The organism is Streptomyces sp. NPDC021224 (genome assembly GCF_044332905.1).
Taxonomy (GTDB): domain Bacteria; phylum Actinomycetota; class Actinomycetes; order Streptomycetales; family Streptomycetaceae; genus Actinacidiphila.
On sequence record NZ_JBIRPW010000003.1, the window covers coordinates 585,437 to 698,368 of the forward strand.

Annotated in this window: 100 protein-coding genes, 3 tRNA genes, 2 pseudogenes and 1 riboswitch (1 of these 106 running past the window's edge); of the genes and pseudogenes, 64 read left to right on the forward strand and 41 right to left on the reverse strand. The window is 73.9% G+C overall.

What is annotated here, in order from left to right; translation table 11 throughout:
• The first annotated feature begins 614 nt into the window (after positions 1-614).
• Together ACH4PY_RS11005 and ACH4PY_RS11010 are read left to right on the forward strand one after the other, a co-directional pair.
• Positions 615-1,850, forward strand: a complete 1,236-nt coding sequence (locus ACH4PY_RS11005; RefSeq protein WP_398178871.1) for a M14 family zinc carboxypeptidase — start codon at positions 615-617, stop codon at positions 1,848-1,850.
• A 163-nt stretch (positions 1,851-2,013) separates the two neighbouring features.
• The gene (locus ACH4PY_RS11010; RefSeq protein WP_398178874.1) at positions 2,014-2,259 is read left to right on the forward strand and encodes a DUF1049 domain-containing protein; all 246 of its coding nucleotides are present in this window, start codon (positions 2,014-2,016) and stop codon (positions 2,257-2,259) included.
• A gap of 32 nt (positions 2,260-2,291) precedes the next feature.
• Here the strand turns inward: ACH4PY_RS11010 and ACH4PY_RS11015 are convergent, their stop codons facing one another.
• Positions 2,292-2,810 carry a GNAT family N-acetyltransferase gene (locus ACH4PY_RS11015; RefSeq protein WP_398178877.1) on the reverse strand — a complete coding sequence of 173 codons (519 nt, stop codon included), beginning with the start codon at positions 2,808-2,810 and terminating at the stop codon, positions 2,292-2,294.
• Between the two features lie 85 nt (positions 2,811-2,895).
• Here ACH4PY_RS11015 and ACH4PY_RS11020 point away from each other — a divergent pair, with 85 nt between their 5' ends.
• From ACH4PY_RS11020 to ACH4PY_RS11050, 7 genes are all read left to right on the forward strand, one after another.
• Positions 2,896-3,726 (forward strand): exodeoxyribonuclease III, encoded by an 831-nt coding sequence (locus ACH4PY_RS11020; RefSeq protein ID WP_398178880.1) that lies wholly within the window; start codon positions 2,896-2,898, stop codon positions 3,724-3,726.
• Positions 3,727-4,001: 275 nt separating this feature from the next.
• A complete protein-coding gene (locus tag ACH4PY_RS11025) occupies positions 4,002-4,268 on the forward strand; it encodes a hypothetical protein (protein WP_398178883.1) in 267 nt (88 codons plus the stop codon).
• A 43-nt stretch (positions 4,269-4,311) separates the two neighbouring features.
• Positions 4,312-4,740, forward strand: a complete 429-nt coding sequence (gene tsaA, locus ACH4PY_RS11030) for a tRNA (N6-threonylcarbamoyladenosine(37)-N6)-methyltransferase TrmO (RefSeq protein WP_398178886.1) — start codon at positions 4,312-4,314, stop codon at positions 4,738-4,740.
• Positions 4,741-4,827: 87 nt separating this feature from the next.
• Positions 4,828-5,574 carry a Mut7-C RNAse domain-containing protein gene (locus tag ACH4PY_RS11035; protein WP_398178889.1) on the forward strand — a complete coding sequence of 249 codons (747 nt, stop codon included), beginning with the start codon at positions 4,828-4,830 and terminating at the stop codon, positions 5,572-5,574.
• 55 nt (positions 5,575-5,629) lie between these two features.
• Positions 5,630-6,325 carry an alpha/beta fold hydrolase gene (locus tag ACH4PY_RS11040; RefSeq protein ID WP_398178892.1) on the forward strand — a complete coding sequence of 232 codons (696 nt, stop codon included), beginning with the start codon at positions 5,630-5,632 and terminating at the stop codon, positions 6,323-6,325.
• A 111-nt stretch (positions 6,326-6,436) separates the two neighbouring features.
• Positions 6,437-7,366, forward strand: coding sequence for a L,D-transpeptidase family protein (locus tag ACH4PY_RS11045; RefSeq protein ID WP_398178895.1), 930 nt, complete (start codon positions 6,437-6,439; stop codon positions 7,364-7,366).
• Between the two features lie 245 nt (positions 7,367-7,611).
• Positions 7,612-8,004 (forward strand): nuclear transport factor 2 family protein, encoded by a 393-nt coding sequence (locus ACH4PY_RS11050; RefSeq protein ID WP_398178898.1) that lies wholly within the window; start codon positions 7,612-7,614, stop codon positions 8,002-8,004.
• Positions 8,005-8,034: 30 nt separating this feature from the next.
• Here the strand turns inward: ACH4PY_RS11050 and ACH4PY_RS11055 are convergent, their stop codons facing one another.
• The 3 genes from ACH4PY_RS11055 to ACH4PY_RS11065 form a co-directional block, all read right to left on the reverse strand.
• Positions 8,035-9,129 carry a phosphatidylinositol-specific phospholipase C domain-containing protein gene (locus ACH4PY_RS11055; protein ID WP_398178901.1) on the reverse strand — a complete coding sequence of 365 codons (1,095 nt, stop codon included), beginning with the start codon at positions 9,127-9,129 and terminating at the stop codon, positions 8,035-8,037.
• Between the two features lie 161 nt (positions 9,130-9,290).
• Positions 9,291-9,614: an AzlD domain-containing protein gene (locus tag ACH4PY_RS11060; RefSeq protein ID WP_398178904.1), complete on the reverse strand. Its 324-nt coding sequence runs from the start codon at positions 9,612-9,614 to the stop codon at positions 9,291-9,293.
• Positions 9,611-10,336: an AzlC family ABC transporter permease gene (locus ACH4PY_RS11065; protein WP_398178907.1), complete on the reverse strand. Its 726-nt coding sequence runs from the start codon at positions 10,334-10,336 to the stop codon at positions 9,611-9,613. The genes ACH4PY_RS11060 and ACH4PY_RS11065 overlap by 4 nt, the downstream gene beginning before the upstream one ends.
• A gap of 79 nt (positions 10,337-10,415) precedes the next feature.
• Here ACH4PY_RS11065 and ACH4PY_RS11070 point away from each other — a divergent pair, with 79 nt between their 5' ends.
• Together ACH4PY_RS11070 and ACH4PY_RS11075 are read left to right on the forward strand one after the other, a co-directional pair.
• Positions 10,416-10,988, forward strand: a complete 573-nt coding sequence (locus ACH4PY_RS11070) for a helix-turn-helix domain-containing protein (RefSeq protein WP_398178909.1) — start codon at positions 10,416-10,418, stop codon at positions 10,986-10,988.
• A 29-nt stretch (positions 10,989-11,017) separates the two neighbouring features.
• On the forward strand, positions 11,018-11,848 hold the full coding sequence (locus ACH4PY_RS11075; protein WP_398178911.1) for a crotonase/enoyl-CoA hydratase family protein: 831 nt from the start codon (positions 11,018-11,020) through the stop codon (positions 11,846-11,848).
• Positions 11,849-11,888: 40 nt separating this feature from the next.
• Here the strand turns inward: ACH4PY_RS11075 and ACH4PY_RS11080 are convergent, their stop codons facing one another.
• The 3 genes from ACH4PY_RS11080 to ACH4PY_RS11090 all read right to left on the reverse strand — a co-directional run bounded on the left by ACH4PY_RS11080 (position 11,889) and on the right by ACH4PY_RS11090 (position 14,984).
• Positions 11,889-13,046: a phosphoribosylaminoimidazolecarboxamide formyltransferase gene (locus tag ACH4PY_RS11080; RefSeq protein ID WP_398178913.1), complete on the reverse strand. Its 1,158-nt coding sequence runs from the start codon at positions 13,044-13,046 to the stop codon at positions 11,889-11,891.
• 98 nt (positions 13,047-13,144) lie between these two features.
• Positions 13,145-13,230, reverse strand: a riboswitch (ZMP/ZTP riboswitch).
• Positions 13,231-13,293: 63 nt separating this feature from the next.
• Positions 13,294-14,145, reverse strand: coding sequence for an alpha/beta fold hydrolase (locus ACH4PY_RS11085; protein ID WP_398178915.1), 852 nt, complete (start codon positions 14,143-14,145; stop codon positions 13,294-13,296).
• A 98-nt stretch (positions 14,146-14,243) separates the two neighbouring features.
• Entirely contained in the window at positions 14,244-14,984 is a 741-nt protein-coding gene (locus ACH4PY_RS11090; protein WP_398178917.1) for a DUF1772 domain-containing protein, read from the reverse strand.
• Positions 14,985-15,071: 87 nt separating this feature from the next.
• Between ACH4PY_RS11090 and ACH4PY_RS11095 the strand changes: the two genes are divergently transcribed.
• Together ACH4PY_RS11095 and alc are read left to right on the forward strand one after the other, a co-directional pair.
• Positions 15,072-16,046, forward strand: a complete 975-nt coding sequence (locus ACH4PY_RS11095) for an AraC family transcriptional regulator (RefSeq protein ID WP_398178920.1) — start codon at positions 15,072-15,074, stop codon at positions 16,044-16,046.
• A 101-nt stretch (positions 16,047-16,147) separates the two neighbouring features.
• Entirely contained in the window at positions 16,148-17,377 is a 1,230-nt protein-coding gene (gene alc / locus ACH4PY_RS11100; RefSeq protein WP_398178924.1) for an allantoicase, read from the forward strand.
• A 71-nt stretch (positions 17,378-17,448) separates the two neighbouring features.
• Here the strand turns inward: alc and ACH4PY_RS11105 are convergent, their stop codons facing one another.
• The 3 genes from ACH4PY_RS11105 to ACH4PY_RS11115 all read right to left on the reverse strand — a co-directional run bounded on the left by ACH4PY_RS11105 (position 17,449) and on the right by ACH4PY_RS11115 (position 19,672).
• Entirely contained in the window at positions 17,449-17,886 is a 438-nt protein-coding gene (locus ACH4PY_RS11105) for an ankyrin repeat domain-containing protein (protein ID WP_398178927.1), read from the reverse strand.
• 255 nt (positions 17,887-18,141) lie between these two features.
• Positions 18,142-18,801: a hypothetical protein gene (locus ACH4PY_RS11110; RefSeq protein ID WP_398178930.1), complete on the reverse strand. Its 660-nt coding sequence runs from the start codon at positions 18,799-18,801 to the stop codon at positions 18,142-18,144.
• A gap of 31 nt (positions 18,802-18,832) precedes the next feature.
• Positions 18,833-19,672 carry a maleylpyruvate isomerase N-terminal domain-containing protein gene (locus ACH4PY_RS11115; protein WP_398178933.1) on the reverse strand — a complete coding sequence of 280 codons (840 nt, stop codon included), beginning with the start codon at positions 19,670-19,672 and terminating at the stop codon, positions 18,833-18,835.
• Between the two features lie 246 nt (positions 19,673-19,918).
• Between ACH4PY_RS11115 and ACH4PY_RS11120 the strand changes: the two genes are divergently transcribed.
• The 3 genes from ACH4PY_RS11120 (at position 19,919) to ACH4PY_RS11130 (ending at position 23,780) form a co-directional block, all read left to right on the forward strand.
• On the forward strand, positions 19,919-21,976 hold the full coding sequence (locus ACH4PY_RS11120) for a DUF5107 domain-containing protein (protein ID WP_398178936.1): 2,058 nt from the start codon (positions 19,919-19,921) through the stop codon (positions 21,974-21,976).
• A gap of 133 nt (positions 21,977-22,109) precedes the next feature.
• Entirely contained in the window at positions 22,110-23,177 is a 1,068-nt protein-coding gene (locus ACH4PY_RS11125; RefSeq protein ID WP_398178939.1) for an RNA ligase (ATP), read from the forward strand.
• A gap of 186 nt (positions 23,178-23,363) precedes the next feature.
• On the forward strand, positions 23,364-23,780 hold the full coding sequence (locus ACH4PY_RS11130) for an SseB family protein (protein ID WP_398178942.1): 417 nt from the start codon (positions 23,364-23,366) through the stop codon (positions 23,778-23,780).
• Positions 23,781-23,836: 56 nt separating this feature from the next.
• Here the strand turns inward: ACH4PY_RS11130 and ACH4PY_RS11135 are convergent, their stop codons facing one another.
• A complete protein-coding gene (locus ACH4PY_RS11135; RefSeq protein WP_398178945.1) occupies positions 23,837-25,333 on the reverse strand; it encodes a bifunctional phosphatase PAP2/diacylglycerol kinase family protein in 1,497 nt (498 codons plus the stop codon).
• Between the two features lie 54 nt (positions 25,334-25,387).
• Here ACH4PY_RS11135 and ACH4PY_RS11140 point away from each other — a divergent pair, with 54 nt between their 5' ends.
• From ACH4PY_RS11140 to ACH4PY_RS11150, 3 genes are all read left to right on the forward strand, one after another.
• Positions 25,388-26,059 carry an HAD family hydrolase gene (locus tag ACH4PY_RS11140; protein ID WP_398178947.1) on the forward strand — a complete coding sequence of 224 codons (672 nt, stop codon included), beginning with the start codon at positions 25,388-25,390 and terminating at the stop codon, positions 26,057-26,059.
• Between the two features lie 371 nt (positions 26,060-26,430).
• A complete protein-coding gene (locus ACH4PY_RS11145) occupies positions 26,431-27,645 on the forward strand; it encodes an aminotransferase class I/II-fold pyridoxal phosphate-dependent enzyme (RefSeq protein WP_398178950.1) in 1,215 nt (404 codons plus the stop codon).
• Between the two features lie 91 nt (positions 27,646-27,736).
• On the forward strand, positions 27,737-28,753 hold the full coding sequence (locus tag ACH4PY_RS11150; protein ID WP_398178953.1) for an MBL fold metallo-hydrolase: 1,017 nt from the start codon (positions 27,737-27,739) through the stop codon (positions 28,751-28,753).
• Positions 28,754-28,789: 36 nt separating this feature from the next.
• Here ACH4PY_RS11150 and ACH4PY_RS11155 read toward each other — a convergent pair whose 3' ends face one another.
• Together ACH4PY_RS11155 and ACH4PY_RS11160 are read right to left on the reverse strand one after the other, a co-directional pair.
• Complete coding sequence (locus ACH4PY_RS11155; protein WP_398178956.1) at positions 28,790-29,416, reverse strand: DedA family protein; 627 nt, start codon at positions 29,414-29,416, stop codon at positions 28,790-28,792.
• Positions 29,413-30,207, reverse strand: coding sequence for an MBL fold metallo-hydrolase (locus ACH4PY_RS11160; RefSeq protein ID WP_398178958.1), 795 nt, complete (start codon positions 30,205-30,207; stop codon positions 29,413-29,415). The genes ACH4PY_RS11155 and ACH4PY_RS11160 overlap by 4 nt, the downstream gene beginning before the upstream one ends.
• 117 nt (positions 30,208-30,324) lie before the next feature.
• On the opposite strand from ACH4PY_RS11160, the gene ACH4PY_RS11165 reads away from it, so the two are divergent.
• Positions 30,325-32,739 (forward strand): alkaline phosphatase family protein, encoded by a 2,415-nt coding sequence (locus ACH4PY_RS11165; protein WP_398178961.1) that lies wholly within the window; start codon positions 30,325-30,327, stop codon positions 32,737-32,739.
• 102 nt (positions 32,740-32,841) lie between these two features.
• Here ACH4PY_RS11165 and ACH4PY_RS11170 read toward each other — a convergent pair whose 3' ends face one another.
• Both ACH4PY_RS11170 and ACH4PY_RS11175 read right to left on the reverse strand, forming a co-directional pair.
• A complete protein-coding gene (locus ACH4PY_RS11170) occupies positions 32,842-33,603 on the reverse strand; it encodes an SDR family NAD(P)-dependent oxidoreductase (protein ID WP_398178964.1) in 762 nt (253 codons plus the stop codon).
• 94 nt (positions 33,604-33,697) lie between these two features.
• Entirely contained in the window at positions 33,698-34,279 is a 582-nt protein-coding gene (locus tag ACH4PY_RS11175) for a TetR/AcrR family transcriptional regulator (RefSeq protein ID WP_398178967.1), read from the reverse strand.
• A gap of 96 nt (positions 34,280-34,375) precedes the next feature.
• On the opposite strand from ACH4PY_RS11175, the gene ACH4PY_RS11180 reads away from it, so the two are divergent.
• Positions 34,376-35,131, forward strand: coding sequence for a Clp protease N-terminal domain-containing protein (locus tag ACH4PY_RS11180; RefSeq protein ID WP_398178970.1), 756 nt, complete (start codon positions 34,376-34,378; stop codon positions 35,129-35,131).
• Between the two features lie 102 nt (positions 35,132-35,233).
• Here the strand turns inward: ACH4PY_RS11180 and ACH4PY_RS11185 are convergent, their stop codons facing one another.
• Together ACH4PY_RS11185 and ACH4PY_RS11190 are read right to left on the reverse strand one after the other, a co-directional pair.
• On the reverse strand, positions 35,234-35,965 hold the full coding sequence (locus tag ACH4PY_RS11185; RefSeq protein WP_398178973.1) for a class I SAM-dependent methyltransferase: 732 nt from the start codon (positions 35,963-35,965) through the stop codon (positions 35,234-35,236).
• Between the two features lie 138 nt (positions 35,966-36,103).
• Positions 36,104-36,931 (reverse strand): aldo/keto reductase, encoded by an 828-nt coding sequence (locus ACH4PY_RS11190; RefSeq protein ID WP_398178975.1) that lies wholly within the window; start codon positions 36,929-36,931, stop codon positions 36,104-36,106.
• A gap of 228 nt (positions 36,932-37,159) precedes the next feature.
• Here ACH4PY_RS11190 and ACH4PY_RS11195 point away from each other — a divergent pair, with 228 nt between their 5' ends.
• Genes ACH4PY_RS11195 through ACH4PY_RS11205 form a run of 3 tightly spaced genes read left to right on the forward strand, consistent with a single transcriptional unit; the run spans position 37,160 to position 44,668 of the window.
• Positions 37,160-37,840, forward strand: a complete 681-nt coding sequence (locus tag ACH4PY_RS11195) for an SLATT domain-containing protein (protein WP_398178978.1) — start codon at positions 37,160-37,162, stop codon at positions 37,838-37,840.
• A 58-nt stretch (positions 37,841-37,898) separates the two neighbouring features.
• A complete protein-coding gene (locus ACH4PY_RS11200) occupies positions 37,899-42,623 on the forward strand; it encodes an FtsK/SpoIIIE domain-containing protein (RefSeq protein ID WP_398178981.1) in 4,725 nt (1,574 codons plus the stop codon).
• Positions 42,620-44,668: a metallophosphoesterase family protein gene (locus ACH4PY_RS11205; RefSeq protein ID WP_398178984.1), complete on the forward strand. Its 2,049-nt coding sequence runs from the start codon at positions 42,620-42,622 to the stop codon at positions 44,666-44,668. The genes ACH4PY_RS11200 and ACH4PY_RS11205 overlap by 4 nt, the downstream gene beginning before the upstream one ends.
• 12 nt (positions 44,669-44,680) lie before the next feature.
• Here the strand turns inward: ACH4PY_RS11205 and ACH4PY_RS11210 are convergent, their stop codons facing one another.
• From ACH4PY_RS11210 to fdhD, 4 genes are all read right to left on the reverse strand, one after another.
• Complete coding sequence (locus ACH4PY_RS11210) at positions 44,681-46,507, reverse strand: AMP-dependent synthetase/ligase (RefSeq protein ID WP_398178987.1); 1,827 nt, start codon at positions 46,505-46,507, stop codon at positions 44,681-44,683.
• A gap of 286 nt (positions 46,508-46,793) precedes the next feature.
• The gene (locus tag ACH4PY_RS11215) at positions 46,794-47,666 is read right to left on the reverse strand and encodes a LysR family transcriptional regulator (RefSeq protein ID WP_398178990.1); all 873 of its coding nucleotides are present in this window, start codon (positions 47,664-47,666) and stop codon (positions 46,794-46,796) included.
• A 103-nt stretch (positions 47,667-47,769) separates the two neighbouring features.
• The gene (locus tag ACH4PY_RS11220; RefSeq protein WP_398178993.1) at positions 47,770-48,144 is read right to left on the reverse strand and encodes a hypothetical protein; all 375 of its coding nucleotides are present in this window, start codon (positions 48,142-48,144) and stop codon (positions 47,770-47,772) included.
• 76 nt (positions 48,145-48,220) lie between these two features.
• Positions 48,221-49,066 carry a formate dehydrogenase accessory sulfurtransferase FdhD gene (gene fdhD, locus ACH4PY_RS11225; protein ID WP_398178996.1) on the reverse strand — a complete coding sequence of 282 codons (846 nt, stop codon included), beginning with the start codon at positions 49,064-49,066 and terminating at the stop codon, positions 48,221-48,223.
• Positions 49,067-49,211: 145 nt separating this feature from the next.
• On the opposite strand from fdhD, the gene ACH4PY_RS11230 reads away from it, so the two are divergent.
• Entirely contained in the window at positions 49,212-49,565 is a 354-nt protein-coding gene (locus ACH4PY_RS11230; RefSeq protein ID WP_398178999.1) for a chorismate mutase, read from the forward strand.
• A gap of 69 nt (positions 49,566-49,634) precedes the next feature.
• A tRNA-Leu gene (locus ACH4PY_RS11235) sits at positions 49,635-49,722 on the forward strand.
• Positions 49,723-49,803: 81 nt separating this feature from the next.
• Here the strand turns inward: ACH4PY_RS11235 and ACH4PY_RS11240 are convergent.
• The 3 genes from ACH4PY_RS11240 to ACH4PY_RS11250 form a co-directional block, all read right to left on the reverse strand.
• Entirely contained in the window at positions 49,804-50,631 is an 828-nt protein-coding gene (locus ACH4PY_RS11240; protein ID WP_398179002.1) for an SDR family NAD(P)-dependent oxidoreductase, read from the reverse strand.
• Positions 50,632-50,747: 116 nt separating this feature from the next.
• Positions 50,748-51,269, reverse strand: a complete 522-nt coding sequence (locus ACH4PY_RS11245) for a MarR family winged helix-turn-helix transcriptional regulator (protein ID WP_398179005.1) — start codon at positions 51,267-51,269, stop codon at positions 50,748-50,750.
• Positions 51,270-51,306: 37 nt separating this feature from the next.
• Complete coding sequence (locus ACH4PY_RS11250) at positions 51,307-51,672, reverse strand: hypothetical protein (protein WP_398179009.1); 366 nt, start codon at positions 51,670-51,672, stop codon at positions 51,307-51,309.
• 164 nt (positions 51,673-51,836) lie between these two features.
• Between ACH4PY_RS11250 and ACH4PY_RS11255 the strand changes: the two genes are divergently transcribed.
• Positions 51,837-51,910 (forward strand) — tRNA-Met (locus tag ACH4PY_RS11255).
• Positions 51,911-51,995: 85 nt separating this feature from the next.
• Here ACH4PY_RS11255 and ACH4PY_RS11260 read toward each other — a convergent pair.
• Entirely contained in the window at positions 51,996-52,319 is a 324-nt protein-coding gene (locus ACH4PY_RS11260; RefSeq protein ID WP_398179012.1) for a DUF6343 family protein, read from the reverse strand.
• A 114-nt stretch (positions 52,320-52,433) separates the two neighbouring features.
• On the opposite strand from ACH4PY_RS11260, the gene ACH4PY_RS11265 reads away from it, so the two are divergent.
• A complete protein-coding gene (locus ACH4PY_RS11265) occupies positions 52,434-54,068 on the forward strand; it encodes an ABC-F family ATP-binding cassette domain-containing protein (protein WP_398179015.1) in 1,635 nt (544 codons plus the stop codon).
• A gap of 102 nt (positions 54,069-54,170) precedes the next feature.
• On the forward strand, positions 54,171-54,623 hold the full coding sequence (locus tag ACH4PY_RS11270) for a hypothetical protein (protein WP_398179018.1): 453 nt from the start codon (positions 54,171-54,173) through the stop codon (positions 54,621-54,623).
• 105 nt (positions 54,624-54,728) lie between these two features.
• On the opposite strand, the gene ACH4PY_RS11275 is transcribed toward ACH4PY_RS11270, so the two are convergent.
• Entirely contained in the window at positions 54,729-56,672 is a 1,944-nt protein-coding gene (locus tag ACH4PY_RS11275; RefSeq protein WP_398179351.1) for a putative Ig domain-containing protein, read from the reverse strand.
• Between the two features lie 400 nt (positions 56,673-57,072).
• On the opposite strand from ACH4PY_RS11275, the gene ACH4PY_RS11280 reads away from it, so the two are divergent.
• The 3 genes from ACH4PY_RS11280 to ACH4PY_RS11290 all read left to right on the forward strand — a co-directional run bounded on the left by ACH4PY_RS11280 (position 57,073) and on the right by ACH4PY_RS11290 (position 59,632).
• On the forward strand, positions 57,073-57,912 hold the full coding sequence (locus ACH4PY_RS11280) for a TrmB family transcriptional regulator (RefSeq protein ID WP_398179021.1): 840 nt from the start codon (positions 57,073-57,075) through the stop codon (positions 57,910-57,912).
• Positions 57,913-57,961: 49 nt separating this feature from the next.
• Positions 57,962-58,849: a DMT family transporter gene (locus ACH4PY_RS11285; protein ID WP_398179024.1), complete on the forward strand. Its 888-nt coding sequence runs from the start codon at positions 57,962-57,964 to the stop codon at positions 58,847-58,849.
• Between the two features lie 312 nt (positions 58,850-59,161).
• On the forward strand, positions 59,162-59,632 hold the full coding sequence (locus ACH4PY_RS11290) for an ATP-binding protein (protein WP_398179027.1): 471 nt from the start codon (positions 59,162-59,164) through the stop codon (positions 59,630-59,632).
• Positions 59,633-59,686: 54 nt separating this feature from the next.
• On the opposite strand, the gene idi is transcribed toward ACH4PY_RS11290, so the two are convergent.
• Positions 59,687-60,289 carry an isopentenyl-diphosphate Delta-isomerase gene (idi, locus tag ACH4PY_RS11295; RefSeq protein WP_398179030.1) on the reverse strand — a complete coding sequence of 201 codons (603 nt, stop codon included), beginning with the start codon at positions 60,287-60,289 and terminating at the stop codon, positions 59,687-59,689.
• A 194-nt stretch (positions 60,290-60,483) separates the two neighbouring features.
• The gene (locus tag ACH4PY_RS11300) at positions 60,484-61,500 is read right to left on the reverse strand and encodes a cation diffusion facilitator family transporter (protein ID WP_398179033.1); all 1,017 of its coding nucleotides are present in this window, start codon (positions 61,498-61,500) and stop codon (positions 60,484-60,486) included.
• Between the two features lie 482 nt (positions 61,501-61,982).
• On the opposite strand from ACH4PY_RS11300, the gene ACH4PY_RS11305 reads away from it, so the two are divergent.
• The 16 genes from ACH4PY_RS11305 to ACH4PY_RS11380 all read left to right on the forward strand — a co-directional run bounded on the left by ACH4PY_RS11305 (position 61,983) and on the right by ACH4PY_RS11380 (position 81,388).
• The gene (locus tag ACH4PY_RS11305; protein ID WP_398179354.1) at positions 61,983-63,884 is read left to right on the forward strand and encodes a DUF5941 domain-containing protein; all 1,902 of its coding nucleotides are present in this window, start codon (positions 61,983-61,985) and stop codon (positions 63,882-63,884) included.
• A complete protein-coding gene (locus ACH4PY_RS11310) occupies positions 63,881-64,633 on the forward strand; it encodes a sugar phosphate nucleotidyltransferase (RefSeq protein ID WP_398179036.1) in 753 nt (250 codons plus the stop codon). The genes ACH4PY_RS11305 and ACH4PY_RS11310 overlap by 4 nt, the downstream gene beginning before the upstream one ends.
• Complete coding sequence (locus ACH4PY_RS11315; RefSeq protein WP_398179039.1) at positions 64,621-65,682, forward strand: iron-containing alcohol dehydrogenase family protein; 1,062 nt, start codon at positions 64,621-64,623, stop codon at positions 65,680-65,682. Before ACH4PY_RS11310 ends, ACH4PY_RS11315 begins: the two co-directional genes overlap by 13 nt.
• Positions 65,660-66,439: a CDP-alcohol phosphatidyltransferase family protein gene (locus tag ACH4PY_RS11320; RefSeq protein ID WP_398179043.1), complete on the forward strand. Its 780-nt coding sequence runs from the start codon at positions 65,660-65,662 to the stop codon at positions 66,437-66,439. Before ACH4PY_RS11315 ends, ACH4PY_RS11320 begins: the two co-directional genes overlap by 23 nt.
• Positions 66,440-66,455: 16 nt before the next feature.
• Complete coding sequence (locus ACH4PY_RS11325; protein WP_398179046.1) at positions 66,456-67,340, forward strand: glycosyltransferase family 2 protein; 885 nt, start codon at positions 66,456-66,458, stop codon at positions 67,338-67,340.
• An 80-nt stretch (positions 67,341-67,420) separates the two neighbouring features.
• Positions 67,421-68,350, forward strand: coding sequence for an ABC transporter permease (locus tag ACH4PY_RS11330; protein ID WP_398179049.1), 930 nt, complete (start codon positions 67,421-67,423; stop codon positions 68,348-68,350).
• Entirely contained in the window at positions 68,337-69,149 is an 813-nt protein-coding gene (locus tag ACH4PY_RS11335; RefSeq protein WP_398179052.1) for an ABC transporter ATP-binding protein, read from the forward strand. The genes ACH4PY_RS11330 and ACH4PY_RS11335 overlap by 14 nt, the downstream gene beginning before the upstream one ends.
• 302 nt (positions 69,150-69,451) lie before the next feature.
• Positions 69,452-70,375 carry a squalene synthase HpnC gene (gene hpnC, locus ACH4PY_RS11340; RefSeq protein ID WP_398179357.1) on the forward strand — a complete coding sequence of 308 codons (924 nt, stop codon included), beginning with the start codon at positions 69,452-69,454 and terminating at the stop codon, positions 70,373-70,375.
• Positions 70,372-71,319: a presqualene diphosphate synthase HpnD gene (gene hpnD / locus ACH4PY_RS11345; protein WP_398179055.1), complete on the forward strand. Its 948-nt coding sequence runs from the start codon at positions 70,372-70,374 to the stop codon at positions 71,317-71,319. Before hpnC ends, hpnD begins: the two co-directional genes overlap by 4 nt.
• A gap of 196 nt (positions 71,320-71,515) precedes the next feature.
• Entirely contained in the window at positions 71,516-72,925 is a 1,410-nt protein-coding gene (gene hpnE / locus ACH4PY_RS11350; protein ID WP_398179058.1) for a hydroxysqualene dehydroxylase HpnE, read from the forward strand.
• Positions 72,922-73,992 (forward strand): polyprenyl synthetase family protein, encoded by a 1,071-nt coding sequence (locus ACH4PY_RS11355; RefSeq protein ID WP_398179061.1) that lies wholly within the window; start codon positions 72,922-72,924, stop codon positions 73,990-73,992. The genes hpnE and ACH4PY_RS11355 overlap by 4 nt, the downstream gene beginning before the upstream one ends.
• A 99-nt stretch (positions 73,993-74,091) precedes the next feature.
• A complete protein-coding gene (gene shc, locus ACH4PY_RS11360; RefSeq protein WP_398179064.1) occupies positions 74,092-76,113 on the forward strand; it encodes a squalene--hopene cyclase in 2,022 nt (673 codons plus the stop codon).
• 3 nt (positions 76,114-76,116) lie between these two features.
• On the forward strand, positions 76,117-76,728 hold the full coding sequence (locus tag ACH4PY_RS11365; RefSeq protein ID WP_398179067.1) for a 1-hydroxy-2-methyl-2-butenyl 4-diphosphate reductase: 612 nt from the start codon (positions 76,117-76,119) through the stop codon (positions 76,726-76,728).
• Positions 76,729-77,757 (forward strand): adenosyl-hopene transferase HpnH, encoded by a 1,029-nt coding sequence (hpnH, locus tag ACH4PY_RS11370; RefSeq protein WP_398179070.1) that lies wholly within the window; start codon positions 76,729-76,731, stop codon positions 77,755-77,757.
• Between the two features lie 128 nt (positions 77,758-77,885).
• Complete coding sequence (dxs, locus tag ACH4PY_RS11375) at positions 77,886-79,895, forward strand: 1-deoxy-D-xylulose-5-phosphate synthase (protein ID WP_398179073.1); 2,010 nt, start codon at positions 77,886-77,888, stop codon at positions 79,893-79,895.
• Positions 79,892-81,388, forward strand: coding sequence for an aspartate aminotransferase family protein (locus tag ACH4PY_RS11380; RefSeq protein ID WP_398179076.1), 1,497 nt, complete (start codon positions 79,892-79,894; stop codon positions 81,386-81,388). The genes dxs and ACH4PY_RS11380 overlap by 4 nt, the downstream gene beginning before the upstream one ends.
• Before the next feature lie 47 nt (positions 81,389-81,435).
• On the opposite strand, the gene ACH4PY_RS11385 is transcribed toward ACH4PY_RS11380, so the two are convergent.
• Entirely contained in the window at positions 81,436-82,275 is an 840-nt protein-coding gene (locus tag ACH4PY_RS11385; RefSeq protein WP_398179079.1) for a tyrosine-protein phosphatase, read from the reverse strand.
• A gap of 192 nt (positions 82,276-82,467) precedes the next feature.
• On the opposite strand from ACH4PY_RS11385, the pseudogene ACH4PY_RS11390 reads away from it, so the two are divergent.
• The 3 genes and pseudogenes from ACH4PY_RS11390 to ACH4PY_RS11400 form a co-directional block, all read left to right on the forward strand.
• Positions 82,468-82,842: pseudogene (locus ACH4PY_RS11390) on the forward strand (alpha-galactosidase); the annotation flags it as partial.
• Positions 82,743-84,722 (forward strand): alpha-galactosidase, encoded by a 1,980-nt coding sequence (locus ACH4PY_RS11395; protein ID WP_398179082.1) that lies wholly within the window; start codon positions 82,743-82,745, stop codon positions 84,720-84,722. The pseudogene ACH4PY_RS11390 and the gene ACH4PY_RS11395, both read left to right, overlap by 100 nt.
• Positions 84,723-84,902: 180 nt before the next feature.
• Entirely contained in the window at positions 84,903-85,715 is an 813-nt protein-coding gene (locus ACH4PY_RS11400) for an SGNH/GDSL hydrolase family protein (RefSeq protein WP_398179360.1), read from the forward strand.
• A 79-nt stretch (positions 85,716-85,794) separates the two neighbouring features.
• Here the strand turns inward: ACH4PY_RS11400 and ACH4PY_RS11405 are convergent, their stop codons facing one another.
• Positions 85,795-86,184 carry an ATP-binding protein gene (locus tag ACH4PY_RS11405; protein WP_398179085.1) on the reverse strand — a complete coding sequence of 130 codons (390 nt, stop codon included), beginning with the start codon at positions 86,182-86,184 and terminating at the stop codon, positions 85,795-85,797.
• A gap of 248 nt (positions 86,185-86,432) precedes the next feature.
• Between ACH4PY_RS11405 and ACH4PY_RS11410 the strand changes: the two genes are divergently transcribed.
• From ACH4PY_RS11410 to ACH4PY_RS11430, 5 genes are all read left to right on the forward strand, one after another.
• Positions 86,433-87,257 carry a helix-turn-helix domain-containing protein gene (locus tag ACH4PY_RS11410; RefSeq protein WP_398179363.1) on the forward strand — a complete coding sequence of 275 codons (825 nt, stop codon included), beginning with the start codon at positions 86,433-86,435 and terminating at the stop codon, positions 87,255-87,257.
• A 3-nt stretch (positions 87,258-87,260) separates the two neighbouring features.
• On the forward strand, positions 87,261-87,542 hold the full coding sequence (locus tag ACH4PY_RS11415) for a DUF397 domain-containing protein (protein ID WP_398179088.1): 282 nt from the start codon (positions 87,261-87,263) through the stop codon (positions 87,540-87,542).
• A gap of 122 nt (positions 87,543-87,664) precedes the next feature.
• On the forward strand, positions 87,665-88,483 hold the full coding sequence (locus ACH4PY_RS11420; protein WP_398179091.1) for an SAM-dependent methyltransferase: 819 nt from the start codon (positions 87,665-87,667) through the stop codon (positions 88,481-88,483).
• Between the two features lie 130 nt (positions 88,484-88,613).
• On the forward strand, positions 88,614-89,450 hold the full coding sequence (locus ACH4PY_RS11425; protein WP_398179094.1) for an SAM-dependent methyltransferase: 837 nt from the start codon (positions 88,614-88,616) through the stop codon (positions 89,448-89,450).
• 88 nt (positions 89,451-89,538) lie between these two features.
• Complete coding sequence (locus tag ACH4PY_RS11430) at positions 89,539-90,360, forward strand: SAM-dependent methyltransferase (RefSeq protein ID WP_398179097.1); 822 nt, start codon at positions 89,539-89,541, stop codon at positions 90,358-90,360.
• Between the two features lie 143 nt (positions 90,361-90,503).
• Here the strand turns inward: ACH4PY_RS11430 and ACH4PY_RS11435 are convergent, their stop codons facing one another.
• The gene (locus ACH4PY_RS11435; RefSeq protein WP_398179100.1) at positions 90,504-91,532 is read right to left on the reverse strand and encodes a saccharopine dehydrogenase family protein; all 1,029 of its coding nucleotides are present in this window, start codon (positions 91,530-91,532) and stop codon (positions 90,504-90,506) included.
• 103 nt (positions 91,533-91,635) lie between these two features.
• On the opposite strand from ACH4PY_RS11435, the gene ACH4PY_RS11440 reads away from it, so the two are divergent.
• The 5 genes from ACH4PY_RS11440 (at position 91,636) to ACH4PY_RS11460 (ending at position 97,512) form a co-directional block, all read left to right on the forward strand.
• The gene (locus tag ACH4PY_RS11440; protein WP_398179103.1) at positions 91,636-91,953 is read left to right on the forward strand and encodes a DUF5302 domain-containing protein; all 318 of its coding nucleotides are present in this window, start codon (positions 91,636-91,638) and stop codon (positions 91,951-91,953) included.
• 692 nt (positions 91,954-92,645) lie between these two features.
• Positions 92,646-93,548 (forward strand): GNAT family N-acetyltransferase, encoded by a 903-nt coding sequence (locus tag ACH4PY_RS11445; RefSeq protein WP_398179106.1) that lies wholly within the window; start codon positions 92,646-92,648, stop codon positions 93,546-93,548.
• Positions 93,549-93,601: 53 nt separating this feature from the next.
• Positions 93,602-94,852 (forward strand): MBL fold metallo-hydrolase, encoded by a 1,251-nt coding sequence (locus ACH4PY_RS11450; protein ID WP_398179109.1) that lies wholly within the window; start codon positions 93,602-93,604, stop codon positions 94,850-94,852.
• Positions 94,853-94,933: 81 nt separating this feature from the next.
• A complete protein-coding gene (locus ACH4PY_RS11455) occupies positions 94,934-96,064 on the forward strand; it encodes a PP2C family protein-serine/threonine phosphatase (RefSeq protein ID WP_398179112.1) in 1,131 nt (376 codons plus the stop codon).
• Between the two features lie 143 nt (positions 96,065-96,207).
• Positions 96,208-97,512: a site-2 protease family protein gene (locus ACH4PY_RS11460; RefSeq protein WP_398179115.1), complete on the forward strand. Its 1,305-nt coding sequence runs from the start codon at positions 96,208-96,210 to the stop codon at positions 97,510-97,512.
• Here ACH4PY_RS11460 and ACH4PY_RS11465 read toward each other — a convergent pair.
• Both ACH4PY_RS11465 and ACH4PY_RS11470 read right to left on the reverse strand, forming a co-directional pair.
• Positions 97,434-98,051, reverse strand: coding sequence for a GNAT family N-acetyltransferase (locus ACH4PY_RS11465; protein ID WP_398179118.1), 618 nt, complete (start codon positions 98,049-98,051; stop codon positions 97,434-97,436). The two genes, ACH4PY_RS11460 and ACH4PY_RS11465, sit on opposite strands and share 79 nt — an antisense overlap.
• Positions 98,048-101,182, reverse strand: coding sequence for a glycoside hydrolase family 2 TIM barrel-domain containing protein (locus ACH4PY_RS11470; protein WP_398179121.1), 3,135 nt, complete (start codon positions 101,180-101,182; stop codon positions 98,048-98,050). The genes ACH4PY_RS11465 and ACH4PY_RS11470 overlap by 4 nt, the downstream gene beginning before the upstream one ends.
• Before the next feature lie 258 nt (positions 101,183-101,440).
• Here ACH4PY_RS11470 and ACH4PY_RS11475 point away from each other — a divergent pair, with 258 nt between their 5' ends.
• Positions 101,441-101,974 (forward strand): hypothetical protein, encoded by a 534-nt coding sequence (locus ACH4PY_RS11475; protein WP_398179124.1) that lies wholly within the window; start codon positions 101,441-101,443, stop codon positions 101,972-101,974.
• 98 nt (positions 101,975-102,072) lie between these two features.
• A tRNA-Pro gene (locus ACH4PY_RS11480) sits at positions 102,073-102,146 on the forward strand.
• 196 nt (positions 102,147-102,342) lie between these two features.
• Here the strand turns inward: ACH4PY_RS11480 and xerC are convergent.
• The 5 genes from xerC to ACH4PY_RS11505 form a co-directional block, all read right to left on the reverse strand.
• Positions 102,343-103,569, reverse strand: coding sequence for a tyrosine recombinase XerC (xerC, locus tag ACH4PY_RS11485; protein ID WP_398179127.1), 1,227 nt, complete (start codon positions 103,567-103,569; stop codon positions 102,343-102,345).
• Complete coding sequence (locus ACH4PY_RS11490; protein WP_398179130.1) at positions 103,570-103,836, reverse strand: helix-turn-helix transcriptional regulator; 267 nt, start codon at positions 103,834-103,836, stop codon at positions 103,570-103,572.
• A 382-nt stretch (positions 103,837-104,218) separates the two neighbouring features.
• Positions 104,219-105,316, reverse strand: a complete 1,098-nt coding sequence (locus tag ACH4PY_RS11495) for an integrase core domain-containing protein (RefSeq protein WP_398179133.1) — start codon at positions 105,314-105,316, stop codon at positions 104,219-104,221.
• A 407-nt stretch (positions 105,317-105,723) separates the two neighbouring features.
• Positions 105,724-106,461 (reverse strand): pre-peptidase C-terminal domain-containing protein, encoded by a 738-nt coding sequence (locus tag ACH4PY_RS11500; protein WP_398179135.1) that lies wholly within the window; start codon positions 106,459-106,461, stop codon positions 105,724-105,726.
• Positions 106,458-109,658 carry a VWD domain-containing protein gene (locus tag ACH4PY_RS11505; protein WP_398179138.1) on the reverse strand — a complete coding sequence of 1,067 codons (3,201 nt, stop codon included), beginning with the start codon at positions 109,656-109,658 and terminating at the stop codon, positions 106,458-106,460. The genes ACH4PY_RS11500 and ACH4PY_RS11505 overlap by 4 nt, the downstream gene beginning before the upstream one ends.
• Positions 109,659-109,905: 247 nt before the next feature.
• On the opposite strand from ACH4PY_RS11505, the gene ACH4PY_RS11510 reads away from it, so the two are divergent.
• On the forward strand, positions 109,906-110,838 hold the full coding sequence (locus tag ACH4PY_RS11510) for a WD40 repeat domain-containing protein (protein ID WP_398179141.1): 933 nt from the start codon (positions 109,906-109,908) through the stop codon (positions 110,836-110,838).
• Positions 110,839-111,048: 210 nt separating this feature from the next.
• On the opposite strand, the pseudogene ACH4PY_RS11515 reads toward ACH4PY_RS11510, so the two are convergent.
• The 3 genes and pseudogenes from ACH4PY_RS11515 to ACH4PY_RS11525 all read right to left on the reverse strand — a co-directional run.
• Positions 111,049-111,392, reverse strand: a pseudogene (locus ACH4PY_RS11515) (transposase family protein); the annotation flags it as partial.
• A gap of 53 nt (positions 111,393-111,445) precedes the next feature.
• The gene (locus ACH4PY_RS11520) at positions 111,446-112,513 is read right to left on the reverse strand and encodes an integrase core domain-containing protein (protein WP_398179144.1); all 1,068 of its coding nucleotides are present in this window, start codon (positions 112,511-112,513) and stop codon (positions 111,446-111,448) included.
• Between the two features lie 145 nt (positions 112,514-112,658).
• Positions 112,659-112,932: the 3' portion of an aldo/keto reductase gene (locus ACH4PY_RS11525; RefSeq protein WP_398179147.1), read on the reverse strand. It continues 719 nt past the right edge of the window; only the last 274 of its 993 coding nucleotides appear in the window; its start codon lies beyond the right edge, outside the window — the gene reads right to left on this strand; it ends in the stop codon at positions 112,659-112,661.

Sequence of the window (112,932 nt, forward strand, 5' to 3'; positions counted from 1 at the left end):
CGCGGTCAGGGGCGCGGGGAACTGCGCGAGCAGCCCCCACGGGCCTGAGGTGAGGTACGCACCTGTGCGGGTACGGCGGCGCGGTCAGGGGCGCGGGGAACTGCGCGAGCAGCCCCCACGGGCCTGAGGTGAGGTACGCACCTGTGCGGGCGCGGCGGCGCGGTCCGGGGCGCGGGGAACTGCGCGAGCAACCCCCACCGGCCCGACCGCGTATCGCCCACCGCAAGGGGCAGCACCCCACCCCTACCTGCCCGCCCGGCAAGGGCATCGCACATCGCCCAGATGCTGTAACCGCACCCGCGCGGCCGGGCCCGGCCACCCCCCGCCCGGCCCAGGCCCGCGCGCACGCGCAACGTCGTATCCGCCCCGGCCCGGCGGCAAGCCCACCGCACCCACCGCGCGGCGCGCGGGGCCCCTGTGGCAGCGGGGACTGCGGGGGCGGCACCCCACCCCACCCCGCCCCACCCCCCGCGGGAAGCGGCGTAGCACCGTTGACACCTCCGCACCGCCGTGTCGTACTAACGGGATCGCACTCGATGTCGTGAGCCGGTTCCGGGACACGCGCCTTCGCGCCCCGGGCCCATGGGGGGATTGCGGTGACGGGGATGACGGGGATGCGCTATCCGACCACCGGGGAGATCACTGCGGGTGCGCGCACGATCGCGCTGAGCTATCCGGAGGTGTGCCGGCTGGGCAGGGTGGGCACCTCGCGCGCGGGCCGCCCGCTGCTGATGCTCTCCGTCGGCCACGGCGACCGCAACGTCCTGGTGGTGGCGGGCCCGCACGCCAACGAGGCGGCAGTGGGCGGCGCGACCGCCCTCCGGCTCGCCCGCACGATCGCCCAGCGGCGCGCCGACGGCGACGACGACGGCAGCAGCTGGCACTTCCTGCTGTGCATCGACCCGGACGGCGCCGCCCTCAACGAACCCTGGCTCTCCGGCCCGTACACGCTGCGCGGCCACTACGAGCACTTCTTCCGGCCCTGCACGGCCGAGCAGCCGGAGTGGCTGCCGGCGAGCGGTGCGGGCGCGGCTCCCGCGCTGCCGGAGACCCGCGCGCTCGTCGACGTCCTGGACGCGCTGCGCCCGGTGCTCCAGTGCTCGTTGCACGGGATCGACGTCGGCGGCAGCTTCGTGCAGCTCACCAGCGATGTGCCGGGGGTGCCGGAGCGGATCGGCAAGTCCGCGGCGGAGCTGGACATCCCGCTGGAGAGCGGTTCGTCGGACGCCTTCCAGTGGCCGAGCCCGGGTCCGGGCGTCTACGTGATGCCGCCGTGCGGGGATCCCGCGATCGGCGACGGCGCGCACTCCACGTGGGTGCACGCGCAGCGCTACCGCGGGGTGACGGCGATCGTCGAGGTGCCGATGTGGGCGTGCGACCGCAGCGCGGACACCACCCCGCACCCCGACGCGGACCGGGCCCTGCGCAGGGCGGGGGCCGCGCTGCGCCGCGACCTGCCGGCCGTGGCGCGGGTGCTGGACGCCGTGCTCCCGCGGCTGGGCCCCGAGGACGCGGACTGCCCGCTGCTGCGCACCGTCCGCGAGCTGGTCGGGCTCGGGCCCGCGCTCACCGCGGACTGGGACCCGGCGGTGCGGGTGCCGGGCGCGGCCCCGCTGCCGGACATGACGACCGCGCGGGTGACCAGCATCGAGGTCTTCGCCCAGCGCATCCCGCTGCGGGCCGCGGCGATGCTCCGCCGGGTCGCGGACGTCCCGCAGGTCGCCCGGCTGGTGGACACCTGGTGCGAGGCGTACGAGCGGGCGTACCGCCCGCGGTGGGTGCCGGTGGCCGACCAGGTCGAGCAGCAGGCGCGCAGCGTGCTCGCCGTCTACGAGGAACTGTCCGCCTGACGGCCGCGGCACCACCGCCCGTGCCCCGCCGGCCCGGTCCGCCCCTCACCCGTTCGGAGCACTGCGTGGCCGTAGCGGCGGCGCGGGCCGGGCCCGCCCGGGACGATGGGCCGCAGGGAGTGCGGGCGAACCGCAGCGGACCCGGCTGAGGGCAGGTGGGCGTATGGCACCCGACAAGTCCGACCAGGCGTCCCGCGGCGGCCTGCGCGACCGGCTGACGCCCGGCAGGATCGTCGTGCTGGTGCTCGGCGTCCTCGCGCTGGTCTTCATCTTCGAGAACACCCGGGACGTGCGGATCCGGCTGCTGATCCCCGAGGTCACCATGCCGCTGTGGCTGGCGCTGCTCATCCCGTACGTCATCGGCTGGCTGTGCGGCCGTTTCCTGCGTGGCTCGCGGCGCCGCCGCTGACCGCCGGGCCCGCGCCCGCCCGCGTCAGGCCGTCAGGCCGTCCGCGCCGCGCGGGCGGCCTGCGGGACGCCGAGGGCCTTGCCCATGCAGATGCTCAGCTCCTCGTGGCGGTAGTAGCCGAACTTCTTCACCGGCACGTACCCGCACGACGTGTACAGGGATATCGCCTCGGGCTGGAGCGAGCCCGTCTCCAGCACCATCCGCGTCCGCCCGGCCGCCGCGGCGCTCGCCTCCAGCTCGGCGAGGATCGCCCGGGCCAGCCCCCGCCCGCGCGCCTCCTTCACCACGAACATCCGCTTGATCTCCGCGTCGCCGTCCTCGTGCCCCTCCGGCGAGGCGTCCTGCGCGCGCCAGCCGCCGCTGGCCACCGGCTCGCCGCCGGTGTCGTACGCCACCAGGTAGAGCCCGTGCGGGGGGTCGAAGTGGTCGGCCGCCATCGGCGTCAGATCCCCCTCGCCGTAGCGCTCGGCGTACTCCTGCTGCACCAGCTCGTTGAGCCGGACGGCGGCCGGCTCGTCGTATCGCGTCTTCCTGATCTCCACGTCCGCCATCGTAGAGGGTGGGTCCGACAATTCGTCGCACAGGTGTACGACCTGCGCTTTCCGGCGGGTGACGGCTGCGGGTATCGTCCCTGCGGTGACCATCGTGACCACCGTGAACGTCAACGGGCTGCGGGCCGCCGCGCGCAAGGGCTTCCTGCCCTGGCTGGAGCGGACGGCGGCCGATGTCGTGTGCCTCCAGGAAGTCCGCGCGGAGCCGGACCAGCTCCCCGTGGAGCTGCGCGACCCCGAGGGCTGGCACGCCTACCACGCGCCCGCCGCGACCAAGGGCCGGGCGGGCGTCTCGGTCTTCTCACGGGTGGCCCCGACCGCCGTACGCGTCGGCTTCGGCTCGGCCGAGTACGACGCCTCCGGCCGCTACCTGGAGGTCGACCTGCCGGGCGACGGCACGGTCGGCGGCTCCGGCCCCGGCCTCACCGTCGGCAGCCTCTACCTGCCCACCGGGGAGGCGGAGACCGAGCGGCAGGACGCGAAATACCGCTTCATGGCCGAATTCCGCGGCTACCTCGACTCGCTGCGCGACCGCGCCGCCGCGTCCGGCGGGCACGCGCTGGTCGTCGGCGACTGGAACATCGCCCCGGCCGAGGCCGACCTGCGCAACTGGCGCGGCAACCGGAAGAACTCCGGCTTCCTCCCCGAGGAACGCGCCTGGGTCGCCGAGCTGCTCGGCGCCGAGGGCGGCTGGACGGACGTCGTCCGGCAACTGCACCCCGATGTGGAGGGCCCGTACAGCTGGTGGTCCTACCGCGGCCAGGCCTTCGACCGGGACACCGGCTGGCGTATCGACTACCACCTCGCCACTCCGAAGCTCGCCGCGGCGGCCGCCACCGCCGTCGTGGAGCGCGCGGCGACGTACGCCGAACGCTGGTCCGACCACGCCCCGGTCACGGTCACGTACACCGTCTGACGCCCGACACCTGACGCCCGACACCTGACGCCCGACACCTGACGCCCGACACCTGACGCCCGACACCTGACGCCCGACATCTGGCGCCCGACATCTGGCGCCTGGCGCCCGGCACCGTCCGGGTGCGCCCTGGCCTGGTGCGCCCGTCACGCCGACCGCCGCCGTACCGGCCCTGTGCCCGGCGCGCGTGCGCTCCGGCGGCCGCGGTCCGCGCCGCACCGGGCCCGGAGCCCGCGCGGCAGCGGGACGGCGGTCGCGAGCGGCGGACGCGGGCGGTGACCGACGGACGGACCTTCGCCAGGACGGTCGGCCTCGGCCTGGGCGCCGCGGCCGTACCGGCGGGCACCGCGAACGCCGCCGCCCCGGGCGGACCCGGTCCCGCGTCCGTCCTCCCGGACCCGGCGGCCGGTCCGGGCGCCCCGCCGGGGTCAGGCACAACGCCCCCGCAGGAGGCCCCCGGGGCCCCCGGGGCCCCCGATGCCTTCGCCCGAGCCGTGGCCGACGCCGACCGGCTGCGGGCCGCCCGGCGCGGCCCGCGCTGACGTCACGTCACACGGCGGGGCGCGACGGCATACGCTCGGCGGCATGAACGACGCACCGTACGCCGTCGAACCGGTCGGCCGGGTCGAGTCCCCGCTGACCGCGCGGGAGGACGCGCCGCGGCAGGGCGACGAGGGCGCGCCCGACGCGTGGCTGGTGCTGCGGCCGGACGTGGCGGACGGGCTGCGCGGCCTGCGGCCCGGCACCGAGGTCCTCGTGCTGACCTGGCTGCACCTCGCCGACCGCGACCGGCTCGTGGTGCACCCGCGCGGCGATCTGTCCCGGCCCCCGCAGGGCGTCTTCACCACCCGCTCCCCGGACCGCCCCAATCCCGTCGGACTGCACCGTGTCCGCGTCACGGAGATCGAGCCGGGCCCGGACGGGCCGCGGCTGCGGGTGACCGGTCTCGAAGCGCTGGACGGCACCCCGGTCGTCGACATCAAACCGCTGCTCGGCGATATCGCCGACCGCTGACGGCGGCGCCCGCGCACCGCGGCACCGCGCTCGCGTGGGCCCGGAAATTCCCGGGGCCGTCCGGCGCGCCGGTGGCATCCTGGCGCCGTGAACCGACCACAAGTGACCGTCAGAATCCCCGCGGGCCTGCGCCTCTTCCTGCCGTCCGACCGCCGCGCCGCGGCCCTGCCGCTGACCACGGACGGCACGTCCTCGCTCGGGCACGTCGTCGAGTCGCTCGGCATCCCGCTGACCGAGGTGGGTGGGCTGTCCGTCGACGGGCACGACGTGCCCGCGCGCCATGTGCCGGCCGCGGGCGAGGTGATCGACGTGCGCGCGGTCGCCCGCCCGCAGCAGGTGCCCGGTGCGCCGCTGCGGTTCCTGCTCGACGTCCACCTGGGCACACTGGCGCGCCGGCTGCGGCTGCTGGGCGTGGACGCGGCCTACGAGAGCGAGGACATCGGCGACCCGGCCCTCGCCGCGCTGTCGGCGCGCGACCGCCGGGTGATGCTCTCCCGGGACCGCGGCCTGCTGCGCCGCAGCGAGCTGTGGGCGGGCGGTTACGTCTACAGCGACCGGCCCGAGGAGCAGTTGCAGGACGTGCTGGAGCGTTTCGAGCCGGCCCTGGCCCCCTGGACGCGCTGCGTCGCCTGCAACGGCGAGCTGCGGGACGCCGACAAGGACTCCGTGCGCGACCGCCTCGCCGACGGCACCCGCAAGACCTACGACGTCTTCGCCGAATGCCCCTCCTGCGGCCGGGTCTACTGGCGCGGCGCCCACCACGCCGAACTCGCGGCCGTCGTCGACCGCGCGCTGCGCGAGCACGCGGAGCGCCGCGGACGCCGCGCGGGATGACCGGCCGGGCCGTCTGACGTCAGGTCAGGTGTCCCGATGGCGGTACGGTGGCGGCATGGCGACATATGTGCTCGTTCCCGGCGCGGACGGCAAGGCCTGGTACTGGCACCTGGTGGCGCGGCAACTGCGCGACCGGGGCCACACCGTGGTCGCCGCCGACCTGCCCGACGACGAGGCGGCCGACCTCGACGCCTTCGCGGACGCCATCGCCGCGGCCGTGCGGGACGCGGCGCCGGAGCCCGCGGCGCCGGTCGTGCTGGTCGCCCAGTCCCTCGGCGGATTCTCGGCGCCGCTGGTGGTGGACCGGCGGATTCCGGTCGACCGCATCGTCCTGGTCAACGCGATGGTGCCCCGGCCGGGTGAGACCGCGGGGGCGTGGTGGGGCAACACCGGGCAGCCCGCGGCCAGGGCCGCGTACGCGAGGGCGTCCGGGCGCGACCCGGACGCCGAGTTCGACCCGCGGACCGACTTCTTCCACGACGTCCCGCCGGAGGTGACCGAGGAGGCGCTCGCGGCGCCGCCGTCCGGACCGCCGCCCGCGCTCTTCGTCCAGCCCTGGCCGCGTTCCGGCTGGCCGGACGTGCCGACGCGGTTCCTGCAGGGCCGCGACGACCGGTTCTTCCCCCTGGAGTTCCAGCGCGAGGTGGTGCGCGACCGGCTCGGGATCGAGGTCGAGACCCTGCCGGGCGGGCACCTGCTCGCCCTCAGCCGTCCGCGTGAACTGACGGCACAGTTGCTCGACGAGGCGTGACGCTGCCGCTCTTCACCCGCCCCGGGTGCGAATGTGGACGTGCTGGGTAAAACGGGCGTCCGTGGGGGCTGGGTGACGGGTGGGAGCCGGGTGTTTGCGAGGATCGTACCGATGACTGCCACTCCCTCCGACGCGTACGCCGACCGACGGCAAGGCCCCGGGCCCGCAGCTCAGGCCCCCGGCGAACCGGACGGCGCGGGCGGAAACCGCGGGGACCAAGGCCGCAACAGGCACCGCAGGCCGCGCCGCCGCGCATGGCGCGCGGGGGCCGCGGCCGCCGTCGGCGTGGCCGTGCTCGCCGCTGTCGGCGCGGGCTACCTGGCCGCCACCCGGCACCCCGCCACCACGGCGAAGGACCGCGGCGCGGCCGCCCCGCACGCCGGGGTGCCCGCACGGGCGGAAGGGCCGCCGCCCGGTGCCGCGACCCCGGCGGTGTCGCCCCCGGGCTCACTGCCCGCCATCAGCGGACTCGGGCCCAGGACCCGCGCCGAGATCCCGGTCGCCAGCCGCCAGGTGCTCGTCGCCTCCGGTGCGGCCAAGGACTCCTCCGACACCGTCGTGACGCTGTGGACGAAGACCGCCAACGGCCGCTGGCTGCCCGGCGCCGCCTGGCCCGCGCACAACGCGCTGCACGGCTGGACCGCCACCCACCACTCCAACGACCTGCACAGCCCCATCGGCGTGTTCACCCTCAGCGACGCGGGAGGCTTCGAGCCCGACCCGGGCACGAAGCTGCCGTACCACCACGACAGCCGCTTCCGCGCGGGCGGTGTCGGGTTCGACGGGGAGGCCCTCGACGAGGCCTTCGACTACGTCATCGCGATCGACTACAACCGGGTGCCCGGCAACTCCCCGCTCGACGGCAGCCAGCCGCTCGGCGCGAGCCGCGGCGGCGGCATCTGGGTGCACGTCGACCACGGCGGGCCCACGCACGGCTGCGTCAGCATCTCCGCCGACCACATGGTCGACCTGCTGCACACCCTGCTCCCGGCGGATCATCCGGTCATCGTGATGGGCGACCACGGCTCGCTGTCGTCCTGAGGCGCCCGCCGCCCGCGGGCGGCGGATCCGCAGGTCACGGGCACAGCGGGCCGACGGGGCGTCAGCTTCCGGTCGCAGGAGCGGCGTTCGGTTACTCCTGGGGGAGTACGCCGTTCCGGTGACGACGCTGACCGGGGGAGTAGCGGGAAACCATGCCGTGGGCCGATGTCACACCCGCGCCGGGCGGGGAGTCTTGAGGGCAGGACGGATCGCCCGACGTCCCCGGGTGCAAGGGAGGCAACGGCATGGACGACGACCGGGAGCTGGCCGGCTTCGCGCGGCAGTGGGCCGAGGCGGAACGGCGCGGGGACACCGCCGCGCTGGACGCGCTGCTGACCGACGACTTCACGGCGGTCGGCCCGCAGGGCTTCGTGCTCGACAAGAAGCAGTGGATAGACCGCTACGCCTCGGGCGCCCTCATACACGACTCCTTCACCTGGGAGGACGTGACGGTGCGCAGGCACGGCCCGGCCGCGGTCGCGGTGGGGGTGCAGGGCCAGCAGAGCATCTACGACGGGCGTGACGCGGACGGCCATTTCCGCGTCACGCAGATGATCGTCACGGACGGCGCACGGTGGAGGCTGGCCGCTGTGCACCTCAGCCCGACCGGCTGCCGGAGCGGGCTGGAGGACGACTGACCCCTGGGCGGGGCGGTGCGTCGGCCGGGCTCAGCCGCGCGGCAGCACCGTCGACTGGACCTGGGTGAGGCCGCGCCAGTCGTTGGAGGCGACCGTGGCGTGGGCCTTGGCCAGCTGGGCGACCCTGGCCTGCGCGTCGGCGGGCGCCGGGTTCACGTCGTCCAGCGCGGGTGCCACGTTCTGCGCGTCGGTCATGAAGAGCAGGTAGTGATGGGTGTCGTACCAGGAGGTGTCGATGCTGCCGCTGAGATAGGTGGCCGCGTCGCCGTCGAAGGCCACGAACCACGGACGCAGGGAGGTGTCGGCGTAGCGGGTGCGGGGATCGCCGGACTGGGCGTTGTGGACCGAGGGGAAGACGTTGGCCTGCGCGGTCTTGCCCTGGGTGTGCAGGTCGCGCAGGTAGCCGGCGTACTCGCTGTCCGTCCACAGCGAGTCGGTCGGGTTGGACTCCTCGACCGTGCCGGGGATGACCTCCAGCACCACCTTGCCCGCGAGCTGGGCGCGGGTGGGCCAGTTGCCGGCGGTCGCGGCCTCGTCGAGGGTGGCGTACTGGCCGCCGCCCGGCTTGGCGAGCAGGTCGGCGGGCTTGAAGACCAGGCTGCCGAGGTGGGCGCTGATCGACTGGTCGAGCTTGGCGGGGCTCATCCCGAAGGTCGACTGGAAGCCGGCCTTCATCTCCAGCTTGACGTACAGCGGGCCGTGGCCGGGGTGGGCGCCCAGCCACACCCGGATGTCGTCGAGGCAGCTCTCCAGGTCCTTGTTGGCGCCGCCCGAGTAGAGCTGGGAGGCATTGCCGGCGTTGACGCAGTTGTTGCTGTTGCCCAGCGGGTTGGAGTGGCTGACCTTCCACTCCTGGGTGACGAAGTCGTCCCAGACGTCGAGCTCGATCATCGACGTGCCGGTGTCGAGCGCCTGGGCGAGATAAGTGAAGGAGGCGGGATCGTAGCTGTTGTGCAGGCCGGACGTGGTGGCGCCGGACAGCGGCAGTGCGTCGGTGTCGGCCGAGGCGGCCGGGCCGGTGGCGGTGAAGGCGAGGCAGGCCGCGAGGGCGCCGAGCAGGGCGGCGCGTCCCGTCCGCGCGGCGGCGCGGCGGAGCGGAAGGCGGCGGGTGAGCGGACCGGTCACGTGTCCTCCTGTGGGGGATGGCTCTCCGTCAGGACGGTGACGGAGAGGCGTGAAGCGACGGAGACATGACACGTAACACGACCTGCATTCCTGCTGTCGCCTCCGAGTTCGGCCAACTCCTGGTGCCGGAGGCGGAGGCGGTGCGGTGAGCTGAGGCCCGGTCAGGGCACGGAGAGGAGGCGCAGCAAGGCGGTGGCCGCCGCGGCGGCGAGGACGACGACGAGGAAGGGGGCTCTGCGCCAGGCGCACAGCGCCCCGACGGCGACACCCGCGGGCCGGGCCGGACCCGCCAGGGCGTGCCCGTCGGTGAGCGCCGAGGTGGCGACGAGGGCGGCGAGCAGTACGACCACGGCGGTCGCCAGCAGACGTTCGAGCGCGGGCGGCAGGGTGACGCGGGAGCGCAGCGCCGGACCGGCGAAGCGGAAGGCGAAGGTGCCCGCGCCGAGCACGGCGGTGGCCGCGAGCAACTGGGCGCCGCCGCTCACCGGGCGTCCTCCGGGGCGGCGGGGCGTCGGTGCCCCTCGGCGGCGACACCCACGAGGGCGAGGAGCACGGGCAGCCCCGCGGGCAGGAAGGGTGCCGTCGCGAGCGCGACCAGCGCGCCGGCGAGCGCGGCGCGGCGGGTCCCGGCCGTGCGCAGCGAGGGGAGCAGCAGGGCGACCAGTACGGCGGGGAAGGCCGCGTCCAGGCCGAGGGCGTCGGTGTCGTGCAGGGCGTGGCCGCCGTAGACGCCCAGCAGCACACCGGCGTTCCAGCTCGCGAACAGGCCGGTGCCGCACAGCCAGTAGGCCGTGCGCCGGTGCGGCGGCTCGCGCTGGGCCAGTGTGAAGGCCACGGTCTCGTCGACCATCAGATGGCTCCCGGCGATGCGGCGCGGCCAGCCCGAGCCGAGGGCGTCGCCCACGGCGAAGCCGAAGGGGAGGTGGCGGGCGTTGACCAGGAGCCCGGCGGCCACCGCGGCGACCGGGTTGCCGCCCGCCGCCACCAGACCGACGAAGAGGAATTGCGCCGCGCCTGCGAAGACGACCACGGACAGCAGCACCGGGAGCCAGGGCGGCAGCCCGAGGCCGACGGAGAGGGCGCCGAAGGACACGCCGACCACGGCGTCGGCGGCGCAGACCAGGGCGATGTCCCGGGCCAGGCCCGGGGCGTGAGGAAGGAGGGGGCGGGGAAAGGGCAGCCGTCTTGTTCGCTGTATCGAACGCATCGCCGTCTATACTGAACATCTGACGAAGCGTTCGTCAAGGAGAACGCATCGACCGATAGAGCGAACGAAGGGAGCGGACGTGCCGCAGGACGGGGCCCCGCGCGGAGGGCCGCCGCTGGACGTGATCGGGGCCGGGCTGCAGCGGGAACGGCGGCGGGCCGGGCTGTCGCTCGCCGAGGTCGCCCGGCGGGCGGGCATCGCCAAGTCCACGCTGTCCCAGCTGGAGTCGGGCACGGGCAACCCCAGCGTGGAGACGCTGTGGGCGCTCAGTGTCACCCTCGACGTGCCCTTCGCCCAGCTCGTGGATCCGCCACGGCCCCAGGTGCAGGTCATCAGGGCCGGTGAGGGGCCGGCCTTCGCCGCCGAGCGGGCCGAGTACGTCGCCGTGCTGCTCGCCTCCTCACCGCCCGGCATCCGGCGCGACATCTACCTGGTGACCGCCCAGCCCGGCAGCGCGCGGGAGTCCGACCCGCACATGCCGGGGGTCGTGGAGCACGTGGTGCTCAGCACCGGGCGGGCGCTCGTCGGGGTCGCGGAGGAGCCGGTGGAGATCGGGCCGGGCGACTACATCGCCTACCCGGGGGACCTCGCCCATGTCTTCCGGGCCCTGGAGCCGGGCACCTCGGCGGTGCTCGTCCAGGAGCACCGCTGACCCGACGAACGCAGACGGAAGGAGCCGCCGTGCCCGGACAGGCCGAGGGGCAGGACCAGGAGCAGGAGCAGGAGCAGCCCGCCGTCCGCACCGAGCGGAACGGGCCGGTGACCACGGTCGTGCTGTCGCGCCGTGCGGTGCGCAACGCGGTCGACGGCCCCACCGCACGCGCGCTGGCCGACGCCTTCCGGGCGTTCGACGCCGACGAGGAGGCCTGCGTCGCCGTGCTCTGGGGCGAGGGCGGCACGTTCTGCTCCGGCGCCGACCTGACGGCGATCGGCACCGAACGCGGCAACCGCGTCACCGACCCGTCCGGTGCGCGGGGCCCCGACGCCGACGGGCCGATGGGCCCGACCCGGATGCGGCTCGGCAAGCCGGTGATCGCGGCCGTCGCGGGCCACGCGGTCGCGGGCGGGCTGGAGCTGGCGCTGTGGTGCGACCTGCGGGTCGTCGAGGAGTCGGCCGTCCTCGGCGTCTTCTGCCGCCGCTGGGGCGTCCCGCTGATCGACGGCGGCACGGTACGGCTGCCCCGGATCGTCGGCGCGGGCCGGGCCATGGACCTGGTGCTCACCGGCCGCCCGGTGGAATCGGCGGAGGCGCTGGCCATCGGCCTGGCCGACCGCGTCGTGCCCGACGGCACCGCGCGCGCGGCGGCCGAGCGGCTGGCCGCCGAGATCGCCGCCTTCCCGCAGGTGTGCCTGCGCCAGGACCGGCTGGCCCTGCTGGAGCAGGAGGGCCTGCCGCAGGACGAGGCGCTGGCCGTCGAGCTGGCGCACGGGTGGGTCTCACTGGCGCAGGCGGCGCGGGGTGTGGCCCGCTTCACCGCGGGGGAGGGGCGGCACGGCGCCTTCGGCGGATGACGCGGGTGGCGCCCCTCCCGGCCGCTCCCCGGGGCGGGCGTCAGTGCCGGAAGAGCCGCAGGCGGGTGTGGACGAGGGTGATGCCGTGCTCCCGGCAGGCGTCGGCGACGTCGCCCGAGCGGATCGAGCCGCCGGGCTCGGCGATCCAGCGCACCCCGTGCCGGGCGGCGTGGTCGACGTTGTCCCGGAAGGGCAGCGCGCCGTCCGAGGCGAAGGCGACCGACGTCAGGCCCGCCGCCCAGGCCCGCCGCTCACCCGCGCCCAGGTCGTCCGCCGGCACGGCCAGCGCCCGGCCGAAACGGGTGCGCTCGTCCGCGGTCATGTCGCCCTCGGCGAAGCGCACCTGCCAGTTGACGCGCTCCTGGCGGCGTACCGAGGGCAGGAAATGCAGCGCGGGCACCGCCGGGTGGCGGCGCAGCCACCACAGGTCCGCCTTCGCGCCCGCCAGCCGCGTGCAGTCCACCCGGGACTGCTGCCCCGCCCCGATGCCCAGCGTGACCCCGTCCCGCACGTAGCAGACCGAGTTGGACTGGGTGTGGCGCACCACGGCCAGCCCCAGCAGCAGGTCCGCAGCGGCGGACGTGGACAGCGGCCCGCCGCACACCACGTCGTCCAGCAGCCCGGCGTGCAGCGGCACGTCGTCCCGTGCCTGCGTCAGCCGCAGCCCGTGCAGCTCGCGCTCCTCCTGCGGCGGCGCGACGAAATCCGGGTCCGCCTCGATCACCAGGAAGCGGCCCTTCTTCTTGCGGCGCAGCGCGGCCACCGTGCCCGGTTCGAAGCCCGGCGCGATGATGCCGTCGCTCACCACATGGCCCAGCAGATCGGCCAGTTCGGCGTCGACCGGATGCGACACCGCGGCGAGGTCGCCGTAGGAGGACTTCGGATCGGCGTCCCGCGCCCGGACGTAGGCGCTGGTCAGCGCGCCCGCGCCCGGGTCGGTGCGGTAGAGCGCGGCGGCGCCTGCCTCCAGCGGTCCGGCGAGTGCCGCCCCGGCCGGCGAGACATGCTTGAAGGAGGCCGCGGCCGGCTGGCCCAGCGCGCCCGCGGCCTCCCTGACCAGCTGCCAGCCGCTCAGCGCGTCCAGCAGGTTGATGTACGACGGCTCGCCGTTCAGCACTCTCAGCGGCCATGCCCCCGCCCGCACGGGCACGGCGCTCGCCGCCGTCTGCTGGGGGTTCGTCCCGTAGCGCAACCGCATGTCCAGGCCTCCTCGCTCGGAGCCCGGCGGGGTGCCCCGCGGCCGGACCCGAAGCGTACGGGCTCACGGTGCGCGGGAGACGGCCGGGCTGCGTCGGCGGAAGGCGCCCAGGCGGTCGACGCTCACGCGAACGGACGGCCGCTCCCCGGTGGTTGGCCCACCCTCGCCAGTCGCGGCCACGGCCGACTCTAGCGGAGCCCCGCGCCGCCCGGCAGGGGAGCGGACCTGTCAGACGCGGCCGCCCCGCTCAGCGGTCCCCGAGCCCTGCCGCGAAGGCCAGCACCAGTGCGGCGACGCGCTCCGGGGCCTCCAGGATCGAGGTGTGCCCGACGCCCGGCAGCGGATCGACGCGGATGCCGGGCACCGCGCGGTAGTCGCCGTACGCCGCGGGCACCCAGCGGCCGTCCAGCTCCCCGTAGACGGCCTGGGCGGGTGTGCCGAGCGCCGCCAGCCGCTCCGGCACCGGCTGCTCGGCCAGGTAGCCGTAGGAGGCGCGCATGGTCGTCAGGAAGGAGCGGAAGCTCATCTGGCGCAGTTCCTCGGCCAGTATCCGCGGCGCGTCGCTGCCTTCGGGGAAGCTGCCGCCGGAGAAGGCGCGGATCTGCTCGTCGGTCGGCGGCCACCGCACCTCCGCGCTGACGGCGCCCGCGTCCTGCGCGGTGAGGGCGTCGATCCGCGGGCCGGTGTTGACGAGAGCCAGCCCGCGCACCAGCTGCGGGTGCCGTTCGGCGAGGGCGACCGCGGTGTAGCCGCCGCTGGAGTGGCCCACGACGACGGCCGGTGCGGCCTCCAGCAGCTCCAGCACCCGCGCCGCCCGGTCCGCCTGCTCCGGGATGCCGTACCCGCCGTCCGCCGGCTGCGCGGACCGCCCGTGGCCCAGCAGGTCGATCCGGACGACGCGGTGGGTGGCGGCCAGCGGCGGCACCATCGCCTGCCACGACAGGGAGGACGCCCCCGACCCGTGGACCAGCAGCAGGGCGGGGGCGTCGCGGGGGCCGTCCTGGCAGACGTGGATGTCGCCGCCGTCCAGCGGCAGCAGCGCCTGCGCGGCGGTGACGGGGTCTTCCGTGCGAGGTGATGGCGCATCAGGAATCGTCATGCCGACCATTGTCGGGGCCGTGTCGGGCCCCCGCGGGCATCGCCCCCCAACGGGGTCGTGGCGCCGCCCTGTTCGTCCCGGGCCCGGCCCGCCGGGGGTCACGCCCGGCCCGCACCGGCCGCCACCCGCATCGCCCAGGCCAGGCAGCCCAGCGCGGCGGTGCTGACCAGGGTGCGCGCGATGTTCCAGTGGATCCAGGCGGATTCGAAGCGCGCCCGGACCGCCGCCATGTCGTGGATGTGTCCGGGCGCGCCCGCGTCCGCGAGCTTGTTGTTGAGCGGCACGCTGCACCCCATGGTGATCAGCAGCGACAGCGCGTAGAGCACCACACCGGCGACGATCCACGGCAGCGCCGGGCGCCCCGGGCCGCCGCGGTGCAGCACCGCCGCGACGATGCCGAGCACCAGCGCGCCGCCGAAGGCGAGGGTGAACCAGCCGTTGAGGATGGCGACGTTGATGCGCTGCATCGCCTCCACCAGGGTCCGGTCGCCGGACCTGCCGAGGCCGGGCATCACGGCCACGGAGAAGGCGAAGTAGAGGCCGGCCATCAGCCCGGTGGTGAGGGTCGCGGCGAGCAGCACGAGGCCGCTGAGGGTGCCGTTCACGGCTGCTCCTCGGGTGGTCGGGCGGAGGTCGGGCCGCGGTACGGGCCGGGGCGCGGGTGCGGGCGCGGCCCCCCACGGCCCGGCGGCGGGTGCGCCGCCCTGCGGGCCGGGGCCGGTGCCGGTGCTCGGACCGGGGCCGGGGGACTGCGGCGGCCCGAAGAGGGCGGGTGCGGCGGGCGTCCGCGGTGCGTACGGGGCGGGCCGGGTCGGGGGCATCTGCGGCGTCTGCGTCATGACCTCAGTCAATCCGCGCGCCTCACGGCGCGGCCATCGCCGAAAAGCTCATCCGCATACGCGTGCGTCCACGCCTAGGCTGTGCGCATGGATGCCCTGGCCAGCCTGCTGGACGGTCCCCGCGCGCACGGCGCCTTCCTGCTGCGCTCGGTCCTCTCCCCGCCCTGGTCGCTGCGGATCGCCGACCGGGCGCCGCTGACGCTCGTGCACGTGGTGCGGGGCGACGCGTGGATACGCGCCGACGACGTTCCCACGCGCCCGCTGCGTCCCGGGGACATCGCCGTCGTCCGCGGCCCCGAGCCGTACACGATCGCGGACGGCCCCGGCACCGAGCCGCGAATCGTCATCCACCCCGGGCAGGTGTCCACCACCGTCGACGGGGTCGAGCTGTGCGAGCGGATGGACCTCGGGGTGCGCACCTGGGGCGACGTCCCCGCCGACCCCGCACGGCCCGGCGAACTGCCGCCCGGCTGCGGCGTCCTGGTCACCGGCACCTACGAGATGGGCGGCGAGATCGGCGGACGGCTGCTGTCCGCGCTGCCGCGCGTGCTCGTGCTGCCCGCCGGGGCGTGGTCCAGCCCGCTGCCCGCCCTGCTCAACGACGAGGTCGTACGCGACGAGCCGGGCCAGGAGGTGGTGCTCGACCGGCTGCTGGACCTGCTGCTCATCGCGGTGCTGCGGGCCTGGTTCGCGCGTCCCGAGGCCGCCGCCCCCGCCTGGTACGCCGCGCAGGCCGACCCCGTCGTGGGGCCCGCGCTGCGGCTGCTGCACGACGACCCCGCGCACCCCTGGACGGTCGCGGACCTCGCCGCGCGCACCGGCGTCTCCCGGGCCGCGCTCGGCCGCCGCTTCACCGAACTGGTCGGCGAGCCGCCCATGGCCTACCTCACCGGCTGGCGGCTCGCCCTGGCCGCCGACCTGCTGCGCGCGCCGGACGCCACGATCGCCGCGGTGGCCCGCCGGGTCGGCTACGGCAGCCCCTTCGCGCTCAGCGCGGCCTTCAAGCGGGTACGCGGCATCAGCCCGCAGCAGCACCGGGAACGTACCGCCGTGGCCTCGTGACCCCGGCCGTACCCGGCGCACACACGTACACCGAGCCCGTACGAGCACACCGCACAGGAGCACGGACCGGCGAGCGGACACCACGGAAGGGGCGGAACAGCATGACGCAGACGGACACGGGAACGGGTGCGGGGGCGGGCAGCGGCCCCGCAGGCACCTTCACCGCGCTGACCGGCTTCACCGGCGGCGCCCTCCCCTACGCGGGCGGCCACCCCTACGCCGACTACCGCGCGGCCACCGGCGCCCACAGCGGACTCGCGGGACTCGTGGACCTCGCCGACCGCAGGCTCGGCGGCGGGGTCATGGCCGCGGGCGACGAGTTCTTCGCCGAACGCGAGAACCTGCTGCTGCGCGCCCCCGCCGCCTTCGAGCCGGAGCGCTTCGGGCACAAGGGCAAGGTCATGGACGGCTGGGAGACCCGCCGGCGGCGCGGCCCCTCCGCCCGCCTCCCGCACCCGCAGCCCGGCGACCACGACTGGGCGCTGGTCCGGCTCGGGGTGCCCGGCGTCGTCCGGGCCGTCGTCGTCGACACCGCGCACTTCCGCGGCAACCACCCGCAGGCGGTGTCGGTGGACGCCGTCGCCGCGGATCCGGCGGCCGCGCCGGAGGACCTGCTCGACCCGGCGGTGCGCTGGACGGAGCTGATCGGACACGCGCCCGTGGGCGGCCACGCCGAGAACGTCTTCGCCGTCCACCACGAGCGCCGCTTCACGCACATCCGGCTGCGCCAGCACCCGGACGGGGGCGTCGCCCGGCTGCGGGTGCTCGGCGATGTGGTGGCCGACCCGGCGTGGCTCGCGGCGCTCGGGACGTTCGACCTGGTCGCGCTGGAGAACGGCGGCACGGTGCTGGACGCCTCCGACCGCTTCTACTCGCCGCCCGAGAACACCCTGCTGCCCGGCCGCCCGCAGCGGATGGACGACGCCTGGGAGACCCGGCGGCGCCGCGACACCGGGCACGACTGGATCGGCTACCGGCTGGCGGGGCAGGGCGAGATCCGCGCCGTCGAGATCGACACCGGCTGTCTGAAGGGCAACGCCGCGGGCTGGGCGGAACTGTGGGTGAAGGACGCCCCGGACGGCGACGAAGCCCCGGACGCGGGGAGCGCGGAGAACGGCGGGAGCAGCCGCGACGGCTCCTGGACGCCGCTCCTGGACCGGGTGCGGCTGCAACCCGACACCGTCCACCGCTTCCTGACGCCGCCGACGTCCGCCACCCACGCCCGGCTCGACATCTTCCCGGACGGCGGCGTCGCCCGGCTGCGCCTGCACGGCTCGCTCACCGAGGAGGGCGCCCGGCGGCTCGCGGCCCGCCGCACCGCGCTGTCCTGACGGCACCGGGGCGCGCGGAACGGCGGCGCGCGGAACAGGAGCGTACGGAACGCACGGGCCGGGCGCCCCGCTCAGCGGGCGCCGAACAGCTCCAGCAGCGCGTCCTTGCCGAACATCCGCGCGGTGTCCACGGCCGAGGGCGCGCCCGCGTCCGGGTCGGCGCCCGCCTCGACGAGCGCGGTGACGACGTCGTCCTCGCCCTTGAAGACCGCGCCCGCCAGCGGGGTCTGGCCGCGGTCGTTGGCCCGGTCGGGCTCCGCCCCGCGCTCCAGCAGCGCCCGGACGGCGGGTGCGTGGCCGTGGTAGGCGGCGAGCATGAGCAGCGTGTCGCCGCGGTCGTTGGTGAGGTTCACCGGGACCCCGGCGTCGACGTAGGCGGCGAGCCGGTCGGTGTCGCCCTGCCGGGCCAGGTCGAAGACCTGGGAGGCGAGCTGGAGGACCTCCGGGTCGTGCGCGGGCTCCTGGTCGGCCACGGGCGCGGGGCCCCGGCCGGGCGTCGGCTCGGTCATGCCGCCAGCCTAGGGCCTGTCGTGTGGATTTCCGTGGAGGAAGGAGCGGGGTCCGGTGCTCCCCCAGAGCTTCGCCTGGGAGGTACCCCCAGCTGCAAGGCGGAGGAGGTAGGCAACGCGGTGGGGGTCCCCCGTGGCGAAGCCTCTGGGGGAGTTGTCGACCGACAGACAACGCTGGGGGCACCTCCCGCCGAAGGCAGGGGGAAGATGTGCGTGCCGGGGCACGCGACGCCGCGGAGATCCACACGACAGGCCCTAAGCCGGGCACGGGCCCGCGAAGAAGGAGATCACCACGCGCTGCGGCGCGCCGTCACCCGCTCGGATGTCCAGCGGCACGCACGCCCGCCCGTCGCCCGCGACGAAGAAGGCCCCCAGGTAGGAGGTCGCCGCGCCGGGGCAGCCCTGGAAGGTCACCGCGGGGGTCGGCGCGAGGCCCTGGTCGCCGCCGAACTCCAGCCCCGCGCGGGCCCGTTGCTCGGCGCCGATCACGACGGTGACCGGGCTGCCGCTGCCGAGGACGACGCCGATCATGTAGTGCCAGCCGTCCGCGTCGTGGACGCCGTACGCCTCCTGGTCGCCGTCGGCGAGCCCGCGCAGCCCGTGCAGCGTCAGCGTCCCGACCGTGACGTCCTTCGCGGTGGGCGCGGCCGGTGGCGCGGCGGGCGCCCAGGGGCGGTCCGCGGTTCCGGCGGTGCCCTGGACGGTGCCGGTGGTGTGGCCGTCGCCGCAGGTCACGGGCCGCGGGTGGGCGATGCTGCCGACCGGCGGGCCGGGTGCGGCCGCCGGGAGCGACGGGTCGTGCGTGCCGCCGTGGCCGCCCGCCGAGCAGGCCGCCACGAGCAGCAGGCAGACCGCCGGTAACGAGGAGAGGATCGCCCGGCCCTTCGGGGCCGTGTGCCGGTGCCGTCCTGACATGGACATCACCCCCAGTCAGGACGGTACGTGCTCAGCCCAGCGGGGACCAGACCGCCAGTTGCCGCACCAGGGCCGCCTCCCCGGTCACCCGCAGCGTCGGCGTGCCGTCCCACGGCAGCCGGCGGTGCAGGGCGAGCAGCAGATCGCTCGCCGGCGCCGACACCGTAGCGTCCGCCTCCGGACGGCCCGCGCCCGCGCGGCCACGGACCGCCGAGGCACCCGTCGCGTCCAGGATCAGCGTCCAGGCGCGGCCCTCGTCGGCGACCAGCGCGACCCGGGCGGGGGAGTCCGGCCAGCCGTCCATCGCGCCGAAGGTGACGGACAGCAGCTCGTCCAGCGCGTCCAGCGCCACCCCCGGCGGCACCGGCTCGGCCGCCCCCGCCGCCGCCTGCGCGTCCCGCGCGTGCACGGCCGCCTCCCGCACCTGCTGCCGCGCCACCGCCCCCGCCGTGCCACCCGCCCCGGACTCCGCCCACCACGTCCAGCACGGCGCCCCGGACCCCGCCGCCCGCAGCGCCCCGACCAGCGCCGCCGTACCGGCCGCCGACCACTCCAGCAGATCGCCCGCGGGCGTGCGGTGCGGCACCTCCGCCTCGGCGGGCGGCCGCCGCGCGGGACCCGCCGCGACGACCGCGGCCCAGAACCGCTGCGCCGCCCCCACGTGCGCCACCAGATCCTCGGCCGTCCAGTCCGGGCACCCCGGGATCCCCGCGTCCCGCGCCGCCCCGCGCACCGCCGCCCGCAGCGCCGCGGACCGCTCCTCGATCAGCTCCAGCCGCCCGTCGAAACCCTCCGGCGGACGCGGCGGCCCGGCGGGTGCGGTGCGGGGAGAGTCGGCGGACGGCGGCGGTGACGGCGGTGACGTCTGCATAACCTCCGTTGTAGCAGCGAACGACGACACCCCGGCCCCCGCCGGACACCCCCGACGGCACCGGCCCGGCCCCGCAACGGCGGGCGGCTTGCGGGGCTTTGGCCAAATCCGGCCACAGGGGGCCTGTTCACAGCGCCGCCAAGGCTGTTCCATGGTGATCGTCAGACCCGCGGGACGCACCCGCCCCGCGGTGGCCCACCGCACCCGCGCGGTGCGGCCCACCAGCGAGAACCGGATGAGGTGGCCTTGGCTACGACCGTGACCGGCACGACGGTGCGCCTACCGGCCGCCCCGCTCGGCCCGGAGAATCCGCTGCCCGCGCTGCACCCCGACGGCGAACTGCACCGGATCGACCCGGCCGACCTCGCGGGGCTGCCCGCCGACATGGCCCGGCAGATCGGCTACGCGCCGCTGCGCACGGTACTGCCGGTGCGCGTCCTCGACGGATACGGCCGCGACCGCGCGCCCGCCGACCTCGACGCGCTCGTCGTCGAGAACTCACGGCTGCGCGCCACCGTGCTGCCCGGCCTCGGCGGCCGCCTCCACTCGCTCGTCCACAAGCCCACCGGCCGCGAACTCCTCTACCGCAACCCGGTCTTCCAGCCCGCCGACTTCGCGCTCGCCGGGGCCTGGTTCTCCGGCGGGGTCGAGTGGAACCTCGGCGCCACCGGCCACGCCGCGCACACCTGCGCCCCGCTGCACGCCGCCAAGGTGCCCGCCCCGGACGGCGGCGAGATGCTGCGGCTGTGGGAGTGGGAGCGGCTGCGCGACCTGGCCTTCCAGATCGACTTCTGGCTGCCCGAGGACTCCGACTTCCTCTACGTCGGCATCCGGGTCCGCAACCCGCACGACCGCACCGTGCCCGCCTACTGGTGGTCCAACACCGCCGTCCCCGACACCGACCGCACCCGCGTCCTGGCCCCCGCGCAGGCCGCCTGGCACTTCGGACACCAGCGCCGGCTGCGGCAGGTCGGCCTGCCCGCGCCCGCGCCCGGCGGCCCCGACGTCAGCTACCCCGGCGGCTCCGAGCACGCCGCCGACTACTTCCTCGACATCCGCGGCGACGACCGCCGCTGGATCGCCGCGCTCGACGGGGACGGGCAGGGTCTCGTCCAGACCTCCACCGACCTGCTGCGCGGCCGCAAGATCTTCTGGTGGGGACGCGGCAGCGGCGGCCGCCGCTGGCAGGAATGGCTGACCGAACCCGGCACCGGCGGCTACCTGGAGATCCAGGCGGGCCTGGCCCGTACCCAGTTCGAGCACCTCCCGATGCCCGCCGACACCGACCTGTCCTGGCTTGAGGCGTACGGCCCGCTGGCCGCCGACCCCGAGCGGGTGCACGGCGAGGACTGGGCCGCCGCGCGAGACGAGGCCGCCGCCCGGCTGGAGGCCGCGCTGCCGCGCGCCGCCGTCGACACCGCCTACGCCGACTGGCTCGGGCAGGCCGACGCCGAACCCAAGGAGATCCTGCACACCGGATCCGGCTGGGGCGCCCTGGAGGCCGAACGCGGCCATCTGCGGCTGCCCGGCACGCCCTTCGACGCCACGACGCTGGGCGAACAGCAGAAGCCCTGGCTCGAACTGCTGCTGGCCGGCGTCTTCCCGCGCCCGCCGGCCGGGGCCGCGCCCGGCCCGTGCCTGGTCGCGCCCCAGTGGCGCGAGCTGCTGGAATCCGCCGACACCTACCCCGGCAACGAGTGGTTCCGCGACTACTACCTCGGCATCGCCCAGTGGGCCGCGGGCGACCAGGCGCAGGCCGTCCGCAGCTGGGAGCGCTCGCTCGCCGCCCACCCCTCGCCGTGGGCGGCCCGCGCCCTCGCCGTCGCCGACGTCACCGAGGGCCGCACCGCGCAGGCCGCCGACCGCTACACCGCCGCCTGGGACGAACTCGCCGCCACCGCCGGGCAGTACGGGCCGCAGGTGCGTGACGTGCAGCGCGCGCTGCTGGCCGAGGCCGTGCCCGTGCTGCTGGCCGCGGACCGCCCCGCCGAGGCCGCACGGCTGCTCGCCGCCCCCGCCCTCGACGGGGGCGCCCCGCTCGACGACGGCCGGATCCGGCTGCTGCGCGCCCGTACCGCGCTCGCCCACGGCGACGCGCCCGCCGCCCGCGCCCTGCTGGACGCCGGGATCGTCCTCGCCGACCTGCGGGAGGGTGCCGAGGAACTGAGCGACCTGTGGACCGCGGTGGCCGAACGGCTGGTCGCCGGGGAGGGCGAGATCACCGACGCGGTACGCGCCGAGGCCCGCGCCGCGCACCCGCTGCCCGCGCACTACGACTTCCTGATGCGCCCCGAGGAGAACTGAGGGCCCGTCACCGGCCGCCCCTCCCGCGGCGAAAACCGTTGGCCCGTGCGTCACCCGCGCGGCCACAGTGGTCTGCGCGCCCCCGGCCCGTCCGGGGGCGACCACCACCACACCACCGGGGGAGGGGACAGCCATGTCCACACTGCGGGTGACCGCCGAGCGGCTCACCATCACCGAGCACCCGAACGCCGACGCCCTGGAGCTGGCGCAGGTCGGCCTGTACCGCGCCGTCGTCGCCAAGGGCGCCTACCGCACCGGGGACTTCGCCGTCTACATCCCCGAGCAGGCCGTCCTGCCCGACCCGCTGATCGGCGAACTCGGCCTGACCGGACGGCTCGCGGGCAGCGCCGCCAACCGCGTCAAGGCCGTACGGCTGCGCGGCGAGCTGTCCCAGGGCATCGTCTGCCGCCCGGCCGCGCTCGGCGGCACCGACCTGGAGCGCGCCGCCGCCGACGACCAGGACTTCGCGGAGCGGCTCGGCATCACCAAATGGGTGCCCCCGGTGCCCGTGTCGATGAGCGGCGACGTCGAGTCCGCGCCCGACCTGCTGCCCTGGATCGACATCGAGAACCTCAAACGCCACCCCGGCATCTTCGCCCCCGGCGACCTCGTCACCGTCACCGAGAAGCTGCACGGCACCGCCTGCTGCCTGACCTACCGCGCGGACGACGGCACCCTCCACGTCACGTCCAAGGGCCTCGGCTCGCAGCACCTCGCCCTCAAGGAGGCACCCGGCAACCTGTACTGGCGCGCCGTCCGCGGCTACGGCCTGCCCGAACTCGCCGCGGAGCTGGCCCGCACCCTCGGCGCGGCCAGGATCGGCATCTACGGCGAGGTCTACGGCGGCGGCGTCCAGGACCTCGGCTACGGCGTCGACGCGCGCCGCGAACTGCCCGGCTACGCGACCTTCGACGTGTGCGCCGACACCGGCGGCGCGCTGCGCTGGCTCGACCCGGCCGAGCTGCCGGTCGGCGACCTGCCGCTCGTCCCGCGCCTCTACCGCGGCCCCTTCGACCTCGACCGGGTGCTGGAGCTGGCGCAGGGCCGCGAGACGGTCACCGGCCGCGAGGTGCACATCCGCGAGGGCGTCGTCGTCCGCACCGCCGAGGACAAGTACAGCCCCGTCCTCGGCGGCCGGGCCGTCGCCAAGGTCGTCGGCGACGCCTACCTCACCCGCAAGGGCGGCACCGAGTACGAGTGAGCCCCGCGCGGGCCCGGCCCTCCCCGGCCGGGCCCGCGCCATTTCCGGCCCGGCTTCGCATGGACCGGCCGGGGACGGGTACGCGGCGGGGGTCAGCGAGACAACCGCACGCGTAAGCCCGACCACGCGGCAGCGGGTCCGGCCGCCGGCCGCGCACCCGCCCCGCGGCGAGAGGACACCTCAGCGATGACCGACGACATGAGCCCCGACGGCGCCCTGCCCCCCGCCCAGCGCGCCCTGCACGAGATCGCGACCGGCAGCGAGAACGTCGTCGCGCTCAGCACCCTCGCCGTGAGCGACGTGCTCCTGCCGGTGCCCGGCACCGACGAGCAGCCCAGCGGCGCCGAACTCCCGCGGGAGATCCAGCTGCCCGTCTACGAACAGGACGACGGGCGGCAGCTCGTCCCCGTCTTCACCTCCGAGACCCGGATGGCCGAGGCCCTGCCCACCACCCGCCGCTACCGGCTCGTCCAGCTCGCCGCGCTGAGCGGCGCCTGGCCCTCCGACGAGCTGATCCTCTCCATCGACACCGGCAACGCCGACTCCCTCAGCATCTCCGGCCAGGGCGTCCGCGCCCTCGCCGGACTCGTCGGCGGCAACTGACGACGGCGCGGCGGCCGACGGCGGGTCCGGCCCCCGGGGGCCCGGACCCGCCGCGCTCAGCCCCGGCCCCGGTAGACCACGAGACCACCCGGCACCTTGTCGAGGAGCATCTCGCGCGGCGCCGCGGCCACCTCCCCGTCGCACGCCAGATGCACACCGTCGCCCGGCACCCGCACCCGCAGCCGCCGGACCAGCGCCGTCTCGTACACCGGGGTCCTGGCCAGCACGCCGGTCAGCGCCGCGCCCAGCAGCCGCGCCCTGGCGAACCGCCCGCCGGACACGATGCGCACGTCCAGCCGCCCATCGGTCAGATCACGGCGCCGCACCGGCGCCGGGCCCAGGCTCGAATACCGGCAGTTGCCCACGAAGAGCAGCCACACCGAACGCTTGCGGCCGTTGATCTCCACATCCACCGGACGGCACGTCCGCAGCACATGGACCGCCGCCAGCACACTCGCCGGCCACGCCCCCACCCGCCGCGACCAGCGCTCCCGCACCCGCACCAGATCCGGGTACGAGCCGATGCTGAGCGTGTTCAGGAAGGGCTCGGCCACCTCGGACGCGCCCGCGCCCAGTGCCGTCGTGGCCGCCACGTCCACCGCCCCGGCCTGCTGCTCCAGCACCGCCGAGGCCGTCTCCTCCACGCTGCGCAGACCCAGATCCCCGGCGAAGTGGTTGAACGTCCCGCCCGGGAAGACCGCCAGCGGCACCCCGTACCGCAGCGCGAACGCCGCCGCCAGCCGCACCGTGCCGTCGCCCCCGCACACCCCCAGCGCCCCGTCCCGCGCCGCCGCGGCCTCCGACGCCTTCTCCAGCAGCTCCGCCAGATCGTCGTCCTCGGTGCACTCGCCGACCCAGGCCTGCGGCAGCGCCGCCGCGATCCGCACCGCGGGCGCCGTCAGCAGCGGCGGAGGGCCCGAAGCGGTGTTCACCACCACATGGAGCCCACGCCCCTCCGGCAGGAACGGCACCCGCGCGGCCGGCCCCCGCTCCGGCACACCCGGCTTCGGCGGCACCAGGGCCCGCACCACCAGCGCCGCACCCACCCCCAGCGCACAGCCCGCCAGCACATCGCTCGGGTAGTGGACCCCGGTGTAGACGCGGGAGAAGGCCACGCTCCCGGCGATCGGCGCGAGCGCCGCGCCCCACCCCGCCGACTCCAGCGCCGCCCCCGCCGCGAAGGCCGCCGCCGACGCCGAGTGCCCCGAGGGGAAGGACGACGTCACCGGCTGGCTGCGCAACCGCCGTATCACCGGAACGGCGTCCAGCAGCGGCCGGGCCCGGCGGAAGGCGCCCTTGCCCGCGGTGTTCGCGACCAGCGACGCCAGGGCCAGCGACCCCGTCGCCCGCAGCGCCGCCCGCCGCCCGTCCCGCCCGCCCGCGACCGCCATGCCCGCGGCCAGCGCGCCCCACAGCATTCCGTGGTCCGCCGCCCGGCTCAGCCGCGGCAGTACCGACTCGGCACCGGGCCAGCGCTGCCGCGCCACCGCGGCGAACAGTGCCGCGTCCCGGGCCATCCAGCGGCGTCCGCCGCGTACAGGGTGTGCAACCATGCCGGGTCGGTTACCCTCCGGCGGCCCTCGCACGCCCCCGGTACGCTCACCTGGGTGAACCACGGCCCCGTACAGCCCCCCGACCTGGTGATCTTCGACTGCGACGGCGTCCTCGTCGACAGCGAGCGGCTCGCCATCGACATCGACGTGGAGATGGTCGCCCGCCTGGGCTGGCCCATGCCGCGGGACGAGGCGATCGAGCGCTTCGTCGGCCGCTCCTTCGCCGACATAGGCGCCGACATCGCCGCCCACCTCGGACGCCCGCTCCCTGACGGCTGGGACACCGAATGGCGCCGCCGGGTACGCGCCGCCCTCGACGCCGACCTCACCGCCGTCGACGGCATCGAGACCGCCCTCGACGCGCTTGCCGCCCGTGGGGTGCCCATGTGCGTGGCCTCCAGCACCGGCCACGAGGGGCTGCGCCGCACCCTCGGCAAGACCGGCCTCTACGACCGCTTCGCCGGCCGCGTCTTCAGCGCCTCCGACGTCCCCCGCGGCAAACCCGCCCCCGACCTCTTCCTGCACGCCGCCCGCACCCTCGGCGTCCCGCCCGCCCGCTGCGCCGTCGTCGAGGACAGCCCCCACGGCCTTGCCGCCGCCCTCGCCGCCGGCATCCCCGCCTTCGCCTACACCGGCGGCGGCCTCACCCCCACCCACCGCCTCACTGGCCCCACCACCACCCTCTTCACCGACATGCGCACCCTCCCCGCCCTCCTCGGCCTCTGACCCGGCCCCCCAGGGACGCGAGGAACTGCGCGCCCGGCCCCGACGGCGGGTGGTTCGCGGTGCGCACCGCAGGCGCCACCCCGTGGCGCATCAGGGGCGCGGGGAACTGCGCGCTCAGCCCCAACGGCGGGTGGTTCGCGGTGCGCACCGCAGGCGCCCCCCCGTGGCGCATCAGGGGCGCGGGGAACTGCGCGCCCAGCCCCAACGGCGGGAAGGCCGCCGTACCCACCGTGAGCGGCACCCCCGTGGCGCGCCCACCCCCCCCGCCGCGGAAGCCAAAATGCGCCGAGCCCCCGCAGGGGCCAAGGTGGGGACGTGGGGCGTCCACCACCATGGGGGCGACCCCGCGGAGCGCCGAGCGGAGGTGCGCCATGGCGATCACCGTGCCGTACGGGGGCCGGCCGGACCCCGGGCTGCCGGTGCCCGGGTACTGGGAGGCGCATCTGGCCGCCGCCGCGCCCGGCAGCGAGGAGGCGGGCGGCGGGGCGCGGCTGCACGAGGCCGCGTGCGGCTACTTCACCCGGCGGGGCCTGTGGAGCGGCCCCGGCCAGGTGCTCGCCGCGCCCGGCGCGGAACCGCTGCTGCTCGCCCTGCTCGCCGCCGCGGGCGGCGACCCCGTCCTCGCCCGCCCCGCACCCGCGTGGCAGGCCCCCGTCGCCGCGCTCGTCGGGCGGCCCGTGCACGCCGTGCCGAGCGCGCCCGAGGGCGGCGGCGTGCCGGACCCGTTCGCGCTGCTGGAGACCGTCCGCCGGGCCCGCGCGGCGGGCGCCGACCCGCGGCTGCTCGTGCTGTCCGCCGCGGACGACCCGACCGGCACCGTCACCGCGCCCGAGCTGCTGCACGAGACGTGCGAGGCCGCCGCGGAGGCCGGGCTCCAGATCGTGTCCGACGAGACCTACTCCGACACCCTGCACCACCGCGACACCGTGCTGCTCAGCCCCGCCGAGATGCTGCCCGACCACACGGTGGTGCTCACCGACCTGGGCGCCACCCTCGTCCCGTCCGGGGTGCCCGTCGCGCTCGCCCGTTTCCCGGCGACCGCGCACGGGACGGCGTGGCGGCAGCGCACCGCCGCGGCCCTTGCCGCGCTGCGCGCCGTCCTCCCGGCGCCCGTCGCCGCGGCGGCCGGGTACGTCCTGACCGAGCCCGCCGAGGTCACGGACTTCGCGGCGGCGGCGAACCGGCTGCACGCCCGTACCGCCGCCGCGGCCCACCGGACGATCACCGGCGCGGGCGGCGTGTGCCGGCCGCCGAAGGCCGGTTTCCAGCTCTACCCGAGGCTGGACGCCGCAGGGCTCGACGCGCCCGCCCTGGAGGAGCGGCTCGGCGCGGCGCTGGGCCGTACCGTCCCCGGCGGTCACCGCTTCGGCGACGACCCGGCGGAGCCCCGGGTCAGGATCGGCACCGGCGCGCTGCACGGCCGTACCGACCGCGAGCGCCGCGTCGCGCTCGGCGCCGCCGACCCGCTCGCCGTCCCCCATGTGGCCGAGGCGCTCGCCGCGCTCGGCGCCGCCGTCGGGGCGCTGACCGGTACGGACGAGGTCAGCGGTTCGGCGGGCGTGGGATCGCGGGGCGCCCGCGGCTGACTTACGTTCGAGGCGTCCGTACCCGTTTCCCCTCGCAGACCGACCCGCCGGAGCACCGACCGTACGAAACCGCACCCCGCACGGAGTCCCGATGACCGATCAGAGCGAACGGATCCCGGCCACCACCGCGACCGCGCCGCGCCCGCCGGGCGAGCGCCGTGCCTGGCCGAAATCCTTCGCCGACCGGCTCACCGAACCCCGGCCGGGGCTGCGCACGGTCGTCCGCGCCGTCCGCGAGTGCATCGTCCGGCCGCCCGCGCACACGCTGCGCCAGGTGCCGCTGCTGCCCGTCGCGCCGGGGCCGCTGCCCGACGCCCTGCCCGGCACCCTCGCCGTGACCTGGGCCGGGCACGCCAGCTGGGTGGTGCGGATCGGCGGGCTGACCGTGCTCACCGACCCCGTCTGGTCGCACCGCATCCCCGCCACGCCCGCGCGCGTCACGCCCGTCGGGGTGCCCTGGGAGGAGCTGCCGCGCATCGACGCGGTGGTCATCAGCCACAACCACTACGACCACCTCGACGCCCCGACGCTGCGCCGGCTGCCGCGCAGCACCCCGCTGCTCGTGCCCGCCGGGCTCGGCACGTGGTGCCGCCGCCGCGGCTTCTCCCGGGTGACGGAGCTGGACTGGTGGGAGGCCACCGAGATCGGCGGCGTCCGCTTCGACTTCGTGCCCGCGCACCACTGGAGCAGGCGCACCCTCACGGACACCTGCCGCTCGCTGTGGGGCGGCTGGGTCCTCACCGACCCGGCGGGCCCGCGCCTGTACTTCGCCGGCGACACCGGCTACGGCGACTGCTTCGCACGGATCGGCCGCGCGTACCCCGGGATCGACGTGGCGCTGCTGCCCATCGGCGCGTATGCGCCGCGGCGCCTGCTCAAGGCGGTGCACGTCGATCCGGAGGAGGCGGTACGGGCCTTCCTCGACGTCGGGGCCGCGGTCATGGCGCCCATGCACTGGGCGACCTTCCTGCTCTCCAGCGAGCCACCGCTCGAACCCCTGACCCGCCTGCACGCGGCGTGGGACGCCGCGGGCCTTCCCCGCGCGTCCCTGTGGGACCTCCCCGTCGGAGCCTCCCGCCGCCTGGCCCCGCCGGGGACGTGCGGGTGACGCGACGGCCGCGCAGGTGCCGCTGCTCGGGCGTGCTCAGGCGTGCCGGCGGCGGAGGAGGGCCGGGACGCCCGCGATGGCGAAGGTCAGGCCGACCGCGAGGGCGACACCCTGCCAGGGCTCGGGGAAGAGCGAACCGCCGAGGATCCCGATGAGCTGGTAGGTCGCCGCCCACGCGAGGCACGCGAAGACGTCCCCCCGCACGAACCTCCGCAGCGGCATCTCCGCGAGCAGGCACGCGACCATGACCGGGATCCGCCCCGCCGGGACCAGCCGGGAGAGCACGAGCACGGCCGCCCCGTGCTCGTCCAGCCGCCGCTGCGCCGTCGCGAGCGTCCGCTCGTCCGCCCGCTCCTGGAGCCGGTGCAGCCACCGCGACCCGCCGCGCGACCGGGCGCCGCGCAGCCCCAGCAGATAGAGGCCGACGTCGCCGATGAGCGCGGCGAAGGAGGCGACACAGAAGACGCCGAGCAGCGCGAAGGGGTCGGTCTGGTGGAAGGCCACGACCGCCGCGCTGGACACGATCGCCCCGGTCGGCACGACGGGCACGAGCGAGCCCAGCACCACGAGCAGGAAGAGCGAGGGATAGCCGACGACCTGCTGGGTGCTCTCCGAGGACGGCGGGCGGGTGGTCGTCGCGGCGGTGGCGAGGAAGGCGATCACCCGGCGGTCCCCCGCGATCCGGGGTCCGGCACCTGGACGGTCGCGCCGTGCGCGAGGCAGTGCACGGCGACGCGGGGAGCGGTGCGGGCGGCGAGCCGCACGAACTCCTCGCCCGGCGAGTGGAATTCGTGCGGGCGCACCGCGTCCATCCCGATCGGCCAGAACGTCCCGTAGTGCACCGGAACGGCGACCCGCGGCCGCAGCCGCGCGAGGGCCTGGGCGGCGCGCGCCGGGTCGAGGTGGCCGTGGCCCAGGAAGGGGCCCCAGCCGCCGACCGGCAGCAGCGCGGCGTCGCAGGGTCCGACAGCCTCGGCCATGCCGTCGAAGAGCCCGGTGTCCCCGGCGAAGTACGTCCGGGCCGCCCCCTCGACGACGTACCCGAGCGCGGGCGCCCGCTGCGGCCCGAACGGCACCCGCCGCCCGTCGTGCGCGGCGGGCACGGCCCGTACGGTGACGGGCCCGGCCTCGTACCTGTCGCCCGCTTCCACCTCGGTCAGCCGAAGCCGGTCCCGTACCCGGCGCAGCGCGGGCACGGCCGCGGAGGCGCCGCGCGGCAGCAGCACCCGGGTGCCGGGGGCGAGCCGGGCCAGCGACCCGACGTGCAGATGGTCGGCGTGCAGATGCGAGACGAGGACGACATCGGCCCGCGCCGCCCCGGCGGGCGGCACCTCCCCCCGGCGCCGCCGCAGATGCGCCAGCCGCCGCGTGAACAGCGGATCGGTCAGCACCGTCACCCCGGAATCCCGCACGCTCACCATCGCGTGCCCCCACCACGTGATCTCCACGCCCACCACCCGCCCTCCTCCCCGCACCGTACGCCGCCCCACCCGGCACCCTCCACCGGCGCTGCGTTCCCCCGGCGGGGGCAGGGTCCTCCACCGGCGGTGGGGTCCGGCGACAGCGGGTGGATGGACGGCGGTGGTGCAGGGGCGCGGGGAACTGCGCGGGCGACCCCCACCGGCGGTGCGTTCCCGCGACGACGGGCGGGTCCACCGTCGTGGGTGCAGGGGCGCGGGGAACCGCGCGAGCAACTCCTCACCGGCGGCGCGGTCCGGCGACAACCGTCGCACCCCCCCGGTCGGGAGGCCCGAGCCCCGGGAGGGGGCGGGGAAGGGACGTCCGCGCAGGTCCCGGCAGGGATATGGCAGGGTGGAGCCGTGCCTCAGCCGGGTGGGAAGCGGGAACGGGCCGCGGGGCGCACCGCTCTGCGGGCGGTCGGGCGCGTCGTCGTCGTGTGGACGGTGGCCTCCGCCACCCTCGCCGTGCTGGCCTGGCTGCTGCCGGACTTCCGGCTGAAGGCCCCGAGCGGCGACAGCCCGACGCAGATCGCCGTGACGGCGGCGTACGGCGCGGGCGCGTTCGGCGTGCTGAGCGCGCTGGTGTGGCCGCTGCTGGTGAGAGCGCTGCTGCTGGTGCCCGCGCTGGTGCTGGGCGCGCTCGTGTTCTTCCTCAACGGCTCGTTGCTGCTGGTCGCGCTGGACCTCACACCGGGCGGCCGCGGCGAGGTCACTCCCGCCACGGCCGTGGTGATCGCGGCGGTGATGTCCGCGGCCTCCTCCGCGACGAGCACCGCGCTCGCCGTGCGGGACGACGCCGCGTACGGGCGGCGCCTCGCGCGGCTCGCGGGCCGGCGGCGGCGCAGGGCGGGCGACCCACCGCTGCCGACGTCGTCCGGCACGGTCTTCCTGCAGCTCGACGGCGTCGGCCACGACGTGCTGCGGGCGGCGCTGACCGGCGGTTCCCCGGCGATGCCCACGCTGGCGGGCTGGCTCGCCGACGGCACCCACCGGCTCACCGCGTGGCGGACGGACTGGAGCAGCCAGACGGGCGCGAGCCAGCTCGCGATCCTGCACGGCAGCAACCACGACGTGCCCGCCTTCCGCTGGTTCGAGAAGGAATCCGGCCAGGTCATGGTGTGCAACCGCCCGTCCAGCGCGGCCGAGCTGGAGCGGCGGGCGATCGCACGTACCGGCTGCCCCGGGCTGCTGGCCGCGGACGGCGCGAGCCGCGGCAACCTGTTCACCGGCGGCGCCGACCAGTCGGCGCTGGTGATGTCGGTGGCGGCGCAGCGCGGCAAGTTCTCCCGCTCGCGCTCCGGTTACTTCGCGTACTTCTCGGACCCCGCGAACGCGGTGCGCACCGCGTGGTCGTTCGTCGCCGAGGTGGTCCGGGAGATCGGTGAGTCGAGCGCGTCGCGGCTGCGCAGGGACCGGCCGCGGATCGGGCGCGGCGGCCTGTATCCGGTGCTGCGGGCCTTCGCCACGGTCGTGGAGCGGGACGTCGCGGTCGCCGCCGTGGTCGGCGACATGCTCGCCGGGCGCACGGCCGTCTACGCCGACCTGGTCGCGTACGACGAGGTGGCGCACCACTCGGGCCCGCACAGCCGCGACGCCCGCAAGGTCCTCGCGCGCCTGGACCGTTCGATCCGGCTGATCGCCGACGCGGCGCGGTACGCCCCGCGCCCGTACCGCTTCGTGCTGCTGTCCGACCACGGGCAGAGCGGCGGGGCGACGTTCGAGGACACCTACGGCGAGGGGCTGCGCGAGGTGGTGCGCGGCGGGTGCGGGCTGCCGCCGGTGAGCCGGGGGCGCAGCCGCCGCACGGGCACCGAGGCGCGGGCGGCGGCCCGCAGCGCGCTGCGCCGGCCGGAGCGGGGGCGGCGGGCGCCGGAGGAGGCGGAGTGCGAGGGGCCGCGGTCCGAACCGGTCGTGCTGGCCTCGGGCAACCTCGGCCTGGTGGCCTTCCCGGACATCCCGGGGCGGGCGACGCTGGAGGAGATCCGCCGCCGCAGCCCGGACCTGCTGCCCACGCTGACCGCGCATCCGGGCGTCGGCTTCGTCCTGGTGCGCAGCGCCGGGCGCGGCCCGCTGGTACTCGGTGCGGACGGCGGCGAGCACGAGCTGGCCACCGGACGGGTGACCGGCCCCGATCCGCTGGCCCGCTTCGGTCCGGGCGCCGCCGCGGCGGTGCTGCGCGCGGACGCCTTCCCGCACATCGCCGACCTGATGGTCAACTCCGCGGTCGACCCGCGCAGCGGCAGCGTGCACGCCTTCGAGGAGCAGGCGGGCTCGCACGGCGGGCTGGGCGGCCCGCAGTCCCACCCGTTCCTGTTCTCGCCCGCGGATCTGCCGCTGCCGCGGACGCCGGTCGTGGGCGCGGAGGCGCTGCACGGGCTCTTCCACGGATGGCTGGCCTCCGCGCGGCAGCCCGCGTCTGCCGCGGACTGCCCGCCCCGCGAGGCTGCCGCCCGCCTCGCCCGGCACCCGGTCCCCACCGCACAACCCCCCGCCCCCCGCACCCCGGACGCGGCCGCCCACCCCTGACCGCCGGGCGGGAAGGGGCGCGCGGGGTGGCCGTACGTCCGGCACGGGAGACCCGGCACGGAGCCAGGTCCGGTCGTGGCTCCGCCCGCCGCGGCCTCGTGGCTACGCCGTGGCGCCGCCGTCCAGGACCAGGTCGGTGCCGACGGTCGCGCCCGCCTCGGGGGAGGCGAGGTGGAGGACGGCCGCGGCCACCTCCGCGGTGCTCGCGGCGCGGCCGAGGGGGAGTTCGGTGCGCAGGCGTTCCGCCTTGGCGGCCGGGGTCTCACCGGGGCGGGTGGACATCGGGGTGTCGACCGGGCCGGGGCTGACGGCGTTGATCCGTATGCCCTCGGCGATGTGGTCGAGCGCCGCGGTGCGGGTCAGCACGCTGACCGCGGCCTTGCTCGCGGCGTACGCGCCCAGGCCCGCGGCCCGGCGGTGGGCGCCGATGTTGGAGGCGATGTTGACGATGGCGCCGCCGCCCTCCTTGCGCATGCGCGCGATCTCGTACTTCATGGACAGCCACAGCCCGGTGACGTTGGTGTCGAGGGTGCGGCGCCAGTCGTCCTCGGCCATGTCGCCGACCGGGCCGGGGGAGAGGAAGACGCCGACGCCGTTGACGGCGACGTCCAGGCCGCCGAGCCGGTCGGCGGCCTCGGCGACCATGCGTTCGGCGTCCGCCGGGTCCGTGATGTCGGCGGTGACGGCGACGGCGGTGCCGCCCGCGGACGTGACGAGGGCGACCGTCCCGTCGAGCGCCGTCCGGGTGCGGCCGGCGACCGCGACCCGGGCGCCCTCGCGCGCGAAGGCGAGGGCGACCTCGCGCCCGATACCGCTGCCGCCGCCGGTGACGAGCACGGCCTGACCGGTGAACCTGTCGGACATTGCGTCTCCTGTAATGAGAACGAGCATTCTGGAAAGAGGGCACGCGTCACCCCGCGACGCGGGCACACCGGGGGTAGGGAAGAAGCGGGAGCCGTCAGCCGATGAGCGCGAGCACCTGCTGTGCCGCGTCCCGCGCCCGCTCCGGGTCCGCGCCGGCCTTGCCGACCACCCGCATCCCCTGGAGCAGCACCAGCAGCAGCCGGGCCAGCCCGCGCGGATCGCGCCCGGCGGGCAGTTCGCCCTGGGCGCGGGCGCGCAGCAGCGCGGAGGTCAGCGCGGTCTCCAGGAGGGCCCAGCTGGCCTCCACCCGGCGCGCCGCGGCGCTGTCGTGCGGGGCCAGCTCGACCGCGGTGTTGGTCATGAAGCAGCCGCGGCGCAGTTCGTCGCACGCGGACTCCGCGGCGAAGCGTTCGACCAGCGCGCGGACGGCGGGGAGGGCGGGGCCGGGCCGGGACAGCTCCTCCAGCAGCACCGGGTCGCACAGTTCGCCGTAGCGGCGCAGCGCGAGCAGGTAGAGGTCGTGCTTGCTGCCGAAGGTCGCGTAGATGCCGGCCCGCGCCACGCCGAGGCGTTCGACGAGCGCGGACATGGTGGTCGCCTCGTACCCGCGCTCCCAGAACAGCTCCAGGGCCGCCTGGAGCGCGGTGTCCGGGTCGAACTCCTTGGTCCTCGCCATGGTCAGGACCCTAGGTTATTGCAGAACGCCCGGTCAAGAAAGACCGATCGTCAACGCAAGGTTGACGATGCTCCATCGTCAACCTACCGTTGACGCATGGACAAGCATCCCGTACGGCTCGACGACCTCATCGACTTCGTCAAGAACCAGCACCCCGGGAGCGACCCGCTCCAGAACCTCGAACACGCCGTGACCGTCGCCGCGCACCTCGACGACGTCGCCGACCACCTCATCGGCCACTTCGTCGACCAGGCCCGGCGCGCGGGCGCGTCCTGGACCGACATCGGGCGGCACATGGGCGTGACCAAGCAGGCCGCCCAGAAGCGCTTCGTGCCCAAGGGGCCGGAGGACTTCGACCTCACCGAGTCCGGCTTCACCCGCTTCACTCCGCGCGCCCGCAACGCCGTCGGCGCCGCGCAGGAGGAGGCCCGCGCCGGACGGCACGGCACCATCGAACCCGAGCACCTCGTGCTCGGCCTGCTCGCCCAGCCCGACACGCTCGCCCTCCAGGCCCTCACCGACCTCGGCGCCACCCCGGACGCGGTACGCGCCGCCGTCACGACGCCCGGTACCGAGGACGCCGCGCCGACCGGGAACCTGCCGGTCGGCGCCGCGGCCAAGAAGACCCTGCGGCTGATCCTTCGCGAGGCCCTGCGGCTCGGCCACAACTACATCGGCACCGAGCACATCCTGCTCGGCGTCCTCAGCGACGACCAGGAACCGGCCGCCCGGGCGCTCACCGGCATCGGCGTCACCCACCCGGCCGTGGAGCAGTGGGTGCTCGCGACCCTGGCGCGGATCACCTGGAAGAGCGACGCACAGCCCGAGCCCACCGGCAGCGACACCCCCTGAACGCCCGCCCGCGACAGGGGGCGAGGGGATCGAGGGGGCGAAGGAACAAGGGGACGAAGAGACACAGTGAGACACAGGGGGCCTGGCGCCGGGCCCCCGCGCTCAGCTCTTGCGCAGCGCCAGCAGCCGGTAGACCGGGTCGCCGCGCGGCACGTCAGGGTCGGGCAGCGCGGCGATCCGCGCGGCCAGCTCCTCCTGCTCCACCTCGTCCAGCGACAGCGCCGACGCGAAGTAGCCGCGGGCCACGTCCGCCGCGGCCCCCAGGGGGGACTTGCCCTGGCCGTGCCCGGTGAAGCGGGCCTCGCCCGCCCGGCCGAGCCCGTGCTCACAGGCCACCGCCCGCACCCGCTCGTCGGCGTCGTAGGCCGTCCGCCGCACCCGGTAGGGCGCCATCAGATGGTCGACGTCGCTGTCCACGTCGTGGCCCGAGTCCTTGTCGACCGTCGTCACGAACACCCCGCCCGGCCGCAGCACCCGGGCGCACTCGGCTATCACCCGCGGCGCGTCCGGCAGCAGGTGCAGCAGCCACACCGCGCACACCGCGTCCAGCGACTCGTCGGCGAAGGGCAGCCGGTGGCAGTCGCCGAGCACCACCGAACCGTCCGTGCGGCGGGCCGCGAGGCGCGCCATGCCGTGTGCCGCGTCCACGCCGAAGACCCGCAGGCCCGGCCGCACCAGCCGTTCGGTCAGCAGACCCGTCCCGCACCCCACGTCCAGCAGGGTGCGGGCGCCCTGGGGCACGAGCGCGAGGACGGCCCGTGCCGCCGCCCGCGCCCGCGGCTCACCACCGCGCGTCGCGTCGTAGCGCGCCGCCTCCACCTCGTAGTCCAGCATGCGGACGATGGTAGAGCCCGCAGGTGAACACCCGCCTGCCCGGGGGCTTGCACCTGTGTTACGTCCCGGTGCGCGGGCCGGCCGGGCGGGCGGGCGTACGGCGGCGGCCCCGGGGACGGGGCGGCCGCCGGGGCCGGATCAGCCGAAGGCGTCCGGGTCCGGGCCCAGGCGCGTGCCGTCGTCGAGGGCGGCCAGCTCGGTCAGGTCCTCCGGGGTGAGCGCGAAGCCGAAGACGTCGATGTTCTCCCGGATCCGCGACGGCGTCACGGACTTGGGGATCACCACGTTGCCCAGCTGGAGGTGCCAGCGCAGCACGACCTGCGCGGGAGTCCTGCCGTGCCGCTCGGCGACCCGGGCGACGACCGGGCTCTCGAGCAGGCCCTTGCCCTGGCCGAGCGGCGACCACGCCTCGGTGGCGATGCCCAGTTCGGCGTGCACCGCGCGCAGTTCGGACTGCGCCAGCTGCGGGTGCAGCTCGATCTGGTTCACCGCGGGAACGGTCGGCGAACCGTCGACCAGCCGCCGCAGGTGCGCGGGCTGGAAGTTGGACACACCGATGGCCCTGGCCCGCCCCTCGGCCGCGATCCGCTCCAGCGCGCGCCACGTCTCCGTATACGCGTCGCGCCGCGGCTGCGGCCAGTGGATCAGGTAGAGGTCGACGTGGTCGAGCTTCAGCTTCGCCAGCGAGGTGTCGAAGGCGCGCAGCGCGGAGTCGTAGCCCTGGTCGCTGTTCCACAGCTTCGTGGTGACGAACAGCTCCTCGCGCGGCAGCCCGGAGGCGGCCAGCGCGCGGCCCGTGCCCTCCTCGTTGGCGTACAGCGCCGCGGTGTCGATGCTGCGGTAGCCGGCGTCGAGCGCGGTCGCGACCGCGGCCTCGGCTTCGTCGTCCGGCACCTGCCAGACGCCGAAGCCGAGCTGCGGCATCGTGACGCCGTTGTTGAGGGTTACGTCGGGGACCTTGCTCACAGGAGGTCGGGCCTTCCTTGCGTCGGTTGCGGGGGGCGTGCGGCCGGGCGGGGCCGTACGCGTCGGCCCGCGGCCCCGGTGGGCCGGGCGGACCGAGCACGTACAACCCGGCGCCCGATCGCCGCATTCCCCCGCCCCGCAGTGATCCCAGCCGCTACCCTCACGCGCGGGGGCCGGGCGCGGCCCGTGCGCGTGAGGGGAGCAGGACCGATGACGGGGCGGGAACCCATGGCGGAACCCATGGCGGGACAGGGCGTGCCGGACGGCGGCGCGCCCGCGGCGCCGCGCGCGCCGTGGGCCCGCCGGGACCTCCGGGCGGAGCCCTTCCCGGCCGTTCCCGCGTCCGCCGCGACCGACCCGGCGGTGCAGCGCGAGACGCTGGCACGGCTGCGCGAGTGGGCCGAACGGGACGCCGAGACCGCGATCGCCTGGTACCTGGTGGACAAGCGGAACAAGCGCATCGGCTCACGTCTGCTCCAGGGCCTCGCCATCGCCTGCGCCGTGGCCGGCGCCGCGGTGCCGCTCGGCACGGCCGCCGCGGGCGGCTCCGGCCAGGGCTGGGGCTATGTGCTGCTCGCCGTCGCCGCGGGCTGCAAGGGCTTCGACCACTTCTTCGGGCTGAGCGCCTCCTGGATGCGGGACATCACCGTCGCCCACGCGCTGCGCACCGAACTCAACGCGGTACGGCTGGAGTGGGCCGCCGACGTGCTGCGCGCGGGCCCCCGCGCCGCCGACCCGGACCTGCTGCTGGAACCGGCCGAGCTGGAACGGCAGCTGGCGCTCGTCACCCGGCTCGCCGTCTCGGTGCGCGCCCACATCGACGGCGAGACGGCCGAGTGGCAGGCGGAGTTCAGCGCGGGCATCAGCGAGTTGCAGGGCCAGCGCACGCTTCCGGGGGTGGAGCGCTGAGCGGGACGGGCTTAGACACCGCGGGCACGGGCACGGGCACGGGCGGGACGGCGGACCGGTGAGCAGGATCCTCACGGTGGTGACCCCGGACGGCGCCGAGCACGACATCGAGCTGTACGCGCCCGAGTCCGCGCGGATGTGGGACCTCGCCGCGCGGTTCTGCCAGGAGTGGGACGCCTTCGCGCGCATCCCCGAGAGCACGCGCGCGCTGCCCGTCTACCCGTCCCGCGCCGGGGTGAGGGCGCTGCGGCTCTACGTCGGGCGCGAGGAGCTGCCGCCGGAGCCGGCGCTCGGGGAGTCGCCGCTGCGCGACGGCGTACGCGTCGGGCTGGGCAGACCGGTGGAGCCGCGGCCGTACGAGCCGCGGCCGGACGGGCAGGTCCTGGCGACGGTGCGGATCGTGGCGGGGGAGGGCGCCGGGGCGGAGACCGGGGTGACCGGCGCGAACCGCAGGTCCATCGAATGCTTCCCCGACGACCTCGCCGCCGGCGACAGCCTCGTGGCCGACTTCACCGGTGAGTTCGTCCGGCGGGGCGCCGCGGAGGCCCCGCTGCTCGTTCTGACCGGGGGCCGCGTCGTCAGAGCCGTCGGCCGACCGGCGGTGCCCGGGTGGGAGCCCCCGGGGCAGGGCACGAAGTGGGAGGAGGACACGCTGCTCATCGTGGGGAGCAGTTGCCTGCGGTGGTCCCGGGAGGAGCGGCCGGAGCCTGCCGTCCTGCCGCCGGGCGACCACGGCACGCTGCTGCTCGACCCGCGGGCCCGCTCCTCGGGCCGCCCCGTCCTCGACTCCCTCCCGGACGTCCTGCTGCCCAACGCGCCCAGGGACAGCTGGTGGCAGACCCCTTCGACCCGGCGGATCAACACCGTCCTGCGATCGAGGAACCTGCTGGCCCGGCTCGTCCGGAGTGCGGCGGACGGTGTGCCGGCGTGCTGGCCGACAGGAGATCGCGCGCTCCCGCCGTTCATGTTCACTGCCGCCGTCGCGGAGCAGCTGGGGTCGGCCTACCCCGACCCGGCGTCGCTCGCCGGGGCGGTCGGCTCGCGGAGCGGGGAGCTCTGGCAGCGCGGCCCGCGCGACGCCGACTTCCTGGCGCTGCGCTGCGGACTGCGTACCGTCCTGCCCGTGACCGCCGAGGGGCAGGACGAGCCGGACCGGTACCGGCAGCTGGGCAGCCAGGCGCTGCCCGCCGTCGCCGTGCTGCCGCGGCAGGGCGTCGTCGGTGTCGTCGGCGCGGACGACCGGCCGCGGCGGCTCGCGGGCTGGCTCGTGCTCCAGGCCGCCGCCCACCACAGCCCCGAGGACGTCGTCGTACGCGTCCTCACCGATGCCCAGGGCGCCGCCGACTGGCGGTGGACGCGCTGGCTGCCGCGCTCCTCCTCCGCGCTCGACGAGGACCGCGCCCCGCGCGTGCACGCCGACCCCACCTCGGTGGCGCGGCAGATCGACACGCTGCTGCGGCTGGTGACCGACCGGCAGAACCCCGGCGCTGCGGCCGTCCCCGGCGCCCCCGCCACGGAACAGGGCACCGGGGCGCCGGACGGCACGGCCGCGGGCACCCCCGCCGGGCGGCACGGCCCCTCCGTGCTGCTCGTCCTGGACGGGATACGCCGGCTGCGGACGCTGCCGGGGGTCGGTCGGCTGCTCCAGGAGGGGCCCGCGGTCGGTGTGCACCTGGTCTGCCTGGGCACGGAGGCCCGGCAGCTGCCCCCCGGGTGCGGCTACCTGGTCGACATCGGCGACGGCACCGGCTCGACCGCCGGTCCGGCCGACCACATGACGCTGCCGCTGCTGGCCGACCTGCCGCGGCCCGGCTGGTTCGAGGCGGCGGCCCGCGCGCTCGCCCCGCTGCGGGACGCCGAGGCCGTCCGGCGGGCCATGGACCTCGCGGCCCTGCCGCTGCCCGAACTGCTCGGGCTGGACGTCGGGGACGCCGACGGGGGCGCCGGGACCGTCGAGGCGCGCTGGTCGGCGGTGCCGCGTGCGACGGCGGCGGTCGTGGGGCAGGCCGCCGCGGCGCCGTTCGAGCTGGACCTGCGCGCGGACGGCCCGCACGCGCTGATCGCGGGGCGGCCGGGCTCCGGGCTGACCGCGTTCCTGCGCAGCTGGGTCGTCTCGCTCGCGGTCGCCAACCGCCCCGACGAGATGATCTTCGTCCTGTTCGACGACCGCGGCGGCGACGCCTTTGGACCCGCCACCGCGCTGCCGCACGTCACCCGGGTCGTGACCGACATCGACGACCGCGAGGCCGAACGCGTTCTCGGCCGGCTCTTCGCCGAACTGCGGGCCCGCGAGGCGCGGCTGACCGGGCATTCCGTGCGCACCCTGGACGACTACCACCAGCTGCGCGACCGCGACCGGTCGCTGCCGCCCCTGCCCCGGCTGGTGCTGGTGGTCGCCGAGCTCGCCGACCTCGCGGGCGGCCGCCCGGAGCTGCGCGCCGGGATGCTGGACGTCGCCCAGCGCGGCCGCTCGCTCGGCATCCACCTGGTACTGGCCACCCAGCGCCCCGCGGGTGTCGTGACCACCGGCATCAGGGCGACCACCAACCTGCGGATCGCGCTGCGGCTCGGCGACGGAGCCGAGAGCGCCGCCGTCCTGGACGCGCCCGACGCGGCCGCGATCCCCCGCTCCAGCCCCGGACGCGCCTTCGTCCGTACCGGGGTGCAGGAACTGACCGAGTTCCAGGCGCCCGTCGCCGTCGACCTGGGCTCGCCTGCGGCCCCCGTTCCCGCGATCACCGTCCACGACCTCGACGGGCCCCGCCCCGCCCCCGGGTACGACGGCGCCGCACCCGGGCAGCGCCCCGCCGGGCCGTCCGTCCGGACCGACCTGGACCTGCTGGTGACCGCCGTCCGCAGGGCCGCCCTGCGCTCCGGGGTGCCGCCGCTGCCCGGCCCGCTGCCCGAGCCGCTGCCCGCGGTCGTCACCCTGTCGGAACTGCCGCAGGCCCCGGCCGGCGTCGCCTACGGGCTGGAGGAGCTGGCCGACGAGGTCGGCAAGCAGCCCGCGCTCTTCGACGTCGCGGGGGAGGGGCTGCTCGCGGCGACCGGCGGGCCGCGCACCGGCAAGTCGCAGTTCCTGCGCACGCTCGCCGCCGCGCTCGCGCAGCGGCGCTCCACCGCGGACGTCCACCTCTTCGGCATCGACTGCGGCAACGGCGCCCTCCAGATGCTCGGCCGGCTGCCGCACTGCGGCAGCGTGGTCACCCGGGGCCGCCCCGACCACCTGGCCCGGCTCGTCGGCCGGCTCACCGCCGCCCTGCACACCCGGCGGCAGCTCTTCGCCGAGGGCGGCTTCACCGACCTCGCCGCGCAGCGGCAGGCCGTGCGCTCCGACCGCCGGCTGCCCCACCTGGTGCTGCTCATCGACCGCTGGGAGGGCCTGCGCGAGCTGTCCGGCCGTATCGACGGCGAGCGGCTCGCGGAAGACCTGCGGCTGCTGATGCGGGACGGCGGCCCGGTCGGCATCCGCGTCGTGCTGACCGCGGACGCGGCGCGCCTGGACGAGCGGACGGCCGCGCTGGTGACCGACCACCTGGTGCTGGACCGCAGGGACAAGGACGACTACCGGCGCTTCGGCGTCGATCCGCCGCTGGGCCACCTCCAGCCGGGCCGTGCCCTGCGCGCGTTCAGCGCGTGCGAGGTGCAGATCGCGCTGCTGGACGGCGGCCCCAGCTCGCGCGCGCAGAGTGACGCGCTGGACGCGCTGGCCGCCCGGCTGCGGGACCGCGACACGGACGTGCCGCACACCCGGCGGCCGTTCGCCATCGACGACGCGCCGCGCGCCGCCGAGCAGTTCCAGGTCGGCCCCGGCGCGGGCCGCCCGGTCGGCCGCGAGGACGTCCTGGCGTGGCTGCGCAACCGGCAGTCCACGGGTGCCTCGGCCGCGCTGCTCGGGCCGCGCCGCTCGGGCAAGTCCTGGGTGCTGGAGGAGCTGTCCCGGCGGCTGGCCGCCGACGGCGGACGCGAGGAGGTGCACCGGCTCACCGTGCCGCCGCCCAGCTCCCCGGTGGACACCCCCGACGCGCTCGCCGGCATCCTCGACCGCGCGGTGCGCGACGCCGCGAGCCCCGCCGAGGCGCTGCTCGACAAGGCCGCGTCCGGCGGCGCCCCGCTGGTCTTCCTGCTCGACGAGGTCGGGCGGCTCGCGGACTACGACCCGGTCGCCGTCTCCTGGCTGCGCGACCTCGGCCAGGCCGGGGCCTGGCTGCTCTACACCGGCACCGAGAAGGACTGGCGGACGGTCGTGCGCAGGGCGCTCACCGCGCCGGGCTCCAGCTTCGGCAACGACGTCAACGCCCGGCTGCTGGGCCCGCTCGACGAGGAGGCCGCGCTGGACTTCCTGTCCGGCACCGCCGCCAACCTGGGCGTCGCCCTCGACCGCGACACCACCGCCGCCGCCGTCGTCCGCACCGTCGGCAGCTGGCCGTTCTACCTCCAGGTCGTCGGCGACGCCGTCGTCCGCGCCGTCCAGGGCAACGACCTGAGCCCGCTCACCGGCGACGCGGCACTCCGGTCGCTCGTCGAACGGCGGCTGCTCGACGAGTGGTCGCTGCACTTCCAGTCCCGCTGGGCCGAGATCGGCCCCGCCGGGCGCGCCGCCCTGCTCGCCGAGCCCGGCGCGCTCCCGGCCGGTGCCACCCCCGCGCAGCGCCAGGACCTGCGCGACGCGGGGCTGCTGCGGCCGGGCGAGCAGTGGCTGCACGATCCGCCGCTGCTGGACTGGATCGCCAGGAACGACATCTCGCTGCGTGACGGGGAAACAGGGGAGTGGGCCCAATGAGCGTCTTCCGGCCGAGCCAGTCCTACCGCGCCGACCTGGACGTCAGGCTCGGCAACGGGCGGATGCCCAGCTGGATCCGCCCCACCGCCGAGGGCGCGGAGCCCAACAGCGCGGCCTGGCTGGCCGTCATGCCGCGCCGGGCGGGCAAGACCTGGCTGGCCCAGGGCATCGCCGCCGCCCGCCCGGCGGGCGGCACGGTCCGGGTCGACCTGCGGTCGTCGGCGTCGGTCCGCAAGACCCGGCTGGGCTGCCTGACCGAGGGCAGACCCGCGCCGCCGGTCGGCCCCGGGCAGCTCGTCGTCGTCGACGAGCCCGCGCTCGCCCGGCCCGGCGGCCCCGGCGTGGACCCCGCCGTGCTGGCCGCCGGACTGCACCGGATCCACGACACCGGCGCCACCGTCCTGGTCCTCGCCACCCCCGCCGAGAGCGCGCTGCTCGTCCCGCACCTCGGGCCCGACGTGCCCAAGGACCTGCTGCGCCCGCCCGTGCTCGACGCCGACGAGTGCGCGCGGATGGCCGCCCGCGCACCGCAGTGGGCGCCCGCGCTCGTCGAGCGGCTGCGCGCCCGCGACCCCGGCTGGCTGCACACCACCTTCCTGCTCGAACTCCTCCTGCACACCGCCGAGGAGCAGCCCGCGCTGCGCACCGGCGACGACGGCTACGCCCGGCTGCTGCGGGCCGCCGCCGAGGAGGCCGACGACCGGCACGAGTACATACGCCAGTGGTTCCGCGGCGGCCTCGCCGAAAAGCACCGCGCCGCCCTGCGTGCCGCCCGCTGGCGCGCCGCGGGCCTGCCCGCCGGTGCCGCGGGCCGCCCCGGGCAGGACGCCGCGCTGTACGCGTACGGGGCCGCGCCGGGCGTCGCGGGGCCCGTGCCCGGACACCCGCGCCCCGGCGGATCGCTCGCCGACGACCCGGTGCTCGGCCGCCACCTGCCCGACGTGCTGCGCGTCCACCACATCTCCGACCTGCACCACGGCGGGCGGCTGTCGGACACCGTCGACACCAAGGACCGCACCGGCGCCGGGCAGGCCATCGCCGCCCTCGCCGGGGCGGGCACCGTGCTGGACAGCTACCTCGACCACGTGCGCCAGCTCGCCGCCCAGGGCCGCGCCCCGCACCTGCTCGTCGTCACCGGCGACCTCGTCGACCGCCCGCTGGACGGGCACGGCGAGCGGGCCCGTACCTGGCTCGCCGAGCTGGCCGCGCTGCTCGCCCCGCACCGCGACCTGCGAGAGGGCGACCCGCGGGTGCTGCTCGTCGGCGGCAACCACGACGTCTCCTGGGACCTGGCCCTCGACGACTCCCCGCAGGCCCGGCACCGCTGGTTCGCCGCCGCCTTCGACGGGCTGCCGCACCCCGACCTGCACCTCGCCGACCCGGCGCGGCGCCGCCTCTACGTCGGCTACCCGGACGTCGGGCTGCGCTTCGCGCTGCTCGGCAGCGCCGAGTCCGGCGGCGAGGCGGCCCACGACGCCGACCGCGAGCGGCTGCGCGCCTTCCAGCAGCGGTACGTGGCCGCGAGCGCCGCGCAGGACGCCGACATCGCCGCCGTCGTACGGGACTTCGAGCGGCACGACCCCGGCGTGGTGGCCCGCGGGGTGCTCGACCGGCTCGCGCCGCAGCCCGGCGTCGTCACCCTCGCCGCGCTGCACCACCCGCTCTCGCCTGTGCCCGCGGTCGAGGTCGCGCCCTACTCCGGGGTCGTCAACGCCGGACAGGCCAAACGCGCGCTGGCCGCCGCCCGTACGTCCCTGGTGCTGCACGGCCACACCCACCTGGGCTTCGCGGCCGCCGAGCGGCTGCTGGACGCGGGCCCGCCGTGGACCATGCGGATCGCCGGCGCCCCCGCGCTGGCCAGCCGGGAGACGGAGGAGCGCAACGGCTACAACGAGGTGTTCGTGGCCCGCGAGGGCGGCGACCACACCCTCGCGCTGCGCACCGTCCGGCTCGACGGCGGTCAGTGGACGCCCGGTCCGGCCCACGCCTTCCGGCCCGGCGCCGCCGAGGAGCGCGACCTCGACGCGCTGTGCGCGGACGCCTGAGACCGCGGCCCGTCACGCCCGGTAGAGCGCCTCGATCTCCCGGGCGTACGCGGCCTCGATCGCCCGCCGCTTCAGCTTCAGGGACGGCGTCAGCAGCCCGCGCTCCTCGCTGAACTGCGCGGCCAGGATCCGGAAGGTGCGGATCGACTCGGCCTGCGAGACCAGGGTGTTCGCCGCGACGACGGCCCGGCGTATCTCGTTCTCCAGGTCCGTGTCGTGCACCAGCTCCCTGGTCGGCAGCCGCGGCTTGCCGCGGATCGACAGCCAGTGCGCCACCGCCTCCGGGTCCAGCGTCACCAGCGCCGCGACGTACGGCCGGTCGTTGCCGACCACCACGCACTGTCCGACCAGCGGGTGCGCCCGCACCCGGTCCTCCAGCGCGACCGGCGACACGCTCTTGCCGCCGCTGGTCACCAGGATCTCCTTCTTGCGCCCGGTGATGGTCAGATAGCCGTCCTCGTCGAGCATGCCGAGATCCCCGGTGGCGAGCCAGCCGTCCTTGAGGACCTCCTCGGTCGCCTTGACGTTGTTGAGGTAGCCGGTGAAGACCTGCCCGCCGCGCAGCCAGATCTCGCCGTCCTCGGCGATCAGCACGGCCGTGCCCGGGACCGGCAGGCCGACGGTGCCGAAACGGGTCTGCTCGGGGGGATTGGCCGTCGCCGCGGCCGTGGTCTCGGTCAGCCCGTAGCCCTCGTAGATCGTCACCCCCGCGCCGCAGAAGAACAGGCCGAGGCGCCGCTCCATCGCCGAACCGCCGGAGATCGCGTGCCGCACCCGGCCGCCCAGCGCGCCGCGCACCTTGCTGTACACGAGCTTCTCGTACAGCTGGTGCTGCATCCGCAAGGACGCGCTCGGCCCCGGCCCCAGGCCGAAGGCGCGCGCCTCAACCGCCTCGGCGTGCCGCACCGCGACCTCCACGGCCTTCTCGAAGGCCGCGAGTTTGCCGCCCGCCTCCGCCTTGCGCCGCGCGGCCTGGAAGACCTTCTCGAAGACGTACGGCACGGCCAGCACGAAGGTCGGCCGGAAAGACGCGAGCGAGGGGATCAGCTCGGCGGCGGTCATCCCGGGCTGGTGGCCGAGCCGGATCCGGGCCCGGACGCACGCCACCTCCACCATCCGCCCGAAGACGTGCGCGAGCGGCAGGAAGAGCAGGGTGGACGGCTCCTCGCCGGGCCTGCTGGAGAAGACCCGCTCCCAGCGGGCCACGACGTTGTCGGTCTCGGCCATGAAGTTGCCGTGCGTGATGACGCAGCCCTTGGGGCGGCCCGTGGTGCCCGAGGTGTAGATGACCGTCGCGGTCGCGCCCGGTGTCACCGCGAGCCGGTGCCGCTCGACGACGTCGTCCCCGATGTGCCGCCCGGCCTCGGTCAGTTCCTCGACGCACCCCGCGTCGAGCTGCCACAGCCGGTGCAGCCGCGGCAGTTCGTCCACGGCGGCGCCCACCGTCATGGCGTGGTCCTCGTGCTCCACGACCGCGGCGACCGCCTCCGAGTCGTGCAGCATCCAGCGGACCTGCTCGGACGACGACGTCGGGTACACCGGCACCGGCTGCGCGCCGATCGACCACAGCGCGAAGTCGAAGAGCGTCCACTCGTAGCGGGTGCGCGACATGATCGCGACCCGGTCGCCGAACCGGACGCCCTGCGCGAGCAGCCCCTTGGCGACCGCGAGCACCTGGTCGCGGAACTCCGCGGCGGTCACGTCCTGCCACCCGCCGTGCTCGTCGGCGCGGGCGAGCACCACCTGGTCCGGGGCCTGCCGCGCGTTCCCGAACACGGCATCCGCCAGACCGCCGGCCTGGGGCGCCGTGACCAGCGGGGGGACGGTGAACTGACGCAACGGGTGCTCTCCTAGGTGCCGGTGCGGCCGTAAGCTACCCGATCCCCGGCCCCGGCGGGAGAGGGCGGAAAGTTTCGCCGAATCGGACGTCTGTGCTGGTGGAACGGGGGTTTCCGGCGGTCACAAGGCAACCGGCGGCCTCCCGCGTCCCCGGGGCGGCGGCGGACGGGTACGGATCTCCACCAAATCTGCCCGCCCCGGTCACGCCCACTCCACCCCACACGTCGGCTCCCACCCCGCCCGCCCCACCCCTCCCGCCCGTACGGCCCGTTCCGGGCGGGCGCGGTCAGAGCAGCGGCCGGTGCAGCAGGCCGCCGCCCGCGAGGATCGCCCCGGCCAGCGCGTCCGCCGACTCCTGGACGCGCGAGGCGCGCCGCCCGTGCCGCAGCACGAAGTCCACGCCGCCCAGGTCCGGCAGCCCGCCGGCCCGCGACTGGACGCGCACCAGCCCGGCCGGAATCAGCCCTTGCGGATGCGCCATCACCCCCAGACCCGCCCGCGCAGCCGCGACCAGGCCGCCCAGCGAGCCGCTCGTCCCCGCCGGCTGCCAGGCCCGGCCGTGCCGCTCCAGCACGTCCAGCACCCGCACCCGGGTCAGCGCCGGCGGCGGGTGCGCGATGAGCGGCACCGGGCGGCGCGGGTCGAGCCGCAGCCGCTCGCCGCCTATCCACACCAGCTTGTCCCGCCACACCAGCCGCCCCGGCCCGTCCGGACCCGAGCGCTTGGCCAGGCACAGGTCGAGACCACCGGCCTCCAGCCGCTCGTGCAGCACACCGGACAGCTCCACGGTCAGCTCCAGGTCCACCTCGGGGTGGTCGTGCCGGAAGGCGGCCAGGATCTCCGGCAGCCGGGTCGGCACGAAGTCCTCCGACACCCCGAACCGCAGCCGCCCGCGCAGCCGGGTGCCGGTGAAGTACGCCGCCGCCCGCTCGTTGGCCTCCAGGATCGGCCGGGCGAAGCGCACCATGGCCTCGCCGTCCTCGGTCAGCTCCACCGCGTGCGTGTCGCGCAGGAACAGCCGGCAGCCCGCGGCCTCCTCCAGCCGCCGCACGTGCTGGCTGACGGTGGACTGGCGCAGGCCGAGCCGGTGCGCCGCCTGGGTGAAGCTCAGCGTCTGCGCGACGGCGAGGAAGGTCCGCAACTGGGCGGGCTCGAACATGGCGGCACGTTATCGCGGGCCGTGATGGCGGTCGCGTCGGTAACCGGCCATCCCTGGACGCCGGCCCGCGGGTGCGGGCGCGAACCCTCCGACCGCGCCGCCGTCACAGCCGCAGCGCGGCCACCAGCGCCACCGCGAGCGCCCACGACGTGAAGAGCCCGTACGCGAACAGCTCCCGTCCCCGGTCCCCGGCCCGCACCTGCCGCAGCAGCACCCAGCCGAAGAACAGCGCCTCCGCGCCCGCGCCCGCCACCCCGTAGACCGGGTGCCACACCCCGGCGACGAGCGCGGCGGTGGCGGCGGTGTGCAGGACCCCGGCGGCGGTCGGCACCCACCGGCGCCGGCCCTGCCGCAGCCCGAGCCGCGTCAGGTCGTCCAGCCGCTCCACCCCCGGCCCGAACCGGGTCAGCGCGGCGAGCGCCGACGGCACCACCTCCAGCAGCAGCAGGACGGTCAGGGCCGCACTGAGGACGAACACCGGGGGCTCCTTGAGGTGCGAACCGGCCGGTCGGCGCCGGTCGGCGGGCGGGCGGCCGACAGGACGCGGCCGCCGCTCAGTGTGCCCGGTCGGACGCCAGTGCGATACGGTCCTCGCCCGCGTAGACGTTCATGGAGTCGCCGCGCAGGAAGCCGATCAGGGTCAGCCCGCTCTCCCGGGCCAGGTCCACCGCGAGCGAGGACGGCGCCGACACCGCGGCCAGCACCGGTATCCCCGCCATCACCGCCTTCTGGGCCAGCTCGAAGGACGCCCGCCCGGACACCATCAGGATCCGGTCCGCGAGCGGCAGCAGGCCCTCCCGCAGCGCCCGCCCGACCAGCTTGTCGACGGCGTTGTGCCGCCCGACGTCCTCGCGCACGTCCAGCAGCCCGCCCTCGGCGTCGAACAGCGCGGCGGCGTGCAGCCCGCCCGTGCGGTCGAAGACCGCCTGCCCCTCGCGCAGCCGTTCCGGCAGCCCTGCCAGCAGCGCGGGCGTCAGCCGCGGCCCGCCCGCCGGGTCCACCGGCAGCCGGGTCGCCGTCCGCACCGCGTCCAGGCTGGCCTTGCCGCACAGCCCGCACGACGACGTCGTGTAGACGTTGCGCTCCAGCGTGATGTCCGGCACCGGCACCCCGGGCGCGAGCGTCACGTCCACGACGTTGTACGTGTTCGCGCCGTCGGCCGTCGCCCCCGCGCAGTAGACGACGTTCGCGACCTCGTCGGCGGCCGCCAGCACGCCCTCGCTCACCAGGAAACCGGTGGCCAGGGCGAAGTCGTCGCCCGGGGTGCGCATCGTGATCGCCAGCGGGCGGCCGTTCAGCCGGATCTCCAGCGGCTCCTCCGCCACCAGCGTGTCCGCCCGGTGCGCGGCGGTCCCGCCGCGGATCCGCAGCACCCGCCGCCGCTCCGTGACCCGTCCCATCCGGCCCTCTCCTCCTGCGCTCCCGCCGCGCCCCGCGGGCCGCCCCGTGCGCCCCGCGGTCCCGGCCCGGTACCAGGCGAGGGTGTCATAGGGTGATCAGGACCGCGCAGCGAGCACCACGGACTCCCAGGATGGCAGAACCGAGATGAGCGACCAGCCGACCGCCGAGCACACCCTGGAAGGCGACGAGCGGGCCCTGCAGCGGCTGCGGGAGCTGCGCGGCAGCATCGACAACCTGGACGCCGCCCTCGTCCACCTGCTCGCCGAGCGCTTCAAGTGCACCCAGCAGGTCGGCGAGCTGAAGGCCGCCCACGACCTGCCCCCCGCCGACCCGGCCCGCGAGGCCGCCCAGATCTCCCGGCTGCGCCGCCTCGCCGAGGACGCCCGGCTCGACCCCGCCTTCGCCGAGAAGTTCCTGAACTTCATCATCGACGAGGTCGTCCGCCACCACCGCGCCATCGCCGCCCGCCCCCAGCAGCCCGGCGGGAATCCCAGGTGAGAAGCACTCCGGATCCTTGGTAAGGTTGACCCAGTCACCCCGACCCAGGCGGTCGGGGCGGTCGACCCGGTCCGGGTGGCGGAATGGCAGACGCGCTAGCTTGAGGTGCTAGTGCCCTTTATCGGGCGTGGGGGTTCAAGTCCCCCCTCGGACACCAGCGAAAACCCCAGTTGATCTGGGGTTTTTCTGTTTTTCCGGGCCGCTTCCCGGGCGTTTCCCAGGCGTCTTCCGGGCGACCTCAGGACGGCAGCGCCGCGAGGAGCCCGGTCGTCGTCGCGTGCAGGCGGGCGGCGGCCGCGGGGGAGAAGGCGGGGGTGCCGGTGGGGACGCGGCGGCCCTCCAGGACGGCGGTCAGCCGGGCGGGCGGGGCCGTGAGGAAGGGCAGGACCTGGGCGACGGCCTCGGAGACGGGCTTGCCGGTCGCCTTGAGCGCCGCGACATGGGCGGCGGACGCCGGGTCGTACTCACCGGCGAAGCTCGTCGCGACGACGCCGGGGTGGTTCACGACGTAGTGCACGGCGGTGTCGGCGTAGGCCTCGGCGCAGTGCGCGGCCAGCAGGTCGCAGAGGGCGCCGCCGTGGCCGAGGGCGCCGGCTCCGGGGTAGCCGCGGCGCAGCTGGAGGTCGTCCCAGCGGACGGGTCCGGCCAGGCCCACGGCGCCGAAGGAGAGGACGACGGCCCGCTCGGCGCGGCTGAGGGGGCCGATCAGGCCGTGGCTGAGGAGATGGCGGCTGAGGTAGTACAGAGCGAAGTTGCTCTCGAAGCCGTCCGGGGTCTCCGCGCGGGTGGAGCGGTGGTAGCGCGCGCCGAGGACCAGCAGGTCGAGCGCCGGGTAGGCGGACGTGACGTGGTCGACGACGCGGTGGTTCTCCGCGACCAGGCTCAGGTCGGCCCGCAGGAAGCGCGCCCGGTCGGCGGCGCCGCTTCGGGCGGCGGCGGCCAGGAACGCCTCGCCCTTCGCCGGGTTCGTGCCGACGATCAGCACCTCGTGGCCGCGTGCCAGGTAGGTGTCGGCGAGGGCGCGGCCGATGCCGTCGGTGCCTCCGGTGATGACTGCGGTGGGCATGACCGTCCTTCCGGGTGCGCGGTGGCCCGCGCGGGGTCAGATGATTTGGTTTGATCAATCAAAGCATCGCGCGGAGTGATCCGGCAACAGCCGCCGGGGCGGGGGAGCGCGGCCGGTCAGACCGACGGGCCGCCGTACCCGGCCTCGGCCCCCGCGGCGAGCATGTGCTCCTGCACCCGGAGCAGGGTGTCGGCCGCCCGGCCCAGCTCGTCGGCCGCCGCCCCGGTGAACGCCCCGGCCAGCAGCTCGCAGCGGGCGGCCCGGACGCGCGCGAGGACGTCGCGGCCGTGCGCGGTGATGGCGATGACGCCGGCGCGGGCGTCGGCCGGGTCGGGCAGGCGGCTCACGAGCCCGTCGGCCCTCAGCGGGCGGAGCTGGAGCGACACCGTCGATATGTCGATCCGCAGGCAGTCGGCGATGTCGGACACCCGCATCGCCCCGGCGACGTCGAAGTGCTCCAGCAGCCGCAGCGCGCTCGGCGGGACGTCGCACCCCGACCGCCGGGCGACCTCGGCCCGGACGTACTTGCTCTCGCTCCAGCGGACCACCGCCGACAGGGCCACGTCGAGCCGGGCCAGCTCCGCCGGCGGCGGGGTCCGGGGGGCGGCCCCGGAGGTCGGGGCGGGGGAGGTGGCCATGCGGCCAGGTTACAAGGGGGAGAGGGCGCCGGGACGGTCAGCGCAGATCGGTGATCTCGGGGGCGTAGACGGTGCCGAGCGGCTCGGGGCCCACGTACTGCTGGCAGTTGCACTGGCGGGTCTCGAACTGCAGCGGCTGCCGGTCGGCGTCCCACAGGGAGGGCGTCTCGACGTCGGCGTGGCACTTGCCGTCGTCCCTGCCGTGCATCGCGAGGTGGTGGGTGCAGCCGCAGATCGGCTCCGGCGGGCGGTTCGCCGACGCCAGCGCGCTCTGCTTGCGCTCCTCGGCCTTGATCACGTCGAGCTTGCGTTTGTGGCGCCGGTCGGTCGCGTCCTTGATCCGCTCGCCGATGGTGCCGCCGCCGAACAGCACCACCGGAATGATCCACCACAGGTTGCCCATGCCCTGACCCCCGTCGTTCGGTGCGCCCAGCATATCGCCGCAGGCGGCCCGCCCGGCAGGCCCCGCGACGGCCCTGTGGACGGGGCCGGGCGGGGGTGGGCGGGACGGCTGCGGGCAAACGATTTGGCGTAGACGTGCCGACCCCGTAAGGTTGGGTTCACCGACGCGGGGTGGAGCAGCTCGGTAGCTCGCTGGGCTCATAACCCAGAGGTCGCAGGTTCAAATCCTGTCCCCGCTACTGAAGGAAGGGCCCGGTGCCGTCACGGCACCGGGCCCTTCCGCGTGTCCGCGCCGTGTCAGCGGCCCCCTCTGCCCGCCCGGTGTCAGTCGTCCCGTCTGTGCGCGCCGTTCCGCCCGGAGCCCTGGCGCGCCCGCTCCCGCTCGTGGACGGGCTCGTACGGCGGTACGTCCCGGCCCGGCTGGTAGTGCGGCCCCTGCCGCATGTGCCGGACGACGATCACGCAGTCCACCGCGGCCAGTGCGGCGATCGCCGCGCAGAGGGCGGCCCACCCGGGCTGGTCGAACAGGGCGAAACCGACGGCGGCGCCGATCCCCCAGACCAGGCCGCACACGGCCAGCCCGAACCGCAGCCGCAGCGGACTGCGTGCCTGCGTCGGTTCGTATCCGGTCCTTCGCATCTTCGGCATATCGGCTCCCGCTTTCCAGGCTGCCTCGCCGCGGCGCCCGGCGGAAGCCCCTGCCCGCGTCCCGGCGGTCATGGCGTACGCGTCCCGGCGCGTCGGCCGGTAGGTTGGGGGGCCGTGAGTGCCACCCTCGTCGCAAAAGACATCGCCGCCGGTCATGGCGCCCGCCGACTCTTCGACGGGCTGGACCTCGTCGTCGCGCCCGGTGACGTCGTCGGGCTCGTGGGCGTCAACGGCGCCGGCAAGTCCACGCTGCTGCGCCTGCTCGCCGGGCTGGAGGCCCCGGAGCGGGGGGACGTACGGCTCAGCCCGGTGAACGCCACCGTGGGCCACCTCCCGCAGGAGCCCGACCGCAGGGACGAGTCGGTCCGCGACTTCCTCGCCCGCAGGACCGGCGTCACCGCCGCCCAGCAGGCGCTGGACGCCGCCACGCAGGCCCTGGTCGACGAGGTGCCGGGCGCCGACGACGCCTACGCCGAGAGCCTGGAGCGCTGGCTCGCCCTCGGCGGCGCCGACCTCGACGAGCGTGCCGAGGACGCCGTCGGGGCGCTGGGCCTGGGCATCGGCCTCGACCTGCCGATGACCGCGCTGTCCGGCGGGCAGGCCGCCCGCGCCGGGCTCGCCTCGCTGCTGCTGAGCCGCTACGACGTCTTCCTGCTGGACGAGCCGACCAACGACCTGGACCTGGACGGCCTGGAGCGGCTGGAGAGGTTCGTCTCGGGCCTGCGCGCCGGTACGGTCCTGGTCAGCCACGACCGCGAGTTCCTGGCCCGCACGGTGACCCGGGTCGTCGAGCTGGACCTCGCGCAGCAGCAGGTCGCCGTCTACGGCGGCGGCTACGAGGCCTACCTGGAGGAGCGGGCCACCGCGCGCCGGCACGCCCGCGAGGAGTACGAGGAGTACGCCGACACCAGGGCGGGGCTGGAGGCGCGGGCCCGGATGCAGCGCGGCTGGATGGACAAGGGCACCCGCAACGCGCTGCGCAAGGCCCCGGACAACGACAAGAACGCCCGCCGGGCGCGTGTCGAGGGCAGCGAGAAGCAGGCGGCCAAGGCGCGGCAGACCGACCGGATGATCGAGCGGCTGGAGAAGGTCGAGGAGCCGCGCAAGGAGTGGGAGCTGCGGATGTCGATCGCCGCCGCCCCGCGCTCCGGCGCGGTCGTGGCGACGCTGAACGGCGCGGTCGTGCACCGCGGCGGCTTCCGCCTCGGCCCGGTGGACCTGCGGATCGACTGGGCCGACCGGGTCGCGATCACGGGCGCGAACGGCTCCGGCAAGTCCACCCTGCTCGCCGCGCTGCTCGGTCGGCTGCCGCTGGACGAGGGCACCGCGGCGCTCGGCCCCGGGGTGCGGATCGGCGAGGTCGACCAGGCCCGCGCCCTCTTCCGCGGGGACGAGCCGCTGCTCGACGCCTTCCGCGCCCCGGCGCCCGACATGGAGCCGGCCGAGATCCGCACCCTGCTGGCGAAGTTCGGGCTTAAAGCCGACCACGTGATGCGCCGGGCGGCCACCCTCTCGCCCGGCGAGCGCACCCGGGCGGCGCTGGCCCTGCTCCAGGCCCGCGGGGTCAACCTGCTGGTCCTGGACGAGCCGACCAACCATCTGGACCTGCCCGCGATCGAGCAGCTGGAAGCCGCCCTGGCGGAGTACGAGGGCACCCTGCTGCTGGTCACGCACGACCGGCGGATGCTGCACGCGGTGCACACCACCCGGCGGATCGAGGTCGCGGACGGGCGGATCACCGAGCGCTGACCGTACGCCCGGCCGACCGGGCGGGAACCCGATCGGACCGCGCCGCGTCCCATCGCCGACGGACACGCCACGGCGTGGCGGGAGCGGCGAGAGGGGATCGTGATGCGCCATCGGCTGCGGGTGGACGGGACCGTGCTGCCGGCCGTGCTCGTGGCGGCGGCTCTGCTGGTCGCGGGCTGCGGCTCCGCGTCGGATCCGGGCGGCGGGGTCCGCACGCTCCCGGCGCCGACCGGCGCGGACACCTCCGCGGGCACGTCCGCGGGCGGCGCGGCCGGGGACTGCGGGGACGCCTTCGTGGACCTCGCCGGCCCGGACAAGCCCGCCGGCACCGTGTGCCTGAAGGTCGGATCGACCCTGCGGGTGCGCAACGGCCCGGCCGCGCAGGCCGGCACGGTGACCGGCGACGCGCTGCGGGAGGCCGGCGCCGGGGTCTACCTCGGGGTGTCCGCCGGCCGCGCCGAGCTGGGCGGCACGAGGCGGGCCTGCCCGGACGTGCCCGGCCGGGTGAGCTGCATGTCGATCGTGCCCTGGCACCTGACCGTCGACGTCCGCTGAGCGCCTCCCCGCGGTGGGTGGACGGCGACGGGCCCGGACCGGCAGTGGGGGCCGGTCCGGGCCCGTCGCGCACACGCGGTGCGGCGTCCCGTCAGGAGGCGGGGGTCAGCTCGCGTTGAGAGCGGTGTCGTCGAGCAGGAAGGACGTCGCCAGGGTGGAGTCCTCGGCGCCGGTGAACTTCAGGGTGACGGTCTTGCCGACGTAGGAGCTGAGGCTGACGCTGTGCTGCACGTAGCCGGTGCCCTGGTTGACGTTGCTGTAGCTGGCCACCGTGGTGCCGTTGGCGGTGACGGTGAACTTGTCGTACGCCGTGCTCGTGCCCTCGTCGGAGGAGACGTAGAGGTAGAAGCTCAGGTTCGCGGTGGAGCAGCTGGCGGGGATGGTCACCGACTGGGAGAGTGTGTCGGTGTGGGTGCTGCCGTAGCCGTCGAACCAGGCCTTGTAGGAGCCGGAGTGCGCCGGAGCGTCGGTGCTGCTGTCGATGACGCCGGAGGACGAGGTCCAGCCGGTGCTGCCGCTCTCGAAGCCGGGGTTGGCGAGCAGCTGGCCCGCGGTGCAGGTGCCGCCGCCGCCGGACGTGGTGACCGCCCAGCTGAAGGACGCCGAGCCGGAGGCGCCGGTGGAGTCCGAGGCGGTGACGGTGACGGAGGAGGTGCCGGCCGTCGTCGGGGTGCCGGAGATCAGGCCGGTGGAGGAGTTGACGCTCAGGCCCGCGGGCAGGCCGGAGGCGGAGTAGGTCAGGCTCTGGCCGGAGGCCGAGTCGCTGGCGTGGATCTGCAGGCTGACCGCGGTGCCCACGACGGTGGACTGGCTGCCGGGGCTGGTCACGGTCACGGTGTTGCCGCCCGTGGAGCCGCCGTTGGTGAAGGCGGACGTGCCGTTCGGGGTGCCGAGGCCGGTCGGGCCGTCGTAGCCGGTCGTCGCGGTGCACAGGTAGCTGCCGCCGCACGAGCCGTTGCTGCCGCTGGTGACGTCGTTCAGCGCGCCGGTGTGGGAGTACGGGTACGACGCCGGGGTGGTGCCGGAGGCCGGGGTGCCGGCCAGGGCGTAGACCGAGGCGATGATCGGCGACGAGGCGCTGGTGCCGCCGTAGACCTGCCAGCCGCTGGCCTGGTAGCTGTCGTAGACGGCCAGGCCGGTGGCCGGGTCGGCGACGGCGGAGACGTCGGCGACGGTGCGCTTGGAGCAGCCGGAGTCGGTCTGCCAGGTCGGCTTGGCGTCGTAGGACGAGCAGCCGGAGCCGGTGCCCTCGGTGCTGGAGGTGTTCCAGACCGACTCGGTCCAGCCGCGGCTGGTGCCGCTGGCGCGGTTGAGCGCGGTGCCGCCGACGGCGGTGACGTACTTCGACGCGGCAGGGTACTCCGCGCCGTAGCCCTCGTCACCGGAGCTGACGGTGATGGCGACGCCCGGGTGGTTGAAGTACGACGAGTCGTAGCTGGTGTCGGAGGAGGACTCGCCGCCGCCGTAGCTGTTGGAGACGTACTTCGCGCCGAGGGAGACGGCCTCGTTCACCGCGGTGCCCAGGTTGGCCATGCTCGCGCTGGTGGCCTCGACCAGCAGGATGTGGCACTGCGGGCAGACCGCGCTGACCATGTCGAGGTCGAGCGAGATCTCACCGGCCCAGCCGGAGTCGGCGGTCGGGTAGCTGGTGCCGCCGGTCTGGTTGACCTTCTTGAAGCAGCCGTTGGCCGTGGTGCAGGCGGGCAGGCCGTACTGGCTGCGGTAGGTCGCCAGGTCGGCCTCGGCGTTGGGGTCGTCCTGGGCGTCGACGATGGCCACCGTGGCGCCGGAGCCGGCCGACGACGGCAGGGCGTAGGCGCTCTGCAGGTCGGTCGGGCCGTAGCCGGACGGCGTGGCGTCGGGGCTGATGCCCATGTGGTGCACGACGTCGGTGCGGGCCAGCGCCAGGCAGGACATACCGTCCGGCGTGGTCGCTCTGGCACACAGATGCGCGGTGGTCGAGCTCGCCGAGCTGCCGGTCGCGCCGGTGGCGGCGGTCCCGGTGGTGGGTACGGCGGCCGCGGACGACGGGGCCGCGGCGGCGAGCATGCCGCCGGTGATCAGCGCGCCCGAGGCGACGATCGCCACCGCGGCGCGGCGGACGGCTCGTCTGATCGGGCCGGGACTTGTCAGCTGCAATGAACTGCCCTCCGTGGGGGATCGGCTCCCGAGGGTCCGCCGGGACGGTCAAATCTGTCAGGGTCATGACAAGTAACCATCAGGCGGTAGAGCCCGGGACATTCGTGTGGCGCACGTTCACCGGTGATCACGTCGACGAGAGTTGTCAACGTCCGTTCACTGCCACCACGTTCAGTGGTGGCCACGTTGAAGGTAGTGAAACCCGCGCCAAGGGACCACCGGGTAATGGCAAAGCCTTTCTCTCGAAACCGTGGTCACAGGGGCCCCGTCCGCTCCCCCGAACGATCAGGGACGTATACGTTGTGACCCGATGAACACCGAGGAAGAGTCCGTGGGAGACCTTGTCGCGCTGGGTCTCGCGCGCTACGAGGCGCGGGTCTACCTCGCCCTGGTGCGCCGTGAGTCCTACACCGCCGCCGAGGTCGCGCGCGCCGCCGACGTACCCCGGCAGCGGGTCTACGACGTGCTGGACGCCCTCGTCCGGCGGCGGCTCGCCGTCGCGCACCCCGGGCGCGTGGCCACCTTCTCCGCCGTCGACCCGGAGCTGGCCGTCGCCCGGCTGATGACCCTTCAGCGCGAGCAGCTGGAGCGCCTCGACCGGGTCTCCACCGCGCTGACCGCCGCGCTCGTACCGGTCTGGACGGACGGCCGGGACCAGACCGTTCCGCTGGACTACGTCGAGATCCTGCGCGACCCCAAGGCCATCGCGGAGGCCTTCGCCGACATCCAGGCACACGCCCGCGAGGAACTGCTCAGCTTCTGCAAACCGCCCTTCGTCGCCCCCGCCGCCAACACCGCCGGCATCCGCGCCACCCGCCGGCTGCACCGCTCCGGCGGCACGGTGCGGGCCATCTACACCCGCGACGCGCTCGACGACGCCGAGGTGCTGGAGAACGTACGGCGCTTCGGCGCGGCCGGCGAGGAATGCCGCTTCACCGACGAACTGCCGCTCAAGCTCATCGTCGCCGACGCCCGGCTGGTGCTGTGCGACATGCCCGACCCGGTCGCCGGAACCGGCGCGACCACCGCGCTCTACATCGAGCACCCCGCACTGGCCGCCTGCCTGAGGCTGGCCTTCCTCACCGTGTGGGGCACCTCCCGCACCGCGTCCGGCGCTCTCGCCCCCGACACCGGAGCCATCCACTCCTGACACGCGCGCGTACGCCCCTGACCACGGGCTCCGGAGCTACAGTGAGCGCGTGGCCGTGTTCCTGCTCGGCTTGGGCGCCGCCTGCTGCCTCGGCTTCGGTTTCGTGCTGCAGCAGCGCGCGGCAGCCCGTGCCCCGCTCGCGGACTTCCTGTCCTTCCGGCTGCTGCTCGACCTGATCCACATGCCCGACTGGCTGCTGGGCGTCGGGCTCATGGTGTGCGGCCAGGTGCTCGGCGCCATCGCCCTCGGCTACGGCGAGATCTCGCTGGTCGAGCCGCTCACCGCCACCAACCTGCTCTTCGCCATGGCGCTGTCCCGCAAGCTGTCCGGCCAGCCGCTGGGCTGGAACGGCTGGCTCGGCGTCGCGCTGCTCGCCCTCGGCGTCACCGCCTTCATCGTCGCCGGACGCCCCAGGGGCGGCGGCGCGGAGGCCGGTGCGCTGCGGCACTGGCTGGTCTTCGGCACCGTCGCCGGGATCGCCCTGCTGCTCACTCTCAAGGCCCGCCGGCTGCCCCGGTCCGGCGAGGCGGCGCTGCTGGGCCTGGCCGCGGGGCTGCTCTACGGGCTCCAGGACTCGCTCACCCGGGTGTGCGGCCAGATCGTCCAGGACCAGGGCATCGACCGGCTCCTGGTGTCCTGGCAGCCGTACGCGGTGGGCGGGCTGGGGCTGACCGGCATGCTGCTGGTGCAGAGCGCCTTCGAGATGGCACCGCTGCGGATGTCGCTGCCGTCGCTCACCGCCGCCCAGCCGATCGCCGGCATCGTGTGCGGGGTGGGCTTCCTCGGCGACCGGCTGCGGGTCACCACGGGCGCGCTGGCCTGGGAGGCCGCGGGGCTCGCGGCGATCGTGGTGGGCGTGGTGCTGCTCGGGCGGCACCCCGCGATGCCCGCCGGAAGCGCCGAACGCGAACCCGTCGGCGCGACCCGGCTGCGCTGACGCCCTGCCGCCCCCGCGTCACGCGGCCCCTCCGTCACATGGCCCGCCCGTTCCGGTCCGTACCACCGCCCGGTCCCGGTGGGGGCTCCGCGGGCGTGGTGGTCGGGTACGGCGCCGAGACGGTCGGAAACCGTCAGACCGCTGGCACACGCGGTCGAAAGCGGTCGCGAAACGCCCAAAGATGCGGACCTTACGGTTTCCCGCGCTGGTGGGGAGCGGTTTTCACGACACTCGTGGCATGAGGGCGGAAGCCGCCGGACGACCGGCGGCGCCTGCGGGGACTCACAACCGAAGGCGATGGTGGGTGCGGTCATGGACGTCCGCGGGAGGATCGCGCACGACCAGGTCCCGGCTCCTGGGCCGTACGAAGGTGTGTGGCGCTTCACCGCCGCCGCCGTGGACGCCTCGGTGCCCCAGGTACGGCACGGGGTGCGCACCCTCGTCACGGACCTCGGGGTGCCGATCGACGACGACATCCTCTACGGGCTGCTGGTGATCGTCTCCGAACTGGTCACCAACGCCGTCAAGCACGCGGCCGTGCTGTCGCCCGAGCTGGGCGTGGAGGTCGCGGTCGGTCCGGACTGGATCAGGGTCGCGGTCGAGGACCAGCACCCGTACCGCCCCAAGGCGCTGGAGACCGACCACGCCAGGACCGGCGGCCGCGGGCTGCTCCTGGTCAAGACGATCACCTCGGAGGCGGGCGGCAGCTGCGACGTGGCGCAGACCGCGTCCGGCGGCAAGGTGATCTGGGCGGCCATGCCCCTGTGCCCGCCCGCCCCCTGACCCCCTGACCCCCTGGCCCGCCGCCCGCCGGAGCCGGGCGGCACCCGCGGGTGGCTACCAGCCCGCGCCGCCCCCGGTCACCTCGCGCACCGCGGGCAGCGCCGCGTCCAGCACCGTGCCGAACCACGCCGAGAAGGTGCCGTCCGCCCGCCGCTTGGCCAGCTCCTCGGGCGTGACGAAGGCGGTGTCGTCGATCTCCTCCGGGTCCGGCCGCAGCTCGCCGCCCACCAGTCCCACGAAGAGGTGGTTGAACTCCTGCTCCACCAGGCCCGACGCCGGGTCCGGGTGGTTGTAGCGCACCGTGCCCGCCTCGCGCATCAGCACCGGCGCGGCCCCCAGCTCCTCGGCGGTGCGCCGCGCCGCGGCGACGAACGGCGGCTCGCCCGGGTAGGGGTGCCCGCAGCAGGTGTTGGACCACACGCCGGGGGAGTGGTACTTGCCCAGGGCCCTGCGCTGGAGCAGCATCCGGCCCTCGCCGTCGAAGAGGAAGACCGAGAAGGCACGGTGCAGCCGGCCCGGGGCCGTGTGCGCCGACAGCTTCTCGGCTGTGCCGATCGTCACACCGTCCTCGTCGACCAGTTCCAGCATGATCGGCTCCGCGGCCTCGTCCGTGGACGGCGGCGTGGCGGGGGTGCCGGCGGCAGGGCTGGTAGGCATAACCATCCTTCGTGTTTCGACGACGGGTCCTCAGTCTGCCTCACCCGGACACCCACTGATCGCGCACTCCGCGGGACCCGTCCATGGTGCGGCTATACCCGCACGTCAGGACATGCGCCGGGATATGCCGGTGACACCGGCTCACGGTGGTGCGGGGGTGGTACGGGGGCGCTGCGCGGGGGCGCGCGACGCCCTCAGTGGCACAGCCGCGCCTCGTGCTCGGCGTGCCCGGCCGGCTCCAGCTGGAAGGTGCAGTGCTCGACGTCGAAGTGGGTGCCGAGGCAGCCCTGGAGGTCGTGCAGCATCTTCTCGTACCCCACCTCCTCCAGCACGTCCTGGCTGACCACCACGTGCGCCGACAGCACCGGCATCCCCGAGGTGATGGTCCAGGCGTGCAGGTCGTGCAGGCCCTCCACACCCTTGAGCGCCTCGATGTGGTCCCGCACCGCCGCCATGTCCACGTCCCTCGGCGCGGCCTCCAGCAGCACGTCCACCGCCTCGCGCAGCAGCCGCCAGGTGCGCGGCACGATCAGCACGCCGATCAGCAGCGACGCCACCGCGTCCGCCTCGCGCCAGCCGGTGGTGAGGAAGACGACGGCCGCCACCACGACCGCGAAGGAACCCAGCGCGTCGGCCATCACCTCCAGGAAGGCCCCGCGCACGTTCAGGCTCTCGCGCTGGCCGCCCATCAGGACCAGCAGCGAGACGGTGTTCGCGGCCAGGCCGATCAGGCCGAACACGATCGTGGCGCCGCCCGCGAAGTGCTCCGGGGACACCAGCCGGGAGATGCCCTCGGCGAAGATGAAGGCGCCGACACCGAAGAGCAGCACCGCGTTGAGCACCGCGGCCAGGATCTCGGCGCGCGCGTAGCCGAAGGTGCGCTGCTCGCTCGCCGGGCGGGCGGCGATGTGCACCGCCAGCAGCGCCATCGCGATGCCCGCGGCGTCGGTGGCCATGTGCCCGGCGTCGGCGAGCAGCGCGAGCGACCCGGTGATCAGGCTCCCGGCGACCTCGGTGGCCAGCACCAGCACGGTGATGCAGAGCGCCACCAGCAGCCGCCCGCGGTGCTCGGCGGTCGCGGTGCCGAGCCCGTGCGCGTGGCCGTGCCCGCCGTGCCCGTGCCCGTGGCCGCGGGTACCCCCGTGCCCGTGGCCGTGGCCGGCCCCGCCGTGCCGGGTGTCCTCGGCGGGCTCGCTGTGTGCTGCCCCCATCGGCGCGTCCCCTTCCCTTTTGCGCTGCCGTGTGCCGTTCTGGAATCGGCCGACGCGGAAGGTGCCCGGGGTACAGCGAACCTCCGGCCGCGGCGGCCAGTCAACACCGGTCACCCCTGGTGGGCAAGCCGGTACTGGAGACCGTTGTCATGTGCGGTGACCTGCGATGATGTGCCACGCGGCAGGGCTGCGGGAAAGGCCGTCGAGGTCACCCGGACGCAGTAGTCGTGGGGGTGGTTGTCGGGGCGCCGCCGATCGCGCATGATGATCACGCCGTACGCGCCAAGTTTGGGCCAATACTCGGTGAACGACTCTTGTCGTCCATCCGATAGCCTCGGCCGTCGTGCCGGGCGGTCCGCTGCGCCGCCGCAAACCGCCCGCGAGCACGGCCTTCGCACACGTTCAGGGAGTGGGTTCCTCTGCCGACCGCAATTCTCACCGGTCCGCCCGCCGCAGGTTCGCCGTCGCCGCTGGCCGACGACCTGCGGGCGCTGGGGTTCCAGGTCGTCGAGGCGGACACGTCCGGCGCCGTGGCGGCCCGGATCACCGGGATCGCCGCGGGCGAGCGGGTGGCCGTGGTGGACCGCCGATTCCGCGGGCACCGGCACGCGCTGCGGCTGGCCCTGACCGACCCGCGCTTCGACGCCGCCGCCGTGACCGGCGCCCTGACCGTACGCCCCGCCGCCCGCCCCGCCCTGCTGCGCGCCCTCGCGGCCCCGGCGCCGGGCGGCCAGGCCGCGGGCGCGCCGCGCTCCGCCGCACAGCCGGGCGCGGCCGCGACCCCCGCGACCACCCCGGGCACCGCGCCGCAGACCGAGGCGGCGGGAGCCGTCGCCGTCGAGGCGCAGGCGGGCGCCGTGTCGCTGCCCGCCCCGCGCCGCGGCGACGCGACGGACGTGCTGCCCGACGCGCTCGCCACCCGGCTGGAGGCCCAGGGCGAGTCCGTGCACCGCCCCGAGCTGGGCGTCCTGGTCGCCCAGGTGCCCGTGGACGCCGCCGCCGCACAGGCCGCGGACGCCGCCGTCGCGGCCGTCGACGAGGAGCCGGTGCGGCTGCGCAGCGCCGTGAAGTCCCGCGACGGCTTCTTCACCACCCACTGCATCAGCCCCTACTCGCGCTACATCGCGCGCTGGTGCGCCCGCCGCGGCCTCACCCCGAACCAGGTGACGACCGCCTCGCTGCTGGTCGCCCTGATCGCCGCGGCCTGCGCGGCCACCGGCACCCGCGGCGGCTTCGTCGCCGCCGGCGTGCTGCTGATCGCCTCCTTCGTGCTGGACTGCACCGACGGCCAGCTCGCCCGCTACTCGCTCCAGTACTCCACGCTCGGCGCCTGGCTCGACGCGACCTTCGACCGCGCCAAGGAGTACGCCTACTACGCGGGCCTCGCGCTGGGCGCCGCCCGCGGCGGCGACGACGTGTGGGCGCTCGCGCTCGGCGCCATGGTGCTGCAGACCTGCCGGCACGTCGTCGACTTCGCCTTCAACGAGGCCAACCACGACGCCACCGCCAACACCAGCCCCACCGCCGCGCTGTCCGACAAGCTGGACAGCGTCGGCTGGACGGTGTGGGCGCGCCGGATGATAGTGCTGCCGATCGGCGAGCGCTGGGCCCTGATAGCGGTGCTGACCGCGGTCAGCACCCCCCGGATCACCTTCGTGGTGCTGCTCGTCGGCTGCGCCCTCGCCGCCTGCTACACCACCGCGGGACGCGTCCTGCGCTCGCTCACCCGGCGGGCCACCCGCACCGACCGCGCCGCTGGCGCGCTCGCCGACCTGGCCGACAGCGGCCCGCTCGCGCAGGCCCTGGCGGCCGCGCTGCGCCCGCTCGCCCGCCGGCTGCCCGGCTTCGCCGCCCCGGCCGCCGCGCTGGTGGGCGCGGGCGCCGTGACCGCGACCGCCGCGCTCGCCCCCGTCGGCAGCTGGTACCCGGTGCTCGCCGCGGTGGTCTACGTCGTGACCTCGGCCCTGGCCGTCGCGCTGCCGCTCAAGGGCGCGCTGGACTGGCTGGTCCCGCCGCTGCTGCGGGCGGGGGAGTACGGCACCGCGCTGGCGCTCGCCGCCGTCTGCGGGGTGAACGGGGCGTTGCCCGCCGCTTTCTGCCTGGTTGCCGCCGTCGCCTACCATCACTACGACACGGTGTACCGCATACGCGGGGGCGCCGGAGCGCCGCCGCGGGCCGTGGTGCTGGCCGCCGGCGGACACGAGGGCCGCACGCTGGTCGTGGCCCTGACGGCGGCCGTCGCCGCGCACCACACCGGCTTCACGGCCACGCTGGCGGTGCTCGCCGGCGTCATCGCGCTGCTGGTCGCGTCCGAGAGCATCCGCTTCTGGGTGACCTCGGGGACCGCCGCGGCCGTACACGACGAATCAGGAGAACCCGCATGATCGGCCTCGTGCTGGCAGCCGGCGCAGGCAGGCGCCTGCGCCCCTACACCGACACCCTGCCCAAGGCCCTGGTGCCGGTCGGCCCGCAGGACGCGCCCGAGAGCCTGACCGTGCTCGACCTCACGCTGCGCAACTTCGCCGAGGTCGGCCTCACCGAGGCCGCGATCGTCGTCGGCTACCGCAAGGAGGCCGTCTACGCGCGGCAGGCCGCGCTGGAGGCCGCCTACGGCCTGAAGCTGACGCTCGTCGACAACGACAAGGCCGAGGAGTGGAACAACGCGTACTCCCTGTGGTGCGCGCGCGGCCTGTTCGACCAGGGTGTGATTCTGGCCAACGGCGACACCGTCCACCCCGTCTCCGTCGAGCGCACGCTGCTCGCCGCGCGCGGCGAGGGCCGCCGGATGATCCTGGCGCTGGACACCGCCAAGCAGCTCGCCGACGAGGAGATGAAGGTCGTCGCCGAGCCCGGCCGCGGGGTGCGCCGGATCACCAAGCTCATGGACCCGGCCGAGGCCACCGGCGAGTACATCGGGGTGACCCTCATCGAGCCCGAGGCGGCCGCCGACCTCGCCGACGCCCTCAAGGCCACCTTCGAGCGCGACCCGGACCTGTACTACGAGGACGGCTACCAGGAGATGGTCGACCGCGGCCTGACCGTGGACGTGGCCCCGATCGGCGACGTGGCGTGGGTCGAGATCGACAACCACGCCGACCTCGTCAAGGGCCGGGAGATCGCGTGCCAGTACTGACCCGGCTGATCCCCTCGCCGGTCGTCGTCGACATCCGTTCCGGCGCCCTGGCCCACCTGTCGCGGCTGCTGGCCGACCAGCGGATCTCCACCTCGGGCAAGCTCGCCTTCGCCGTCAGCGACGGCTCGGGCGCCCGGCTGCGCGAGGCGCTGGCCCCCGAGATGCCCGGCGCCGACTGGTTCCCGGTCGCCGGCGGCACCATCGACGCGGCCGTCACGCTCGCCGACGCCATGCGCGGCAAGCGCTACGACGCCGTCGTGGGCCTGGGCGGCGGCAAGATCATCGACGTCACGAAGTACGCCGCCGCCCGCGTCGGCCTGCCGATGGTCGCCGTGGCCACCAACCTGTCGCACGACGGCATCTGCTCGCCCGTCTCCACCCTGGACAACGACAACGGCCGCGGCTCGTACGGCGTGCCCACGCCCATCGCGGTGGTCGTCGACCCGGACGTCATCCGGGAGGCGCCGGCCCGCTACGTGCGCGCCGGAATCGGCGACGCGATCTCCAACCTCTCGGCCATCGCCGACTGGGAGCTGTCGCACCGCGAGACCGGCGAGCGCATCGACGGCCTCGCCGCGGCCATGGCCCGCAGCGCGGGCGAGGCCATACTGCGCCACCCCGGCGGGATCGGCGACGACGACTTCCTCGGCGTCCTCGCCGAGGGCCTGGTGCTCTCCGGGATCGCCATGTCCATCAGCGGCGACACCCGGCCCTCCTCCGGCGCCTGCCACGAGATCAGCCACGCCTTCGACCTGCTCTTCCCCGCCCGTGCGGCCGCGCACGGCGAGCAGGTCGGCCTCGGCGCCGCCTTCGCGATGCACCTGCGCGGCGAGCCCGAGGTCTCCGGCCTGATCGCGCAGACGCTGCGGCGGCACGGCCTGCCGGTGCTGCCTTCGGAGATGGGCTTCACCGAGGCGGAATTCACCGAGGCGGTGCTCTTCGCCCCGCAGACCCGCCCCGGCCGCTTCACGATCCTGGAACACCTCGACCTGTCCGCCACCGAGATCAGGGACGCGTACGCCGACTATGCCAAAACCATCAGTAGCTGAACTGCGACCGGTCGTGCACCCCCCGGGTGTGAAGGACCGGCGCAGCGGCGAGCACTGGGCCGGGCGGCTCTACATGCGCGAGGTCTCCCTGCGCATAGACCGGCACCTGGTGCCGACCTCCGTCACACCCAACCAGCTGACGTACCTGATGACCGTCTTCGGCGTGCTCGCCGCCCCGGCCCTGCTGGTGCCCGGGATCACCGGAGCCGTCCTCGGCGTGCTGATGGTGCAGATGTACCTGCTGCTCGACTGCGTGGACGGCGAGATCGCCCGCTGGAAGAAGCAGTACTCGCTCAGTGGTGTCTACCTCGACCGGGTCGGTGCCTACCTCACCGACGCGGCCGTGCTGGTCGGCTTCGGGCTGCGGGCCGCCGACCTGTTCGGCGACGGCCGGATCGACTGGCTGTGGGCCTTCCTGGGCACCCTCGCCGCGCTCGGCGCCGTCCTGATCAAGGCCGAGACCGACCTGGTCGGCGTCGCCCGGCACCAGGGCGGGCTGCCGCCGGTCAAGGAGGCCGCGTCCGAGCCGCGCTCGTCCGGTGTCGCGCTCGCCCGCCGGGCCGCCTCGGCGCTGATGTTCCACCGGCTGATCCTGGGCATCGAGGCCTCGCTGCTGATCCTGGTGCTGGCGGTCGTCGACCAGATCCGCGGCGACCTGTTCTTCACCCGGCTCGGCGTCGCGGTTCTGGCCGGAATCGCTCTTTTGCAGACCCTGCTGCATCTCGTATCGGTCCTCGTCTCCAGCAGGCTGAAGTGAGGCGGGCATGGCGGGCATGAGCGAGCCGCTCACGGTCGGCGCGGTCGTCCTGACGATGGGCAACCGGCCGGTCGAGCTCCAGGCGCTGCTGGACTCGGTGGCCAAGCAGCAGGGGCCCGCGATCGAGGTCGCGGTGGTCGGCAACGGCGCCCCGCTGCCGCCGCTGCCGTCCGGTGTGCGCTCCGTGGAACTGCCGGAGAACCTGGGCATCCCCGGCGGCCGCAACGTCGGCATCGAGCTGTTCGGTCCCGGCGGCAGCGAGGTCGACGTGCTGCTCTTCCTGGACGACGACGGGCTGCTGCCCGGCGACGACACCGCGGAACTGGTACGCGCCGCGTTCGCCGCCGACCCGCGGCTCGGCATCATCAGCTTCCGGATCGCCGACCCGGACACCGGGGTCACCCAGCGCCGCCACGTGCCCAGGCTGCGCGCGTCCGACCCCATGCGCAGCTCGCGCGTGACGACCTTCCTGGGCGGCGCGAACGCGGTCCGCACCGCGGTGCTGGGAGAGGTCGGGCTGCTTCCGGCCGAGTTCTTCTACGCGCACGAGGAGACGGACCTGGCCTGGCGCGCACTCGACGCCGGCTGGATGATCGACTACCGTTCCGACCTCGTACTGCACCATCCGGCGACCTCGCCGGCCCGGCACGCGGTCTACCACCGCATGGTGGCCCGCAACCGGGTGTGGCTGGCCCGGCGGAACCTGCCGTGGCTGCTGGTCCCCGTCTATCTCGGCGTGTGGTTCGCCCTGACGCTGCTGCGGCGGCCGTCCGGTGCGGCACTGCGCGCGTGGCTCGGCGGCTTCCGTGAGGGCTGGGCGACGTCCGCCGGCGCGCGGCGGCCGATGAAGTGGCGGACGGTCTGGCGGTTGACCCGACTGGGCCGACCGCCGATCATCTGACAAGCTCGGACCTGAGAGCATCAGGCGCAGCCCGGGACCCCCTGCACCCGGCGCGCACATTGAGGACGAAAGTGTCAACTGTGAGCGAGACAACGCACAATGGTGCGGTCGCCGTCGGAGCGCCACCGGCGCCCACGGCCGATGACGGCCTCAGTCCCTCCCAGCTCGCCGCAAAGTACGGGCTGACCGTCAGCGGTGCCCGTCCGGGGCTGGCGGAATACACCCGGCAGCTGTGGGGCCGCCGACATTTCATCAACGAGTTCGCCAAGGCCCGCACGGCCGCGCAGTACACGCAGGCCCGCCTCGGCCAGCTCTGGCAGGTCATGACGCCGCTGCTGAACGCGGCCGTCTACTACCTGATCTTCGGCGTGCTGATCGGGACCAGGAAGGGCATCGACAACTTCATCGCCTTCCTCGTCACCGGTATCTTCATCTACACCTTCACGCAGACGTCCGTGATGGCCGGTGTGCGGTCGGTCGCGGGCAACATCGGCCTCATCCGGGCGCTGCACTTCCCGCGCGCGTCCATGCCGATCGCGTTCACGCTGATGCAGCTCCAGCAGCTCATGATGTCGATGTTCGTGCTGGTCGCCATCGTCCTCATGACCGGTGAGACGCCGAACGCCAAGTGGCTGATCCTGATCCCCGCGCTGCTCACCCAGTGGATCTTCAACACCGGCCTGGCCATGGTCATGGCCCGGCTCGGCAGTAAGATGACCGACCTGGCGCAGCTGATGCCGTTCATCCTGCGCACCTGGATGTACACCTCGGGTGTCATGTACAGCATCGACAACCTGACGGCGCACGCCCCGCACTACGTCAAGGTCCTGCTCGACATCAACCCGGTGGCGGTCTACATCGACCTCGCGCGGTTCGCACTGATCGACAGCTTCACCTCCGCGCAGCTCCCGCCGCACGTGTGGATGTCGGCGGTCGGATGGGCCGTACTGGCGGGACTCGGCGGCTACATCTACTTCTGGAAGGCGGAGGAGCAGTATGGCCGTGGCTGAACCGCAGCCCGTCGCGCAGGAAAAGCGCACGGCGCAGGCCCGTATCCCGACTGTCATCGTGGACGACGTCCACATCGTCTACAAGGTGTACGGCGCCGGTACCGGCAAGGGCAACGCGGCGACCGCGCTCGCCCGGCTGGTGCTGCGCCGCGGGGGCAACCCGAACGTGCGCCGGGTGCACGCCGTCAAGGGCGTGACCTTCACCGCCTACCGCGGCGAGGCGATCGGCATCATCGGGTCCAACGGCTCGGGCAAGTCCACCCTGCTGCGCTCCATCGCGGGCCTGCTGCCGCCGGAGAGCGGCAAGATCTACACCGACGGCCAGCCGTCGCTGCTCGGCGTCAACGCGGCCCTCATGGGCGATCTGACCGGCGAGAAGAACGTGCTGCTCGGCGGCCTGGCGATGGGTATGACGCCGGAGGAGATCCGCAGCCGCTACAAGGGCATCGTGGACTTCTCCGGGATCAACGACAAGGGCGACTTCATCTCGCTGCCGATGCGCACCTACTCCTCCGGCATGGGGGCCCGGCTGCGCTTCTCGATCGCCGCGGCCAAGAACCACGACGTGCTGCTCATCGACGAGGCGCTGGCCACCGGTGACCGGCAGTTCCAGCGCCGGTCCGAGGCCCGGATCCGCGAGCTGCGCAAGGAGGCCGGCACGGTCTTCCTGGTCAGCCACAGCAACGGCGCCATCCGCGACACCTGCGACCGCGTGGTGTGGCTGGAGAAGGGCGAGCTGCTGATGGACGGCCCCACCGAGGAGGTCCTCGAGGCCTACGAGGCGCACACCGGCAAGTAGCCCCCGCGTGCCCACGGGCGGCCCGCCGCCGCTTCCACCCCCCGCCGGATCCCCCGGCGGGGGGTGCGTGCTGTGCCGCCGCGGGCGTGCGCCGCGGTCCCGCGCCGCTCGGGGCGCCCCCGGCGTACGCCTGAGCGTTGCCCGACGTAAGCTGTACCGGTGCTGGGGAGCCCTTTCAAGATCGAAACCGGGTGCCGGACGCCCGGCGCGGCGGCGTGTCCGAAATGGGAAGATTCGTCCGGGCGGTGTAGAACGGGGGATGTGGCGGCCATGACGAATGGGACCATCCTGCTCCGGGGCACCTGTCCCGCCTGTCTGCCGGGCAGCCCGCGGTGACCGCGGCCGACACGTCGCGGGCCGTTCTGGACAAGGCCGCGCGCGAGAACTTCCCCGTGGCCCCGGTCTTCCTGCCGCGCGCCTGGCGCCAGGACCTCACGGCGGTCTACGGGTTCGCCCGGCTGGTGGACGACATCGGTGACGGCGACCTCGCCGATGGCGGCCGCCCCGACGCCGTCCTGCTGGGCCTGGAGCCCGAGGCGGCCGGCGACCGCATCGCCATGCTGGACGCCTTCGAGGCCGACCTGGGGCGGGTCTTCGACGGCCCCGGCGAGCCGTCGCACCCGCTGCTGCGGGCGCTGCGTCCGACCGTGCGCAAGCACGCCCTGACACCCGAGCCCTTCCTGGGCCTGATCGCGGCCAACCGCCAGGACCAGAGCGTCGCGCGCTACGCGACCTACGCGGACCTGCTCGCCTACTGCGAGCTGTCCGCCAATCCGGTGGGCCGCCTCGTGCTGTCCATCACCGGCACCTCGACGCCGGAAAGGGTGCGGCGCTCCGACGCCGTGTGCACCGCACTGCAAATCGTCGAGCATATCCAGGACGTCGCGGAGGATCTCGCCCGGGACCGGGTGTATCTGCCTGCGGAGGACATGAAACGCTACGCGGTGGACGAGGCCGACCTCGCACAGCCGCAGGCCGGTCCGCAGGTCAAGGCACTGGTCGCGTTCGAGGCCGAACGCGCCCGCGAGCTGTTGTATGAAGGTGCTCCCCTCGTGGGTAGCGTCCGTGGCAGGCTTCGGCTGTTGCTCGCGGGATTCGTCGGCGGCGGGCGCGCGGCGCTGAAATCGGTCGAGCGGGCCGGATACGACGTGCTTGCGGGTTCGCCCAAAGCCACCAAGAGCGGCCTGCTGCGCGAAGTGGGGTCGACATTGCGAAGAGAGGGGTGAGCAGGACCGTGAGCGGTTCCGCCCACACGTCCGGTCCGGTACTTGCTGCATACAGGTACTGTGAGGCCGTGACCGGCCACGAGGCCCGTAACTTCGCCTATGGCATCCGGCTGCTGCCCGCCGCAAAGCGGCAGGCCATGTCGGCTCTCTACGCCTTCTCGCGGCGGGTCGACGACATCGGCGACGGCGATCTCGCACCCGCCGAGAAAATCGAACGCCTGGAGTCCACCCGCGACCTGCTCACCCGGGTGCGCGGCGGCGAGGTCCGGGAGGACGACACCGATCCGGTCGCCGTCGCCCTCGCCGACGCGGCACGGGTATTCCCCCTTCCGCTCGAAGGGCTGGACGAACTCATCGACGGCGTTCTGATGGACGTCCGGGGTGAGTCCTACGAGACCTGGGACGACCTGGCCGTTTACTGCCGTTGTGTGGCAGGTGCCATCGGACGGCTGTCGCTGGGCGTGTTCGGCACCGTAAATGGGCACGATCATGTGCGTGCCGCCGAATACGCCGACACGCTCGGCCTCGCCCTGCAACTCACCAACATCCTGCGCGACGTCCGCGAGGACGCGGGCAACGGACGGACCTATCTGCCTGCCCAGGATCTGGCGAAATTCGGCTGCGCCGCCGGTTTCCACAGTGACGTCCCGCCGGCCGGATCCGATTTCGCCGGCCTGGTGGAATTCGAGGTGCGCCGCGCCCGCGCGCTCTTCGCCACCGGCTACCGGCTGCTCCCCATGCTCGACCGCCGCAGTGGCGCCTGCGTGGCGGCCATGGCGGGCATCTACCGCCGGCTGCTGGAGCGGATCGCCGCCGACCCCGACGCCGTACTGCGCGGCCGGGTGTCGCTGCCCGGCCGGGAGAAGGCCTACGTCGCCGTCCGCGGCCTCGCGGGCCTGGACGCGCGCCTGGTCGCCTCCCGCGCCCCCCGGGGTGACAGATGAGACCCACCCGCGGATGCGCGGGTCCACGGCACGCGGCACAGCAGACGGAACATCACCACCCGGCGCCCGTACGACGCCAGGCAACCTGCCACCGCTCCTTCGCGTCCCCTCCCGCGACGGTGTGCCGCAGCCCGCGGCGCACGGCGGAAGACCAGGTCAGAGACCGGGTCGGACACCAGGCACGAGGGGAGGGTGAATGACCGCGCCACACGGCATGCCGGAGCAGGCACCCGGCCGCACGGCCGTCGTCGTCGGCGGCGGGCTCGCGGGCGTCACCGCGGCGCTGCGGCTGGCCGACGCCGGGGTGTCCGTCACCCTCACCGAGGCCCGGCCCCGGCTGGGCGGCCTCGCCTTCTCCTTCAAGCGCGGCGATCTGACGGTGGACAACGGCCAGCACGTCTTCCTGCGCTGCTGCACCGCCTACCAGTGGTTCCTCGACCGGATCGACGCCCGCGACCTGGTGCACCTTCAGGACCGGCTCGACGTACCGGTGTACGACGCGGCGAACGGCCGCACCGGGCGGCTCAGCCGGGCCGGCCTGCCGGTGCCGCTGCACCTGGCGGCGAGCCTGGCCCGCTACCCGCACCTGTCGCTGCGCGAGCGCGCCTCGGTCGGCCGCGCCGCCCTGGCGCTGCGCGGCCTGGACCTGGCCGACCCGGCGCTGGACGAGGTCGACTTCGGCAGCTGGCTCGCCGAGCGCGGCCAGTCCGCCCGCACCATCGAGGCGCTGTGGGACCTGGTCGGCGTCGCCACGCTCAACGCGACGGCCGCGCACTCCTCGCTGGCGCTGGCCGCGATGGTGTTCAAGACCGGCCTGCTGACCGAGCCGGGCGCGTCCGACATCGGCTGGGCCAAGGCGCCGCTCGGCGACCTGCACGACGGCCGCGGCCGCACCGCGCTGGACAAGGCCGGTGTCGTCACGATGCTGCGCACCCGCGCCACCGCCCTGCGCCCCGCCGAGGGCGGCGGCTGGCAGGTGGAGCTGGAGACGGGTCCGGGCCGCGGCGCCGCGCTGCCGGCCGACACGGTGGTGCTGGCGGTGCCGCAGCGCGAGGCGCACGGCCTGCTGCCGGAGGGCGCCGTCCAGCATCCGGAAAAGCTGTTGCAGATCGGTACCGCGCCCATCCTGAATGTCCATGTGATCTACGACAGGAAGGTGCTCCACGAGCCGTTCGTCGCGGCTCTCGGCAGCCCCGTCCAGTGGGTCTTCGACCGCACGGAGAGCTCGGGCCTCACCGGCGGCGGGCAGTACGTGGCCGTCTCGCAGTCGGCCGTCGAGGACGAGATCGACCTGCCGGTCGCCCAGTTGCGCGACCGCTACCTACCCGAACTCGAACGCGTCCTGCCCGACGCCCGCGGCGCCGCGGTGCGGGAGGTCTTCGTGACCCGCGAGCGCACCGCGACCTTCGCGCCCACCCCCGGGGTGGGCGCGCTGCGGCCCGGTCCCGTCACCCGCGCCCCCGGCCTCTACCTGGCCGGGGCGTGGACCGCGACGGGCTGGCCCGCGACCATGGAGGGCGCGGTGCGCAGCGGGCTGCACGCCTCCGCAGAAGCGTTGTCCGCCCTCGGCCTGCCCGTTGACAACGGCGTCCTGGAGGCGGCATGAGTGCTATTGGTGCAACCCGAGGAGAAATCGTGACCGCTGCCGGCGTCATCGCGCTACTGGAAGACGGCCGCACCCTGACCACACCAGTGCTGCGCGCGGCAGTCGCACGCCTCGCACCGCCGATGGACACCGTCGCGTCCTACCACTTCGGCTGGATCGACCAGACCGGCCGGCCCGCGGAGGGGGACGGCGGCAAGGCCGTGCGCCCCGCGCTGGCCCTGCTGTCGGCGCAGGCCGCGGGCGCGCCCGCGGAGGTCGGCATCCCCGGCGCGGTCGCGACGGAGCTGGTGCACAACTTCTCCCTGCTGCACGACGACCTGATGGACGGTGACGAGCAGCGCCGGCACCGCGACACGGTGTGGAAGGTGCACGGCCCGGCCCAGGCGATCCTGGTCGGCGACGCGCTCTTCGCGCTCGCCAACGAGATCCTGCTGGAGCAGGGCACCGCGGAGGCCGGCCGTGCCACCCGCCGGCTGACCACCGCCACCCGGCGGCTGATCGACGGTCAGGCCGAGGACATCTCCTTCGAGCACCGTGAGCGCGTCAGCGTCCAGGAGTGCCTCGACATGGAGGGCAAGAAGACCGGCGCGCTGCTGGCCTGCGCCTCGTCCATCGGCGCGGTGCTCGGCGGCGCCTCCGAGGCGGACGCCGACGCGCTGGAGGAGTACGGCTACCACCTCGGTCTGGCCTTCCAGGCGATCGACGACCTGCTGGGCATCTGGGGCGACCCGGCGAGCACCGGCAAGCAGACCTGGAGCGATCTGCGGCAGCGCAAGAAGTCGCTGCCCGTGGTCGCCGCGCTGGCCGCAGGCGGCCCCGCGTCGGAGCGGCTGGGTGAACTGCTGGCGGCGGATGCGAAGAATCCTGAAACCGGTGCCTTCAGCGAGGAAGAGTTCGCCCTGCGTGCGGCGTTGATCGAAGAGGCCGGTGGGCGCGAATGGACCTCGGAAGAGGCCCGGAGGCAGTATGCGACTGCCATCGCCGCACTGGACAAAATGGACATGCCGGAAGAGATCAACCGTAAACTTGTGGGTCTTGCGGATTTTGTGGTGGTCCGCGAGAAGTAAAGAAGCACCAACGTGGAGCGCTGACGTCGCCGGTCCCTCGCATGTGACGGCCGACGGCCGCCCCAACACCGCAGAAGTCTCAACTGCAAAGGGGAAGCCATGACAGCGACGACCGATGGCAGTCCAGGTTCGCCAACCCACCGGACACCTTCGGCCAGCACCTCGGACCCGGAGTCTCTTCCAGCCGGCGACACCGAGGCGGCGGTGCAGCGTGCCGTGCAGCGCGCCGCAGACCACCTTCTGGCACGGCAGCACCCTGACGGATGGTGGAAAGGCGACCTCGAGACCAACGTGACGATGGACGCCGAGGATCTGCTGCTGCGGCAGTTCCTCGGCATCCTGGACGCCCGCACGATCGCCGCCTCCGCCCGCTGGATCCGCTCCCAGCAGCGCGAGGACGGCTCGTGGCCGACCTTCCACGGCGGCCCGGGCGACCTGTCGGCGACGGTCGAGGCCTACGTCGCGCTCCGGCTCGCCGGCGACTCGCCGGACGAGGCGCACATGTCGCAGGCCGCGAAGTGGTCGCGCGGCGAGGGCGGGGTGGCCGCCAGCCGGGTCTTCACCCGGATCTGGCTGGCCCTCTTCGGCTGGTGGGACTGGGAGGACCTGCCGGAGATGCCCCCCGAGGTCATCTACCTGCCCAAGTGGATGCCGCTGAACATCTACTCGTTCGGCTGCTGGGCCCGGCAGACCATCGTGCCGCTCACCATCGTCGGCGCCCTGCGCCCGGTGCGCCCGGCCCCGTTCGGCATCGACGAACTGCACCTGGACCCCGAACGGCCCAACCCCAAGCAGCGCCGCGCCTCGATCACCAGCTGGGACGGCGTCTTCCAGCGGCTGGACCAGGTGCTGCACGCCTACCGCCGCTTCAGCCCCCGCCCGCTGCGCCGCAGCGCCATGAATGCGTGCGCCCGCTGGATCATCGAGCGTCAGGAGTCCGACGGCTGCTGGGGCGGCATCCAGCCGCCGGCCGTCTACTCGGTCATCGCGCTGCACCTGCTCGGCTACGACCTGGACCACCCGGTGCTCAAGGCCGGACTCGAGTCGCTGGATCGTTTCGCCGTGTGGCCCGAGGAGGGCGTGCGGATGATCGAGGCCTGCCAGTCCCCGGTGTGGGACACCTGCCTGGCCACGATCGCGCTCGCCGACGCGGGCCTGCCCGCCGACCACCCCGCGCTCGTGAAGTCCGCCGACTGGCTGATGGACGAGCAGATCACCCGTCCCGGCGACTGGTCCGTCCAGCGCCCGGAGCTTCCCCCGGGCGGCTGGGCCTTCGAGTTCCACAACGACAACTACCCGGACATCGACGACACCGCCGAGGTGGTGCTCGCGCTGCGCCGGATCGACCATCCGGACCGGGCCCGTATCGACACCGCCGTGGACCGGGCGGTGCGCTGGACGGTCGGCATGCAGTCCCGCAACGGCGCCTGGGGCGCCTTCGACGCCGACAACACCAGCCCCTTCCCCAACCGGCTGCCCTTCTGCGACTTCGGCGAGGTCATCGACCCGCCGTCCGCGGACGTCACCGCGCACGTCGTGGAGATGATGGCCGCGCTCGGCATCCAGCACGACCGGCACGCCCGTACCGGCATCGACTGGCTGCTCGCCGAGCAGGAGGACAACGGCGCCTGGTTCGGCCGCTGGGGTGTCAACTACATCTACGGCACCGGTTCGGCCGTCCCCGCGCTCGCCGCCGCCGGGCTGGGCGCCGATCATCCCGCGATCCGCCGGGCCGTCGACTGGCTGGAGTCGGTGCAGAACGCCGACGGCGGCTGGGGCGAGGACCTGCGCTCGTACTCCGACCTGGAGTGGGCCGGCCGCGGCTCCTCCACCGCCTCGCAGACGGCCTGGGCGCTGATGGCGCTGCTGGCCGCCGGGCGGCGGGACACCGAGGCCGTCGAGCGCGGGGTGCGCTGGCTGGCCGAAACCCAGCTGCCGGACGGCTCGTGGGACGAGCCGTACTTCACCGGCACCGGTTTTCCGCGGGACTTCTCCATCAACTACCACCTCTACCGGATGGTCTTCCCGCTCACCGCGCTGGGACGCTACGCCCGCCGCGAACCTCTCGGGGCCGCGGTGCACACCACCCCGGCCACCGCGGGCGCCGGGAAGGGGGCCTAGAGCGTGGTCCCTCCCCGACCTCCGCTGCTGGTGGTGTGCGCCCTGCGCATCGAGCGCTTCGCGCTGCGCAGGGGCGCGGCGCGAGCCGCCGCCGCACACCCGGTCACCGTGCTGCGTACCGGCATGGGGCCGACAGCCGCGGAAGCGGCCGTGCACGAAGCGCTGCGCGATCCCGCGCGGCGCGACGCGGCCGTCCTCACGACCGGCTTCTGCGCGGGCCTGGCCCCGGGCATGCGGCCGGGCGACGTCGTGGTCTCCGACGAGGGGCACGAGAGCGAGGCGCTCGCCGCCGCGCTCAAAGCCGCGGGCCACACCGTCCACACCGGCCCGCTGGCCGAGTCCGACCATGTCGTGCGGGGCGCCGAGCGCACCGCGCTGGCGGCGAAGGGTGCCATCGCCGTGGACATGGAATCGGCCGCCATGCGGCGCGCCGCACTCGCCCAGGGAGTGCGGCACATCGCCGCGGCACGCGTCGTCGTCGACACGCCCGAATACGAACTCGTACGCGTCGGCACACTGCGCACCGGGATCATCGCATTCCGGGTGCTCAGAGATCTTGTTCCTGCCTTTCTCGATTGGCACCGCACTACCGCTGCTCCCCCGGAGGTGAGCTAGATGGCTATGCCGCTTCGTCAGACCATCCGTGTCGCGTCGTACCTCTTCGAACAGAAAATGGTCCGGCGGCGCGAAAAGTTCCCGCTCATCGTCGAGCTGGAACCGCTCTTCGCGTGCAACCTCAAATGCGAGGGCTGCGGCAAGATCCAGCACCCGGCAGGAGTGCTCAAGCAGCGCATGCCGGTTGCCCAGGCCGTGGGGGCGGTGCTGGAGTCCGGCGCGCCCATGGTGTCGATCGCCGGCGGCGAGCCGCTGATGCACCCGCAGATCGACGAGATCGTGCGCCAGCTGGTGGCGAAGAAGAGGTATGTCTTCCTCTGCACCAATGCGCTGCTGCTCCGCAAGAAGATCGACAAATTCACCCCGTCGCCCTACTTCGCCTTCACCGTGCACATCGACGGCATGCGCGAGCGGCACGACGAGTCGGTGGCGAAGGAAGGCACCTTCGACGAGGCCGTCGAGGCGATCAAGGAAGCCAAGCGCCGCGGTTTCCGGGTCACCACGAACTCGACGTTCTTCAACACCGACACGCCGCAGACCATCATCGAGGTGATGAACTTCCTCAACGACGACCTCCAGGTCGACGAGATGATGCTGTCGCCCGCGTACGCCTACGAGAAGGCGCCCGACCAGGACCACTTCCTGGGCGTGTCGCAGACCCGCGAGCTGTTCAAGAAGGCCTTCGACCACGGCAACCGGCGCAAGTGGCGGCTCAACCACAGCCCGCTCTTCCTGGACTTCCTGGAGGGCAAGGCGGACTTCCCGTGCACCGCCTGGGCGATCCCGAACTACTCGCTCTTCGGCTGGCAGCGCCCCTGCTACCTGATGGCGGACGGCTACGTGCCGACCTACCGCGAGCTGATCGAGAAGACCGACTGGGACAAGTACGGCCGCGGCAAGGACGAGCGCTGCGACAACTGCATGGCCCACTGCGGTTACGAGCCCACCGCCGTCCTGGCGACCATGGGCTCCCTGAAGGAGTCGATCCGCGCCGCCCGGGAAACCGTCGCATCCAACCGCGCGAAGTGACCCGACGGTGAAAGGGTACGAGCCACCGGCCGGGGTACGCGGCCGGTGGCTCGCCCGCGCGCAGCCACCGGCCGGATCCGGGCCGGTCGACATCCCGGCAGGAAAACCGGCAAGAACGAGGTGCAGACATGTCGTTGCTGGAGAGCGTCACATGCCCTGACGACCTGAAGGCGCTGCCCGACGGCAGACTCGACGAACTGGCGGCCGACATCCGTCACTTCCTGGTGCAGGCCGTCGCCAGGACCGGCGGCCACCTCGGTCCCAACCTGGGCGTCGTGGAGCTGACCATCGCCCTGCACCGGGTCTTCGACTCCCCGCGCGACCGCATCCTCTTCGACACCGGCCACCAGTCCTACGTCCACAAGCTGCTGACCGGCCGGCAGGACTTCTCCAAGCTGCGCGCCAAGGGCGGCCTGTCGGGCTACCCCTCGCGGGCCGAGTCCGAGCACGACGTGATCGAGAACAGCCACGCCTCCACGGTGCTGGGCTGGGCGGACGGGCTGGCCAAGGCCAACGAGCTCAAGCGCCGCGACGACCACGTGGTCGCCGTCATCGGCGACGGGGCGCTCACCGGCGGCATGGCCTGGGAGGCGCTCAACAACATCGCCGCCGCCCGCGACCGCCCCCTGGTCATCGTCGTCAACGACAACGAGCGCTCCTACGCGCCCACCATCGGCGGCCTCGCCAACCACCTCGCGACACTGCGCACCACCGACGGCTACGAACGCTTCCTGACCTGGGGCAAGCAGGTCGTCCAGCAGACCCCGGTGATCGGCCAGCAGCTCTACGAGTCGCTGCACGGCGCCAAGAAGGGCTTCAAGGACGCCTTCGCGCCGCAGGGCATGTTCGAGGACCTGGGCCTGAAGTACCTCGGGCCGATCGACGGCCACGACGTCGCCGCCGTGGAGTCCGCGCTGCGCCGCGCCAAGCGCTTCCACGGGCCGGTCGTGGTGCACTGCCTGACGGAGAAGGGCCGCGGCTACCCCGCCGCCGAGCAGGACGAGGCCGACCACTTCCACGCCGTGGGCGCCATGGACCCGGCGACCCTCACCCCGCTGTCGCCCTCGGCCGGGCCCTCCTGGACGTCCGTCTTCGGCGACGAGATGCTCGCGCTGGGCGCCGACCGGCCCGACGTCGTCGCCGTCACCGCGGCCATGCTCCAGCCGGTGGGCCTGGGCAAGTTCGCCGAGGCCTACCCCGAGCGGGTCTTCGACGTCGGCATCGCCGAGCAGCACGCCGCCACCTCCGCCGCGGGGCTCGCCACCGGCGGGCTGCACCCCGTCGTCGCCGTCTACGCGACCTTCCTCAACCGCGCCTTCGACCAGGTGCTCATGGACGTCGCCCTGCACAGGTGCGGGGTCACCTTCGTCCTGGACCGGGCCGGTGTCACGGGTGTCGACGGCGCCTCGCACAACGGCATGTGGGACATGTCGATCCTCCAGGTCGTCCCGGGCCTGCGGATCGCCGCGCCGCGCGACGCCGACCAGTTGCGCGCCCAGTTGCGCGAGGCCGTCGACGTCGAGGACGCGCCCACCGTCGTCCGCTTCCCGAAGGAGACCGCGGGCGCGCCGCTGCCGGCCCTGGAACGGGTGGGCGGCACGGACGTCCTGCACCGGCCCGCCGAGGGCCACGCCGAGGACGTGCTGCTCGTCGCGGTCGGCGCGCTCGCCGGCTGCGGTGTCGCGGCCGCCGAGCTGCTCGCCGGCTGCGGTGTCGCGGCCGCCGAGCTGCTCGCCGGGCGCCGCATCGGCGTCACCGTGGTCGACCCGCGCTGGGTCAAGCCCGTCGACCCGGCGCTGCCCGCGCTGGCCGCGCGGCACCGCATGGTCGCCGTCGTCGAGGACAACGGGCGGGCCGGCGGCGTCGGTTCGGCCGTCGCCCAGGCGCTGCGCGACGCGGGCGTGGACGTGCCCGTACGCGACTTCGGCATCCCGCAGCAGTTCCTGGCGCACGCCAAGCGCGGCGAGCTGCTGGCCGACCTCGGCCTGACGCCCTCCGAGATCGCCGGCGGCATCGGCGCGGCCCTGCTGCGCCTGCGCGCCAAGAACCCCGGGGACACCCCGACGATCCCCGCCCCGCATACTGCGGAGAACAGCGGGGAGCAGCAGCAACGCACGCAAGGAGCAGGTGAGCGATGACATCGTCCGAGCCGACCGACACCGAACCGGCGCAGCGCGAGCCCGCGGCGGCCGCCGCCGGGCAGCCGGACGGCGTACCGAACGGCGCCCCGGACGCCCCGGCCACCCGCCCCAAGGGCTTCGACCTGGCCACGCTGCTGGCCGAACGCGGCGCGGAGCGGTACGAACTCCAGGCGAAGTACGTCAACCACCAGCTGCCGCGCATGCTGCACACCATCGGCTTCGACCGGGTCTACGAGCGTGCCGAGGGCGCCCACTTCTGGGACGCCGAGGGCAACGACTACCTCGACATGCTCGCCGGCTTCGGCGTGATGGGCGTCGGCCGGCACCACCCGGTGGTCCGCAAGGCGCTGCACGACGTGCTGGACGCAGGGCTCGCCGACCTCACGCGCTTCGACTGCCAGCCGCTGCCCGGCCTGCTCGCCGAGAAGCTGCTCGCGAACACCCCGCACCTGGACCGGGTGTTCTTCGGCAACAGCGGCACCGAGGCCGTCGAGACCGCGCTGAAGTTCGCCCGCTACGCCACCGGCAAGCCGCGCGTGCTGTACTGCACGCACTCCTTCCACGGGCTCACCACCGGCTCACTGTCGGTCAACGGCGAGGAGGGCTTCCAGGACGGCTTCGCGCCGCTGCTGCCCGACACCGCCGTCCCGATGGGCGACCTGGACGCGCTGGCCCGGGAGCTGAAGCGCGGTGACGTCGCCGCGCTCATCGTCGAGCCGATCCAGGGCCACGGCGTCTACATCCCCGAGCCCGGCTACCTGCGCGCGGCCCAGGAGCTGCTGCGCAAGCACAAGGCGCTGCTGATCTGCGACGAGGTGCAGACCGGCATCGGCCGCACCGGGAAGTTCTGGGCGTACGAGCACGAGGAGGGCGTCGAGCCGGACCTCGTCACCGTCGCCAAGACGCTCTCCGGCGGCTACGTGCCGGTCGGCGCCACGCTCGGGAAGGACTGGATCTTCAAGAAGGTCTACTCCTCCATGGACCGGGTGCTCGTGCACTCCGCGAGCTTCGGCTCCAACGCCCAGGCGATGACCGCGGGCCTGGCGACGCTGTCGGTCGTCGAGGACGAGCGGCTGGTGGAGAACTCCCGGGCGATGGGCGAGCTGCTGCGCGACCGGCTGGCCGCGCTCACCGGGCAGTACGAGATGCTCAAGGAGGTGCGCGGCCGTGGCCTGATGATCGCGATCGAGTTCGGCCGCCCCAAGTCGCTGGGCCTGCGCAGCCGCTGGACGATGCTGCAGACCGCCCGCAAGGGGCTGTTCGCCCAGATGGTCGTGGTCCCGCTGCTGCAGAAGCACCACATCCTCACCCAGGTCTCCGGCGACCATGTCGAGATCATCAAGCTGATCCCGCCGCTGGTGGTGGACGAGGCGGACGTCGACCGCTTCGTGACCGCCTTCACCGCGGTGATGGACGACGCCCACGGGGGCGGCGGCCTGATGTGGGACTTCGGCAAGACCCTGATCAAGCAGGCAGTCGCGAACCGGTAGCCGTACGGACCGGGGCCGGGCCGCACCCGGCCCCCGTCACCGGCGGGTCAGCCGTCGAGCAGGTGCTCGCGCAGCCGGGCGCGGCGCTCCGGCGTCAGGCCCAGGCCCTCGGAGAGATAGCGGTCGACCGAGCCCCACCGCTCCTCGACGGTCGCGAAGGCCGCCCGCAGATAGTCGACCCGCGCCTCGAACAGCGGATCGAGCAGCTCCCTGATCTCCGGGTCGATCGCGGTGCCGGTGCTGCCGTCGCCGCGTACCACCTTGTAGCGGCGGTGCTTGGCGTTGCTCTCCAGGTAGTCGGCCTCGATCGCGTCCCGCTCGACCCCCAGCGCCAGCAGGATGATCGCGACCGAGGTGCCCGCGCGGTCCTTGCCCGCAGCGCAGTGCAGCAGCGCCGGGACCGCGGGGCGGTCCGGCTCCGTCAGCAGCTCCAGCATCCGGCCGTGCTCGGCGGTGCGCTCCAGCACCAGCTGCCGGTAGGCCAGCGTCATCCGCGCCGCGCCCCGGCCCTCGGCCAGCGCGGCCCGCAGCGCCGGGAGGTCGCCGCCCCGGACCGTCTTCCAGAACTCGGCGCCCTCGGCCGGGTCGCTGAGCGGCATGTTGAGGTTGCGGGTGCCCGGGAGAGCGGTGTCCGGGCCCTCCAGCGCGATGTCGTCGGCGTTGCGGAAGTCGAAGACGGTGTGCAGGCCCAGCCCCTGGAGGTACGCGGCGTCCTCGGCGGTCGCGTGCGCCAGGTGGCCGCTGCGGAAGAGCACCCCGCGCCGGACTCGGCGGCCGTCCTCGGTCGGCAGGCCGCCGACGTCGCGGAAGTTCCGCACGCCGGTCAGCCGTGGCTCGGGCTCGGGGTCGGATCCTGTCGGAACGGTCTGCCGCACTTCCTGCGTCACCGGCGCTCCTCGTCGCTCGCTGCTGGGTCATGCTGGGGCACTCCCGACGATACGGCAGCGCGGCTCGCGGCGTACCGAGCGGTATGTGGCGGCCGGGGGACTCCCGCGAGTGCAACCATTGCCCCTCCTGCCGGACCTGGCCGATGATGTCCGGATCCGGCCGTGCGGCGGCCGGAAAGTGGGGGAGTGCGAATGATCGAGACGGGCGGCTCCGGCCGGCTGTGGCTGCTGTCGGGACCGGGCAGCAGCTATGCCCTGCACCTGACCGAGCGCGACGAGCTGCTGCATCTGCACTGGGGGCGCCGTATCGCCCTGGGCGACGCCGAGGCGCTCGCCGCCGAACCGCCGTGCGCACAGCGTCCGTTCGGGCCCGCACCGGACCCCCGGGCGGAATTCCCCGGCGCGGGCGTCCCGGGCGCGCCGCCCGCCGCCCTGGCCGTACGCCCCCGGCACCCGGGCGGCGCCGAATGGTGCTTCGAGGAGTACGAGATCACCGCCGGGGCCGGTGCTGCCGGGCAGGAGCTGCGGCTGCACTTCCACGACTCGCGCCACCACCTCGACCTCACGCTGCACTACCGGATGCGCCGCGGCAGCGACGTCGTGGAGCGCTGGACCACCGCGACACACGTCGCCGGCGGCCCCGGGGTCGGCTGGAACTGCTGCGCGCCGACGCCGCCTGCTGGACGCTGCCGCAGCGCGACGGCTGGCGGATGTCGCGCCTGCACAGCCGGTGGGGCGCCGAGTCGCAGCTCGACCGCGCCCCGCTGCCGCCCGGCGACCAGCTGCTCGGCGGCGGCTCGGGAACCGCCGGGCAGCGCCACCTGCCGTGGTTCGCACTGGACGCGGGCGAGGCGGGGGAGGAGCACGGCGAGGTGTGGACGGCCGCGCTGGCCTGGTCCGGCCCCTGGCGCATCGCCGTCTCCCGGCTGCCGGACGGCCTGGTCCGGGCCACCGGGGGCGCCGGGAGCGAGGGCGCCGCCCCCGTCGAGCTGGAACCCGGCGCGAGCTGCGTCAGCCCGGTCTTCGCCGGACTGTGGACCGACGGCGGCTTCGGGGCGGCCAGCCGGGCGTGGCACGCCCACCAGCTCGACCACGTCGTGCCCGGCGCCTGGCAGCTGCGCCCGGTGGCCTGCTACGGAGGGGCGCCCGCGGACGGCGTCAGGGATCCGGACACGGCGGAGGTGGTGCAGGCCGCGGAGGGCGGGGCGGCGGCGGGCTCCCTCGACGCCGCGGACGCCGCCGACGCTTCGGACGGCGAGGGTGCGTACGACCCGTTCCCCGGCCCGTACGGCACCCCCCGGCACGGGGCGCCGGGGCAGGCCGAACTCGCCCGGCGGGCGGCCGCGATGGGCGTCGAGCTGTACGTCGTCGACGACGGCCCGCCGGGCGCGCGGCTCGGCGACCGCGCCCTCACCGGCGACGCCGACCCGGCCGCCGGACGCTCCCCGGATGGCCTGAAAACGCTCTCCGACGAGGTGCACGCGCTCGGCATGCGCTTCGGCGTACGGATCGCCCCCGAGACCGTCGGCCCCGACTCCGACCTCGCCCGTACCCGCCCCGACTGGCTCCTGCGGCCCGCGGACGGCGCCGCCGGGCACGGCGGACCACTGCTGCTGGACCTCGCGCGGGCCGACGTCCGCGACCACCTGGCCGGCGCGATCGGCGCCCTGCTGCACAGCGCCCCCGTCGACCACCTGGTCTGGGACCTGGACCGGCACCCGGCCGCCGCCCACGCGGGAGAACGCTCTCCCGCAGCCGCCGGGGACCAGCGCGCCCGCACCGCGGGCCTCTACGCGCTCCTCGACCGCGTCCGGGCCGAGCACCCGGGCCTGACCGTCGAGTCCTGCGCCTCCGGCACCCGGGTGGACCTCGGCATCCTCGCCCGCACCGACCGGCTGGGCACCTCCGACAACACCGACCCGCTCGACCGGCTGACCGTCCAGCACGGCTTCGGCCAGCTGCACCCGGCCCGTGTCATGGCCACCCTGGTCACCGGCGGTTCCGCCCCCGGCCTCAACCACCGCCGCAGCTCGCTGCGCTTCCGCTTCGTCAGCGCCATGGCCGGCGCCCTCGGCATCGGCGCCGACCTGCTGGAGCTGGGACCGGAGGAACGCGCCGAGGCGGCCAGTTGGATCGCGCTCCACCAGCAGGTGCGGCCGGTCGTGCAGTTCGGCGAGCTGTACCGGCTGCGCCCGCCGGGCGGCGGCGGCCTGACCGCCGTGCAGTTCGTCCGCGGCCCCGAGACCGTGGTGCTCGCCTGGCTGCCCGCGCAGGGCTTCGGCGTGCCCGTGCCGCCGCTGCGGCTGCGCGGCCTGGACCGCGACGCCCGCTACCGCGACGTGACCACCGGTGTCGTCCAGCGCGGCGCGGTGCTCGCCGAGCGCGGGCTGCGCACCACGCTGTCCGGCGACCTGGACGCCGCCGTATTCCATCTGCGGCGGGTTTGACCTGGTGGGATGAATCACGTCCCGTCAACCCCTCCTTACGGTCGCGTAGGTCACAGCCGGAGGAGAAAAATGCCAGTCGTGGCTGATGATTCGCAGGGACGACAGGAACCGCCGGAACCACCGGGGTGGCAGGTCCGGCCGCCCGGCGGCGGGGCCGGTGCCGGGACGACGACCGGGCCGATCGGCTCGTACGCGGCCGTCGGGGACAGCTTCACCGAGGGCGTCGGCGACCCCGGCCCGGACGGTTCCTTCGCCGGCTGGGCGGACCGGCTGGCCGTCCTGCTCGCCGACCGCCACGAGGACGCCCGGGAGCGCGCGGCAGCGGGCGCCGGAACGGGCCAGGCCGGGCAGGACTTCCGCTACGCCAACCTCGCGGTACGCGGCCGGCTGCTGGACCGGATCGTCGCCGAGCAGGTGCCGCGGGCCGTCGAGCTGCGCCCCGACCTGGTCAGCTTCTGCGCCGGCGGCAACGACATCCTGCGTCCGGGCAGCGACCCCGACGCCATCGCCGAGCGCTTCGAGGCCGCCGTCGCCGATCTGGCGGGCGCGGTCGGCACGGTCCTGGTGTGCACCGGCTTCGACACCCGCGGGGTGCCGGTGCTGCGCCATCTGCGCGGCAAGATCGCCACGTACACCGCCCATGTGCGGGCCATCGCCGACCGGCACGGCTGCCCCGTCCTCGACCTGTGGTCGCTGCGCTCGGTGCAGGACCGCCGGGCCTGGAGCGACGACCGGCTGCACCTGTCACCCGAAGGGCACACCCGGGTCGCGCTGCGCGCCGCGCAGGTGCTCGGGCTCGACACGCCCGCCGATCCCGACGCGCCCTGGCCGCCGCAGGACCGCCGCCCGCAGTCCGCGGTGCGCCGCGAGAACATCCAGTGGGCGCGGGAGTACCTGGTGCCGTGGATCGGCCGCCGGCTGCGCGGCGAGTCCTCGGGCGACCACGTCGTGCCCAAGCGCCCCGACCTGCTGCCGCTCGACCGCCGGGCCTAGAGAAGCGCAGGGCCTGGAGAACACCGCAAGGCCTGGGGCCGCGGCCCTCCCGGCCGCCGGACCCGGCGGAGGCGGTACGTCAGCGGGGCGGGCGGTGCGAGGCCAGTTCGGCCCACACCACCCGCCCCGTACCGTCCTCCGCCGGATCCGACCCCCATGCCAGCGAGAGCACGCTGACCAGCAGCAGCCCCCGCCCGCCTTCTTCGTCGGCGCCCGCACACCCCTGCGCGGGGACCCCGCCGCCCCGGCCCTGGTCGGTGACCTCGACCCGGACGACGCTTCCCGCGTCGTGCAGCGCGCAGGTGATCTTCTCGCTGTCGGTGTGCCGTACGGCGTTGGTGAACAGTTCCGTCACCACGAGGCTCGCGTCGTCGCGCAGTTCCGCGCACAGCCCCCACTCGTGCAGGCGAGCGCGTATCCGCCCGCGGGCGTCCGCGACGGACGCGCTCAGCGCGGGCAGCCGGAACACGTCACGGCGACCGGGGAGGCCGACACCGTCTCGGCGTTCACACCGGAGGGCATCAGGTGAAGGAACCACTCTGCAACTATGAGGGTCGCGTGGGACACATGGCAAGGTCCGATCTGTAATTTGCAGAATCGGCGCTACATGCTGTTGTGTGCGCTGACAACATGACAGACTGCTTCTCAGCCACGGGAGTTGGAGGAGGACACACCGTGATGGACCCCCGGCCGGGCGGAGCGCCCACCGTCCTGCGCATGGTGCTGGGCAAGCGCCTGCAGGATCTGCGCGAGCAGGCCGGTATCAGCTTCGAGCAGGCCGGCCGGGAGCTGGACGTCACGCACGCCACGATCCGCCGCATGGAGAAGGCCGAGGTCGGGCTCAAACTCCCCTATGTCGAAAAGCTCCTCCACGCCTACGGCGTCACCTCGCCCGAGGAGGTCTCCGGCTTCCTCGCCCTCGCCCGCGAGGCCAACCGCCCCGGCTGGTGGCACAGCTTCCGCGACGTCCTGCCCGACTGGTTCAGCGCCTTCGTCAGCCTGGAGGGCGAGGCCTCGGTCATCCGCGCCTACGAACCGCACTACGTACCGGGCCTGCTCCAGACCGCGGAGTACGCCCGCGCCACGCTGCGCGCCGGCCAGCCGCACACCCCCGCCGCCGAGGTCGACCGGCTGGTGACGCTGCGGACCGAACGCCAGTCGCTGCTGGGCAAGGAGAAGGCGCCGCTGCTGTGGGTGGTCATGGACGAGACGGTGCTGCGCCGCCCCATCGGCGGTCGCAAGGTCATGCGCGAGCAGATCGCCCGGCTGGCCGAGGCCACGGAGCTGCCCAACGTCCGGCTCCAGGTCATGCCGTTCGCCGCCGGCCCGCACCCGGCGATGTACGGGCCCTTCCACATCTTCCGGTTCCAGCTCCAGGAGATCCCGGACATCGCCTATTCCGAGAGCCTGGTCAGCGGCGTCTACTTCGACGAGCGGGACGACGTCTCCGCCTTCCTGGAGGCGCTGGACCGGATGTGCGCGCAAGCAGCGCCAGCACACAGCACCAAAGCCATCCTCGATGGCATGCGCAAGGAGATCTGAACGATGGATCGCGTCGGCAATGACGGCATCTGCGGCTACGAGGACGTGGTCGACGGCATCTACAACGGGATGCCCGCCAACGAACTCGGGGTCGACGGCTGGCGCAAGCCATGGAGCGGCGGCAACGGCGGCTCCTGTGTCGAGGCGAAGCGGCTCAACGACGGGCGGGTGGCCATCCGCCAGTCCACCGACCCCGACGGTCCCGCGCTGATCTACACCAACCACGAGATCGCGACCTTCATCCTGGGCGCCAAAGCCGGCGAAGCGGACTTCCTGCTCGGCTGAACCGCCCCCCGCACCACCGCGTACCACCCGCACGGCCCGTACCACCGCATCACCACCGCACCGCCCCGCACCACAGCATGCGAGAGCCCGCACACCAGCGAGGCCACCGACCGGAGGACGGCTTGACCGACCAGGGATTCACCGCCGCGGACATCGACACGAGCAGGCCGCACCCTGCCCGGATGTACGACTACTACCTCGGCGGCCGGGACAACTACGAGGTGGACCGGGAGGCGGCGCAGCGCGTCATCGACCTCTTCCCGGACATCGTGTCCATGGCGCGCGGCAACCGTTCGTTCATGCACCGCGCGGTGCGGTTCCTGGCGGAGAGCGGTGTCCGGCAGTTCATCGACATCGGCACCGGCATCCCCACCGCGCCGAACACCCACCAGACCGCGCAGGCGGTGGCCCCGGACGCGCGGGTCGCCTACGTGGACAACGACCCGATCGTGGCGACGTACGCGGGGGCGCACCTGGTGGGCGCGGGCAGTACCGGCTTCTTCCTCGGCGACGTGCGCGACCCGCAGAGCATCCTCGGCCACCCCACCCTCCGCGAGCTGATCGACTTCGACCGGCCGGTGGGTCTGATGCTCGTCGCGATCCTGCACTTCGTCCGGGACGACGAGGATCCCGCCGCCCTGGTCGCCGCCTACCGGGACGCCCTGCCCAAGGGCAGCTACCTGATCCTCAGCCACACCACCGGCGACTTCCACGAACTCGACGGCGACGCGGGGGAGGCCCGGGACGTCTACAAGGACCGGCAGGCCACCGCGACCCTCACCCTGCGCTCGCACGCGCAGGTACTCGACTTCTTCGACGGCTTCGAGCTGGTCGAGCCCGGTCTGGTCCAGCCGCCGCTGTGGCGTCCGGACGAGCCGGTGCCGTCGGACGAGGAACTGGCGCACATCGGCTTCTACGGCGGTGTCGGCGTCAAGCGCTGACCCGTCACCCGCACCGTCCGTACCACCCGTACTGCCGTCACTACCCGCACCGCCCGTACCATCCGTACCACCCGCTCCATCGGTACCGCCCGCACCGTTCTGTCATGAAACAACCGGAGGAGGGCAGTTGATGTACCAGGTATCCACCGTCGCACGCACCGTGGTGTCCACCGTCGCGGAGCCGGACTCCGCGCGGCCGCACCCGGCCCGTGTCTACGACTACTACCTCGGCGGCGGCGACCACTTCGCGGTGGACCGGGAAGCCGCCCGGCGGGTCATCGACGTCTTCCCGGACATCGTGCCCACCGCGCGGGCGAGCCGGGCCTTCATGCGCCGGGCGGTGCGGTACATGGTGGAGAGCGGTATCCGGCAGATCGTCGACGTCGGTACCGGCATCCCCACCGCACCCAGCACCCACCAGGTCGCGCACGCGGTCGCCCCCGACGTCCGGGTGGCGTACATCGACAACGACCCGATCGTGGCCGCGCACGCCGGGTCGCACCTGCTGGGCGTCGCCAACACCGGCTTCTTCCTGGCCGACCTGCGCGACCCGCAGACCGTGCTGGGCCACCCCACCATCGGCAAGCTCATCGACTTCGACCGGCCGATCGGGCTCATGATGTCGGCCGTCCTGCACTTCGTGCCGGACGAGGCCCGCCCGGCCGCGCTCGTGGCCGCCTACCGGGACCGGCTGCCGGCCGGCAGCCGACTGGTCCTCAGCCACGCCACCGCCGACTTCCACCCGCCGGAGTCCGGTGTCGACGAGGCCCGCGGCTTCCACCGCGACCACCGCGCCGCCGCCACCGTGACCCGGCCCTACGAGCAGATCCTGGGCTTCTTCGACGGGTTCGACCTGGAGGACCCCGGCCTGGTCCAGCCGCCGCTGTGGCGACCGGACGGCCCGCTGGCGACCGCCGGGCAGCTGGCACGTATCGGGGGGTACGCCGGCGTCGGCACGAAGCTCTGACACGCAACGCCAACAGCCGAACGCCGACTGCCGGACGCAGCCGGACCGGCACCGCGCAGCAGCGAGGGAAAAGAGACGAGGGGGAGCCGTGGTCGCACAGCAGCAGCAGTCCGCCGGGTGGTACGGCGGTATCGACACCAGCAGGCCGCACCCGGCCCGCATGTACGACTTCTATCTGGGCGGCAAGGACAACTACCACGTCGACCGCGAGGCGGCGCAGCAGGTGATCACCTCCGCGCCCGCCGTGGTGGACAGCGCCCGCGCCAACCGCGACTTCCTGCGCCGGGCGGTGGGACATCTGGCGGAGAGCGGTGTCCGGCAGTTCCTCGACATCGGCACGGGCATCCCGACCTCGCCCAACACCCACGAGGTCGCCCAGGCCGTGGCACCCGGCGCGCGCGTCGCGTACGTCGACAACGACCCGATCGTGGCCGCGCACGCCGCCGCCCGGCTGCTCGGCACCGGCAACACCTCCTTCGCGCTGGCCGACCTGCGCGACACCGACGCCCTGCTGGCCATGCCCGAGGTCACCCGGATGATCGACTTACGTCAACCCGTCGCCGTCCTCCTCGCGTCCGTCCTGCACTTCGTCGGGGACGCGGACGACCCCGCGGGCATCGTCGGCACGCTGCGGGACGCGCTCCCCGCCGGCAGCCACCTGGTGCTCTCGCACGGCACCGACGACTTCCACGCCGACCGGGTCGGCGAGGCCGTCTCCGTCTACCGCACCGCGACCGCGGAACTCAGCCTGCGCCCGTACGACCGGGTGCTGGACTTCTTCGACGGCTTCGACCTGCTCGCCCCCGGCCTCGTCCGGGTGCCGCTGTGGCGCCCCGACGGGCCGCCGCCCGGACCGGACGAGCTGGCGTCGATCGGCGTCTACGGCGGCGTCGGCCGCAAGGCCGCCTGACCTGCGGCCCCACTGACCAACCATCACCGGGGAAGAGAAAAAAGGAGGGTGGTGGCCGGGCGGTTTCTCGTACCGCCCGGCCACCGCTCACCGACCGGCCCCGGGGACGCCCCGCGCCCAGCGCCCGGTGCGCCCCGCCTGCCTCAGTGCAGCGTCGCGACCGTCACCGCGACACCGTCCAGCGTGCCCGCGAAATCCGCGCCCAGCGCGCGCGAGGGGGTCTGGAAGCCGTCCGGCAGCTCCGGCAGCCGCGGCACGATCCGCAGCACCGAATCGACCGTCAGCCGGTACGCGTTGGGCCCGGTGAGCGTCGCCGTCACGGTGTTGCCCGCCGCGTCCCGCGCCCGCCCCCACACCTCGCAGCCCGTACCGTTCAGGGACCGCTCACCCGGCCCCCGCACCAGCCGCCCCGCCGCGCCGCCCAGCACACCGCGCAGCGGCCCGAACCGCAGCACCCGGCCCGCCGCGAGCGCGGGCGAGGGCACCGCGGTGTACGTCGTGACGTCCGGGATGCCCGTCGAGTGGTACGCGGTGCTGACGTCGCCCCACGGCACCGACACCACGGTCCGCGCGCCCGACGGGAAGGCCGCCCGCACCTGGCGCGAACCGAACGGCACCGCGCGGATCTCACCGCCCGAGCGCAGCCGCCCGCCCTCCGCGGCGCTCTCCACCACCGTGCGCACCGTGCCGGGGCTCGCCCCGCCGCCGGTCAGGAACGCCAGGTCCAGCTGCGTCGCGTCCGGCAGCCGGGCCGCGAGCAGCGCCGCCACGCAGTCCGTCGGCACCACGTCGAAGCCCGCGCCCGGCAGCAGCGTCACGCCCGCGGCCGCGGCCCGCGGGCCGAGCGCGTGCAGCGACTCGAAGACGTCGATCTCCCCGGTGATGTCCAGATACTGCGTGCCGGACTCCACGCACGCCCGCGCCATCGGCAGCGCGGTCCGCCCGAAGGGGCCCGCGCAGTGCGCCACGCTCTCCACACCGGCCAGTCCGCGGCGCACCGCGGCCGCGTCGTCCAGCCCGAACACCCGGTGCTCCAGGCCCAGTTCGGCAGCGAACGGAACCACCTTCGCGGCACTGCGGCCGGCCAGCACGGGCCGCATACCGAGGGCGACGGCACGGCGTGCGATCAGGCGGCCGGTGTAGCCGGTGGCGCCGTACAACAGCCAGGTCATGGATCTGATCCTCCTCGCGAGGGCGTGACCGGAACCGTACACGCGCCGCCCGTCCCGGCGATATCGGGTGGGCGCGGCGGCTCCGACGTGCCACTCTGGTGACATGACCGACCAACAGCAGGCCCCCGCGGCCGAAGAGACATCCGAGCCCGGGAGTGCGGGTGCCGCGGATGCGGCGGGCGCCGCGACCGCGGACGCCGGGGACGCCGGCGATGCGGCTGAGGCCGCGGAGGCCGCGCAGGGCGCGGAAGCGCCGGGCGCCGAGGACGACGTGAAGCGGAAGTTCCGCGAGGCCCTCGAACGCAAGCGCGGCGGGGGCCGCGCGGGCGGGGCGAACGGGGCGGGGCCCGACACCTCGAAGATCCACGGCGCCCATGGGCGCGCCGGGGGGCCGCGCGAATTCCGCCGCAAGAGCGGCTGACGCCTGAGGGTCCCCTCGCGCGGGGGGCTCGCGCCCCGTGGCCCCTGCGTGGGGGCGCGGGGCGCTTCGTTCTGCGTGGTGCGGTGCGTTGTGCGACCTTGCGGTGGGTGGGGGGTTGCTCGCGCCGTTCTCCCCCAGAGCTTCGCCTGGGAGGTGCCCCCACGCGCCCCTTTGCCCGGCGCCGCCGTTGGTGGGGCGGGGGCCGCCACGGGGCACCTCCTCGGAATGCGCCTTCGCCCTCTTCCCGAGTTGGTGGAGGGACTGGCAGCGCATTCCTGCGGGGGCACCCCGCACCGTCCCCCTCCGGCCGGTCGAGCGGCTGCCTGCCGGTGGGGGCACCTCCCGGGCGAAGCCTGGGGAAGAACTGCGCGACAGCCACGACGGCGGGAGGGTCGCGAGGCTCACCGCGAGAGGCAGTTTTGGGGTGTAGGGGCGCGTGGGGGCACCTCCCAGGCGAAGCTCTGGGGGAGAACTGCGCGACAAGCCACGATGGCGGGAGGGTCGTGAGGCTCACCGCGAGAGGCAGTTTTGGGGTGTAGGGGCGCGGGGAACTGCGCGACAAGCCACGACGGTGGGAAGGTCGCGACGCTCACCGCAAGAGGCAGCCCGGTGCGGCACCAGGCGATTGCGCTGCCGCGGTGGGCGGGAAAGCCGGGTGCGCCGTGGCGGGCGGGCGCGTGAGGATGGGGCGCATGGGATGGACCTTCAGCCACAGCCCCGCCGACTTCCTCCGCGATGCCGAGCCGTTCCTGCTCGCCGATCCGGTGGAGAACTCCGTCCTGTTGACGGTGACCGATACCCTGCGGCGCCGCGGCCTCGCCGCGTACGGTCAGGAGCCGCCCGTCTTCGGGTGGTGGCGCCCGGAGGCCGCCGGGGCCGTCCGGGCGGCCTTTCTGCGGACGCCCCCGCACCCTCCGTTGCTGACCCGGGCCCCCGCCGCCGCGGCGGACGAGCTGGCCGCGGCGTGGGCGGACGCGCCTCCCGCGGAGGTGCGGGGCGACCACGAGGCCGTCACGGCGTTCGCCGGGGCCTGGTCGGCGCGGGCCCGCGCCCCGTACCGCGTCGTCGAGCGCATCCGTTTCCATGAACTCGGCACGCTGACCCCGCGGGTGCCCGCGCCGCCCGGTCACGCCCGTGTCGCGGACGCGGCCGACCGCGCGCTGCTGATCTGCTGGCAGCGGGAGGCGGACGCCGAGATCGGCCACGGCACCCCGGGGCGTGAAACGGTCGCCGACGACGCGATCCTGCACGGTCTGCGCACCCTGTGGATCGGCCCCGGCGGCGAGCCGGTCGCGATGGCCGGGCGCACCCTCGAAGTCGCGGGCTCCGTACGGGTGGTGGCCGTCTACACCCCTCCCGGGCAGCGGGGCAGGGGCTATGCGGGCGCCGCCGTGACCGCGGTGTCGCAGGCCGCGCTCGACGCGGGCGTGCACCGTGTCCTGCTGATCACCGACCTGGCCAACCCGGTCAGCAACGGCCTCTACCACCGGCTGGGCTACCGTCCCGTACGCGACGGGCTGCGTGTCGCCCTCGGGGCCCGCGATCCCGGCGAGGGGCGGGGTGTGCCCGGTCAAGATCGGCGCGCCCCCGCATAATGGAACAGGCGGATGATCCGCCGACCATACGTTCGTGTGTGCCTGGAGGACTCGTGACCAGCGCCGGCCGTCCGCCGTCCCGTCTTGTGAAAGCGCGCCCCGCGCCGTTCGGGGCCGACCCGACGGGTGCCCGCCTGGAACGCATCCTGAACTCGCCGAACTACGCCGACGGCGCCTTCGTCAACCCGACCGCGACGGGCACGGGTCCCGGTGCGGACTTCTTCAGGTCCCTGCCGGCCAACCTCCGCAAGGAGGCGCGGATCCCGCGCAAGCCCGCGCGGCGGATCCCCGTCCACCCCACCATGCTCGCCGACATCGCCACCCCGCCGGCGTCCGGTCTGCGGCTGACGTGGGCGGGTCACTCCACCGTGCTCGCCGAGATCGGCGGTCGGCGCGTGCTGTTCGACCCGGTGTGGGGCGAGCGCTGCTCGCCCTTCCCGTTCGCGGGCCCCAAACGCGTCCACCCGGCGCCGCTGCCGCTGTCCGCCGTCAACGGGCTCGGCGTGGACGTGGTGGTGATCTCGCACGACCACTACGACCACCTCGACATGCCCACGATCGTCGAACTCGTGCGCAGCGACGTCGTGTTCGCCGTCCCGCTGGGCGTCGGCGCGCACCTGGAGCACTGGGGCGTGCCCGCCGCGCGGCTGCGCGAGCTGGACTGGAACGAGTCGGCGGAGGTCGCCGGGCTCACCCTGACCGCCACCCCCGCCCGGCACTTCTGCGGGCGCGGGCTGCGCGGCCGCCAGCAGACCCTGTGGGCGTCCTGGGCGGTCACCGACGGCACCCACCGGATCTTCCACAGCGGCGACACCGGCTACTTCCCCGGCTTCGCCGACATCGGCGCCGAGCACGGCCCCTTCGACGCCACGATGATCCAGATCGGCGCCTACAGCGAGTTCTGGCCGAAGGCCCACGCGAGCTGCCCGCCGGGCGAGCCCTGCGACTGCGTGCCCGACCCGGGCCAGTGGCCGGACATCCACATGACGCCCGACGAGGGCCTGCGCGCCCACCTCGACCTCCAGGGCGGCCGCCCCGGCGGCGTCCTGCTGCCCATTCACTGGGGCACCTTCAACCTGGCCTTCCACCCCTGGGCCGAGCCCGCCGAGCGTACGATGCTCGCCGCCCGCGCCGCCGCCCAGCAGTCCGCGACCCCGCGCGTCGGCGAGCCCTTCGAGCCCGCCGCCTGCCCCGCCCCCGACCCGTGGTGGCGGGCCGTGTCGGTCACCCCCGCCGCCGGCTGGGCGCCCTGGCCCCCGGCCGCACCGGGTGCCGCGGTGCCCGAGCCGGCCGCGGAGGCCTGACGGCACCGGGACCCGCCGGGCCGACCCACGGGGCGGCCGTGCTCGTGCCCGTAATGTGCGGGACATCCTAAAATCGGGCGTATGGACCTCAGGAGGCTGGAAGACCTGCCGGAGCGGACGCCCGGCCTGGCGCTCCTGGTTCCGTTCGCCCTCGTCGTCGTCATCACCGTCGCCGACGTGGTGTCGCCCCGGGAGGTCTTCCTCAGCCCCATGCTGGTCGTCGCGCCCGCGCTGACGGCGTCGTTCTCCGGGCCGGGGCGCACCGCGCTGATCGCCCTCGTGGCCGCGGGCGGGCAGGCGGTCGTGACCTGGGCGGGCGGCGGCGCTGGCACGGTGGTCAGGGTGTGGCAGTTCGTCGCCCTGATCCTGCTCTCGGTGCTGCTGGTCTTCTTCAGCTACGTCCGCGAGCGCCGCTCCCGCCAGCTGACCCGGGCCAGACTCGTCGCCGAGACCGCCCAGCGGGTCCTGCTGCGGCCCCCGCGCGGCCGGGTCGGCGCGCTGCGGATCGCCTGGCGCTACCTCGCCGCCGAGGACGACGCCCAGATCGGCGGCGACCTGTTCGCCGTCACCCGGCGGCGTCCCGACACCAGCCGGCTGATCATCGGGGATGTCCGCGGCAAGGGCCTGCGCGCCATCGCGGAGGCCGCGGCGGTCCTCGGCGCCTTCCGGGAGACCGCGCGGTACTGCCCGACGCTCCCGGAACTCGCCGAATCCCTGGAGGAGCGCATCAACCGTGACATCGAGGAGGTCGCGGACGAGCGCGAGGACCCCGGCGAGCACTTCGTCACCGCCCTGCTGCTGGAGGTGCCCGACCGCGGCGGCGAGGTCCGGATGGCCTGCTGCGGGCACCCGCCGCCGCTGCTGATCCGCGCCGACGGCCGGGTCGCCGCCACCCGGTGCACGGACCCCGCGCCACCGCTCGGCTCCGGCCTGCTCGTGGCCGGCGGCGCGACGGACGAGCCGATCCCGTACGGCGACGGCGACACGCTGCTGCTCTACACCGACGGCCTGATCGAGGCGCGCTCGGCGCAGGGCGTCTTCTACCCGCTCGCCGAACGCGTCGCCGGGTTCCCGCCCGCCCTCGACCCGGAGGGCCTGCTGCGGCACCTCAGCCAGGACCTGCTCGCGTACACCGGCGGCCGCCTCGCCGACGACGCCGCCCTGCTCGCCATCACCCGCACCCCGGCCGAGACCGCCCCGGACGGCGCCTGAAGCCCTCCTCGCAGGTCCACCCGGCCGGGCGGCTCCGGCCGGGCGCGCGGCGGAGCAGACTGGAAGGGAAAGGCACCCCGCCCGCGCGGCGGGGGAACCTGCCACGACGGGCCCGGCCGGGCCGGCCGGGCACGGGAGGTGCGATGAACGGATCGCTGCCACTGGGCCGGATCGCCGGCGTCCCGCTGCGGCTGCACTGGAGCGCACCGCTGCTCGTCGCCGTCCTGGCCTACGGACTGGCCGCCGGGGTGCTCCCCGACTGGGCCCCCGGCCACTCCGGCACGGCCTACGGGCTGTGGGCGGTGGCCGGGGCGCTGCTGCTGACCTTGAGCCTGCTCGCGCACGAGGCCGCGCACGCCCTCGTCGCACGCCGGGCCGGGGTGGACGTCAAGGACGTGACCGTCTTCGCGCTCGGCGGTGTCACCCGGATGGGAACGGCCGCCAAGGCGCGCACCGCGGGCGTCATCGCCGCGGTCGGCCCGCTCACCAGCGCGCTGCTGGGCGGAGTGTTCCTCGCCGCGGCCGTCGGCGTGAACGCCGCCCCGCACGCACTGCTGCCCGCCGCCGTGCTGGCCTGGAGCGGCTGGGCCAACATCCTGCTCGCCGCCTTCAACCTGATCCCCGCCAGCCCGCTCGACGGCGGCCGCATCCTCCAGGCGGTGATCTGGCGCGTGCGCGGCGACCGCGACCGGGCGGCCCGCGTCGCCGGGCGCTGCGGCCAGGTCGCGGGCGCGCTCATGGTCGTCGGCGGCTGGCTGGAATTCCTCGCGGGCAGCGGCTCGGGCCTGTGGCTCGCCCTGCTCGGACTGTTCGTCGCCATGTCCGCCGCCGCGGAGGTGCGCCGCGCGACCCTCGCCGAGGCGGTGCGCGGGGTCCGGGTCGGCGACGCGATGCGGCCCGCGGTCACCGGCCAGGACTGGCAGACCGTGGACCGCTTCCTCACCGACACCGCTCCCGGCGCCGCGGGCCAGCCCGTCGTCCCCGTGACGGACCTCGACGGCCGCCCGACCGGCGTCGTCGAACCCGCAGCCCTGCGCGCGGGCCTGGCCGGACGTACGGCCGAGGTGCGGGTACGGGACCTGGCCGCGCCGCTGGAGAGCTGCACCCTGGCCCGGCCGGACGAACAGGTCGGCGAGGTCCTGGAACACGGTGTGCTGAGCGCCGGACGGCCGATCCTGGTCCTGTCCGACGGGCGGGTCGTCGGGATGGTCACCGTCCAGGACATCCTCGGCCTCGTGCAGCGAGGCAAGCGCCCCCACCGCCCGCCTGGCGTCCCCCCACCGGCCACCGGGCCGGGCACAGCCACTGACGACGCCGGCCCCGCCCCGCCGTACGGGCAGACCCTGTCCGTACGGCTGGGGAGAGCGCTCTACGAGGTGGCGCGCCCGAGGTACGTCAGCTCGCCCGCGTCCGGCACGTCGATGACATGGAAGCCGAGCCGGTCGTAGAAGGCCCGCGCGGAGACGTTCGCCGTCAGCATGCCCAGGTGCACCGCGGGCACCCCGCGGTCCGCGAGCGAGCCGAGGAAGGCGTTCATCAGCGCCCGCCCGTGGCCCTGCCCCTGGTGGCCCGGCAGCAGGTCGATGTGCAGGTGCGCCGGGTAGCCCGACACCGCAGGGACGATCATCCGCTCCGGCCAGTGCAGCAGCCACGCCATGACCTCGCTCGGCGTCGCCGGGTCGCCCTCCGGCGCGGGCCAGCGGTCGCCGACCTTCGGCAGCCACTCCGCGCGGAAGCGCTCGACGAAGCCCGGCGTGTCCGCCGTGCCCAGGATGTAGCCGACCGGCTGCCCCGTGCCGTCGTCGGCCACGAAGGCCGACTCCGGTTCCAGCACGGCATAGGGCGCCGCGAAGAGGGTTCCCAGCAGGTCGCGGTCCTCCGGCGGGTAGTCGGCGGACGCGTCGCCGCCCGCCGCGCCGGTGCGCAGGCAGATGTCGTAGAGCGCGGGCAGGTCGGAGGGGCGGTAGGGGCGGATCGTGACGGTCACTGCGGCTCCCGGTCGGTGGGCGGTGCGTCCGGCCCGGCGGGGCCGAGCGGCGCGAAGAGGAAGGAGAAGGCGGCGGGGGCGGCGTCCAGCCGGTGCTCGGGCAGCGTGCCGGGCCCGCAGGACGCGCTGCCCAGGCCGTGCAGCGCGTGGTCGAGGTGCAGCCACAGCCGGCCGTCCCGCACCAGGTCGGTGGTGTGCTCGGCGGCGTCCAGCGCCTCGGTGGTCCACGGCCGGACGGTGAGCCAGAAGTCGGGCACGCTGGCGCCGTGCGGGCCGGGGCCCGCCGGGGAGGTGCGCGGGCCGGGCTCCCCGGCGGGCCCTGCCTGGACGGCGGTGGACCCGGCCTGGGCGGCGGCGGGCCCGGTGGACCCGGTGGACCCGGTGGACGCGGCCGGGGCCGCGACCCGTGCGGCGGCGGCCTCGACACGCAGGCCGGTCCCGTCGGCGCCGCGCAGCTCGGCCCATCGCACCCCGGCCCGCGCGCCGTTCTCCTGCGGGCGGACGTACGGGGTCGCCAGTCCGTCCGCCGCGGCCCGCCAGCGGCCCAGACGGGCGGCGGCGCGGCTGTCGGGGTAGGCCTCGCCCGGCCCGCCGCCGTACCACTCGACGCGGTCGAGCCGCGCGGGCAGCCCGAGCCGCACGCCGAGCCGGGGGAGCGGCAGGTCCCAGTCGCCCTCGGGCGTCACCTCGACGTCCAGGCGCAGCCGGTCGCCGGTCGCGCTCCAGGTCAGCACGGTGTGCAGGGCGCGGTCGGCGGCCGCGGGCGCGACCCGCGAGGTGACCGTCAGGGCGTCGCCGCCCACCGCGACCCGCACCACCCGGTGCCGCAGGCGGTGCAGGCCCGCCTCCCGCCACCGGTCGGCGAGCCGGGACTCGGCGAACCACGGCATGCCCCGGTCGTTGTCGGTGGGCGCCCGCCAGACGTCCAGCCGGGGAGCCTCGACGGGCACGCCGCCGAGGCCGCGCAGGGCGCCGGTGACGGGGTCGAAGACACCCGGGCCGAGCAGCGTCAGTCCGTCCGGGCCCGTCCGCGGGGAGTGCGGGCGGCCCCGGCGCACGCGCTGGGCGGTGCCCGGCAGGGCAGCCGCGGGGAACTGTCCCCAGGCCACCTCGTGCCCGGCAGGGGCCCATGCGGTGTCCTCGGCGAGCACCGCCCGCACCGTCCAGTACGCCTCCCGCCCGGGGCCGTCCGCGGGCTGCTCCGGAAGGGGAAGGAGAGCGCTCTCCCCGGGACCGGTGGGCGGCACCTCCAGCCGCCCCGACGCCACCGTCTCGCCCTCGACCTCGTACGCCCAGCGGAAGGCCAGCTGCGAGAGGTCCGCGAAGTCCTGCCGGTTGGCCACGGTCAGCTCGCCGCGCGCCGCGTCACCCGTGATCGTGACCGGCTCGATCACCTTCTTGTACTCGACCAGCCCCGGCGAAGGCGTGCGGTCGGGGAAGACCAGCCCGTCGCACACGAAGTTCCCGTCGTGCAGCTCCTCCCCGAAGTCCCCGCCGTAGGCGAAGAACTCGGTCCCGTCGGCCGCGGTGCGGCGCAGCCCGTGGTCGATCCACTCCCATACGAAGCCGCCCTGGCAGCGCTCGTACGCCTCGAAGATCCGCTGGTACTCCGACAGCCCGCCGGGCCCGTTGCCCATCGCGTGCGCGTACTCGCACAGCACGTACGGCATCGCGCGCCGCCGCTCGTCCAGAACGGGGTCCGAAAGCGGCGGTTCGGCGCGGCGGCCGATCAGGTCGGACTCCGCGTGGTCGGCGTACATCCGCGAGTACACGTCCGTGTCGGCGCAGGAGAGGTCGCCCTCGTAGTGGATCGGCCGGGCCGGGTCGCGCTCGCGGATCCAGGAGGCCATGGCCGACAGCCCCGCGCCGGTGCCGCACTCGTTGCCCAGCGACCACATCACCACCGACGGGTGGTTCTTGTCCCGCTCCACCATCCGCGCCGCCCGGTCCAGCAGCGCCGGGGTCCAGCGCTCGTCGTCGACCGGGTTGCGGCGCCAGCCGACCTCCTCGAAGCCGTGCGTCTCCAGATCGCACTCGTCGACGACCCACATGCCCAGCTCGTCGCACAGGTCGAGGAAGGCGGGGTGCGGCGGGTAGTGGCTGGTGCGCACGGCGTTGATGTTGTGCCGCTTCATCAGCAGCAGGTCCTCGCGCATCGTCTCCTGGTCCAGCGCGCGCCCGCGGTCCGGGTCGAACTCGTGCCGGTTCACCCCGCGGAAGAGGATCCGCCGCCCGTTGACCGTCAGCACGCCGTTCTCGACGGCGACGGTACGGAAGCCGATACGCAGCGGAATACGCTCTCCCTCGGTCGCCAGCTCCGCGTCGTACAGCCGCGGCCGCTCCGCCGACCACGGCTCGACGGGCACGATCACCGGCTCGCCGGTCGGGATGTCGAGCCCCAGCTCCGGCACGGTCAGGGTGCCGGCCGGATCGCAGTCCACCCGCAGCGTGCCGGTGCCGGTGGTGTGGTCGTAGCCGCAGTGCACGAAGAAGTCGGCGACCGCGCCCTCCGGCCGCTCGATCAGCGTGACCTCGCGGAAGATGCCGGGCATCCACCACATGTCCTGGTCCTCCAGGTAGCTGCCGGACGACCACTGGTGCACCCGCACCGCCAGCACGTTGCCGCGCGGCCGCAGCACCTCGCCGACCTCGAACTCCACCGGCAGCCTGCTGCCCTTGAAGGTGCCCAGCTCCTGCCCGTTGAGCCACACCCGGGCACAGGACTCGACGCCCTCGAAGCGCAGCACCGCGGCGCCGCCGGGCCAGTCGTCGGGCAGGTCGAAGCTGCGCAGGTGGTCGCCGGTCGGGTTCTCGTCCGGCACGTAGGGCGGGTCGACGGGGAAGGGGTAGCGCACGTTGGTGTACGCGGGCAGCCCGTAGCGGCCCTCTCCGTGCAGCACCCAGTGCGACGGCACCGGCAGCACGTCCCAGCCGGAGGCGTCGAAGCCGGGCCGGGCGAAGGAGTCGTCCGCGGAGCGCGCGGTGGGGGAGAGCCGGAAGCGCCAGTCGCCGCCCAGCGACACCCGGCGCGCGTCGGACACGGCCCACCAGGCGCGCGGCGCGACCGCCCCGGAGCCGGGCCCCGGGTCCTCGTAGTACGCAAGGCCCTCCGACGGTTCCGCCTCGTGCATCGTCGCTGCTCCTTCGTCGCTCGGCCGTGCCGCGGACAGCGCTCTCCCGCTTGCAGGGGCCGCTGTGAAGATCCGCAGCACCGATTCTGCTGAGCCGACGGCCATAAGGCCAGATGTACCGGCCACTGATGTCCAACCACCCCATTCCGTACGGCGGTTGCCACCCACTGCGGAACCCGACGCGCAACCGGCCGCGGGCTTGACCGCCCCGCCGGGCACTGGGATCCTGCCCGCCCGGAACCACTGGGGGGACCCACCATGACGTACTCACCCGTCGTGACCGCCGTCACCACGGCGTCCGGCACCGGGGAGCCGATCCACGGCCTCAGGGGCGGCCCGGCCTTCGTCCTGATCGCGGCGGTCGTCGTGGTCATCGCCGCGGTCGCCGTCGTACCGCTGATCATGGACGTCCGCCGGGCCACTGCCTGGCGCCAGCAGCTCACCGACCAGCTGATCGACCGCGCGGCCACCGACGAGGAGGTCCGCGACTTCCTCCGCGATCTGCGCGAGCCCCGCGGCGTCCGCGGCCTGACCCGCAGCGTCATCGCCATCCTGATCCTGGCCCTGGTCGGCTTCGCCCTGGCGGTCGCGATGCTCTCGTCCGGCGCGGACTCCGGCGACCTCCGCAAGACCATCGTGACCGCCCTGATGACCGTGCTGGCCACGGTCTCCGGCTTCTACTTCGGCACCCTGGGCGCCCAGAACAGCGCGGAGGACGCCCGCCGCCACACCCCCACCCCCGCCGCTCCCCCCACCACCCCACCCGCGTCACCACCCGCCGACCCTGCGTAACCCCCACCCCACCCAAGGGTGCGAGCGAACACCCCCCGAGGTGCGGTATTGTTCTCGTGCACGGCCACCCGGGATCACCCCGGAAAACGGCCAGGCACCGGGACGTGGCGCAGTTTGGTAGCGCACTTGACTGGGGGTCAAGGGGTCGCAGGTTCAAATCCTGTCGTCCCGACGGTGCGCGAAGGGCCCGCTGACTGGCATTTGGCCAGGTCAGCGGGCCCTTCGGTGTTTTCGGGAACGATTTCCAACTGATGGTGCGTCAGTGTCTGGGGACCACCGGGGGACCGTTGCTCAAGAAAACCCGCAGGTCAGGGGGCGTTTTCTTGGGGACCAGGTTTCTGGTCGCGGAGTGGCGGATTGTGGACTTCCTACAGTCGGCGGAGTGTTGCCGCGAGGGCGGGCGGTGGCGGTGGCGGGGTGCGGGTGCCGGTGAGCTGGTTGCTGAGGCTGTGGCCGGCGCGGGTGATGGACTGCAGGTCGGGGTGGAGGTAGCGCTGGGTGGTGTGGAGGGAGCCGTGTCCGGCGATGAGGCGCAGGACGTGGAGGGGGACGCCGGCGTCGGCCATCCATGTCAGGCCGGTGTGGCGCAGGTCGTGGCGGCGCAGGTGTTCGTGGCCGAGGGCTTGGACGACGTCGTCCCAGTGGGTGGCGTCGCGCAGGACGGCGGTGGTGATGCGGCCGCCTCGGGGGCCGGTGAACAGCCTGGCGTCCGGGCGGCCGCCGGTGGCGAGGATGCCGGCGGCGACCGTCGGGCGGAGTTCTTCGATGATGGGGACGCGGCGGGCGGTCTTGCCTTTGGTGTTCTTGTCGGCGAGGCCGCCGGGGGAGGGGGTGGTCTGGCGGCGGACGGTCCAGATCCAGTTCGTCGTGTCGATGTCCTGCACGCGGACGCCGGAGACTTCGCCGATGCGGGCCGCGGTGCACGCGGCGAAGACGACGACGTCGCCCCAGCCCTGGTAGTGGTCGTGGGAGCGGGCGACGAGGGCCGCGGCGAGTTCCTGGAGGGCGTCCCAGTCGCGCAGCGCGAGGGAGCGGGGGTCGTCGAGTTCGTCCTGGGCGAGCTGGTACTGGCGCTGCCAGCCGCTGATGCGGGCGGGGTTGAAGGTGATCAGCCCGTCGCGGACGGCCTGCTCCATGACCCGCACCAGGACCGCGAGGGTGTTCTTGACCGAGGAGCGGCCCACGCCGTCGGCGATCCAGGCGTAGGTGGTGCGGTCCACGGCGCCGTTGGTCACCATGGTCACCGGCAGGTGTCCGAGCGCGGGCACGATCCGCAGCCGCCACCCCGCGAGGTAGGGGTCGGTCGTCTTCGGCTCCAGGCCCCGCAGCGCCAACTCCATGTGCGTGTCGCCGTACTCGGCGAGGGCCTGGGTGGCTGTGGCGGGGTCGATGCCGCGGGCGGCCGAGTTCAGCAGCGAGTCGATCCATGCCTTCGCCGCATCTTCCTCCCGGTGCGACTCGGACAGGGAGCGACGCCTTTTGGTCTGGGGGTCGGTCCAGCGGACGCGGGCACGGTAGGGGGTGGGGCGGTCGGGCCGGTACTCGATGTCGTCGGAGAGTTCGACCGCGATCGGAAGCTGGTGGACGTACGGCAATCATGCCGCCCTTCGGCGAACCGCGGGCGCGGTGCGGCGGTCGTCCAGCCAGGCCTGAAGGTCGTTCACGTCGTAGAGGACGACGCGTTCGGACAGGCGGATGAACGGCGGTCCCTGCGGCGGCCGCTCAGCACGCCAGCGCCGGACGGACGACGGATCAACGCGCAGCAGTCGGGCCACCTCCTCGGTGGTCAGCAACTGCGAGGCCGGTAGGTAGCCCTGAGTCTCTTCGAGGTTCGTCATGAATATTTCGGGGTCTTGCGGCATGCACTTCCTTGGCACCGGCTGCGGGAGCAGACACAACAACGGACGGAGGAGCCGCGGCATCCAAGCCCAGCGAGGATTCCCCATCGGAGAACACCTACCGGTTGAACTGCGGTCCACCGTCCATCTTCATCAGGAAATGCGTTTTGCCTGACGGCATTTTCCGTGTTATCGGCCCTCAAGTGGGGTCGGCGCCATCGGACGGAACAGCCTCACCACGCGGAAGCGAGCACAGGGGTGGTGGCGATCCAGCGACTGGGACCGCGGTGCGCCCCAAGCCCAGAGGCAGGTGCCACGCTTGCCATCGGACGTGGCACGCAGGGACAGCGCGGGGAACAGGAGCGAAGCCCAGCCCTGCTCCTGCCGAAAATGTCATCCGTGCAGGTCACGCGGCACGTTCGTATTCGTGGAGGATGCCGCCGAGTCGGTCGCGCCGTCGGATGTCGAGGTGGTCGATCTGCCTCGTATTCGCGGCCGGTATCGGGGGTGGCTGGAGGGGACGGGCGTTCGCGATGCCCTGGTGCGGTCGGTGGGAGTTGTAGTGCTCCTCGTATTCCCGCAGGGTGTGGAGCAGGTGGTGCTGGTTCCAGATCAGGGTGCGGTCGAGGAGTTCGCGTCGGCAGGTCTGCACCCACCGTTCCATGATCGAGTTCATGCGTGGGATTCGGATGCCGCTGAGTACGATCTGGATCCCCGCGCCGTTGAGGATGGCGTCGAAAAGGGCGGGGAACTTCCCGTCCCGGTCGCGGATCAGGAACCTCGTCCGGCAGTCGGCGTCCTCGAGGTCCATGACCAGGTTCCTCGCGGCTTGTGTCACCCATACCGCGGTCGGGTGGGCGGTTGCGCCGAGGATCCGGATCCTGCGGCTGGCATGCTCAATCACCGCGAACACATACAGTCGCGCCCCGGACAAGGTGACAGTCTCGAAGAAGTCGCAGGCCAGGATAGCGTCGGCCTGGGAGCGCAGGAAGTCCGCCCATGTGCTGGAGGTCCGCTCGGGTGCCGGCTCGATGCCGGCGTCCTTGAGGATCTCCCAGACGGTGGATGCAGCGACCTTCACGTTCAGGACGAGGAGCTCGCCGTGGATGCGGCGGTAGCCCCAGCTTGGGTTCTCTTGGGCGAGCCGCAGCACCAGGACGCGGATGGAGCGCACGGTTCGCGGCCTTCCCGGACGCCTCGGTCGGGACATGGCGGCGTGACGGCGTGCGACCAGGTCGCGGTGCCAGCGGAGCACCGTGTCCGGACGTACCAGCAGCCGCAGTCCGCGCAGCACGTCCCGTGGCAACCGGTGCAGCAGAGCTGCCAGGAACGCGCGATCGCTTCGTGTGAACCGGATCCGCTCGTTTCCGAGCTGACGTTCGAGCACCATGACCTGATGCCGCAGCGCGAGGATCTCAGTGTCCCGCTCCCGATCGCTCATGGGGAGCAGACGTAGCATCGCGAACGCGTTCGTCACGGTCAGGTAGGCCAGTCGCAGCAGCACAGCAGATCATCATTCCCTGGCCTCGCCGTCCATGCCAGGGCCTTCGAGCGGCTGCCCCTACCTGAACATGCCGCATCTCGCACACCCTCCCACCAGGGCGGATGAGGTTATCGGCAGGGGCAGCGTCTGGCTGTTCGATCTCTGCGACGGCGGGGCGCCGTGTCAACGTTCCAGGAAGAACATTCTCCTGCGGTGGGCGGCAGCATGGCGCCGCTCACCAGCAGTCTGGACAACTGCGCAGGGTGTGGGGTGGCCGCCTCTTTTGTTCGGCGGCCACCCCGAGGTGGCTACGTTCTGCGGGCTGTCCGTTCGGTTGCGCAGGGCGCCCGGGCGTCAGCCCCGAGGCCGCCTTCTGGTCACTGCACTGTTCGGCTGCCCCGGTAACGCAAAGCGCTTTTTCCGCTTTCTTAGCTGGTCAGTTTTGCGGTGGCGGTGAGGGAACCGGTGGCGGTTCCTATGGGGTGGAGAAGGATGGTGTAGGTGCCGTCGGTCGGCAGTTTCGTGGCTGCGATGGTGCAGGATTCCTCGCAGTATCTAGGTGCGACGAGGTCCTTGCCGTTGGGTTTGAGGACGGATATTTCTGCACCGTAGTCGTCAAAGGTCCCGTTCGACATGCTGAAGGAGATCTTCTGGCCGGTGGTTCCGGTGAATGTCCAGCGTGCGTTCTGGCCAGGAGTTCCGGCTGTCAGCGTGGAGGGTGTGCCGTTGGTGGCGATGGTTGTGGTGGCGTCGGCTGGTACTTGGTAGATGCGGAGGGTGAGGGAGCCGTAGGTGGTGCTGTCGGGTCGGAGGATGACGGTGTAGGTGCCGTCGGTGGGGAGTGTGGTGGTGTCGAAGCCGCAGGAGACTCCGCAGTACTGCTCGTCGAGGAGGACGGTGCCGTTGGGTTTGAGGACGGAGACTGTGGCGTCGTAGTCGTCGAATGTGCCGTTGGACAGGTCGAGGTACACCCGTTGTCCGGTCGTGCCGGTGAATGTCCACGTCCCGGTCTGCCCGGGTGCGGTCGTGGTGAGGGTCACGGCCGGACCACCGACTGTTGCAACAGCAGTGACGAGTGTGGAGACGGTTGCGGTCATCGACCCGGTGAGGTCGCCGTCGGGGTCGAACAGGACGGTGTAGGTGCCGTCGGTCGGCAGCGTCGTCATTCAAAGTTGCAGGAGTCCCCGCAGTACCGCCAGGGCAGCAGGACGGTGCCGTTGGGTTTGAGGACGGAGACCGAGGCGTCGTAGCTGTCCAGGGTGCCGTTGAACAGGCCGAAGGAGACTTTCTGGCCGGTGGTTCCGGTGAATGTCCAGCGTGCGTTCTGGCCGGGGATTCCGGTCGTGAGGGTTGCCGGGGTGCCGTTGGTTGCCACTGTTGTGGTGACGTCGGCGGGCACGGTCAGGAAGGACGCGGTCAGTGAGCCGACTGCGTCGTCCTCGGGGTCGAAGCGGACGGTGTAGGTGCCGTCCGCGGGTAGTACGGCGGTGTCGAAGCTGCAGGAATTGCCGCAGTACTGGGGGTTGTACAGCTGCTTTCCGTCCGGCTTGAGGACGGTCACCTCCGCGTCGTAGTCGTCCATCGTGCCGTCGTGGAAGGTCAGGAACACCCGCTGGCCGGCCGTCCCGGTGAACGTCCATCGGCCGCTCTGACCTGGTGACGTGGTGGTGAGAGTCGACGAAGATCCGTCGAGAGCGGCGGTTGCGGAGATCTCGGACGGGATGCTCGTCACGTTGAGCGTGTACGTGCCTGGCGTCTGGTTCTGGGTGTGAACGCGTAGCCGGTAGGTCCCCGCAGGAAGGTTGTCGGCCTCGTCACCCATGCACCCGTAGTCGGAGGCCACCTCGTCTCCCGCCGCGTTCTCCAGCTCCCATTCGAGCTGCCCCGTCCCGCCGGGGCAGGACCGTGGATCGACGAAGATCGACTGCCCTGCCGAGACAGCGAACGTGTAGTTGTCTTCGGCGGCCCCGTTTTCGAAGTTTCCCGCGCCGGTTCCTGGCACGCCGTCGGAGATCGACAGGGGCAGCGACGTCGCGAAGGTCTGCGGTGGCACGACATCGACATGCAGTGCGACGTTGTCGATGCCGAATGCGAGGTTGGCGATGCCGGTGACTCCCGAGGCGGAGATCTTGAACTCGGCTTCGCTGTCGGCGTGGGTGAAGGGCACAGCCACCCGGTACACCGTGTACGGCACGCCACCGGCAAGCGTGCCGGTCGATGTCGGCGTCAGCGACTGCGGGCTGATCGTGGACGGGTTCTTCCTGTCGGTCTGCACGCTGATGGTCTTGGTGTCGGTGCCGGCCGTCCAGTCACCGATGGCCAGGAGATCGAAGGCCAGGGTGCCCTGCAGGTGAGGGGGCAGGGACTCGACGTAGAAGCGGTAGTCGTCGTCGCCGCTGAACGGCCCGGCAAAGGCGGTCGTGGACGGATCCGTGGATGCCCGAACGGGCGCGAGATTCGTCGGCAACGATCCTTCGAAGTCGAAGGACAGATCTCCGTTGCTGTCCACGCCCCGGGCATTCGGGTCGTAGCCGATGTTCTCCTGCTGCGCCGCGCCTGTGGCGAAGTCGGTGTTCGCCGTCAACGCCAGGTCCAGGACGCAGCCGTTGAACGCCGGGCCGGGGCCCACGCCCGCTGCCTCGCACTGGGCCGAGGCGAGGCGCACCTGGTCCGGCGTGAGGTCGTGCACGGTGGTGATCGTGTCGGGGAAGGTCAGGTCCGTGAATGTAGCGGTGCTCTCGCCATCGGCATAGGTGAAGAGGGACTCGTCGTCACTGATGCGCCAGGAGTCCGCGAAGTCGCTGTGCAGGACGGCCGGGGTCGCGTTCGCCGGAAGCGGTGTGCCGTCGGCGAGCTTCAGGTCGTCCGTCGGGTTCCCATTCGCGTTGCCGAACAGCCCGACCAGGTCGCTGTCCTTCGACGGCGGCACCCACAGGCCGGCAGAGCCAGACCCCGGCTGCCAGGACACCACCGGGCCGCCCACCCCGCTCGGCAGGACAAGGTAGTCGCCGGCAGCATCGCGGAGGACGTACCCGTCTTGACCGAGCGAGAGGATCTTGCCACGGCCGAGGTTGTGTACTGCACCGTCGATGAGCATCTGGTCGGAAGCGAATTCCACTCGGTACTCGTCGACCTCCATGGCGAGGCGGCTGATCGTCGACACCGGAAGGACGTCATCGAACGGGGTGAAACGCGCCTGGACGTTCAGCCCGTATTTTTCCGATTGTGCGAGCGTGAATTCACCGGCGGACTGCAGATCATAATTCAGCCCATCTACAGTCGTCATGTGCGGATCACCGTTCGCCAACCCGCCATGATGGATCAGGTACCAGAGGAGAAACGCGGTGAACACCACACCCCCCGCGCCGAGCGCGGCCTCCAGTGTGAGGAATCCTGCCTCGGTCAGGATGGCTGCCCCGCTGGTGCCGACGAGGAAGGACTCTTCCTCGGCGACGAGCTGTGCTGCCGCAAGTTCAGGAGTTCCGAGAGCTGCCGCATCGCCGGCCGCCCCAGTCCCCTCGCCCAGAGTGGTGATCGCTTTCGGAAGGTTCTCGGGGACGTCGATGAGCAAGGGAGGGTTCGGGCTCGACGGATTCTCGGGCTGCTTGTCCTCGTCGCCGCAAGTTTCCTTTCCGACCGGGTCGATTTTCAGGAGACCGTCTTCCGGCGCCGTAGCATGCCATGTCCGCCAGATGTACCCGGGGCTGCCGTCGGCCTTCTTGCAGTCCTTGGCGTTACCTCTGACCACAAACTCGTCAGAGTACGGGCCCCAACGGTTGAGGACCTTGCCGCGACGAACCCCGGCCATGCCGGCTGCCGTCAACTGCTGAATGTACCCATTTACCTGTGTCGGCCAGTTCTCCCAGGTATTATTCTCGGTCGTCTTGGCTTCGTACACGTCCACGCCGGCAGCGGCATTGTCGCGGTCGTACACGACGATGTCCGCGCGATTTTTCCCTAGCTGCAACTCCCATTGCACATTCGGGCTGATCAGCCCCTGGCTGGGGGTTTCCAGGTGATCGCTGAGGTACCTGATGGCGCGTGATTGCCCGATATACTCGACTCCCTGACCACACTGGTCCTGCGTGTACCACTTGGGGTTCGGAGGTGCGAGACAGCCTGGCGACGTGGACAGCCGGCGGCGCGTCTTGTACATCCCCTGGTTGATGCAGCGCGGTAGGCTCTTACGCCCGTTATCTTTTCCGACTCCCCAGTCGTCGCTGTTTTTGCACGACGTCGCATAGGCCTTCGTGGGGAGCAAGGCACTTTCTATCGGGGAAAACAAAGCTGCAATCATAACCAACGCCATGAACAAGCACAGTTGGCGAAGTGAGCCGATCCGGAATACCCGTGATTTACCCATGGGTAGGGATGCTAGACCCATGTGAATCGCGTCGACAAGGAGAATTTTTGCCCTTCGATGACGGTCCCGAAACGCTGAACAGGCCATTCCGGAGGCAGGAAAATCGGAGGGGGTTATTCCGATACGACTGTGTCCGTTTTTCTATCAAAAGTCCGCGTTGTTGAGAGTTGCTAGGGCTGACCTTGTCTCCTGATATCGTGCTCGGGTAGCGGAAACGGTGCGTGTGAACGGGTGGGGGTTTACGGCGATGGCTGAGCCGTGGGAGTTGTCGTCGGACACGCCTGTGCGGCGGGTCGTGCGTGCCGGGCTGCTGATCGATGCCCGCTGGCCTCCTCGACCTGGGGTAACCGTCCAGGTGTGGGATGCGGACACCGGAACGTTCGCGGCTGTCGAGTGTGTGCGCGAGGGATGGGAGACGCAGGCCGCTGCACTCTCCGGAGACGGCACGCGCATCGCCTACATCACCTGGTCGTATTCCACGGGCGACAAATATCTGATCGTCCACACCCTGGCTGACGGCTCGGAGGTGCGGTTCGACGAGTCCGACGAGGCAACGGACTACTGTGCTGCGTTCTCCCCGGACGGACGCGAACTGGCCGTGCTCTCCTCCACCAGCGTCCAAAGCCCTGACGGCCGCTTCCCGGAGGATTGGATGATCGTCTGGATCATCGACCTGGCAACAGGCGTGCGCCGGAAGTTGTGGTCAGCGCCGGGAGGGCTGCCGGCGGAACGGCAGATCGGCTGGTCCCCCGGCGGGCACTACATCGCCATCGCCCACGCCGACACCGACGACCAACTGGCCGTGACGATCCTCGGAGCCGCCGACGGAAACCTCGTCAACCAGATCTCCGACAGGGAGATCCTTCCGTGCCCCCAGGGCGCGTGGGCGAGCGACCAGGAAGTCGTCCTGTTCCCCGAAGAGGTCGACTACAACCAGACGCCCGTACCCCCCACCCTCATCACGAACGTCGTGACCGGTGCCATCCGCGGCCCCGAAGAAACCCCCGACCTCCCTCATTACTGTTTCGCTCTCATGCACGGGCGCCTTCTCATGGCCCCGCCAGACAGCATCAGCATCATGTCCCTTGACGGCAGCGATCCGCACACCCTCCTGACCCACGACAAGAAGGTGGTCATCAACGTCGTCGACGTCGCCCGCGACGTAGCGCTGATTTCATGAGGGGATGGGATGGGACCCGTGGCCAGTGGCGCAATGAGCTGAGCTGCCGGCGGACGGTCAGGTAGCAGACCAGCAGGTAGAAGCCCGTTTCACCGGCGATCTACCGGACGTCACCCCGGTCGCCCTGTAGACCTCGCATAGCGAGTCCAGGCGCCGCCGAGCACGGCAGCACCACGCTCTCGATGTCGCCGCGAGCACCCTTGAGCTTCTTCAGCGTTGCCGCTCCAGGGTGAGGACGGCCCCGGCGATTGACGTCATGTGGTTGGGCTGCACGCGATCGGCGGAAGATCCGCCAGGACTTCAGCCGAGCGATGCCGCGTTCGACGGGTGCCCGTGCTGCGGCCAGGGCGCGGTTGAGGGTTTTCTCGGTGAGGTGAGTTCGTGCAGGGCTTGCGTTTGATGCCGGTGGTCAGCCAGGGGCCGGCGCCCTGGTAGGCGAGGTCGGCCAGGACAGGGACCCCTTGGCGTTCGCAGATACGGATGATCCGGTGGGTGCGGGCGGCGGTCAGATCGTGGGCTCGGCCCGGCCGTGCGGGTGAGAGGCACAGCAGCCGCGTAGTGCTTCAAAACGGCCTCGCTGTCTCTGACCTGGGACCTTTCTCCTTGATCAACTTGCCCGGTGGTATTCGTTGATAAGGCCAGTGACCGCTTGCCGCCGTTCGATCCGGGTTGCAGGGAGGGGGATGATGTTCGGGTCGTCGAGGGGAGCGAGCTGCTTTCGGCCCTGGTGTGGTCGGTGTCGGTTGAAGTGGGTGGCGTACTCGTGAAGGACCTTGTGCGCGTGGCCGTGGTTGTAGATCAGGAGCCGGTCAGCGCATTCCTCGCGCACAGACCGGACGAAGCGTTCGGCGTGCGGGTTGCAGTTCGGGCTCCTCGGGGGAATTTTGGTCACGGCGATGTTCTCGCTGGCGAAGACGGCATCGAACGCGGCGGTGAACTTGGCGTCGCGATCGCGGATGAGGTGGGTGAAGTCGGCAGCGCGGGCACCGAGTTGCCAAAGGAGTTGCCGGGCTTGCTGGTTCGCCCAGGCGGCGGTGGGGTGAGCGGTGACGCCGAGGATGTGAACGCTGCGGGTGCCGATCTCCATAACGAAGAGGGCGTACAGCCGTTGCAGGCCGACGGTGTCCACGTGGAAGAAGTCCGTGGCGAGCAGGCCGCCGGTTTGGGCTTTCAGGAATGCCGCCCACTCGCCGCGGGGCGACTGGTGTCGCGGTGCGGGTCCGAGGCCGGCCTGACGCAGGATGCGGCGGACGCTGGCTGCGCTGACCCTGTGCCCGAGGCGGCGGAGTTCGCCGTGGACGCGGCGGGCGCCCCATCGGGGGTTCTCGACGCCGAGCCGGATGATGAGTTCGCGCAGCTCATCGGATATCGGTGGCCGTCCTGGCGATTTGGGCTGGGTCCACTTCTGCTTGACCAGGCGCTGGTGCCAGGCCGGCAGAGTGCGCGGAGAGACGATCCGATGGCTGCGGAGGATCCGCGGCAGCAGCCGGGCCAAGGCTGCGAACAGGGCGCGGTCTGGCCAGGTCGGTTTCGGGGTGTCGACTTGTCGACGCAGCACCATGACCTCGTGCCGGAGAAGCAGGATCTCGGCGTTCTTTGCAGAAGAGGATCGGCACAGAAGGACAAGCCAGGCGAAGATCCGGGTGGCCAGTAGGTAGATCATCCGTACGAGCACGTTGCGATGATGCCGGATGGTCGTCCGGTTGGGAGCATCAGACCAGGTCAGCAATTGTGAAGGCATTTTGAAGCAGTACGGGCAACGGGGGGCAGCGCAGTGCTGAGACCCCGTCCCAGCTACAACCTCAGTAATGAGCCGACCTTCACCAGGCGTACGCCTCGGGAGCGGGCTTGGCGCCGTTGGGTGCGGGAGAAGGGAAGATCTCGTCCAGCTTGGCGAGAGTGTCGCCGTCGAGCGTGATCTGCAGTGCGCGCAGTGTGCCGTCGAGCTGCTCGGCTGTCCGTGGCCCGACGATCGGCCCGGTCACCCCGTCCTGCGCGAGCAGCCACGCCAGTCCGACGTGGGCGGGGTCCTGACCGATCTCGGCGCACAACTTCTCGTATGCCTCGACGGCTTCTCGCTGCTCGGCGAAGGCG

Excerpts from the sequence above, each read along its gene's own strand:
- ACH4PY_RS11005 (WP_398178871.1), top strand. The coding sequence starts at position 615 with ATGCGCTATCCGACCACCGGGGAGATCACTGCGGGTGCGCGCACGATC.
- ACH4PY_RS11010 (WP_398178874.1), top strand. The coding sequence starts at position 2,014 with ATGGCACCCGACAAGTCCGACCAGGCGTCCCGCGGCGGCCTGCGCGAC.
- ACH4PY_RS11015 (WP_398178877.1), bottom strand. The coding sequence starts at position 2,810 with ATGGCGGACGTGGAGATCAGGAAGACGCGATACGACGAGCCGGCCGCC.
- tsaA (WP_398178886.1), top strand. The coding sequence starts at position 4,312 with ATGAACGACGCACCGTACGCCGTCGAACCGGTCGGCCGGGTCGAGTCC.
- ACH4PY_RS11040 (WP_398178892.1), top strand. The coding sequence starts at position 5,630 with ATGGCGACATATGTGCTCGTTCCCGGCGCGGACGGCAAGGCCTGGTAC.
- ACH4PY_RS11045 (WP_398178895.1), top strand. The coding sequence starts at position 6,437 with ATGACTGCCACTCCCTCCGACGCGTACGCCGACCGACGGCAAGGCCCC.
- ACH4PY_RS11050 (WP_398178898.1), top strand. The coding sequence starts at position 7,612 with ATGGACGACGACCGGGAGCTGGCCGGCTTCGCGCGGCAGTGGGCCGAG.
- ACH4PY_RS11065 (WP_398178907.1), bottom strand. The coding sequence starts at position 10,336 with ATGCGTTCGATACAGCGAACAAGACGGCTGCCCTTTCCCCGCCCCCTC.
- ACH4PY_RS11080 (WP_398178913.1), bottom strand. The coding sequence starts at position 13,046 with ATGCGGTTGCGCTACGGGACGAACCCCCAGCAGACGGCGGCGAGCGCC.
- ACH4PY_RS11085 (WP_398178915.1), bottom strand. The coding sequence starts at position 14,145 with ATGACGATTCCTGATGCGCCATCACCTCGCACGGAAGACCCCGTCACC.
- ACH4PY_RS11090 (WP_398178917.1), bottom strand. The coding sequence starts at position 14,984 with ATGACGCAGACGCCGCAGATGCCCCCGACCCGGCCCGCCCCGTACGCA.
- ACH4PY_RS11095 (WP_398178920.1), top strand. The coding sequence starts at position 15,072 with ATGGATGCCCTGGCCAGCCTGCTGGACGGTCCCCGCGCGCACGGCGCC.
- alc (WP_398178924.1), top strand. The coding sequence starts at position 16,148 with ATGACGCAGACGGACACGGGAACGGGTGCGGGGGCGGGCAGCGGCCCC.
- ACH4PY_RS11105 (WP_398178927.1), bottom strand. The coding sequence starts at position 17,886 with ATGACCGAGCCGACGCCCGGCCGGGGCCCCGCGCCCGTGGCCGACCAG.
- ACH4PY_RS11110 (WP_398178930.1), bottom strand. The coding sequence starts at position 18,801 with ATGTCAGGACGGCACCGGCACACGGCCCCGAAGGGCCGGGCGATCCTC.
- ACH4PY_RS11115 (WP_398178933.1), bottom strand. The coding sequence starts at position 19,672 with ATGCAGACGTCACCGCCGTCACCGCCGCCGTCCGCCGACTCTCCCCGC.
- ACH4PY_RS11125 (WP_398178939.1), top strand. The coding sequence starts at position 22,110 with ATGTCCACACTGCGGGTGACCGCCGAGCGGCTCACCATCACCGAGCAC.
- ACH4PY_RS11130 (WP_398178942.1), top strand. The coding sequence starts at position 23,364 with ATGACCGACGACATGAGCCCCGACGGCGCCCTGCCCCCCGCCCAGCGC.
- ACH4PY_RS11135 (WP_398178945.1), bottom strand. The coding sequence starts at position 25,333 with ATGGTTGCACACCCTGTACGCGGCGGACGCCGCTGGATGGCCCGGGAC.
- ACH4PY_RS11145 (WP_398178950.1), top strand. The coding sequence starts at position 26,431 with ATGGCGATCACCGTGCCGTACGGGGGCCGGCCGGACCCCGGGCTGCCG.
- ACH4PY_RS11150 (WP_398178953.1), top strand. The coding sequence starts at position 27,737 with ATGACCGATCAGAGCGAACGGATCCCGGCCACCACCGCGACCGCGCCG.
- ACH4PY_RS11165 (WP_398178961.1), top strand. The coding sequence starts at position 30,325 with ATGGACGGCGGTGGTGCAGGGGCGCGGGGAACTGCGCGGGCGACCCCC.
- ACH4PY_RS11170 (WP_398178964.1), bottom strand. The coding sequence starts at position 33,603 with ATGTCCGACAGGTTCACCGGTCAGGCCGTGCTCGTCACCGGCGGCGGC.
- ACH4PY_RS11175 (WP_398178967.1), bottom strand. The coding sequence starts at position 34,279 with ATGGCGAGGACCAAGGAGTTCGACCCGGACACCGCGCTCCAGGCGGCC.
- ACH4PY_RS11180 (WP_398178970.1), top strand. The coding sequence starts at position 34,376 with ATGGACAAGCATCCCGTACGGCTCGACGACCTCATCGACTTCGTCAAG.
- ACH4PY_RS11185 (WP_398178973.1), bottom strand. The coding sequence starts at position 35,965 with ATGCTGGACTACGAGGTGGAGGCGGCGCGCTACGACGCGACGCGCGGT.
- ACH4PY_RS11195 (WP_398178978.1), top strand. The coding sequence starts at position 37,160 with ATGGCGGAACCCATGGCGGGACAGGGCGTGCCGGACGGCGGCGCGCCC.
- ACH4PY_RS11205 (WP_398178984.1), top strand. The coding sequence starts at position 42,620 with ATGAGCGTCTTCCGGCCGAGCCAGTCCTACCGCGCCGACCTGGACGTC.
- ACH4PY_RS11215 (WP_398178990.1), bottom strand. The coding sequence starts at position 47,666 with ATGTTCGAGCCCGCCCAGTTGCGGACCTTCCTCGCCGTCGCGCAGACG.
- fdhD (WP_398178996.1), bottom strand. The coding sequence starts at position 49,066 with ATGGGACGGGTCACGGAGCGGCGGCGGGTGCTGCGGATCCGCGGCGGG.
- ACH4PY_RS11230 (WP_398178999.1), top strand. The coding sequence starts at position 49,212 with ATGAGCGACCAGCCGACCGCCGAGCACACCCTGGAAGGCGACGAGCGG.
- ACH4PY_RS11240 (WP_398179002.1), bottom strand. The coding sequence starts at position 50,631 with ATGCCCACCGCAGTCATCACCGGAGGCACCGACGGCATCGGCCGCGCC.
- ACH4PY_RS11245 (WP_398179005.1), bottom strand. The coding sequence starts at position 51,269 with ATGGCCACCTCCCCCGCCCCGACCTCCGGGGCCGCCCCCCGGACCCCG.
- ACH4PY_RS11250 (WP_398179009.1), bottom strand. The coding sequence starts at position 51,672 with ATGGGCAACCTGTGGTGGATCATTCCGGTGGTGCTGTTCGGCGGCGGC.
- ACH4PY_RS11260 (WP_398179012.1), bottom strand. The coding sequence starts at position 52,319 with ATGCCGAAGATGCGAAGGACCGGATACGAACCGACGCAGGCACGCAGT.
- ACH4PY_RS11270 (WP_398179018.1), top strand. The coding sequence starts at position 54,171 with ATGCGCCATCGGCTGCGGGTGGACGGGACCGTGCTGCCGGCCGTGCTC.
- ACH4PY_RS11275 (WP_398179351.1), bottom strand. The coding sequence starts at position 56,672 with ATGCTCGCCGCCGCGGCCCCGTCGTCCGCGGCCGCCGTACCCACCACC.
- ACH4PY_RS11280 (WP_398179021.1), top strand. The coding sequence starts at position 57,073 with ATGAACACCGAGGAAGAGTCCGTGGGAGACCTTGTCGCGCTGGGTCTC.
- ACH4PY_RS11290 (WP_398179027.1), top strand. The coding sequence starts at position 59,162 with ATGGACGTCCGCGGGAGGATCGCGCACGACCAGGTCCCGGCTCCTGGG.
- idi (WP_398179030.1), bottom strand. The coding sequence starts at position 60,289 with ATGCCTACCAGCCCTGCCGCCGGCACCCCCGCCACGCCGCCGTCCACG.
- ACH4PY_RS11300 (WP_398179033.1), bottom strand. The coding sequence starts at position 61,500 with ATGGGGGCAGCACACAGCGAGCCCGCCGAGGACACCCGGCACGGCGGG.
- ACH4PY_RS11310 (WP_398179036.1), top strand. The coding sequence starts at position 63,881 with ATGATCGGCCTCGTGCTGGCAGCCGGCGCAGGCAGGCGCCTGCGCCCC.
- ACH4PY_RS11320 (WP_398179043.1), top strand. The coding sequence starts at position 65,660 with ATGCCAAAACCATCAGTAGCTGAACTGCGACCGGTCGTGCACCCCCCG.
- ACH4PY_RS11325 (WP_398179046.1), top strand. The coding sequence starts at position 66,456 with ATGAGCGAGCCGCTCACGGTCGGCGCGGTCGTCCTGACGATGGGCAAC.
- ACH4PY_RS11335 (WP_398179052.1), top strand. The coding sequence starts at position 68,337 with ATGGCCGTGGCTGAACCGCAGCCCGTCGCGCAGGAAAAGCGCACGGCG.
- hpnE (WP_398179058.1), top strand. The coding sequence starts at position 71,516 with ATGACCGCGCCACACGGCATGCCGGAGCAGGCACCCGGCCGCACGGCC.
- ACH4PY_RS11355 (WP_398179061.1), top strand. The coding sequence starts at position 72,922 with ATGAGTGCTATTGGTGCAACCCGAGGAGAAATCGTGACCGCTGCCGGC.
- shc (WP_398179064.1), top strand. The coding sequence starts at position 74,092 with ATGACAGCGACGACCGATGGCAGTCCAGGTTCGCCAACCCACCGGACA.
- hpnH (WP_398179070.1), top strand. The coding sequence starts at position 76,729 with ATGGCTATGCCGCTTCGTCAGACCATCCGTGTCGCGTCGTACCTCTTC.
- dxs (WP_398179073.1), top strand. The coding sequence starts at position 77,886 with ATGTCGTTGCTGGAGAGCGTCACATGCCCTGACGACCTGAAGGCGCTG.
- ACH4PY_RS11380 (WP_398179076.1), top strand. The coding sequence starts at position 79,892 with ATGACATCGTCCGAGCCGACCGACACCGAACCGGCGCAGCGCGAGCCC.
- ACH4PY_RS11395 (WP_398179082.1), top strand. The coding sequence starts at position 82,743 with ATGGTGCTTCGAGGAGTACGAGATCACCGCCGGGGCCGGTGCTGCCGG.
- ACH4PY_RS11410 (WP_398179363.1), top strand. The coding sequence starts at position 86,433 with ATGGTGCTGGGCAAGCGCCTGCAGGATCTGCGCGAGCAGGCCGGTATC.
- ACH4PY_RS11415 (WP_398179088.1), top strand. The coding sequence starts at position 87,261 with ATGGATCGCGTCGGCAATGACGGCATCTGCGGCTACGAGGACGTGGTC.
- ACH4PY_RS11425 (WP_398179094.1), top strand. The coding sequence starts at position 88,614 with ATGTACCAGGTATCCACCGTCGCACGCACCGTGGTGTCCACCGTCGCG.
- ACH4PY_RS11435 (WP_398179100.1), bottom strand. The coding sequence starts at position 91,532 with ATGACCTGGCTGTTGTACGGCGCCACCGGCTACACCGGCCGCCTGATC.
- ACH4PY_RS11440 (WP_398179103.1), top strand. The coding sequence starts at position 91,636 with ATGACCGACCAACAGCAGGCCCCCGCGGCCGAAGAGACATCCGAGCCC.
- ACH4PY_RS11445 (WP_398179106.1), top strand. The coding sequence starts at position 92,646 with ATGGGATGGACCTTCAGCCACAGCCCCGCCGACTTCCTCCGCGATGCC.
- ACH4PY_RS11455 (WP_398179112.1), top strand. The coding sequence starts at position 94,934 with ATGGACCTCAGGAGGCTGGAAGACCTGCCGGAGCGGACGCCCGGCCTG.
- ACH4PY_RS11460 (WP_398179115.1), top strand. The coding sequence starts at position 96,208 with ATGAACGGATCGCTGCCACTGGGCCGGATCGCCGGCGTCCCGCTGCGG.
- ACH4PY_RS11470 (WP_398179121.1), bottom strand. The coding sequence starts at position 101,182 with ATGCACGAGGCGGAACCGTCGGAGGGCCTTGCGTACTACGAGGACCCG.
- ACH4PY_RS11475 (WP_398179124.1), top strand. The coding sequence starts at position 101,441 with ATGACGTACTCACCCGTCGTGACCGCCGTCACCACGGCGTCCGGCACC.
- ACH4PY_RS11490 (WP_398179130.1), bottom strand. The coding sequence starts at position 103,836 with ATGCCGCAAGACCCCGAAATATTCATGACGAACCTCGAAGAGACTCAG.
- ACH4PY_RS11500 (WP_398179135.1), bottom strand. The coding sequence starts at position 106,461 with ATGACGACGCTGCCGACCGACGGCACCTACACCGTCCTGTTCGACCCC.
- ACH4PY_RS11505 (WP_398179138.1), bottom strand. The coding sequence starts at position 109,658 with ATGGGTAAATCACGGGTATTCCGGATCGGCTCACTTCGCCAACTGTGC.
- ACH4PY_RS11510 (WP_398179141.1), top strand. The coding sequence starts at position 109,906 with ATGGCTGAGCCGTGGGAGTTGTCGTCGGACACGCCTGTGCGGCGGGTC.